At 29.3% G+C, this 115,343-nt stretch carries 107 protein-coding genes, 1 tRNA gene, 5 pseudogenes and 1 CRISPR repeat array (2 of these 114 running past the window's edge); of the genes and pseudogenes, 30 read left to right on the plus strand and 83 right to left on the minus strand.

Annotation, left to right across the window (positions count from 1 at the left end; genetic code table 11):
- From OT390_RS07180 to OT390_RS07260, 17 genes and pseudogenes are all read right to left on the minus strand, one after another.
- Positions 1-501, minus strand: partial view of a PEP-utilizing enzyme gene (locus OT390_RS07180; protein WP_002907533.1) — the beginning only. The gene continues 1,839 nt to the left of window position 1, outside the view; the window shows 501 of its 2,340 coding nt (coding positions 1-501); its start codon is at positions 499-501; its stop codon lies off the left edge, out of view.
- 14 nt (positions 502-515) lie between these two features.
- Positions 516-1,277 (minus strand): class I SAM-dependent methyltransferase, encoded by a 762-nt coding sequence (locus tag OT390_RS07185; protein WP_002860375.1) that lies wholly within the window; start codon positions 1,275-1,277, stop codon positions 516-518.
- Between the two features lie 52 nt (positions 1,278-1,329).
- Positions 1,330-2,103 carry a class I SAM-dependent methyltransferase gene (locus OT390_RS07190; RefSeq protein ID WP_032586856.1) on the minus strand — a complete coding sequence of 258 codons (774 nt, stop codon included), beginning with the start codon at positions 2,101-2,103 and terminating at the stop codon, positions 1,330-1,332.
- Between the two features lie 77 nt (positions 2,104-2,180).
- Positions 2,181-4,019, minus strand: coding sequence for a DUF2972 domain-containing protein (locus tag OT390_RS07195; protein WP_020836885.1), 1,839 nt, complete (start codon positions 4,017-4,019; stop codon positions 2,181-2,183).
- 92 nt (positions 4,020-4,111) lie between these two features.
- The gene (locus OT390_RS07200; RefSeq protein WP_020836886.1) at positions 4,112-5,587 is read right to left on the minus strand and encodes a hypothetical protein; all 1,476 of its coding nucleotides are present in this window, start codon (positions 5,585-5,587) and stop codon (positions 4,112-4,114) included.
- Positions 5,584-7,602, minus strand: a complete 2,019-nt coding sequence (locus OT390_RS07205) for a hypothetical protein (protein ID WP_002922016.1) — start codon at positions 7,600-7,602, stop codon at positions 5,584-5,586. Before OT390_RS07205 ends, OT390_RS07200 begins: the two co-directional genes overlap by 4 nt.
- An 11-nt stretch (positions 7,603-7,613) precedes the next feature.
- Positions 7,614-8,750, minus strand: coding sequence for a class I SAM-dependent methyltransferase (locus OT390_RS07210; protein ID WP_020836888.1), 1,137 nt, complete (start codon positions 8,748-8,750; stop codon positions 7,614-7,616).
- A complete protein-coding gene (locus OT390_RS07215) occupies positions 8,737-9,468 on the minus strand; it encodes a glycosyltransferase family 2 protein (protein WP_002924761.1) in 732 nt (243 codons plus the stop codon). The genes OT390_RS07210 and OT390_RS07215 overlap by 14 nt, the downstream gene beginning before the upstream one ends.
- Complete coding sequence (locus OT390_RS07220) at positions 9,465-10,988, minus strand: capsular biosynthesis protein (protein ID WP_144661238.1); 1,524 nt, start codon at positions 10,986-10,988, stop codon at positions 9,465-9,467. The genes OT390_RS07215 and OT390_RS07220 overlap by 4 nt, the downstream gene beginning before the upstream one ends.
- Positions 10,985-11,383 carry an HAD-IIIC family phosphatase gene (locus tag OT390_RS07225; protein WP_002923537.1) on the minus strand — a complete coding sequence of 133 codons (399 nt, stop codon included), beginning with the start codon at positions 11,381-11,383 and terminating at the stop codon, positions 10,985-10,987. Before OT390_RS07225 ends, OT390_RS07220 begins: the two co-directional genes overlap by 4 nt.
- Positions 11,384-11,437: 54 nt before the next feature.
- A complete protein-coding gene (locus OT390_RS07230; protein ID WP_002895021.1) occupies positions 11,438-12,163 on the minus strand; it encodes a glycosyltransferase family 2 protein in 726 nt (241 codons plus the stop codon).
- Positions 12,160-12,489: a hypothetical protein gene (locus OT390_RS07235; RefSeq protein ID WP_002895019.1), complete on the minus strand. Its 330-nt coding sequence runs from the start codon at positions 12,487-12,489 to the stop codon at positions 12,160-12,162. Before OT390_RS07235 ends, OT390_RS07230 begins: the two co-directional genes overlap by 4 nt.
- Positions 12,490-12,491: 2 nt before the next feature.
- Positions 12,492-12,826 (minus strand): annotated as a pseudogene (locus OT390_RS07240) (nuclear transport factor 2 family protein).
- Positions 12,819-13,542 (minus strand): annotated as a pseudogene (locus tag OT390_RS07245) (glycosyltransferase family 2 protein). Before OT390_RS07245 ends, OT390_RS07240 begins: the two co-directional pseudogenes overlap by 8 nt.
- Positions 13,536-14,173 (minus strand): annotated as a pseudogene (locus OT390_RS07250) (HAD family hydrolase). The pseudogenes OT390_RS07245 and OT390_RS07250 overlap by 7 nt, the downstream one beginning before the upstream one ends.
- Positions 14,166-14,690, minus strand: coding sequence for a hypothetical protein (locus tag OT390_RS07255; RefSeq protein ID WP_224380435.1), 525 nt, complete (start codon positions 14,688-14,690; stop codon positions 14,166-14,168). Before OT390_RS07255 ends, OT390_RS07250 begins: the two are co-directional and overlap by 8 nt.
- Positions 14,659-14,802: a hypothetical protein gene (locus OT390_RS07260; RefSeq protein ID WP_224380445.1), complete on the minus strand. Its 144-nt coding sequence runs from the start codon at positions 14,800-14,802 to the stop codon at positions 14,659-14,661. The genes OT390_RS07255 and OT390_RS07260 overlap by 32 nt, the downstream gene beginning before the upstream one ends.
- 98 nt (positions 14,803-14,900) lie before the next feature.
- Here OT390_RS07260 and OT390_RS07265 point away from each other — a divergent pair, with 98 nt between their 5' ends.
- Together OT390_RS07265 and OT390_RS07270 are read left to right on the plus strand one after the other, a co-directional pair.
- Entirely contained in the window at positions 14,901-15,050 is a 150-nt protein-coding gene (locus tag OT390_RS07265) for a sugar transferase (RefSeq protein ID WP_074470984.1), read from the plus strand.
- On the plus strand, positions 15,028-16,101 hold the full coding sequence (locus OT390_RS07270; RefSeq protein WP_406611471.1) for a class I SAM-dependent methyltransferase: 1,074 nt from the start codon (positions 15,028-15,030) through the stop codon (positions 16,099-16,101). Before OT390_RS07265 ends, OT390_RS07270 begins: the two co-directional genes overlap by 23 nt.
- Before the next feature lie 7 nt (positions 16,102-16,108).
- Here the strand turns inward: OT390_RS07270 and OT390_RS07275 are convergent, their stop codons facing one another.
- The 8 genes and pseudogenes from OT390_RS07275 to OT390_RS07310 all read right to left on the minus strand — a co-directional run bounded on the left by OT390_RS07275 (position 16,109) and on the right by OT390_RS07310 (position 25,770).
- Positions 16,109-16,777 (minus strand): nucleotidyltransferase family protein, encoded by a 669-nt coding sequence (locus tag OT390_RS07275; RefSeq protein ID WP_002895301.1) that lies wholly within the window; start codon positions 16,775-16,777, stop codon positions 16,109-16,111.
- The gene (gene gmhA2, locus OT390_RS07280) at positions 16,765-17,370 is read right to left on the minus strand and encodes a D-sedoheptulose 7-phosphate isomerase (RefSeq protein ID WP_002895299.1); all 606 of its coding nucleotides are present in this window, start codon (positions 17,368-17,370) and stop codon (positions 16,765-16,767) included. Before gmhA2 ends, OT390_RS07275 begins: the two co-directional genes overlap by 13 nt.
- Positions 17,358-18,377, minus strand: a complete 1,020-nt coding sequence (hddA, locus tag OT390_RS07285; protein WP_002895298.1) for a D-glycero-D-manno-heptose 7-phosphate kinase — start codon at positions 18,375-18,377, stop codon at positions 17,358-17,360. The genes gmhA2 and hddA overlap by 13 nt, the downstream gene beginning before the upstream one ends.
- A 75-nt stretch (positions 18,378-18,452) precedes the next feature.
- A complete protein-coding gene (locus tag OT390_RS07290; protein WP_002858841.1) occupies positions 18,453-19,391 on the minus strand; it encodes an NAD-dependent epimerase/dehydratase in 939 nt (312 codons plus the stop codon).
- 23 nt (positions 19,392-19,414) lie between these two features.
- Positions 19,415-20,451 (minus strand): annotated as a pseudogene (locus tag OT390_RS07295) (GDP-mannose 4,6-dehydratase).
- Entirely contained in the window at positions 20,448-21,500 is a 1,053-nt protein-coding gene (locus OT390_RS07300) for an NAD-dependent epimerase/dehydratase family protein (RefSeq protein WP_394535999.1), read from the minus strand. The pseudogene OT390_RS07295 and the gene OT390_RS07300 overlap by 4 nt, the downstream one beginning before the upstream one ends.
- Positions 21,500-22,045: a dTDP-4-dehydrorhamnose 3,5-epimerase family protein gene (locus OT390_RS07305; protein ID WP_002895072.1), complete on the minus strand. Its 546-nt coding sequence runs from the start codon at positions 22,043-22,045 to the stop codon at positions 21,500-21,502. Before OT390_RS07305 ends, OT390_RS07300 begins: the two co-directional genes overlap by 1 nt.
- Positions 22,045-25,770: a glycosyltransferase gene (locus tag OT390_RS07310; protein WP_020836896.1), complete on the minus strand. Its 3,726-nt coding sequence runs from the start codon at positions 25,768-25,770 to the stop codon at positions 22,045-22,047. Before OT390_RS07310 ends, OT390_RS07305 begins: the two co-directional genes overlap by 1 nt.
- A 131-nt stretch (positions 25,771-25,901) precedes the next feature.
- Between OT390_RS07310 and OT390_RS07315 the strand changes: the two are divergent.
- Positions 25,902-27,699 (plus strand): annotated as a pseudogene (locus OT390_RS07315) (DUF2972 domain-containing protein).
- On the opposite strand, the gene OT390_RS07320 reads toward OT390_RS07315, so the two are convergent.
- From OT390_RS07320 to OT390_RS07355, 8 genes are all read right to left on the minus strand, one after another.
- On the minus strand, positions 27,688-30,204 hold the full coding sequence (locus OT390_RS07320; protein ID WP_032586951.1) for a CDP-glycerol glycerophosphotransferase family protein: 2,517 nt from the start codon (positions 30,202-30,204) through the stop codon (positions 27,688-27,690). The pseudogene OT390_RS07315 and the gene OT390_RS07320 sit on opposite strands and share 12 nt — an antisense overlap.
- Before the next feature lies 1 nt (position 30,205).
- Positions 30,206-31,834, minus strand: coding sequence for a galactosyltransferase-related protein (locus OT390_RS07325; RefSeq protein WP_002923694.1), 1,629 nt, complete (start codon positions 31,832-31,834; stop codon positions 30,206-30,208).
- Complete coding sequence (locus OT390_RS07330; protein WP_002876060.1) at positions 31,834-32,781, minus strand: SIS domain-containing protein; 948 nt, start codon at positions 32,779-32,781, stop codon at positions 31,834-31,836. The genes OT390_RS07325 and OT390_RS07330 overlap by 1 nt, the downstream gene beginning before the upstream one ends.
- Positions 32,782-32,790: 9 nt before the next feature.
- Positions 32,791-34,449: a polysaccharide biosynthesis/export family protein gene (locus OT390_RS07335; RefSeq protein WP_002894124.1), complete on the minus strand. Its 1,659-nt coding sequence runs from the start codon at positions 34,447-34,449 to the stop codon at positions 32,791-32,793.
- A gap of 1 nt (position 34,450) precedes the next feature.
- Positions 34,451-35,569: a capsule polysaccharide transporter gene (locus tag OT390_RS07340; protein WP_002918996.1), complete on the minus strand. Its 1,119-nt coding sequence runs from the start codon at positions 35,567-35,569 to the stop codon at positions 34,451-34,453.
- Positions 35,569-36,231: an ABC transporter ATP-binding protein gene (locus OT390_RS07345; RefSeq protein WP_002918995.1), complete on the minus strand. Its 663-nt coding sequence runs from the start codon at positions 36,229-36,231 to the stop codon at positions 35,569-35,571. Before OT390_RS07345 ends, OT390_RS07340 begins: the two co-directional genes overlap by 1 nt.
- The gene (gene kpsM / locus OT390_RS07350; RefSeq protein WP_002871866.1) at positions 36,228-37,010 is read right to left on the minus strand and encodes a capsule polysaccharide transporter KpsM; all 783 of its coding nucleotides are present in this window, start codon (positions 37,008-37,010) and stop codon (positions 36,228-36,230) included. Before kpsM ends, OT390_RS07345 begins: the two co-directional genes overlap by 4 nt.
- A gap of 71 nt (positions 37,011-37,081) precedes the next feature.
- Complete coding sequence (locus tag OT390_RS07355) at positions 37,082-37,489, minus strand: hypothetical protein (RefSeq protein ID WP_032586950.1); 408 nt, start codon at positions 37,487-37,489, stop codon at positions 37,082-37,084.
- A gap of 76 nt (positions 37,490-37,565) precedes the next feature.
- Between OT390_RS07355 and ciaI the strand changes: the two genes are divergently transcribed.
- Genes ciaI through OT390_RS07370 form a run of 3 tightly spaced genes read left to right on the plus strand, consistent with a single transcriptional unit; the run spans position 37,566 to position 39,570 of the window.
- On the plus strand, positions 37,566-38,129 hold the full coding sequence (gene ciaI, locus OT390_RS07360; RefSeq protein ID WP_002923685.1) for an intracellular survival protein CiaI: 564 nt from the start codon (positions 37,566-37,568) through the stop codon (positions 38,127-38,129).
- A 36-nt stretch (positions 38,130-38,165) separates the two neighbouring features.
- A complete protein-coding gene (gene dut / locus OT390_RS07365) occupies positions 38,166-38,855 on the plus strand; it encodes a dUTPase (RefSeq protein WP_394535997.1) in 690 nt (229 codons plus the stop codon).
- Position 38,856: 1 nt separating this feature from the next.
- Positions 38,857-39,570 carry an EI24 domain-containing protein gene (locus OT390_RS07370; RefSeq protein WP_002923678.1) on the plus strand — a complete coding sequence of 238 codons (714 nt, stop codon included), beginning with the start codon at positions 38,857-38,859 and terminating at the stop codon, positions 39,568-39,570.
- On the opposite strand, the gene tilS is transcribed toward OT390_RS07370, so the two are convergent.
- Together tilS and rimO are read right to left on the minus strand one after the other, a co-directional pair.
- The gene (gene tilS, locus OT390_RS07375; protein ID WP_002923675.1) at positions 39,553-40,518 is read right to left on the minus strand and encodes a tRNA lysidine(34) synthetase TilS; all 966 of its coding nucleotides are present in this window, start codon (positions 40,516-40,518) and stop codon (positions 39,553-39,555) included. The genes OT390_RS07370 and tilS overlap by 18 nt on opposite strands.
- The gene (gene rimO, locus OT390_RS07380; protein WP_002923672.1) at positions 40,508-41,827 is read right to left on the minus strand and encodes a 30S ribosomal protein S12 methylthiotransferase RimO; all 1,320 of its coding nucleotides are present in this window, start codon (positions 41,825-41,827) and stop codon (positions 40,508-40,510) included. Before rimO ends, tilS begins: the two co-directional genes overlap by 11 nt.
- A 73-nt stretch (positions 41,828-41,900) precedes the next feature.
- Here rimO and prfB point away from each other — a divergent pair, with 73 nt between their 5' ends.
- The 8 genes from prfB (at position 41,901) to OT390_RS07420 (ending at position 52,395) form a co-directional block, all read left to right on the plus strand.
- Positions 41,901-43,004 carry a peptide chain release factor 2 gene (prfB, locus tag OT390_RS07385; protein ID WP_002923668.1) on the plus strand — a complete coding sequence of 368 codons (1,104 nt, stop codon included), beginning with the start codon at positions 41,901-41,903 and terminating at the stop codon, positions 43,002-43,004.
- Positions 43,005-43,104: 100 nt separating this feature from the next.
- Positions 43,105-44,592, plus strand: coding sequence for a hypothetical protein (locus OT390_RS07390; protein ID WP_240693982.1), 1,488 nt, complete (start codon positions 43,105-43,107; stop codon positions 44,590-44,592).
- Positions 44,593-44,623: 31 nt separating this feature from the next.
- The gene (cysD, locus tag OT390_RS07395; RefSeq protein ID WP_002925335.1) at positions 44,624-45,529 is read left to right on the plus strand and encodes a sulfate adenylyltransferase subunit CysD; all 906 of its coding nucleotides are present in this window, start codon (positions 44,624-44,626) and stop codon (positions 45,527-45,529) included.
- Positions 45,529-46,944 (plus strand): sulfate adenylyltransferase subunit CysN, encoded by a 1,416-nt coding sequence (cysN, locus tag OT390_RS07400; RefSeq protein ID WP_002925333.1) that lies wholly within the window; start codon positions 45,529-45,531, stop codon positions 46,942-46,944. The genes cysD and cysN overlap by 1 nt, the downstream gene beginning before the upstream one ends.
- Entirely contained in the window at positions 46,941-48,653 is a 1,713-nt protein-coding gene (locus tag OT390_RS07405; protein ID WP_002925330.1) for an SLC13 family permease, read from the plus strand. Before cysN ends, OT390_RS07405 begins: the two co-directional genes overlap by 4 nt.
- A gap of 7 nt (positions 48,654-48,660) precedes the next feature.
- Complete coding sequence (cysC, locus tag OT390_RS07410; protein ID WP_002925327.1) at positions 48,661-49,260, plus strand: adenylyl-sulfate kinase; 600 nt, start codon at positions 48,661-48,663, stop codon at positions 49,258-49,260.
- A gap of 88 nt (positions 49,261-49,348) precedes the next feature.
- Positions 49,349-50,824 (plus strand): hypothetical protein, encoded by a 1,476-nt coding sequence (locus tag OT390_RS07415; protein WP_406611472.1) that lies wholly within the window; start codon positions 49,349-49,351, stop codon positions 50,822-50,824.
- Positions 50,821-52,395 (plus strand): glycosyltransferase family 2 protein, encoded by a 1,575-nt coding sequence (locus tag OT390_RS07420; RefSeq protein WP_052800532.1) that lies wholly within the window; start codon positions 50,821-50,823, stop codon positions 52,393-52,395. The genes OT390_RS07415 and OT390_RS07420 overlap by 4 nt, the downstream gene beginning before the upstream one ends.
- 55 nt (positions 52,396-52,450) lie before the next feature.
- Here OT390_RS07420 and truD read toward each other — a convergent pair whose 3' ends face one another.
- Together truD and OT390_RS07430 are read right to left on the minus strand one after the other, a co-directional pair.
- Positions 52,451-53,569, minus strand: a complete 1,119-nt coding sequence (gene truD, locus OT390_RS07425) for a tRNA pseudouridine(13) synthase TruD (RefSeq protein ID WP_004314278.1) — start codon at positions 53,567-53,569, stop codon at positions 52,451-52,453.
- Positions 53,538-54,359, minus strand: a complete 822-nt coding sequence (locus OT390_RS07430; RefSeq protein WP_004314275.1) for a thiamine-phosphate kinase — start codon at positions 54,357-54,359, stop codon at positions 53,538-53,540. Before OT390_RS07430 ends, truD begins: the two co-directional genes overlap by 32 nt.
- Positions 54,360-54,445: 86 nt before the next feature.
- Here OT390_RS07430 and OT390_RS07435 point away from each other — a divergent pair, with 86 nt between their 5' ends.
- From OT390_RS07435 to OT390_RS07480, 10 genes are read left to right on the plus strand one after another with little or no spacing between them, the layout of a single operon-like run.
- Positions 54,446-55,519 carry a DUF5644 domain-containing protein gene (locus OT390_RS07435; protein WP_394535972.1) on the plus strand — a complete coding sequence of 358 codons (1,074 nt, stop codon included), beginning with the start codon at positions 54,446-54,448 and terminating at the stop codon, positions 55,517-55,519.
- Complete coding sequence (locus tag OT390_RS07440) at positions 55,516-55,899, plus strand: hypothetical protein (protein ID WP_002883406.1); 384 nt, start codon at positions 55,516-55,518, stop codon at positions 55,897-55,899. Before OT390_RS07435 ends, OT390_RS07440 begins: the two co-directional genes overlap by 4 nt.
- Positions 55,892-56,575 carry a 16S rRNA (guanine(966)-N(2))-methyltransferase RsmD gene (gene rsmD / locus OT390_RS07445; protein WP_070296901.1) on the plus strand — a complete coding sequence of 228 codons (684 nt, stop codon included), beginning with the start codon at positions 55,892-55,894 and terminating at the stop codon, positions 56,573-56,575. The genes OT390_RS07440 and rsmD overlap by 8 nt, the downstream gene beginning before the upstream one ends.
- 58 nt (positions 56,576-56,633) lie before the next feature.
- The gene (locus OT390_RS07450; RefSeq protein WP_002826014.1) at positions 56,634-57,680 is read left to right on the plus strand and encodes a flagellar basal body P-ring protein FlgI; all 1,047 of its coding nucleotides are present in this window, start codon (positions 56,634-56,636) and stop codon (positions 57,678-57,680) included.
- Positions 57,680-58,021, plus strand: a complete 342-nt coding sequence (locus tag OT390_RS07455; RefSeq protein WP_002784057.1) for a hypothetical protein — start codon at positions 57,680-57,682, stop codon at positions 58,019-58,021. Before OT390_RS07450 ends, OT390_RS07455 begins: the two co-directional genes overlap by 1 nt.
- A 56-nt stretch (positions 58,022-58,077) precedes the next feature.
- Complete coding sequence (gene flgM / locus OT390_RS07460; RefSeq protein WP_002779262.1) at positions 58,078-58,275, plus strand: flagellar biosynthesis anti-sigma factor FlgM; 198 nt, start codon at positions 58,078-58,080, stop codon at positions 58,273-58,275.
- Positions 58,276-58,317: 42 nt separating this feature from the next.
- Complete coding sequence (locus OT390_RS07465; protein WP_002779263.1) at positions 58,318-58,752, plus strand: flagellar protein FlgN; 435 nt, start codon at positions 58,318-58,320, stop codon at positions 58,750-58,752.
- A 9-nt stretch (positions 58,753-58,761) separates the two neighbouring features.
- Positions 58,762-60,588: a flagellar hook-associated protein FlgK gene (gene flgK / locus OT390_RS07470; RefSeq protein WP_394535973.1), complete on the plus strand. Its 1,827-nt coding sequence runs from the start codon at positions 58,762-58,764 to the stop codon at positions 60,586-60,588.
- Positions 60,589-60,604: 16 nt separating this feature from the next.
- Positions 60,605-61,369, plus strand: a complete 765-nt coding sequence (locus tag OT390_RS07475; protein ID WP_052800369.1) for a TIGR02757 family protein — start codon at positions 60,605-60,607, stop codon at positions 61,367-61,369.
- Between the two features lie 3 nt (positions 61,370-61,372).
- Positions 61,373-62,137, plus strand: a complete 765-nt coding sequence (locus OT390_RS07480; RefSeq protein ID WP_061099855.1) for a TSUP family transporter — start codon at positions 61,373-61,375, stop codon at positions 62,135-62,137.
- Here the strand turns inward: OT390_RS07480 and OT390_RS07485 are convergent.
- From OT390_RS07485 to OT390_RS07630, 30 genes are all read right to left on the minus strand, one after another.
- On the minus strand, positions 62,130-63,311 hold the full coding sequence (locus OT390_RS07485) for a type II secretion system F family protein (protein ID WP_032586873.1): 1,182 nt from the start codon (positions 63,309-63,311) through the stop codon (positions 62,130-62,132). The genes OT390_RS07480 and OT390_RS07485 overlap by 8 nt on opposite strands.
- The gene (locus tag OT390_RS07490; RefSeq protein ID WP_032586875.1) at positions 63,308-64,867 is read right to left on the minus strand and encodes a GspE/PulE family protein; all 1,560 of its coding nucleotides are present in this window, start codon (positions 64,865-64,867) and stop codon (positions 63,308-63,310) included. Before OT390_RS07490 ends, OT390_RS07485 begins: the two co-directional genes overlap by 4 nt.
- Positions 64,857-65,444: a transformation system protein gene (locus OT390_RS07495; RefSeq protein ID WP_032584555.1), complete on the minus strand. Its 588-nt coding sequence runs from the start codon at positions 65,442-65,444 to the stop codon at positions 64,857-64,859. Before OT390_RS07495 ends, OT390_RS07490 begins: the two co-directional genes overlap by 11 nt.
- A 3-nt stretch (positions 65,445-65,447) precedes the next feature.
- A complete protein-coding gene (locus OT390_RS07500) occupies positions 65,448-66,056 on the minus strand; it encodes an ATP-binding protein (RefSeq protein WP_002851464.1) in 609 nt (202 codons plus the stop codon).
- Positions 66,049-67,461 carry a pilus (MSHA type) biogenesis protein MshL gene (mshL, locus tag OT390_RS07505; protein WP_002862130.1) on the minus strand — a complete coding sequence of 471 codons (1,413 nt, stop codon included), beginning with the start codon at positions 67,459-67,461 and terminating at the stop codon, positions 66,049-66,051. The genes OT390_RS07500 and mshL overlap by 8 nt, the downstream gene beginning before the upstream one ends.
- Positions 67,439-67,750, minus strand: a complete 312-nt coding sequence (locus OT390_RS07510; protein ID WP_002862131.1) for a hypothetical protein — start codon at positions 67,748-67,750, stop codon at positions 67,439-67,441. The genes mshL and OT390_RS07510 overlap by 23 nt, the downstream gene beginning before the upstream one ends.
- Before the next feature lie 23 nt (positions 67,751-67,773).
- Entirely contained in the window at positions 67,774-71,334 is a 3,561-nt protein-coding gene (nifJ, locus tag OT390_RS07515) for a pyruvate:ferredoxin (flavodoxin) oxidoreductase (protein ID WP_032586879.1), read from the minus strand.
- Positions 71,335-71,426: 92 nt separating this feature from the next.
- Entirely contained in the window at positions 71,427-72,068 is a 642-nt protein-coding gene (locus tag OT390_RS07520; RefSeq protein ID WP_002872339.1) for an HAD family hydrolase, read from the minus strand.
- The gene (gene cadF, locus OT390_RS07525; RefSeq protein WP_052800368.1) at positions 72,068-73,027 is read right to left on the minus strand and encodes a fibronectin-binding outer membrane protein CadF; all 960 of its coding nucleotides are present in this window, start codon (positions 73,025-73,027) and stop codon (positions 72,068-72,070) included. The genes OT390_RS07520 and cadF overlap by 1 nt, the downstream gene beginning before the upstream one ends.
- Before the next feature lie 126 nt (positions 73,028-73,153).
- Positions 73,154-73,543: a 30S ribosomal protein S9 gene (gene rpsI / locus OT390_RS07530; RefSeq protein ID WP_002851459.1), complete on the minus strand. Its 390-nt coding sequence runs from the start codon at positions 73,541-73,543 to the stop codon at positions 73,154-73,156.
- Positions 73,544-73,545: 2 nt separating this feature from the next.
- Positions 73,546-73,971, minus strand: a complete 426-nt coding sequence (rplM, locus tag OT390_RS07535; RefSeq protein ID WP_406611473.1) for a 50S ribosomal protein L13 — start codon at positions 73,969-73,971, stop codon at positions 73,546-73,548.
- Positions 73,972-74,054: 83 nt separating this feature from the next.
- On the minus strand, positions 74,055-76,820 hold the full coding sequence (locus OT390_RS07540) for a RecB-like helicase (protein WP_032586883.1): 2,766 nt from the start codon (positions 76,818-76,820) through the stop codon (positions 74,055-74,057).
- On the minus strand, positions 76,817-79,183 hold the full coding sequence (locus OT390_RS07545) for a PD-(D/E)XK nuclease family protein (protein WP_032587598.1): 2,367 nt from the start codon (positions 79,181-79,183) through the stop codon (positions 76,817-76,819). Before OT390_RS07545 ends, OT390_RS07540 begins: the two co-directional genes overlap by 4 nt.
- Positions 79,180-79,701, minus strand: coding sequence for a FixH family protein (locus tag OT390_RS07550; protein WP_002869790.1), 522 nt, complete (start codon positions 79,699-79,701; stop codon positions 79,180-79,182). The genes OT390_RS07545 and OT390_RS07550 overlap by 4 nt, the downstream gene beginning before the upstream one ends.
- A complete protein-coding gene (locus tag OT390_RS07555; protein ID WP_032582249.1) occupies positions 79,688-80,290 on the minus strand; it encodes a hypothetical protein in 603 nt (200 codons plus the stop codon). Before OT390_RS07555 ends, OT390_RS07550 begins: the two co-directional genes overlap by 14 nt.
- Positions 80,287-80,388, minus strand: coding sequence for a hypothetical protein (locus OT390_RS07560; RefSeq protein WP_002858872.1), 102 nt, complete (start codon positions 80,386-80,388; stop codon positions 80,287-80,289). Before OT390_RS07560 ends, OT390_RS07555 begins: the two co-directional genes overlap by 4 nt.
- Positions 80,385-80,606 (minus strand): DUF4006 family protein, encoded by a 222-nt coding sequence (locus tag OT390_RS07565; RefSeq protein WP_002858873.1) that lies wholly within the window; start codon positions 80,604-80,606, stop codon positions 80,385-80,387. The genes OT390_RS07560 and OT390_RS07565 overlap by 4 nt, the downstream gene beginning before the upstream one ends.
- On the minus strand, positions 80,603-81,466 hold the full coding sequence (locus OT390_RS07570) for a cbb3-type cytochrome c oxidase N-terminal domain-containing protein (RefSeq protein ID WP_002851306.1): 864 nt from the start codon (positions 81,464-81,466) through the stop codon (positions 80,603-80,605). Before OT390_RS07570 ends, OT390_RS07565 begins: the two co-directional genes overlap by 4 nt.
- Positions 81,466-81,729, minus strand: a complete 264-nt coding sequence (locus OT390_RS07575) for a cytochrome c oxidase, cbb3-type, CcoQ subunit (RefSeq protein WP_032582247.1) — start codon at positions 81,727-81,729, stop codon at positions 81,466-81,468. The genes OT390_RS07570 and OT390_RS07575 overlap by 1 nt, the downstream gene beginning before the upstream one ends.
- 4 nt (positions 81,730-81,733) lie before the next feature.
- On the minus strand, positions 81,734-82,399 hold the full coding sequence (gene ccoO, locus OT390_RS07580; protein WP_032582246.1) for a cytochrome-c oxidase, cbb3-type subunit II: 666 nt from the start codon (positions 82,397-82,399) through the stop codon (positions 81,734-81,736).
- 12 nt (positions 82,400-82,411) lie between these two features.
- Complete coding sequence (ccoN, locus tag OT390_RS07585) at positions 82,412-83,878, minus strand: cytochrome-c oxidase, cbb3-type subunit I (RefSeq protein WP_002851405.1); 1,467 nt, start codon at positions 83,876-83,878, stop codon at positions 82,412-82,414.
- Between the two features lie 125 nt (positions 83,879-84,003).
- Positions 84,004-84,684 (minus strand): butyrate response regulator transcription factor BumR, encoded by a 681-nt coding sequence (gene bumR / locus OT390_RS07590; protein WP_032582244.1) that lies wholly within the window; start codon positions 84,682-84,684, stop codon positions 84,004-84,006.
- 2 nt (positions 84,685-84,686) lie between these two features.
- Positions 84,687-85,898, minus strand: coding sequence for a butyrate sensor histidiine kinase-like phosphatase BumS (bumS, locus tag OT390_RS07595; protein WP_032582243.1), 1,212 nt, complete (start codon positions 85,896-85,898; stop codon positions 84,687-84,689).
- Positions 85,895-86,554, minus strand: a complete 660-nt coding sequence (locus OT390_RS07600) for a sulfite exporter TauE/SafE family protein (protein ID WP_032582241.1) — start codon at positions 86,552-86,554, stop codon at positions 85,895-85,897. The genes bumS and OT390_RS07600 overlap by 4 nt, the downstream gene beginning before the upstream one ends.
- The gene (gene carA, locus OT390_RS07605) at positions 86,551-87,669 is read right to left on the minus strand and encodes a glutamine-hydrolyzing carbamoyl-phosphate synthase small subunit (protein ID WP_002851156.1); all 1,119 of its coding nucleotides are present in this window, start codon (positions 87,667-87,669) and stop codon (positions 86,551-86,553) included. Before carA ends, OT390_RS07600 begins: the two co-directional genes overlap by 4 nt.
- Positions 87,669-88,220 carry a DUF507 family protein gene (locus OT390_RS07610; protein ID WP_002851269.1) on the minus strand — a complete coding sequence of 184 codons (552 nt, stop codon included), beginning with the start codon at positions 88,218-88,220 and terminating at the stop codon, positions 87,669-87,671. The genes carA and OT390_RS07610 overlap by 1 nt, the downstream gene beginning before the upstream one ends.
- Before the next feature lie 92 nt (positions 88,221-88,312).
- Positions 88,313-88,831 carry a MotE family protein gene (locus tag OT390_RS07615; RefSeq protein WP_002851265.1) on the minus strand — a complete coding sequence of 173 codons (519 nt, stop codon included), beginning with the start codon at positions 88,829-88,831 and terminating at the stop codon, positions 88,313-88,315.
- Positions 88,824-89,252 carry a flagellar export protein FliJ gene (locus tag OT390_RS07620; RefSeq protein WP_002860701.1) on the minus strand — a complete coding sequence of 143 codons (429 nt, stop codon included), beginning with the start codon at positions 89,250-89,252 and terminating at the stop codon, positions 88,824-88,826. The genes OT390_RS07615 and OT390_RS07620 overlap by 8 nt, the downstream gene beginning before the upstream one ends.
- Positions 89,249-90,499, minus strand: a complete 1,251-nt coding sequence (locus tag OT390_RS07625; RefSeq protein WP_002855302.1) for an adenylosuccinate synthase — start codon at positions 90,497-90,499, stop codon at positions 89,249-89,251. The genes OT390_RS07620 and OT390_RS07625 overlap by 4 nt, the downstream gene beginning before the upstream one ends.
- A gap of 27 nt (positions 90,500-90,526) precedes the next feature.
- Positions 90,527-90,624: transfer RNA gene (locus OT390_RS07630), tRNA-Sec, on the minus strand.
- 139 nt (positions 90,625-90,763) lie between these two features.
- On the opposite strand from OT390_RS07630, the gene yedE reads away from it, so the two are divergent.
- Together yedE and yedF (OT390_RS07640) are read left to right on the plus strand one after the other, a co-directional pair.
- Positions 90,764-91,972 (plus strand): selenium metabolism membrane protein YedE/FdhT, encoded by a 1,209-nt coding sequence (yedE, locus tag OT390_RS07635; RefSeq protein ID WP_032582239.1) that lies wholly within the window; start codon positions 90,764-90,766, stop codon positions 91,970-91,972.
- A 3-nt stretch (positions 91,973-91,975) separates the two neighbouring features.
- Positions 91,976-92,203, plus strand: a complete 228-nt coding sequence (gene yedF / locus OT390_RS07640) for a sulfurtransferase-like selenium metabolism protein YedF (RefSeq protein ID WP_002851188.1) — start codon at positions 91,976-91,978, stop codon at positions 92,201-92,203.
- Positions 92,204-92,218: 15 nt separating this feature from the next.
- On the opposite strand, the gene putP is transcribed toward yedF (OT390_RS07640), so the two are convergent.
- The 13 genes from putP to nspC all read right to left on the minus strand — a co-directional run bounded on the left by putP (position 92,219) and on the right by nspC (position 109,636).
- Positions 92,219-93,688 (minus strand): sodium/proline symporter PutP, encoded by a 1,470-nt coding sequence (putP, locus tag OT390_RS07645; protein ID WP_002867235.1) that lies wholly within the window; start codon positions 93,686-93,688, stop codon positions 92,219-92,221.
- A gap of 17 nt (positions 93,689-93,705) precedes the next feature.
- Positions 93,706-97,194 (minus strand): proline dehydrogenase family protein, encoded by a 3,489-nt coding sequence (locus tag OT390_RS07650; RefSeq protein WP_002867234.1) that lies wholly within the window; start codon positions 97,192-97,194, stop codon positions 93,706-93,708.
- Between the two features lie 130 nt (positions 97,195-97,324).
- On the minus strand, positions 97,325-98,347 hold the full coding sequence (gene selD / locus OT390_RS07655) for a selenide, water dikinase SelD (RefSeq protein WP_011049992.1): 1,023 nt from the start codon (positions 98,345-98,347) through the stop codon (positions 97,325-97,327).
- Between the two features lie 9 nt (positions 98,348-98,356).
- Positions 98,357-98,929: a sulfurtransferase-like selenium metabolism protein YedF gene (gene yedF, locus OT390_RS07660; RefSeq protein WP_002867232.1), complete on the minus strand. Its 573-nt coding sequence runs from the start codon at positions 98,927-98,929 to the stop codon at positions 98,357-98,359.
- A 110-nt stretch (positions 98,930-99,039) separates the two neighbouring features.
- Positions 99,040-101,142, minus strand: a complete 2,103-nt coding sequence (gene ccaA / locus OT390_RS07665; RefSeq protein WP_002833220.1) for an aspartate chemotaxis receptor CcaA — start codon at positions 101,140-101,142, stop codon at positions 99,040-99,042.
- 112 nt (positions 101,143-101,254) lie between these two features.
- Positions 101,255-101,992 (minus strand): winged helix-turn-helix domain-containing protein, encoded by a 738-nt coding sequence (locus tag OT390_RS07670; protein WP_002822570.1) that lies wholly within the window; start codon positions 101,990-101,992, stop codon positions 101,255-101,257.
- Positions 101,985-102,767, minus strand: coding sequence for a formate dehydrogenase accessory sulfurtransferase FdhD (gene fdhD, locus OT390_RS07675; RefSeq protein WP_002867230.1), 783 nt, complete (start codon positions 102,765-102,767; stop codon positions 101,985-101,987). The genes OT390_RS07670 and fdhD overlap by 8 nt, the downstream gene beginning before the upstream one ends.
- A gap of 166 nt (positions 102,768-102,933) precedes the next feature.
- Positions 102,934-103,866, minus strand: coding sequence for a formate dehydrogenase subunit gamma (locus OT390_RS07680; RefSeq protein WP_002867229.1), 933 nt, complete (start codon positions 103,864-103,866; stop codon positions 102,934-102,936).
- A complete protein-coding gene (fdh3B, locus tag OT390_RS07685) occupies positions 103,863-104,504 on the minus strand; it encodes a formate dehydrogenase FDH3 subunit beta (protein ID WP_002851264.1) in 642 nt (213 codons plus the stop codon). Before fdh3B ends, OT390_RS07680 begins: the two co-directional genes overlap by 4 nt.
- Positions 104,501-107,305, minus strand: coding sequence for a formate dehydrogenase subunit alpha (locus OT390_RS07690; protein WP_079254195.1), 2,805 nt, complete (start codon positions 107,303-107,305; stop codon positions 104,501-104,503). The genes fdh3B and OT390_RS07690 overlap by 4 nt, the downstream gene beginning before the upstream one ends.
- Positions 107,305-107,496 (minus strand): twin-arginine translocation signal domain-containing protein, encoded by a 192-nt coding sequence (locus OT390_RS07695; protein WP_002803269.1) that lies wholly within the window; start codon positions 107,494-107,496, stop codon positions 107,305-107,307. Before OT390_RS07695 ends, OT390_RS07690 begins: the two co-directional genes overlap by 1 nt.
- Positions 107,471-108,184: a molecular chaperone gene (locus OT390_RS07700; RefSeq protein WP_406611474.1), complete on the minus strand. Its 714-nt coding sequence runs from the start codon at positions 108,182-108,184 to the stop codon at positions 107,471-107,473. Before OT390_RS07700 ends, OT390_RS07695 begins: the two co-directional genes overlap by 26 nt.
- Before the next feature lie 303 nt (positions 108,185-108,487).
- The gene (nspC, locus tag OT390_RS07705) at positions 108,488-109,636 is read right to left on the minus strand and encodes a carboxynorspermidine decarboxylase (protein WP_406611475.1); all 1,149 of its coding nucleotides are present in this window, start codon (positions 109,634-109,636) and stop codon (positions 108,488-108,490) included.
- 123 nt (positions 109,637-109,759) lie between these two features.
- Between nspC and cueO the strand changes: the two genes are divergently transcribed.
- The 4 genes from cueO to OT390_RS07725 are packed head-to-tail and all read left to right on the plus strand — an operon-like array spanning position 109,760 to position 113,165.
- Complete coding sequence (cueO, locus tag OT390_RS07710) at positions 109,760-111,301, plus strand: multicopper oxidase CueO (RefSeq protein WP_406611476.1); 1,542 nt, start codon at positions 109,760-109,762, stop codon at positions 111,299-111,301.
- A 1-nt stretch (position 111,302) separates the two neighbouring features.
- Positions 111,303-111,524 carry a MoaD/ThiS family protein gene (locus tag OT390_RS07715; RefSeq protein WP_002779488.1) on the plus strand — a complete coding sequence of 74 codons (222 nt, stop codon included), beginning with the start codon at positions 111,303-111,305 and terminating at the stop codon, positions 111,522-111,524.
- Complete coding sequence (locus tag OT390_RS07720; RefSeq protein ID WP_406611477.1) at positions 111,525-111,971, plus strand: molybdopterin synthase catalytic subunit; 447 nt, start codon at positions 111,525-111,527, stop codon at positions 111,969-111,971.
- 3 nt (positions 111,972-111,974) lie between these two features.
- Positions 111,975-113,165 (plus strand): molybdopterin molybdotransferase MoeA, encoded by a 1,191-nt coding sequence (locus OT390_RS07725; RefSeq protein WP_406611478.1) that lies wholly within the window; start codon positions 111,975-111,977, stop codon positions 113,163-113,165.
- Between the two features lie 119 nt (positions 113,166-113,284).
- A CRISPR array of direct repeats spans positions 113,285-113,782; the repeat unit is 36 nt; unit sequence GTTTTAGTCCCTTTTTAAATTTCTTTATGGTAAAAT.
- A gap of 144 nt (positions 113,783-113,926) precedes the next feature.
- Here OT390_RS07725 and cas2 read toward each other — a convergent pair.
- The 3 genes in view from cas2 to cas9 are tightly spaced (each overlapping or abutting the next) and all read right to left on the minus strand, a layout consistent with a single transcriptional unit that may run on beyond the window.
- Positions 113,927-114,358, minus strand: coding sequence for a CRISPR-associated endonuclease Cas2 (gene cas2, locus OT390_RS07730; protein ID WP_002797817.1), 432 nt, complete (start codon positions 114,356-114,358; stop codon positions 113,927-113,929).
- Positions 114,351-115,241: a type II CRISPR-associated endonuclease Cas1 gene (gene cas1 / locus OT390_RS07735; protein WP_002799307.1), complete on the minus strand. Its 891-nt coding sequence runs from the start codon at positions 115,239-115,241 to the stop codon at positions 114,351-114,353. Before cas1 ends, cas2 begins: the two co-directional genes overlap by 8 nt.
- Positions 115,238-115,343, minus strand: partial view of a type II CRISPR RNA-guided endonuclease Cas9 gene (gene cas9 / locus OT390_RS07740; RefSeq protein WP_044258918.1) — the 3' end only. It continues 2,849 nt past the right edge of the window; 106 of the gene's 2,955 nt are visible here — the last part of the coding sequence; its start codon lies off the right edge, out of view — the gene reads right to left on this strand; the stop codon is at positions 115,238-115,240. Before cas9 ends, cas1 begins: the two co-directional genes overlap by 4 nt.

Consider the following 115,343-nt stretch of genomic DNA (forward strand, 5'->3'; position numbering starts at 1 on the left):
AAATTCTAAATAATTTCTGTAATGATAGTAAGTTTTTGCACTCTTACTGCTTCCATCTGTAATAGAGCTATTTGAACCATTTTCATCATATTGAAGACAAAAATAAGGGGAAAAATTATCCTTATCAACACTAAAACCAACTCCACAAAGAGTAATGTTTTCAAGCATAGGTTGAACTAAAATTTCATCACTTTTTGATGGCATAGAATTAGCAACTTCATATAAAGCTTTTAATAACTCATCTTTAGAATCAGCTTTAATATTTGCCAAAGAAAGAAAAGCACCTGCATTGGAGTTTTTCATGCTATCTTCACTTAAAGAAGAACTTCTTATAATGAGTCTATTAGCCTTTAAGGTTTGAATATCCTGTAAAACTTTATCTTCATTTGATATTAATTCTTCGAGCGAAGTTAAAACCAAAGGTAGAACTTTTGCTTTTTTTAATTTTGTTTGTAAATTTTTTAAATTTTGTGCTTTGGTTTTAAATTTTAACTCCGCCATGTTTTTCCTTAGTTTTATATTTTTTTAGCACTCCAACAACGAGTGGTATATTTTATACTAAATTCCTTAGGAAGTCTTTGTGAAATTTTATGACTAATTTTATTAAAAAGTTCATTTCCTTCATCAGTCTCCAAATCCCAGTAAGGATTTTTAACACTCTTCCATGCATTAATATAATTTTCAATGCTTTGATGAAAATAAAAATCCTCTTCAATATAAACAATATTATCAAAAAGATCCTTTCGACTCTCTATAATTGGTCTTTGATCTTCTCTTCTTGTTCCCCTTGTATAATTTGGTACAAATTCTACAATAGTATCTTCAGCTATTTTTTGTACAGGATCGTTTAAATCCCTGTGATTCCACATACAAGAAAAATATCCCTCTGATTTTAATAAGCGATGTGCCTCTTCTAAGGCTTCATTTCTATCCATTACATTAAAACTGCTACCAAAAGTCACCCAATCAAATTCACTATTTTGAAGTGTTGAGTTTAAGCCTGTTGCCCTAACCCAATCAATCTTCTCACCTTTAGTTCTTTCTATCCCGATCTCACGCATCGCATCATTTGGTTCTACAGATACTACCTTACATCCTCTTTCTAAAAGCATAATGCTTAGATTTCCAGTTCCTGCACCGATATCAGCGACTTTAATATCTTTTTTTCCAACTAAACTAATAAGCATATCTATAGTTTTTGGAGCATAATTTGGTCTATAGCTATAAAATTTAGCATGCTTGGTATAATCCCACACTTGTTCTACTAGTTTTTGCATTTTATTTCCTTTTTTTCATCTTTGACAAGCTTGATGAAAAAAAGGAGGTATTTTACGCTTTTCTAGCTGTCCATGCTCTTATTTTATAAGGAATCTCTATACTTTGCATATGAGAAATTTTAGCTTCTATCATCTCTAAAATTTCCTTCCATCTTTTTTCACCTGCTTGTGCTTGTATATCATTTACAGAATGCCAAGCTCCAAGATAACGCTCTTTATCCCAAAACTCTTTATAGTCACACTCCATAAAAAAGCAGTCTGTGAAATCTCCTGTTGAAACAAGAATTTCTTCCCATTTTTTAACATTTTGAGTGCCACTGCTTACACGAGCAAGATCTGGAACAATATGTTTAATCTCCTTTTCAATTTCATCAAAAACCGAACCCTCTACAATGTGGCGAGGATTCCAAATCGCAGTAAAATACCCCCCCCCTGTCAATATACGATTAAATTCTGGGAGAGATTTTTTAGGATCTGTCCAATGAAAAGAACTAGCCATGATGACCCAATCAGCTTGATTATTGCTCATGCAGGTTTCTTCACCACTTCCTTTGTGCCAAGAAATATTTGATAAATTTTGTGTAAATTTTTGCCCTTCTTCACGCATATTATCGTTTGGTTCCACAGCACTAATTTGGCATCCAAACATTTCTCCCAACATCTTAGTAAGTTTTCCAGTTCCAGCTCCTACTTCAACAATATTTAAATCTTTTAAATTTTTATTTTTATCATTGATACAAGCTACAAGTTTTTCAAGTAAAAACGGACTATAAGCAGGTCTATTGTGATAATGCTTCGCAACCTCTGTAAAATCCCCTTGTTTCATATTGATTCCTTTCTCTAAATTAAAACATAATTATATCTTTTTTTTATTAATCTACAAAATCTTTCTCCTGAATATTACTAATCCAACTCCTTGCACATTTTTTCAAATTCTTGATAGTATTTCCAAGAAGCTACTATATTTGGATGATGTTGTTTAATACAAATCAACTCTTGATCAAAAATTTTTTTCCATTGCCTCATAAGAGTTTGATTATTTTTCAAATAAGCTAATATTTGATTTTCACATATTAAACATTTTGCTTTTAAATCAAATTTAACCTTCATCTTGGATATAAATTCTTCTAAATAAGACTGAATACATTTTATCAAAGTCAAATTATTCTCTAGATAAACAAATTGTTCCTTAGGAATACAAAAAATTAAATTTTCGAAAGGTAGATTATCTTTAAATAATACAGGATTAATTTTCTTATAATTATTTATTTTGTGAAGCTTAAAAAACTGTCTTGTAGTAATTAAAATTTCAATAATTTTACCATCGGCATAATTTACCCCAAAATTCTCCAAATCTACGCATAAAATAAGTGGAATTGATAAAAAAGCTCCTAACATATCATACACTACGGTATTATGGAATAAATTTTTTGATATTTGTCTAAAATGGTATAAAGCATTTAATTGACTGAAAGTATGATAAGCATATTCAGGTTTAATACTAGCCATGTCTAAGTAAGTAATTTTTTCTATTTTAAAAAATTGTGTTAAAAAATTTAATCTAAAAAAGCTTTCCGCATAAATCCAATAAGTTTTTATATGATCACAGGTTGGCAAAGGAGATTCGAAATAATATGTCTCTCTATCTAAAACTCTTTCTATAGGTGTATCCAAATCAAAACGATCAAGTCTATTCGCCTTTAAATTAATATGATTTAAACCCGTTTTTAATCTCGAAATTGGATCCCTAACCAAATATAATACAGGTTTATTTTTATTTAAAAGATTTAAAAATCTTTTAAGATCTCCCCTGGAAACATAAACATGAGTGTAATCAGTATATGCTATGACATTATATTTTAAAGGGTTATTTAGCAACTGCATGAAAATGTTAGAATATATAATAAATGGATTATGATGAATATATTTGCAAATATTTACTTCGCAAAGTTCCAAATACATTGTCATTGCTGCATGACCCGATAAAGCAGAAGAAAGCCACACAAACTCATAGTTATCTGGTAAAGGCAAATTCATCTCCCAAGCAAGTTCAGCTGGTATATTATGATAATTGATTTTTTCATTCTTATCATTTAATTTCTTAGGATCAAGTAATGAAGGATAAGGATGGTTTTCTTTTTTGTATCTTTCTTTGAAATCATCTGATAATAACCATTCTTCTATAAGATCGAAATTTTGTATAAAATAATTAAAATTGTGAAAGATATTATCTAATATTGCTTTATAATCTTGATGAATTTTTAATATATTTTTTATTCTTGAAAATTCTTTTAAAAATAATTGTTTATTATCTATCAAACCTTCAAGGATACTAGAGTTAATCTGATCAAATTCTTTAAAAATTTCTCTAAAAATTTGAAATTCTTTATTTGCTTTTTTAATATTATTTTTTAATTTAAATCCACCTCCTGTATACCAAGTTTGATAAGCTTTGATTAAAACTTCACCTAGCATATAAGACAAATGAAATTTATATCTTAAAGCTTGCTCATAATCACTACATGCTTCTAAACTTGGATATTTGAGTTGAGGAAAAACTTGTATGGTTTGTTGATAAATTTTTTGTTGTTTTTTGTGTTGTTTTTTAATTTTATAAAGTTTTTTAAATAATGCTATATACCCCCCCCCGCTACTACTGTTTGTAAAATCAATCACAGTTTGACCTAGTTTGTAAGCAAGATGATTTTTTACTCTTTCTATGGCTGAATTTGGGTTAAGCATAAAAGATTCCTTATAAAAATTTTATTTTTAATACAAAAATAAGTTATTATTATACATTATAATTATATAATAAAAACTAAAAGAAATGAAATTTAGTTTTTGTTATACTCTCTCTTCAACCTAGGCACATCTTTGAAGTAAAACTTGATATACCCCCCCCCATACCAATTCTTACTAGCCTTAATAAATTCTTCTCCTAGTTTATAAGTAAAACATTCTTTTTCTTTTAAAGCTTCATTATAATCAGGATAAGTTTCTAAAGGTGGTAAAGCTAAATTTGGATTTTTCTTTACTTTAAATTTATAAGCCTTTTGTTCTTGTTTATGTGAAATAACAATGCTTAATATTATAAAAGGTAAAGATAGAAAACCCAATACACTTTTAGAATTTATAATCAAAGCCTGTCCTAGTTTATAAGAAAGTTGGTTTTGAATTCTTATTTTAGCTTTTCCATAATTATTTTGGAAATTTAACAGATTTTCCGATAAGACAAATTGCCTATTATAAAAACAATATTCATCAATAATTTCTTTATAAAAATGTATAGGTGGAATAAGACGGTCGCAACAATATTTTTTTTCCAAAGTTATATTTTTATTTTTTAACTTTATAATCTCAGAATCTGGTAACTTTCTATAATAATTACCTTTATAAGAAGCCAACAACATAGATATAAAATTAACTTTACCATTTTTTTTGAGATTTGAAACAGTAATAAAAGTATTGTTTTGAATTTGAAAGTTCGTATTGTATAAATCTTTAACAAACATATATGGGGAAACATTAGTATTGCTCGATATAAAATTCTTATTATTTGAAATAATTATATCTCCATAATCAAATGTATTGTAATTCCAAGTATGAATAGCAATTGGAAAATAACCTGTATAGTCAGCTTTTAATTTTATTTTGGTATTACAGTTCATTTCATATATCTGTTCATTGTAAAAACTATTTTTAATATAGTATTTATTACCCTCTGGTGTAAAAATTATAAATTTTGGATTATCATTTAATATATTTAAAGATTTAGGTTTTTTAAGAAAAGTATAATTTTTTGCTATGTTTTTTCCAAGTTCTTGCATAATAAAATCAAAATCATGGGCACCATCTCTCAGTATTTGAAAACTATACAAATTAGACTTTACATAATATTCATGCATATCAATACAATTAAAACCATAATAGTTAGATAAAAATCTATGAATATTTACTACAATATTTAAACAATCAGGATTAAGAAAATTTTGCGGCATTGGGGAAATAAAAGATATAATTTTTTTATTTAAAAAATATAATTCTTTATAAAGCCAATTTAAATTCCTATAACAAAGTTTTATTAAATTTAAATTGTTGTATTGAGCAACATCATGAGTATTAGATCCTGTAATTATTAAATCTGCTTTTTGAATAATTTGTCTATTCCTTATTATTTCATAAAGATTTTGAATTCCAGGAGTTGCTCCAAGAGATAAATTCAAAACATGACAACCAGAATCTTTTAAACCTTTTTGTATCCCATTTTTCATAGCAAAATGACTTTCTCCTAGTAATACAACATTAGTCATTTAATTTTATCCCGAGATTTTTTATTTTTTAACTTTTGTTTTAATTGCAGCAGTTTCCAATAAAATTCTAAATATCCACCTAGATACCATTTTCTATGGGCATGAATCAACAATTCTCCTATTTTATAAGTAAAACTATTTTTTAATTTCAAAGCCTCATCATAATCAGAGTAAAAATGTAAAGGTAAGCTAGGAAAATGTTTTTTTTCTTTTTTCCATATTTGAATAGTACGAATTAGCTTAAATGGCATTAATATATAACCGCTAAATGTTTTTGAATTACTTATCATTACCTTTCCTAATTGAAATGATAAAGAATTTTCGATCTTTATAATACCGTTATCAAGAATATGATAATGACCATTATCGCCATTACTATTTCTAGAATATTTATACGCATTATCTGAAAGTGGCTTAAAATAGTTTTTAAGAAAAACAAAAAAATCTTCGAATTCCTGAATCTTTATCTTGCTATGATTTTTATCATTTTTTAAATATTCCAAATCTTGCTTTAATTCTAATGAGATATTAGGCAATCTCATCCCTTTGAGACATAAAGTTTCCGCATAAATCATAGGTAATAAGCCTTTACAAATTCTAAGATTGTGCACCAAGGAATGTTTCATTGCTGATTCATGAGCAGCAAAAGGAGAATAATAAAACAATGGTGATGTCTCTAAATAAGGTCTATAATGATACCAATTTGCAAATGTTTCAATGGCAAATCTTCTACCAATGATATTTCCGATGCTAAACATTCCAGCAGGAATATGATCGTCACAAACATCATTAAAATTAAGTTTTAAAAGATCATCAATACTAGGGGCGCTTCCGCATGGCTCGCTATCATTTCGAATGATAGCAACAAAATCATACTTTATGTTATTTTTATATTCATACTCTTGAGCCAATTGAAATGATTTCCAAACTCCATATTGCAAATATGAAGTTCCATTTACACTAAACGGGTTATCTGGGGTACGACTTTGTTCAAATTCTTTTTGATTTTCTGTATAAATAGTTTTTATACAAGGGTATTCTAATTTAATATTCTCTAAATCATCTAATTTCAAAGGAGCCATATACTCTGCACATAATTTTGAAGTTACTCTTGGAAACAATTTCCACATATCATTATTATTCTTCAATTCATCTGGCATAATTTTTCTAATATCCTCATTTAATACCCTCCAAGCCCATGTAGGACCTCCCGCAAAACCGGACCATTGAGCATAGTGCTCCCAAGTAAAAATAAAAACATCTGCATTTAATGGTTTGGCAAATTGCTCAAGAGTTCTTTCTAAAGTTTTTTTCCAATCACCTCTAAATAAACCATATAAGCATATGGCAATTTTAGGAATAGGGGTTATTGTTATAGATTTATTAATAATATCTTTGGTTTTTTTAGTAAAAAGGTCATAATACATTATCGAACCATAATGAGAGGGAAAGTCTCTTTGCAAAGATGATAAAATACTATAAGGTAGTTTATTATACTCTAATGGAACAAAGAATTTTTCATCTTCTTTCTTATTTGAAACTAAAAAATAATCAATTATTTTTGCAATATAATAAGCTTTGCTTATTTCATATGCAGATTGATATAAAATAAAATTAAAATTTTCCTCAATATTTTTTGCTGTAATGTTACCATATTTCAATTTACAATTAAATTCATATAATTTCACAAAAAAATAGTCCGTAAATAAATTACTAAAATCAATATTCCCAATAATTAAATTATCGATATTTTTTAAGTAAAAAATCAATTGCTTTAAATTTATATCTTGTTTTAAAAAATAACACTTTTCAATCAAAAAATTATCTTGCTCATCTTGAAATAAAAATATTATCTTGTTCAATTGTCCCGTTTGTATTAAAAAATAAACATATTCAACCTTAAGTTCCTTATAGTTTAAATAGTTAGTTTCATATATATACTCAGCTAAATCAAACTTCCAATATTGTATCGCTTTTTTAATTTGTTGTTTAATACTAAAAAGATTGTCTATCATTTGCCACTCCATTAAAATCTTATAATTTGAACTTTATTATTAATATTCTCCAAAATATCTTTTTCTATTTCATCATTATAAACACCAGCATTTAAAATCACCAAGGAGTTATCTTGATCTTTTAAGATTTTTGGTGATTTGACTATGAATTTTGTTCCATAAAGTCTTTTTTCTTGTTTACTTGGATTATTATCTAAAATATTTATAATTTTTTTAATATTTAAACCTTGAAAGATCAAATATTGTCCAAATAAATGTGCTCCAAAAAGATAAACTTTTTTAGTAGTATTTTCTAAAATTTCATTTAAATATAAAATTTTCTCTTGATAATATTTTTTCATATCTAAAAATAACTTTTTATTTTTCTCATATTCATTTTTCAAAACTATATTTTGAGTATTGATGCTTTCATCTTTACAAACATGATAAAAAATACTGTGTTCTTTAAAATACTGTTTTTGAATTATCTTAAACTTATGTTTTTGTAATAAAAACTCTAAAATATTTTCACTTAAAAATATGGTATGTTCAAAATTAAGACAATTTGTAAATTTATTTTCAAGCCATTTTTCCATATTTGGTAGTGAAAATATCATCTTACCCCCCCCCATCAAAGCAGAGGAAATTTCTTCTAAAAATTCATGAGGGTTATAAATATGCTCAAAAGTATGACTATGAGTAATAGTATCAAAGCTTTTATTGTTGAAAATTTCTTTATGAAAAAATCCATCTATATAGTCAACATTTTTATGTTTATTTTCTGAATTAGGCTCAACTATAGTCCATTTTATATCGGCTAAACTTAAGCAATTTTGCGAAAGTTTTCCGTGTCCTCCACCTATCTCTAAAATACTCTTAGGATTACTTTTTATGATAAAATCTGCAAATTCTCTATGATGCTCTTCCCAAAGAGCTCCAACAACCCCAGCATCATGTCCATTTGCATATAAAATTTCTAAAGGAATAAGATTTTTAAGCTGAATCACACCTTCTTTAGAAATAACCCATACTTGCTCACAAATCAAATCATCTTTTAAATCACTTTCAACACAACCACAAAACAAAGGAAATTCATCTCTAGATAAAAGCTCTAATTCTGTATTATCTATGACGCATTTTTGACGTTTGATTAAATTAACCTTTCTCATTAATTTTTACCCTTTCATACTCATCAGGCGTTCCGCAAAATACAATTTCATCTAATGAAATTTTATGATATTTTATAAGCAAACCTTTTTTTATAAGATAATTATACATAGGAGCTATATACAATTCTCCCTTGCTAAAATCATTTTCAGTTTTCATTCTATCAAAAATTTCTTTAAAATCTTTTGTTTTTTTAAAATAATAAAGTCCACTACTACAAAGACTTGAAATTCTTTCTTTCTCAGCGGTTTTAATCACATTGTCATTTTCATCAGCTAAAACAAAACTCCATTGCTCTCCATCTGCCTCAAATACCTCTAAATAGCCATCAATTTTACAAAAATCCAAGGTAGTAGGTAAAGAAAAATTTGGCCTAAAGGTATCAATGTTAAAAATTAAAATACTCTCATCATCTTTAATATTTGCCCTATCTAATCCAAGTCTTACTGTGTGAGCTTGACCTAAAGTTTCTTGTTTTAATCTTACACTTTCGTAAGATTTTATTCCTAATTTTTCACATTCTTCTTTTATAAAATTGCTAGTATTCTCAATATCTCTATATATAAAAATAAATTTAAAATCTTTAAAATATTTTTTAAAACTATTTACAGCATGAAAAAATACGCTATTTCCTTTTAAATCAAGCATATATTTAGGTTTATCATAGCCCGCCTTTGCAAAACGACTACTTAGTCCCGCCATAGGAAAGATTATAATCATTTACTCTCCTTAAAAAATTTATCATAAAGTATAAAAGCATTTGCCAAAAAAGCCATTTGTTTTTCTTTAAAATCATTATGCAAAGGTAACATAGATAAAAACAAATGCAAAGTCAAAGCTTTAATATTATCATCTATATTAAATATATTTAAAAATTCTTTTTGAATATCCAAAATATTTTTATCTTCTTCTATAAAAAACTCTATATTATCGTTATTAACTTTACACTCAAAAAATCCTGCAATAATAAAATCATAAAGCCCAAAAACAGAATGAACCAATTTTGCAAAATCATATTTTTTATCTCCATAAGGAGTAATTTTTCCATTAAAATCAAACCCTCTTGGATCAAAGGTTTTTATAGCGCCAGCTCTAAAATCATACATAATATTTGAAAAACAAAAATCTCCATGTATTAATGAAAATTCATTCATATCGTTCATATAAAAATCTAGCTTATCTACTAAAGTCAAAATACTTAGATAAGATTTTGAATTGATAACAATATTTTTATGCAAATCAATTCCGCTTTGCTTATTAAATTCTTGCAATCTTTTTAAAGTTTTTTCTTTGTAATTAAAATTTATATCTTTATCATTGCTTTTAAAAGAATGCAACTTATCTAAAAATTCTTTTAAAGATTTAAATATTCTTTTCCAAACATAACTAGGTAATTTTCCAAAAACATATAATTCTGCTAAAGTATTATTGCAAAGATATTCTATTTCATAACTATCTTCATAAGCTATAACTTTAGGGGTATAGATAAATAGTTTTTTAGGTAAATTATCAAACCAATTAATCTCTGCTTTTATCTTTTCTTGCCAAGAAGAAGACTTTTTTATATAGCCATTTGAAATATCTATATTGTTAAAATTTCTTTGCGTGCTTACAGCTTTTTTGGAGTGAAAATAACTTGTTATAAGACCAAAATCAAGCCAAGTATCATTTTTTATAATATCAAAAGGATAAGCTTTAGAATAAGATTTCATACCGTCCACGAAAGAATAACTACTTTCAACTATACATTTTATCAAAAATTGGGGATGAGAAAAACTATAAGCTCCTGCTAAAATCAAATCATCTTCTAATGTTTTTGACAGTATATTAAATTCATTATCTAAATAAGCCCAATCGTAATTTTCCTTAACTTTTGCAACCTGTAAAGAGTTTTCTTTGAATACAAGTTCTTTAAAAAAAGTATCCCCGTGTAAAATATAAAGTTTTTCATCAAAAGCACAACAAACATTTAAACAGTAAACCACAGATTCGCCTAAAGATAAATTATTTGGCACAAATAAAATTTCAATATTAAGTTCTTTTAATTTTTTCTCATCGAATTTGCTTAACTTAAAATCACTGGGTAAAGATAAAAAAAAATTTTGATTAAAATTTTTAAAAAGCTCTATTTGATATTCATACAACCTTTTATTACCAAGCGGTAGAAAAGATGGAGGAATTTTGCCAAATTCTAAAGTAAAATCAGAAAATGAATATTTTGCAGAAGTTATGAGTATCATTTATTGCCACCATCTTTATGAGGATTTTCTTTTTTTAAAAGTTCTTTAATTTGCTCATAATTTAAACTTGTAAATTCAGACGGACGAATAGCTTTATCATCAACATAAAATCCATCATACCCACACCAAGGTTTACCTATGATTATCTCATCATACGGTACATCATATTTTTGAAGCCAAGTGATAATTGTAGGCAAGGTATGAAATTTAATTTTTTCAAGATCGCCATCAAATGTACGCATGTTACGACTTGTGAAAATATTGATTTTAAAGCCTTGTTTTTTATACTCTTTTAAAGTTTGAATTAAATCAAGATTTGGTTTTTTATCAATATAATCTACATTCTCTTCATCAATTGTCAAAGTTCCATCTAAATCAATAAGTAGAGTTTTCATATTCCCATAATCATAAAAATTTTAAAATATTTTTATGATTATATGCAATAAACCTTACAATTTATTTATTGCTTTAAAAATTTCCAAATCCTCAGGTGTTCCAATGCCATGCATTTTGGAAAAATCAATATTATAAATACCTATTTTAGCACCGCTTTTTATGGCATAATTATAAACAGGACAAGTATAAAATTCATTATTAACTCTATCATTTTCTATAATCATATCTATAGCACTTTCAACAAATATTTTTCCTTTATTAAAAAAATAAATCCCAACTGTAGCAAATTCAGTAATAGCTTCTTTTTCTTTTACTTCTACTACCAAATCATTATTTAATTTTGCAAATGACCACTTAGGATTTTTTTCCTTGTCTATAAAAGTCAATATTGAACCATCTAAACCTCGTTTGAAACTATCATTAATAAAATCAGCTATATTAATATCAACAATCTGATCAGAATTTGCTATCATCAATGGCATATCATTATTAATATATTTTCTTGCATAAAGCACAGTACAAGCTGTTCCTTCTGTAAGTTTATCGATAGGAATAAATTCGACATTAAAATTATTTTTAATTTCATCAACTAGCTTTTTTTCTTTAGTCAAATGTTCTTTTCTTGCTATTAAAATATATCTTGCATCTTTATATTTTAAATTTTCAAGCACTCTAACTATCATTGGCTTATCCAAAACATCGATAAAAGGCTTTGGTTTATCAAAACCAGCCTTTGCAAAACGACTTCCAAGCCCAGTCATAGGAATCACTATATTCATTGACATTCTCCTAAATATTTATCATTATTAACTCCTGGAAGTTTTACGACAACATTCGTTGTGTCTTCCAAAGCTTCAAAATCTGTAGCTTCCCCTGGATAAATCATCACTATGTCCCCTTTAGAATATATCTTATCATTCATTCTTACTTTACCGCTAATAATAACAGTAATTTCGGTTGCGATTTTATGATGATGCTTTTCTTCAGTATCACCTTTTTTATATTCTTTCACGCCAACTTCCACATCATTAGTTTTAAAAACACTTGGATCGAAATTTCCTACAAACCAACCACGAATCATTTCATCTAATTTATAATTTTTCACAATCAACCTTTCGGAATATCCAAATAAGCACGTAACTCAACTATTTTTTCATCATGCCATTCTATAATATCCACACCTTCAAGTCTGATATCATCAAGTATTAAAATAAATTCTATAAAAGTTGTATTTTATCTTGAAAAATATTTTTAGCACTAAAGCTTAGTTTATTACAATTTTTAAAAATATTTTCAATAGCTTTTAAGCATTCTTCTTTGCCTTCTATTCTTTTTACAACTGGATCTTCTAAAACAAAATTCTCATTTAACAAATTTGTTACTTCATTGATATCTTTTTTATTAAAAGCACTGATATATTTTTCAGTTAATTTTTTAAGCATTTTTAATCCTTTCATATTCATTAATTTTCGCATGAGAATAAAAAGTAAAATAACGATTTTTATCAATTGAAATATTTATAATTTTCTTATCTTGTAAAATTAATTCATTTAATGTTGAAGCAATAAAATATTTTCCTTCGAATTAACATCTTTTTTAATCATATCAAAAGCTGATTTTACAAAAAAATCAGCTTTATTAAAATAATAAAATCCCGCTATTGCATTTTTACTTACAGGTTTTTTTCAAAAGCTTCTAAAACAAAATGATTTTCATCGCATTTTACATAAGCCCATCTTGGATGAACACTCTCAAAACTCAAAACACCCGCATCATTTAAAGATAATTCTGAAATAACTTCATTTAAATCATACTCAAAAATTTGATCCATATTAACAATAAGCAAAGAATCATTTAAATTAATCTCATCAATAGCCATCAAAACAGAACAAACCATACCTTGTGTTTCATTTTTAAGAATGATAATTTTGCTTTGATTATTAGTTAAAACATTAATTGCATCATCTAAATGATAACGCTTTACATCTTCTTCTTTAAGTATAAAAATAAAACGTTTATTCTTGACATTTTCATAATTTTTAACAAAATGTTCTAACATAGTTTTTCCACAAATTTCGATAAATGGCTTTGGAAAACCGTCTTTTTCATTATCAAAAAAATAACTTTTACCCGCAATAGGAGCCACTATATTTAACATTTCAATTCCTCTTCAAATTTACAAATATGATTTTTAATATTTTCATAATTTGCTTCACTAACTTCATCTACAATCATCACATTAGCCCCACTTGCCCTAGCTGCTTTTATACCATTTTCATTATCTTCTACTATCATGCATTCTTTAGGATTTAGCTTTAATTTTTCTATAGCTTTGATATACATTTCAGGGTCAGGTTTTCCTTTTTTTACATCTTCATTGGAAATATAAAAATCTAAATAATTTTCAAGAGCTGATTTTTTCATCATTACTTTAATGCTATTGCGTATAGAATTAGAACAAACTGCCATTTTATAACCTTCAAATTTTAGCTTTGATAAAGCATATTCATGATGGAACCTAGGTTTGCATAAACTATAAACTATTTCCATGGTGTATTGCTGTTTTAATTCATTTATAAAAGAATGTAGCGATTTAGGCAACCCTCTTTCCAATGAAAGCATTTTTAATTTATCCTTAGTTGGCAAGCCATCAAAAGTTGTTAAGTGCTCATATCTAGTAATTTCCATGCCAAAAAGTTTTAAAGCTCTATTTAAAGCTTCATAATGCCAATCTTTAGCCTCAATTAAACCCCATCCATATCAAAAATAATAGCTTTTATCTTAGTCATTAAAGAATCTCCTTGCCTCATCAGGATAATCGGTGCAAATCATTAATTGTTCTTGTATTTGCAAATCTTTTTCTATTTGCTTATATTCTTTCCATTCTTTTTTAAATTCTCTTTTATGAAGCTCTGGAGAAACTATACAAATTAATTTACCATTATTAATGTGTTTTTTTATAATATTTTTATCTATCCAATGTGAATAAAATTCATCCATCCAAACACCACAAGCCTTATCATAAAAACTAGGCTCTTTTTCATATTCACTTTGTCTAGTAAAGACATTAAAATTTAAATCAATATAAAGCAAAGCATCAGGAACTGACATATCAAATATAAAATAATTTGTAATTTCATATTTTTCAATAAGTTTCTTAAGTAGATTTTGAAGACCATCAGCCTTTATATTTAAGGCTAAAGGTAAATTTGTATTATACTTTTTATAAAGCTTAAAAAAATCTTCTAATTTTAAACAATTTTCACTTGCCATATCATGTGATACGACTATGCCCCCCCCCCACATCTCTTAAATCTGTTTCAAGACCGTATAAATTAAGAAAACTTCGATCAAAAGCAGCAATAGAATTTTTTTCCTGCTTGTTTTTCCAATAACCACGATGTGAAAGTATTTTCATTAGCTTAATCTCACTTTAAAAATAAATTTTCCAAAACAATATATTAACATAATTTAGTATAATAAAATATTTAAAAAATTTATTAAGAAAGGAAAATTATGCATTGTCCATTATGTCAAAGTGAAAATAACCAAAAAGAACTTTTTAAAACCGTAAATGCTTTTACTTCTTCAGGAAAACTTGATAAAAACCCAACTCAAATAAAAACAACTATAACAACTAATGATGGCGGGGGGGGGGTATTGTAAAGGAAACAATACTATAACTTTTACACAGTGCCAAGATTGTGGATATATCTATAACTCGACATTTGATTTAAATAAAATCTCTAAAGAATACCAAAGTGAAGGCTATTTTTCCCGCAAAATAGTCTCAAAAGCCATGAGCAATAATGTAAAAACAATTAAAGATAAATGTCTAAAATATATCAACAAAAATAGTACTTGCTTAGAAGTTGCTCCAGGAAGTGGAGATATGGTAAATGCTCTTATACGTAATGTAAAATTTATGTATACCGTTGATCCATCTTTAGTTTCTTTAGAAATGGAAAATATAAATAATCTTAAACATATACACGGATTTTTTAATTTTAATATTTTAAAAGATAGGCTAGAACATAAAATTGATTTCATTATATTTAGACATCTACTAGAACATATTAATACACCTCTAGACTTTTTAAAAGATGTAGCTAAACTACTTGAAAACAATGGTATTGTATATATAGAAGTTCCGAATATTGAAGAATTTATTGAATATAGAAGATTTTATGAAATTTTTAATGATCACTGCGGATATTATCAAAAAAATGTTTTAATTAACACTTTGCAATCTTTAGGTTGTGAATTTATAGATGAAATTTTTCTTTATAGAGAACAACATATGGGATTATTTTTTAGAAAAAATACAAATATATGCGACATAAATAAGTTGAATTTTAAACTTTTTGATAAAAACATTTATACCTTATTTCAAGAAAATATAAGAAAATTAAATAATCTTTTGCATGATTATAAAAATATCGCAATTTATGGATCTGGAGCCCATGGAAATACTATTATAACTTTTATTGATAACCCAGAAAAAATCAAAAAATGCTTCGATCTTGACGTAAGAAAACAAGGAATGTATTTACAAAATTCTTCAATTATCATTCAAGAACCAAATATAAAAAATTTTAAAGACCTTGAAGCTATTATCATAGCAGCGCCTTTATATGAAAAAGAAATTATAAGTTCTTTAAGAGAAAAAGGATATAAAGAGGATATTATCACTACAGAAAAAGAGTTAAAAAAATAATGTAGAATCATATCTGAGAATTATAAAAAAACCTATAATCCTCAGGCACGCCTATATCTATAAAATAATCATCAAAAATATGAGCTTTAGCTTTTAGTTTTTCATAATTTTCTTGCAAAAATTCTTCAAAAGAAAATTTTTCCTGCAAAGCAAAATCTTTAAAAATATCTTTATCTAAAAGATAAATTCCACCATTGATTAAACCCTGATTTTTAAATATTTTTTCCTCAAAAGAAATCACAAAACCTTGCTCATTAACATTTACTGTGCCATATCTATCAAAATCATTCATTTGTTTTAAAGCAAGGCAAATTTTACTTCTATTTAGCTTTAATTTACTTAAATCTATGTCAAAAAAAGTATCGCCATTTAAAACATAAGCCTCGTTTTTTATAAATTTCAAAGCCTCTTTTATAGCTCCACCCGTTCCTAGAGGCTCTTTTTCTATACTGTATTTTATTTTTATGCCTAAAAACTCATCTTTAAAATATTCTTGCATCACTTCATATTTGTATGATACTGCTAAGATAACTTCTTTTATGCCTTGCTTTTTAAGATATTCAAAAATAAATTCTAAAAAAGGCTTATCATTTATCGGTGCCATAGGTTTTGGAATGTCTTTTATAATACTTTTAAGTCTTGTTCCTAAGCCGCCACAAAGTATTATTGCTTGCAAGAAAAACCTTTACCGAAAAGCTCTTCTTCGACAATAGCACAAATAATATGTCCTATTAAAATATGCGCTTCTTGAATTCTTGGCGTGCAAGTTGAAGGCACTTTTATACAATAATCACAAAGTTCATTCATAGCCCCGCCACTAGCTCCACTTAAGCCTATACTTGTGATTCCTTTTTGCCTGCAAAGATCTAGAGCTTTTAAGATATTTTTACTATTTCCACTTGTTGAAATGCCTATAAAAACATCTCCCTTAACACCTTGAGCTTGCACTTGTCTAGCAAACAAATTTTCATAACCATAGTCATTACCAATAGCTGTTAATATGCTAGTATCTGTAGTAAGTGCAATACTTGCGATACCGGGTCTATCAAAATAAAACCTACTTACAAATTCCCCTGCAATATGCTGTGCATCAGCTGCACTACCACCGTTTCCTGCTAGTAAGGTTTTATTGCCATTTCGATAAGCTTTTATGACTTCTAATGAAGCATTTTTAATAAGAGTTATTAAATTCTCATCTTTTAAAATTTGCTCTTTTACCAAAATCGATTCTTGAAAATGTTCTTTTATATAAGAATTTAAATTCTCCATGATTTAACTCCCTCTTTTGTAAATGAAAAATCTTGTACATAACCTTGTTCTTTGTTTAAAGCTTTGATTAAATTATATTTTTTAGTAGGATCTACGAAGAAAAACATAAATCCACCTGCTCCTGCTCCACTGGTTTTGCCACTATAGGCTCCGTTATCTATAGCAAGTTTATAAATTCTTTCAAGCTCATCATTACTAACGATTTCTGAGATGATTTTTTTTGACTGCCAAGACTTACCTAAAATTTGCGCCAAAGTATCAAAATCCGCCTTAAATAAAGCTTCTTTCATCTTTATAGCATCTTGCTTTATAGCATGCATTGCCTCTAAAGACTTTTCATCTCCAAGCTTTCCTTTTTTATGTTCTTCTATATCTTTTGCTTCTCTTGTGATATTTGTAAAATAAAGCACAGTTCTAGCTTCAAGCTCACTAGCTATCCAGTTTTTAATACGCAAAGGATTAACAATGACTCTTTTATTCTCATAAAATTCCATAAAATTAAAGCCACCAAAAGTTGCGGCGTATTGATCTTGTGCTCCACCTACTATGCCTAAATCTTCTCTTTCTATCTCATAAGCAAGTTTAGCGATTTCATATTCCCCTAAAGGTAAATTAAGCCATTCTGAAAAAGCCTTTATAACCCCTACAACTAAGGTTGAGCTTCCACCTAGCCCACTACCACTTGGTACATCTGAGTATGTATGCAAAGAAAAACTCAAAGGTTTTTTTGTAAAATCTTTTACAATACGATTATAAATGCTCTTAAAAATATCTAATTTTCCATCATTTTCTAAATGCTCTTTACTTTCATACTCAGAGTAAGAATTTGTATCAGGAGAATCAAAGATGATTTTTCCATCTTCTCTTTCGATCAAAGTGCAATGTATATATAAAGATATAGTTGCATTTAAAACATAACCTGTATATTTATCACAATATAAATTTATATCAGTTCCACCGCCTGCTAGACCGAGACGAAGAGGAGTTTGTGTGCGTATAGTTTTCATTGAATTACTACTTATTTTGCTATAATTTATTATAAAAATTATAGCAAAATATACTTAACTTCTATATAATATTATTTAAACATTTGCAAAGCGATTAACTTTCATCATTTTAAACGCCCTTAAAAGTTCTTCAATACCATCTTCTAAAGTATTATCTGGTTTCCAACCTGTAGCCTCTAATTTAGCATTTGAAACCAAATAATCTCTTTTATCCGGATCTTCACCTATACTGGCTGAATGGATATAAAAATCAGGAATATACTTTTTAATCGTTTCAGCAAGCTGTCTTTTAGTCAAATTTGCAGAACTTAATCCCATGTTATAAGCCTGACCCTTCATCTTATCATAATTCTCAATTCCATGAATAAATCCTTTAACCACATCGCGAACATGAATATAATTGCGTCTAAAATGCTCTTCAAAAAGCACTATAAATTTATCTTTATATGCACGATAGGTAAAATCATTAACAAGTAAATCAAGTCTCATTCTAGGTGAAATTCCAAAAACAGTAGCCAAACGAAAAGTTACACAATTTCCTTTATCAAGCAAATATTGCTCCGCGTGCACTTTATCGATCCCATATTCTGAGATAGGACGCAAGGGAGATTCTTCAGTGCACATTGCATCTTTTTCTCCTATACCATAACCGCTATTTGTATTGGGATAAATAAATATTTGAGAAGGACTTGCAAAATCACTTATCATTTTTACAGCTTCATAATTGATCATTTTAGCTAATTTTGGATTTCTTTTACAAAGTGGAGCTCCAACCAAAGCAGCTAGGGGAATAATAATATCAGCTTTTGCTACCTCTTGCTTAATGAGATTTTCATCCATAGCGTCACCATTTATAAAAGTAAAATTTTTATTATGAGAACAAGATAAAAGAGAGATTTGATCAAACATCAAATTATCAATCACACAAACTTCATAACCTTTTTCAAGTAAAATCGGTGTTAAAACCGAACCTATATAACCTGCACCACCTGTAATTAAAACTTTTTTTGACATATTTTTCCTTTAAATCGATGGTTTTATCGATTTAAAGGAATTCTGCCTCTCTTAATTTCATTTCTCCAATGATTTAGCAAATCTTTAAGCATTTGTCTAACAGGAATTTCAGCTTTCCAATCGATAAAACTCTTTATTTTACTATTATCAAACATTTGATAGTCAGCATCAATAGGACGCATCCTATCTTCAACTTGTCTTACCTCAATACCCCCCCCCCCATATCACTAAAATTTAGCAATATATCTATAACTTCAGGAAGTTTAAAAGCCTCTTCTCCTGCTATATTAAAAGCTTCTCCGCAAGGAATATTACCCTTTTGACTCTCAAGAGAAAGTAGATAATAAGCCCTTATAGCATCACGACAATCTTGAAAGGTTCTTACACTCGAAAGATTTCCAACCTTGATAACAGGCTCTTGATAACCCGCTTCAATTAAAGCAATTTGTTTTGCAACTGTGCTTTCAAAAAACACATCGCTTCTTCTTGGGCCACTATGCGTTCCCATTCTTGTAACAAAAGTGCGAATGTTATAAGCTTCGCCATAAAATCTTCCCAAATAATCAGTGCCAATTTTGCTTATGCTATAAGGACTTGCACCGTGAAAAGCTGTTTCTTCATTAAGTTTAATCCCTACTTTTGCTTTACCATAAACTTCACTTGAAGAGCAGATATGCACTACAGGGTCATATCCATCTTTTGCCTTTAAAATTCTAATGTTTTCCAAAATATTTGCTGTGCCTATGATATTTGTTTGTAATGTTTCTATAGGTATGTCAAAAGAAGTTTTTGGGTAAGACTGTGCGGCCAAATGAAAGATCACATCCGGTCTTTGACTCTCAAAAAGTTTTTGAAGACTAGAGTAATCATTTAAATCTGCATAAAAAATACTGATTCTATCTTTTTTATTGATCCTATCACTTAAATGATAGATATTGTCCATAGGTTCTTGCCAACGCATCATACCTATAACATCATAATCCGTATTTTCTAGCAAAAAATCTGCCATTTGTGAGCCAACTTGCCCTGTAAATCCTGTAATTAACGCTGTTTTTTTCATGATTTTTCCCATTGTCTTATATTTTGCTCTTTTAAATACCATTCATACATCATCTTAATGCCGTCTTCAAGCTTGATTTTTGCCTTCCAGCCTAAATTTTGCAATCTTGAACTATCTAATATTCTATCCATTGTAGAATCTGGCTTTGAATCGTTAAACACAATTCCACCCTTAAATCCAACAATATTTTTAATCAAACAAGCAAGTTCTTTTATGCTTAAAAATTCCCCACTTCCTACATTAAGATGCGGTTCATTAGATGAAACAATATCTTTAAAATCTATATTTTTCATCACATAAATAGAAGCATCGGCTAAATCTTTTGCATGAATAAATTCCCTAATTACACTACCGCCACCCCAAATTTCTACGCTATCTTTACTTACACCAAATTTTTGTAAATATTCCATTGCTTGCTCTAAGGAATTCATTTGCAAATCCTTTAAAACCTCATCAATTTTATTTTCATCTAAAAGTTTTGCTAAATGAAATTTGCGAAGCAAAGCTGGTAAAACTTTTGCTTTTTGCAAATCAAACTCGGTTGTCTCTCCATACAAATTTGCAAGATACAAAGTGATAAAATTTGTTCTATATTGCAAATTATAACTTTCACACATTTTTGTTCCTATAATTTTTGGTAAACCATATGCAACGGCTTTTAAATCTAGCTTTCCATCTAATAAATTCTCTTCTTTAATGGGATTTATAGCTTTTTGAGGGTAAGCCCAAGCAGAGCCATAAAAAATAAGCTTTTTGACATCATTCTGGTAAGATGAATGAATAATATTTGCTTGAAGTACGCTATTTTCATAGATTACATCAGCTGGAGTAAAAAGCCCTAAAGTATCAAGCTTGGCAGCACATAAAAAAACATATTCTGGTTTTTCTTTTGCAAAAAAATCAGCCACAGCTTTTTGATCTACTAAATCTAATTCTTTTCTTGTTTTTACGATAATATTATTAAAACCCCCATCTATGAGTGTATTATAAAGAGTTTTTCCTAAAGTGCCACCATGCCCTGTTATATAAATTTTAGAATCTTTTTGCATCATTTATCCCTACTCATTGCTAAAATATCACGCTCTGAAAGGATAGGAGAATTTGTTGGCCAATCTATGCCTATTCTTTCATCATTCCATGCATAAGTAAATTGATCAGGAGCATCCATATACTCTCCTAAATAAGCACATTTATAATAATAAACTGCAGTTTCACTACTAACATAATGAGCATTTCCAAAACCCGCTGGAACTAAGATAATTTTTTGATTATCTTGATTTATGATGAATCTTTCATGCTTTAAATAAGTTGGGGAATCTTTTCTGCAATCAACCACAACTTGATGCACTTCTCCATAGACACAAGTGGCTAACTTATAAGTTTTTACATCACCATGGATACCGCGGATAACATTATGTTTAGAATGTATGAATTTATCGTGTATAAATTTTAATCCATTTGGCAAGAGTTTATCTACAGCCTCGCTTGTAAAAGCTGTCCAAATTTCACCTCTTAAATCTCTAAATTTGTTAGGAGTTATGATATATACTCCTTTTAAAATTTTTGATTCTTGTATATCAAATTCTATTGCCATTATTTTCCTTTTTTGTATTTAAAATTCTTATAAAGCATGTATATTTTATAAGGCAAAATAAAATAAGCTCCTTTATATCTGTTTTGATGAGCTTTAAGTATCAAATCTCCTAATTGATAAGAAAGATGTTTTTTACATTCTAGAGATTCATAATAATCTGAGCAAGATTTTAAGTCTAAATTTCCAATAGGATGTTCTCTAAGAAGTTTATTTTGTTTTTTTTCTCTATATAAAATCTGAAATGTTTTTATAATTTCCATTTTAATCAAAGCATTCCCTAATTGATATCTGATATCTGATTTAACATAGCCTACAGCACTAAAACAATCATTAGTTAAATATCTCAATAATAAGTCTTTTTCAGTATTGTTTTTATTTTTTAACAAGATCAATTTTAAATATTGAGCCCTTTTGAGGTCGCCTAAAAAACTAGAAATTTTAAATCCTACGATAAAAATATATGGATATTTTTCATCATTGAAATTAATATAATCTTGATAACAGTCATTAAAAGCTCCTAAAGAATGTGATAATAAGGTTTGAAAAAAAGACTCATAACGGTTTTCCAAAATTATTTTAATATTTTCATTAATCTGATTATAATCTTGTTGCATAAATAAACATTGCATTTTATAAATTCTATATCCATCATTATCATTGTCTAATTTTAAAGCCTCATCAAGATATTTAATTTGATTTTCTAATGGCAAATTTAATTCTCTTGAAAGTTGAAATAATCGAAATGAAGACATAGCTTTTTGCAAAAAATGTAAAGACAATTTATTCATATTTTGAATTATCAATTTCAATTGCTCATCTTTTGAAAAAATATCATGAAAAGATACTAACTTATTGCTTCCAGAAATCATCATTGCTAATTTTGAGAAAACTGATTCTTTGGCTGAATAAATTTTTTCGGCTTTGGACATAAAATTAATTTCAAAAAAGGCTCTTTGCATTTCAGTATAATTAGGATCTATAAATGAACTGATATCAAGAATTTTTAAATGATTATATTGTTTAAAAGACTTTAGATAATCAACCAATTCTTTATTAGCATTTAAATCTTGCCCAAAGACTACAATATTATTATTTTTATCCAATTCTTTTATAGCAATCTCTAAAGCAATCTCATAAGGAAAAAGCCTTTCTATAACAGGAGTAAAACTAGGAGCTTTTCTTATATTTGAAAAAATAATATCCCCGCCTCTAATATGCAAAGCAATAAATTTAGCTTGTAATTTTGCAATATCATCTTGAACCTTAATTAAAATATCTTGATATTGTTTTGAAAAATTAATTGTAGTATAAATCTGTTGTATTTCATGTAAGCACTCGCTCTCTTCACAATCTTCGATCCATAAGTTTGGCAAAATATCTGTAGAATACCACCCCCATTCCTTTTCAAAATTTTCTTGATCTACCAGATATTCAAAAGTTCTTCTATCTTTTCTTATAGCATTACCATGGCTATATTCTAATCCTTCTGATGGTAAAAAATATTGCTCAATAAAACTTTCACCAAATACAATATCAACCTCATCCATACAATTGCCTAAGTAATTCAATTTTTCATCTTTGCAAGATTGTGTAATCCCCATGAAAGCCAAATCTATAGAGTTATGCCACAAAAATCCGAATTCGAAATTCATTTTTTTAGCTAAATACATACCTACTAAAATGCTAGCTATTCTCATACCTAATCCATCTGGTTTAGAAGATATAATATAACCCTTTTTTCTTTTTTTAAATACTTCAACTTTACTCAAACTAAGAACCTTTCTTTCTAAAAGTATTTTTATATATCTTGCTTCAACTCTATTAGATATAACAACATCGCATTCAAAATTATTATATTTCCATATATAAAAATTTTGAGGAATAAGTGTCCATTGTGTATTATCGATTGAAACATAAATTTTGATATCACGCATACTAGATCTTAAAAAAGTATTCTTAACATTTAAAATTCTAATTTTCTCCAAAAAATAAGTATCAAGTAAATCAACCATCCACCAAGACCATCGATCTTTAGAAGTGCAAAAAGCATAATCACAAATTATATCAGTGTTTATAGCTCTAGAAGCATCATTAAATTTGGAATAAATACTTAAAGAACTTTGCATAGCTTTTTTATATTTAGAAATATTGAGCAAAGTATGATCAGGAAGGATAAAATAAGGTTTATGAGCAACTTGTTTTTTATAGTCGGACTTCTTTATTTTCTTTTTTTTATATATCGCATACCAAGCAAAAGGTAAAATCAAAGGTTTGCCTAAATACCATTGTTTTATAGACTTAATTAAAGCTTCACCAATAAGATAAGAAAGATGATTTTTAACCCGATTTACATCATTAAAATCAGGATATTCATCTAATTTAGGTAGCTTTTTTTTATTTTTTTCCATTTTAAATTTAATAAATTCTAAAATCAATCTAAAAGGAATTAAATAAAAATTATAAATTTTAGCACGAGTAAGAACATAACCTATTCTATAAGAAAGTTGTTTTTGGATTCTATATCTTACTAAACCATATTTACAAAAAAAGTCAAATTCGGGATAGCGTTTATGATTGCATTCGTAAATGGGCTTATGCTCTCTAAAAAGCTCTTTGATTCTTCTAGGATCATGTTTTAACTCCACAAAATCAAAATACCAAAAATATAAAAACATGAAAAAAGCTTCTTCTAGTAATTTCCCTTTTTCTTTATCATACTCCTTGGCAATAAATTCTCTAATATGCCAAGCATTTAAAAAAATACTGCTTTTTGCATGATATTCTTTAGCTGCTTTAACATCACCATCAAAAACATCACACAAATGTTCAATATAGGGGGTAATATTAGCCTTAGTAGTTATTTTATCATAAGAAGCAGTAGAAGCTGAACGTATACGATAATAATATAAAACTTTTGGAAATACATATATATGCTTAGCTTGAGCAAAAAGCAACATCCCAAAATGTACATCCTCATGAATTAAGCCATCTAAAAATTTTAATTTTATTTTCTGCAAATAAGCAAAAGAATATATACCCCCCCACACACACCAAAAAGGAAGGTCGGCTTGAATTTTTAAACATCTCTCAAGCCATTGCATGGATGTAATTTTCTCTGGTTTATAGTACTCATAAATTTGCATTTGAGATTTTGTTAAATTTGTTTTATGTTTATAATGTTTTTCTTCAATATTATCATAAAACATCTGATAATCAAACCAAACTATATCCACATTATCTGATCTTTTAACACATTCTTCAATGCAATCTAATGTCCAATAATCATCAGGATCTAAAAATACAATAAAATCAATGTTTGGATTTTTAAAATTGATTGCTTCTTTCTTATTTGCAAAATAATTAGAACTTTTGTAAATTTTGCGAATAGCACGAGAATTATTATTTTTTATAGAAAATTCTACCAACTGATGTTTGTCAACTTGCAGTTCTTCGTTAATGATATTAAAACAAAAATCACCAGAAAAATATTCTACACCTACATTTCTTGCGGTACTTTGTCCTCCATTCTCCTTATCAAAAAGTATAAATCTTTCATCTTTTAAGGTATATTCTTTTGCAATATTGAGTGAATTTTCATCTGTGCTACCATCATTTACAAGTACAACTTGTAAATTTTTATAAGTTTGATTGACAACACTATCTAAACATTCTCTTAAATATTTTTCTACATTATAGATTGGGATAACTACACCTACGGTTTTCAAAAAACATCCTTTTTATCTATATTTATCTACATTTAATCTTGATTTCAAAACCCATCTTTATCATTTTTTAACCAATAATTATATATAATTATTCCTTGTTTTTTAATTAATTTATTTTAAAGGAAAAACCCATGCTTAACCCAAATTCAGCCATAGAAAGAGTAAAAAATCATCTTGCTTACAAACTAGGTCAAACTGTGATTGATTTTACAAACAGTAGTAGCGGGGGGGGGGTATATAGCATTATTTAAAAAACTTTATAAAATTAAAAAACAACACAAAAAACAACAAAAAATTTATCAACAAACCATACAAGTTTTTCCTCAACTCAAATATCCAAGTTTAGAAGCATGTAGTGATTATGAGCAAGCTTTAAGATATAAATTTCATTTGTCTTATATGCTAGGTGAAGTTTTAATCAAAGCTTATCAAACTTGGTATACAGGAGGTGGATTTAAATTAAAAAATAATATTAAAAAAGCAAATAAAGAATTTCAAATTTTTAGAGAAATTTTTAAAGAATTTGATCAGATTAACTCTAGTATCCTTGAAGGTTTGATAGATAATAAACAATTATTTTTAAAAGAATTTTCAAGAATAAAAAATATATTAAAAATTCATCAAGATTATAAAGCAATATTAGATAATATCTTTCACAATTTTAATTATTTTATACAAAATTTCGATCTTATAGAAGAATGGTTATTATCAGATGATTTCAAAGAAAGATACAAAAAAGAAAACCATCCTTATCCTTCATTACTTGATCCTAAGAAATTAAATGATAAGAATGAAAAAATCAATTATCATAATATACCAGCTGAACTTGCTTGGGAGATGAATTTGCCTTTACCAGATAACTATGAGTTTGTGTGGCTTGGTGGACATGCCATGGGATGCGCCGCACTAAATTTATTTTTTCAAAGATGTAACGTAAATGTCAAATGGTGCGGATATTTAAATGGTTTTGATAGGTTTGTTTTTAATTATCATCTGCTAGTTTCAAATTCGAGCTCTTATAACGCTTTACAAATTTTTGAATATAGAACATTTACAAATAAATTTGAGGAAGAGAAATTTTTTTCTAGCTTCTCAAGTAAAAAGAAAATTTTAATAAGCTATAAAGATCCTTTTACTATGATTAAAACAATCTTAAATGCTAATATCGTAAAATCTGAATATTATATACAGGATAAAAAATTAAATGCTTCCAATATAACTAAAAATACAATAGATATTCTTCAAAGATATAAAAGAAAATATAATAAATATAATATCAAAGATTTTGATCCGTATTTACTTCAACATCAAATACTAATACAAGAATTTCTCTTAAAATACTTTAAAAATTCAAAAAAATACTTTTTAGATATGAATGACATCCAGCCAGAAAATGCTTTCATAACATTAGAAAAACTTGCTACATATTTTAATTTTACCAAACCATCAATTCTTGATAAACAATTTTATCAAGAAAAAAAATCACTAGCAACTACATTTTTGCTTCATTACTTTCCTTTGATTCTTGATTTTGATGAGTTTGAGATAGAAATTAATGCTAAGGAATTAAATTATAGTAAAAAAGACGACATAAGTGATTTATTTTTTAAGAAAAAAATATATATTGATAACCATCAAATTCATTTTTACATCAATAAAAATTTAGATTTCGACAAAAAACTTTATATAAAGATAAAAAAGATAATCTTACAATTAATTTATATAATTAAAAAATATATAAATCTCAATCAACCATTGTGTGAAAAAGATATTTTACATTATTTAAGCTTAGATAAAAAATATAGAGATATTTATTTAAAAATTATTAATTATAATTTAACAACATTAAAACAACATCGTCCGGATATAGTAGCTTCTTGGAAATACTATCAAGAATTTGAAAAAATGTGTAAGGAGTTAGATGAATAAAATTGCTTGTGTAACTTTTTCTAAAGAATTTGCCTTAGGGGTTAAAAAATTATTTTTAAAACTATGGTTTTGTAGCTTCATTTTTAATTCATATAAGAGATTATCTATATCTAAAACTACAATTCCAAATCCATCTTTGTTATAGTCAAAATAACCTTGAGTATAAGTATGTTTTGCAAATAACTCATCTTTATCAAATTGATAATAAATCACGGGCTTTTTTAAAACAGCCATCTCAAAAGCCACACTTGAATAATCCGTTATCATTAAAGATGATTCACAAAAAAGCTTTTGCATACTCATTTCAACAGAAGGTATTATAATATAATTTGGTAAATTAAAACCTTCCAAATAAGGTCTAATTTGTGGATGAGGACTAAAAACTATTTTATAATCATATTTTTCATGTAATTCTTGTAATTTTTTACTATGTAAAAAAGAATCCCATCTATAAAAATACTCACTTTCATAAAATTTTGGATTAAATCTTCTTTTCATTAATTTTTTACTATAAGAACCTACTATATATTCTCTCCAAGTAGGCATAATAATAATTTGTTTAGTGTTTATTTGATTATTTTTAAGCAAAGCATCCCATCTAGGAAATCCCGTTAATTTTACCTCTTTAGGAGTAAATTTATAACGATTAAAATCTCCTGCTATAGAATCATATTCATCTTGCATTCCAGTAATAAATAAATCAATTTTTCTTTGATTCAACCAAGAAGATAAATCATTCTGAGTAATTCCATGTTGCAAAAATACAAAATCTTTAGTTTTTAAAGTATTTTCCCCCAAGGCTTCAAAAAAATACCTCTCAATATGCGATGAAATGAGTTTATCAGCCTTAAAAACCAAATATTTAAATTTAAAACTTTTTGGATCAACCAGTTTAAAACCTTCTTTTTTTAGTCTTTTATAATCATGAGAATTTTTTCTAAGGACAAAGGCGATATTTTTCTCAGGATAATTTTTCATAACATAGCGATATAAATGTTCAGCATTATCATCGGCTCTAAAAGGCATATCAGCAAAAAGCCATAATGATTTATTCTTAGCCCTTCTTTTTTTTAATTTTTTAATCTCATAAGAAATATTATAAGAAGTACATCTTTTTTCTTGATAGATTATATCAACCTTTTTATCGTTAATAAAACAAATCATATTTTTAGCATCTATAAAAAATTTAAGCCAAATTCTTCTTTCATAGATAAAAACTCGGTTTAAAAAATCATACTGTCTGATTTTTGAACAAATGATTTTGGCTAATCTATCGTCAAAAAGCATTTTAATTTCATCGTTAACATCTGCCGTATAAAATTTAATTAAAATTTCATCATTTTTATCATCTATTTGCTCGATAAAAACTTTGTCTATAAGCACTTTTTCTTTTTTAAAACAATGCAAAAATCCCATTTTGTGTAAAAACAAAAAAGAATTAAAATTAAATTTTATTATATTTTCACTATCAATAAAATAACAAATTTGATCGAGTAAATCAAGATATTTATGAATTTTAGCTTGATCTATAAAAGACAATTTTTCAGGATGATTAACCAGTTCTTGCACCTGCCAAAATAGTTCATATAAAATAACATTTTGTATGAAAATAGGAATTTTATCTTGCTTTGCTACAAAATTTAAAAGCTCTAAATATCCTTTTTCTAAAATTTCCAAATAGTAAAATTTATTTTTATTTTTTTTATCTAAAGTGGAACTTTTATCAAATCTTTTTCTATAAAAATATCTTGCATTTTTTAAAAATATAGATTTTAGATTTAAATTTTTAAATAAATAAATATTAATAAATTTTCCATCTTCAAAATTTAAAGTCAAATTTTCATCAAAAAAAGTATCTTTAAGATAATCACATTTTAGAAAACATGATGCAACCGAAAGTTGAATATTTTCATTTAATTTTATATTATCATAAACACTTTTGTGTTTTTTGAATTTAAAATTTAAAGCATGAGTATCTTTATATAAAATCTTTCTTTTTTCCCTATAAAAAATAATATTTGTAGCCACCATAGCTATATTATTTTGATTTTTTAAAAAACTATCTACCTCATAAAAATAATCCCTATCTAAAAAATCATCAGGATCAGTAAAGGTTACCCAAGGAATATTTAAATCATTTTCCTTTAAATATTTTAAACCCAAATTCCTCGCACTTGCTTGACCACCATTTTCTTTGTATAGATAGATAATATTTTTTGGGTATTTTTTTTGATATTTTTTAATGATATTAGCTGAATTATCAGTAGAACCATCATCAACGCAAATTAGATGAATATTATTTTTAAAATCCAATCTTTGATTAATTATAGATTTAAAAAAATCATCTAAATATTTTTCCACATTATAAACCGCTGAAACTATGACATATTTATTATAGGCTTTGTATTTTTTAGGTTTAAATTGTTTTAAAAAATTTTGTAGGGAAATTAACAAACTTTTAAAGAAGAAAGATATATTTTTTTTATACTTTGCTTTTAACAACATATCAATTTCTAGCCTTTTTAATTCTTAAATCCTCAAAAAATCCCTTAGGATTAAAAAACAATTTTCTTGCCAAGCGATAAAATTTAGTATGTGAAATCATAGCACCAAGATACTCTAAACCTAAAATTTTCATCAAAAATGAAAAAGGCCTTATGCTCTTAAGCTCATGTAAATAAGGTTTATAAACAAAAGATCTTAAAGGATAAAAGCTTTTATCATGTTTTTGTGCCATCAGTATTTTTTCTTTATCAATGATGATTTGATAAAAAATTCCCTCATGCTCAAAACTATAAAGCTCGTTAATCAAATAATAAAGCATTTCATACAAATCACACTTATCATCATTATTTTGGCCTAAAAGATCCAAAATGACTTTTTTTTCATCCTCTTTTAAAGTTAAAAAATATTTTTTAACTTGATAAAGTTTTTGCTCACTTAAATTCAAATCTTGTTTATAATCTAAATCTAAATTTTTTGTAAAAAACCAAGAATGAGGTAAAATGCCTTTTTGAAAATAAAAAATATCACAATAATCTATATCATCAAATTGTAGTTTTATACTTGCATCTAAAAATATTTTAGTGATTTTTTCTTGTTGTAAAAAATTCAACAAAAGTTCATATTTTAACTCTTTATCTATGAAAAAATCACTTATATTTTTATAAATGATTTCTCCCACATAAACACTAATATCCTTAAAATCATAATTTTGATCTTTAAAAAGCATTAAAACTTTTTCACCTTTGGCTTTAAAAACTTGCAAAGGTTTTAAATCGTGTTTTTTGATGTTTTTTAAATGTTTATAAAAAAGCCGATGATTCTTATCTTTATTTTGCATATAAGCATTTTGATTGGGTTCTATATGATAAAAATGATACATATAAATTCCATAAAAACAAGCCTCATAACCAAGTAATGAAAACCAAGATCTAAAACCTTTAAAGTTAAAAAAATTCCAATTTCTAGCATCATAACTTAAATTAGTAGGCATTTTTTCAAAACTCACACAAGCTTTTAAAATTCTAGCAAAAAGATCAAAATCTTCATAACCATGTCCAATAAAATTTTCATCATTTCCGCCTAATCTTAAAAACTGATGTTTATTTATCACAATACTTGAAGTAGAACTTGGGGCAAAAAATTTTACCCAAGTATTTCTTGCTGTAAATAAATCCTCTTGTATCAAAATATCCCAAAATTTATCATTGTATTGTTTTAATTTTTCATTAGCTTCTTTATTAAGATACACTACAGGTAAAACTATCAAAGCATTGATATTTTGAGAAATATTTTTAATTTGAATTAGTTTTAAAATTTTTCCAAAATTATCCAAGGAAATATAACAATCCACATCCAAAAACAAAAGAACATTTGAATGCGCACAACTTGCTCCTAAATTTCTGCATTTTCCTTGAGAAAAAGCTTTTTGCTCCATATCTTTAAGATAAATATGATGGTTTGCTTGGATAAAATTTTTAAGCTCGTGATTTTTAGATGAATATCCTTCAACAAAAATAAATTCTATATTCTCATCACTTTTAAAATATTTTGCTTTCTCAATAACCCTTTCTTCTATATAAGGACGCTCCTTACTTAAGCCAAAAGGAATAATAACAGATAAAAGAGCCATTAAACATTTCCTATAGCATAAAGCTGGATAATCCCTATAACCCTTTCTTCTTTCCCTACTATAATTTCTTTGATTTTATGTTTTAGCATGATCTCCTCTGCTTCACTTGCCATAGCATCAGCATCGACTACTTTAGGATTTGTACTCATGATTTCTTTAGCTCTAAAATCAAATCTTGGTTTATCGCTTGTCTTTAAAGCACGACGCAAATCCCCATCGGTGATGATACCCACTAATTTTTCATTCTCAAGTACCACACAAAGCCCTAGCTTTCCACTAGTCATCACATCAACAAGATCGTTAAATTCAGTATCAGGATGCACTATAGGAAGGTTACTTGAAACCATAAGATCTTTTACCTTGGTTAAAAGCTTACGCCCCAAACTCCCCCCTGGATGAAAAAGGGCAAAATCATCAGGCTTGAAATTTCTTACCTTCATCAAAGCAGCAGCTAAAGCATCCCCCATAACCAAAGTTGCGGTTGTCGAAGACATAGGAGCAAGCTGCAAAGGACAAGCTTCCTTTTCCACAGCTATATTTAAAAATATATCGCTTTGCTTTACAAGGGTGGAATTTTTTTTACCGCACATTACTATAAGTGGAATTTTACGCTTTTTTATAGCTGGAATGATTTTTAAAATTTCTTCAGTTTCTCCTGAATTTGAAATAGCAATTAAAACATCTTCAGGAGTTAGCATTCCAAGATCTCCATGCAAAGCCTCTCCTGGATGGATGAAAAAGCTTGGCGTTCCTGTACTTGCTAAAGTAGCTGCTATCTTAGCACCTATATGACCTGATTTACCCATTCCACTGACTATGCAACGCCCTTTGGTATTTAGCATCAAATTCACAGCTTGATTAAAATTTTCATCTAAATTTTTAGCCAAATCCAAAATAGCTTGTGCTTCTTTTTCAAAGACTTCTTTGGCTATTTCAAGAGTATTCATTTTTAAACCTTAAAGATTAAGCACAACATTGGTTGCAATAGCAATTTGATAAAGAATTTGAGTTAACATTGAAAAAATTTGCAAATTCTCACTATCTACTTTTGGCAATACCAACACAGAATCGTCTGGTTTCATATCTATACCACTATGATATTTTTCAGCTTTTCCATTGCTTCGTATCACCAAAACTTTTGAAGTATCCGCTCTTTCTCCATAACCTCCTGCAAGATTGATATAATATCTTAAATCTTTGCCCTTATCATACACAAAAGCTCCAGGTAAAGAAACCTCACCTTGAACTATGATGAGATTATTCTTACTTGGTACATTAATAGTATCACCATCTTCTAAAATAACCGAATTATAGGACTTTGGATTATCAATGACAATTTGACCCTTAGGCTCTACTTGCTTAGCTCTTTGGATAAATTCTAAAATCGTTTTTGCTTGTTGAGCTCTTATAGCTGCACCTTGAGCTGTAACAGAACCACTAGTTAAAGCTAGAGTTTCAAGCTCTTTAAGCTGAGCATTGATAAGTTCTTTTTGAGTTCTAGCTACACTTTTTCTAAACACTTGTAAAGCTTGCATGTTTGATTGTGGATTAGCTTTAATTAATTTAGAAATATCTTCTAAAGTCGTTCCTTTACCCACAACTAAAGTTTTTAAACCATTATGCTCGCCATTTACACTTATAGTTATATTTTCAGAAACATACTCAGGGTGAAATTCTACCTCATCTCCCGTTCTAAGTAAAACTTTTGAAAATTGCATTTTATTATAAGCACTGACATCAAGTTTATGATCTTCACCATAACTTTTTACGATAGCATTAGTCACGATAGGTTTAGCACCTGATACTCTAGCTAAGTCAGCTAAAGTTTTAATATCATTTGAAAGTTCAAAACGAAAAGGTCTTTGCACATCACCGTTAACAAAAGCGTAATTTTGAACATTTCCTACTAAAATAACATCTCCACTTCTAAAAGGAAAAAGATCCATTTGCCCCTTTAGTAAAAAATCATATAAATCAATATTTTTTATCACGCTGTTATTACGCAAAATTTGAATATCTCTAAAACTTCCATATTCTAAATTTATACCCCCTGCTTTATCAAGATACTGGACCACTGAATCCGAACTAAGTCCTTGATAAAGTCCTGGAGCATTAACGCTTCCTGTTACAAAAACACTGACATTTTGATAAGCATTCATATCTGCATAAACAAAAACATTGCTTTTATAGATTTTATTAACACGTGCTTTTATAACACTTACAAGGGCGCTATTTTTCACACCTAGTAAATTTACAGCTCCTACTTTAGGGATAAAAATATTTCCTTGAGAATCCACCACTAAAACTTGCGAAAACTCAACAGCTCCCCAAATTTTAAGACTGATTTGATCACCAACTGCGATCTTATAATCTGGGTTATAAACTCTTTGATTGTAATTTTTAAAATTTCCATTAAAAAGATGAGCGCCAAATACTAAAATTTGATGAATTTTTGTAAGATTATTTTCTTTATTTGCTATATCATAATTTGAGCTTAAATTTTGATCTATGCTAGTTGTAGTAGAACCTTGATCCTCTGCTGAAATGATTTGTGAAACATCCACAGCTCCAAAACATAAAATACAACTAAAAAGTAAAATTAATATTTTTTTCATTTTAATACTTATGCTCCTCTATTATCATTTTAATAAATTTAACAATCCCAAAAATCAAAGATAATACAATAAATGCTGTTAAAATATCATAAATTCTTTCAGGATATTTTGCGCTTTCTGGAATATCTGGACTTTGAATGATGACAAGTTGTTTTATTTTTCTTAATGCTTCTATTCTAGCACTTTCATAAGCTTTTAAAGCTGCTTCATAAGCTTTTTGCGCAAAAGTAGCTTCTATAGTTAGATCTTGAAATTTAGCAGCCAAATCATTAAGCTTTTGAGAAGAATTGTTAGCTGAAATTTTAGATTTTTCCCTTAAAAGCTGTTTTTTAATCGCTTCAATTTCTGCTTTAAGTGCTACTACTTCAGGTGCTGCATCATTCATATAGCTTTGTAAAGTTAAAAGTTTAGCTTCTTTTTGAGCTAAATTAGTCTCAATTTGCGCAACCAAACTTGCTTTAGCTTCAGCTTGTTTCAAGGGATCAAAAACCCCATATTTATTTTGAAAAGCAATCAAATCATTTTGTGCTTTTTGATATCGTTCTTTGTATTTTTGTACTTCATTTTCAGCAAAAGCCATTTGTTCTCTAGCTGCTTTATGAGAGATTTCGTTGATAAACTTTTCGCTTTCTTGCATAATAGTTTGAGCAATCAAATGAGCTGATTTAGGTGTAAAACCTTCTACTTCTACCTGCAAAAGCTTAGTAGTTTCATCCGTATGCACCTTAACTCTTGCTTGGTAATATTTGAGATAAGATTCTATCGAACTTGAATCCCAAATTTTAAAAGGCAAATCTATATGTTGTTCTTGATAAAGACTTTTAAGTTTAATTTTCCCATCTAAAATTTTTAACATATCACTTGATTCTATATAACCTTTTAGATAATTTAAATCTTCGCTTGCTGTAGAAGTACTACCAAGCAAAGACAAAATTCCACTTGTTTGAGCACTTTCTCCACTTGTTGATCTAACATCTAAAATCATCGTGCTTACATATCTTGGCGCTGCAATCAATGTATAATAAATCACAACAAAAATCATTATAAACCAAATAATTTTAAAAGAATCAAATATACTTAAATCTTTGATTTTTTCTAATAAAGTTTTATTTTCTTCCATTAAGCTTTTCCTTGATATACAGCTATTCCTTCATCTACATCATCATAAACCGTAATTTGTCCATTTTTCATATAAATTATTTTATCACACCATTCTTTAATTTCAGCTACATTATGAGATACCATAATCACCTTTGATTTGCTTAATCTTTCTCTATATAATTTCACGCTTTTTTCCCTAAAAGCAGGATCTCCAACAGCTCCAGCCTCATCGATCAAATAATAATCAAAATCAAAAGCCATACTAAGTCCAAAAGCTATCCTAGCACTCATTCCTGAAGAATAAGTCTTCATAGGCTCATCAAAAAATTTTCCTATTTCAGCAAAATCTTCCACAAATTTTACTTTTTCTTGAAGTTCTTGTCCTTTATAACCATATACTCTAGCTACAAATTTAGCATTATCTCTAGCAGTTAAAGAACCTTGAAAAGCTCCATTTAAACCCAAAGGCCAAGATAATTTTTTATTAGTAATTATCTTGCCACTATCAGGAAGCTCTGCTCCGCTTAAAAGTCTCATGAGAGTGGACTTGCCTGCGCCATTATATCCCATTAAACCTATACTACAATTTTCAGGAAATTCAAAAGTAAAATTTTTAAAAACATAATGCCTTCCACCACTAAATAAAGGATAAGATTTAGTTAGATTAATTAGCTTTATCATTCTTTTTTTGCCGCCGTTAGAGCTTGTCTATTATAGTAGTAAATAAAAAGCCCTATAAATAAAACAAGTAAAATCCAAAATATAGCATAAAAATAACTATATTCATCTTGCAAAGGATAATTTTCAAAAAAATTAAATCTTAAAAGCTCCATTATGTGAAGCAAAGGATTATAATAAAATATATCAAGTAAAGGACGAGGAGTTAACCAGGTGGGAAATATAATCCCAGAACTCCAATAAAACACTATGCTAAAATAAGCTAATAAAGTTCTTAAAGGTTCTACAAAGTGCCAAACAATAGCGAAACAAATCCCTAAAGCAAAAGCTGAGCATATGAGTAAAAAAATACAAAATAAAACTCCAAGTAAATGAACAGGAAATACATCGAGTCTAAAGAACCACCCTGCAAAAAAAAGCACAGTGATAAAAATCACAAAATAAATACAAAACTCGAGTAAAGTTCTAGCAATAAATACATGTATAGGTTTTACAGGTTTATAGGCAAACAAAGATAAATTTGCCCCTATTCCATTCATAAGCTGAGTTACTATACTTCTAAACATAAAAAAAGGCATAATGCCTGAAATCAAAAACATAAAAATAGAAATTCCTTCAGGCATAACTTGATGATGATATTCCCTAATAACAGTTCCTATAATAGTCACCAAAAGTACAACACTCATAGGCTCTCCAACTACCCATATATATCCAAGATACCTATTTTTTCCAAATCTAGTTTTTAACTCTCTAAAAAATAAAGCGTGAATTACATTTAACATTTATTTTCTATACCTAACAATTTACATAAACCATAATCATAACTCATTTTTTTAAACAAAATCATAAAAATTTATTTTTTACAAAACTCAAGCTTTTTACTAAGTCCTAAAGCATTGTTAGTAAATTTAAGCCAAAAAAGCTCTAAAGCATAAATTTTTGCACTTTTATCAAGTATAGCAAAGGGAAATTTAGAAAAATAAATTTTCTTTTGCTCCTTACTTGCCATTTTAAACTCGGCCTTAGCTTGCACACCTTTTAAAAAGGCTATTTTACTTTCTTTGACTATATTAAGTGCTATACTTGAATTTTCACTGGCCAATCTTATATGCTTAGTATCTTCATGAGAAGCGATAATAAAAGCTAAATTCTTCTCATCAAAAACATAAAAAGCACTAGCTGTATAAACACCTTTTTCATCAATCATAGCCCAAGATAAAAGCTGCTCATTTTTTATAAATTCTAAAATTCTTTCATCCATATTGTAAAAATTATACTAAAATATTTTTAAAAATAACCGATTATAATTTTATAAACTATAAATATAAGGGGAAGAAATGCAAATTGATGCTAGCAAAAACCAAAGTTTTTCGATGGATTATACAACAAAAAGTGGCAAACATTTAGCCTTATCTATGTATGACAATCAAAGCGTAAGTTATGCAAATAATGAAGAAGGTAAAACTCTTAATCTTAAACGTCAGTATGGCTTTAGCTTTACTTTTGAAGGCTCTAAGCTCACACAAAATGATCTTGATGAGATTAAAAATGCTATGAAAGAAGTTGAACCTATGATCAAAGACTTTTTAGCAAATTCTAAAGTCGGAGAGTTAAAGCCAAAAGAAATTATAGAATCAGCTATGCAAATGGCAAATGTTCTACCAACACCAAATGATGAAAACCATCAAAATGCTATTATGAATAATTTTACAAATAAACTCAGTGATTTACTAAAACAAAATCAAACAAATGATAAAGATATCAATACTTCTATGCTTGAAGATAGCAAAAAACTTCTTGATGAAGTTTTAGAACAAATGAAAAAACAACTTGAAAAACAGCAAGAAAAAGCCAAGGAAAATCAAGATAAGACAGATGATAGTTTAAATCTTTACGCTTAAATCATATAATATTAAAAATTATCAAGGAGTTTTTAAATGACAAATATCGAAATTTTAGAAAATATGCTCAAACTCCAACAAAAACTCAACGATGAAACAAACGGCTTAAATTGGGAAAATGGCTACACCAAAGAAGGAAAACTGATCAGTTGGAGACGCTGTATTTATATGGAATGTGCAGAACTTATAGACTCTTTTACATGGAAACATTGGAAAAATATTTCAAGTCCAACAAATTGGGAAAATGTGCGTATAGAGATTGTCGATATTTGGCATTTTATTTTAAGTCTTTTACTTGAAGAGTATCGCGATAAAAACAATAAAGATTTCAAAGCTATAGCCACAGAAGTTAATGCTGTAAGCGTGTTTCAAGATTTTTGCAAAGAAGAAGAATACCCTAATGAGGGTGATATTTATGGCATTTTAAATGATATAGAGCTTATTATCCATAAATGCAGTGGTTTTGGATTTAATCTTGGAGAATTGCTTTCAACCTATTTTACCCTAGCTATTAAATGTGGGCTAAATCTTGAAATTCTTTATAAGACCTACATAGGTAAAAATGTTTTAAATATTTTTAGACAAAACAATGGTTACAAAGATGGTAACTATAAAAAAACTTGGAATGGCAAAGAAGACAATGAAGTTTTAGCTCAAATTTTAGAACAAAATCTTGATTTTGATACTATTTATAAAAAACTAGAAGAATACTACAAAAAGGCATAATTTGGATATTTTAAAACTTGCAATCAAAGATTTTTTAAGTCTTAAATTTTTAAAATTTGCCTTAATTCCTTTGATTTTTAGCCTTGTACTGATGCTTTTTTTAGGAGTACTTGGCTTTTCGGCCTTGCTTAATTATTTTAATTCTTTATTTAGCGTTGGAGAAGATTCGTTTTGGGCGTGGTTTTATGCTCTTCATTTTGTACAAATTTTAATCACCATCATAAGTTTTTTATTTTCAGGTTTTATTGTTGTTTTTGCTTCGGTTTTTTTAGCCCTTTTTATCACTTCTTTTCTTACTCCTTTTATCGCTAAAGAAATCAACCAAAAATATTACCATTATGATAATACAAACGAAGTTTCAACCCTAAAAACTATCTTTGAAATTTTTAAAATATTTATAAAATTTATAGGGATTTTATTGCTTTGCACCTTGGCTTTATTTTTACCTTTTATCAATATTTTTGTATATTATCTTGCTTTTTATTATCTCTTTCACAAACTTTTAATGATTGATGTTACAAGCACGATTTTAGACAAAGAAAGTTTTAAAAATTTTCATTCTGATTTTTCGCCTTTAGAGTTTAAATTTAGCACTCTTTGTTTTTATCTACTCTCATCAGTACCACTTTTAGGACTTTTTTTGCAAGTATTTTTTGTGATTTTTCTCACACATTTAAGCTATCAAAGAATTTTAAAACTAAAAGCTAAGGCTTGAAATATCGATTTTATGATTATATAAATAAGCTCTTAAAAGTCTTGGAATTTTAGCTATTCTACACTCTTCTTTGAAATTTTTAGGTAATTTTTGACAAGTTTCATACTCAAAAACAATAGCTTGTTCGTTTTTATATGCAAGTGCTATTTTACCACCTAAAACACAATCACCCTTTAAAAGCTCTTTTCTTTGTGCTGTGCTTAAAAGCAAACCTTTCATTTTCACCGCTCTAGCAATCAAGCTTTCATTTTTAGGGCAAATAAGAAGTCCTTGAATTTCTTTGATATTTTCAAAATCATAAAGTTTTTTCCTGTCTTCATCAAGATAAGAAAAACTTCTTTTTAAACCCTGATGAAATTCACTCACAAAGGCATTAGAGAAATTTTTTCTTATATAATTTCTAAAATATTTTTCATTTTCATTACTTTCATCATGGAAATAAAAAATATCTTTTTCTTTTAAAAAAGATGAAATTTCATCTTTGCTTATAAAGAGTAAAGGGCGTAAAAGTGTATAATTTGAGCGTTTTTCACACTCTTGCATACCTAAAATTTCAGCCAAACCTGCGCCTCGTGAAAGTTGCATCAAAAACCATTCAAATTGATCGTTTAAATGATGGGCTAAGATAAGATGGTCATAACCTTGCTCAAGACAAATTTTTTCAAAAAAATCATAGCGAAAATCTCTGGCTTTTTTTTCAAAGTTACTTTGAAATTTAGGAGCGTGTTTTATGAAAATTTTTTTATGAAATTTTAAAGCAAGTTCTTTGGCTTTTAACTCTTCTAAATCACTATTTTTTCTAGTTTTGTAATTTATTATCACAAGATCAAAGTCGATCTTTTCTTGCATTAAAAGATAAAAAAGCACACTAGAATCACTTCCATAAGAAAAAGCGAGTAAATTTTTACCCCTTTTTAAAAGGGCTAAAATTTCATCTTTAATTTGCATCTACTTTTCTTAAAGCCTTAGCAAGGAGTTTTTTATCAAGGTTTTGTAAAATTTCACATTCATAAATTTGCCCCATTTCCAAATTTCCACATTCGCTTTCATTAATAAGAATTTCCCCATCAATCTCTCTATCCCATCTTAAATCTTTAGCTGCGATAAAAAACTCTCCCTCGCTACTTTCTCCTGTGCAAACTACTAAACGCTTTTGCCCTACTTCTTTTTCAAAACTTTTTTCTATCACTTCATCAACAATTTTTTCTATGATTTTAAGCCTTTTATTGATCACTTTAAAAGGCACTTGCTCCATATCAAAAGCGGCTGTATCTTCTTCCTTAGAATACGCAAAAACACTCACCCTATCAAAACCAAAGTCTTTAACAAACTCACAAAGCTCCTCAAAATCTGCCTCACTTTCACCTGGATGCCCTACGATAAAGCCCGTGCGTAAAAAGCTATTTGGCGCACTTTTCATTAAATTTAGCATTTCTTTAAGTCTTGTGCTATTTGCCCCACGCTTCATGATTTTAAGCATATTATCACTTATGTGCTGCAAAGGCATATCAAAATAATTTACAAAAATTTCAGAAGCTATAATGCGTTTGATCAAAGCTTCACTCGCGCTCGTAGGATAAAGATATAAAATTCTAGCCGCTCTTATGCCTTTGATTTTTTCCACCACATCGATTAAGCGTATAAGCCCATCTTTTTCACCCTTATCAAACAAATAAGAACTCGTATCTTGTGCAATAAAAGAAAAGTCCTTATAACCTCTAGCTACCAAATCTTTAAGCTCAGCTATAATGCTACTTATCTCGCGAGATTTTAACTTGCCTTTAAAACTTGGGATAGCACAAAAAGAGCATTTTTGATTACAACCTTCGGCGATTTTTATAAAAGCATGGGAATTTGAACCTGTGATAATACGTTTAGAATTTTCACTTTGCAAATAAGTCGAATTTGAAAATAAATTTGTTTTTTTAAGTATCATTTCATCGATTCTTTCATAATCACCCACACCTGTGAAAAGATCAACCTCAGGAAGTTCTTTCATAAGTTCTTCGCGGTAACGCTGCATTAAACAACCCGTAACCACCAAAAGAGAATCTTTTTTTCTTTGTTCGTGCAAATCCAAAATCGCATTAATGCTTTCTTTTTTTGCACTATCGATAAAACCACAAGTATTTACGATTAAAACATCAGCTTTGCTTGGTTCATCGCAAAGTTCATAAGCACTAAGGCGCCCTAGCATGATCTCACTATCGACTAAATTTTTATTACAACCTAAAGACATAAGATAAAGTTTTGACATTTTTTTCCTATATTAAAGTTTTCTTTTGATATAATTTTTGACTTTAAAAATATAATTATAGCAAAGAAATTTTATGGATAATTACGAATTTAGCGAACTTTTAAAAACTTTAAAAAACAAAGTCGGCAACATAGCCTCCATCATCAAGCCTGAAAATATCCAAACAAGGCTTAAAGAAATCGAAGAGCTTGAAAATTCTCCTTCTTTTTGGAGTGATGTTAAACAAGCAGGAATCATAGGTAAAGAAAAAACTAAAATCACCAATCTACTTAAAAACTATGAAAATGCTTTTAATGCTCTAAATGACGCAAGCGAACTTTTCGATCTGGCCAATAGCGAAAACGATACAGAAACACTTGAAGCTTTATTTAATGATGCACCAAAACTTGAAGATACTATCACAAGTCTTGAAATTTCCATGCTTTTAAGTGGGGAAAATGATGGTAAAAATGCCATTGTTTCCATTCATCCAGGTGCGGGCGGAACAGAAAGTAATGACTGGGCAAGCATACTTTATAGAATGTATTTAAGATTTTGTGAAAGAGAAGGTTTTAAAGTCGAAACTCTAGACTTTCAAGAAGGCGAAGAAGCAGGGCTTAAAGATGTGAGCTTTTTAGTTAAAGGCGAAAATGCTTATGGTTATTTAAAGGCTGAAAATGGTATCCATCGTTTGGTAAGAACTTCTCCTTTTGATAGTGCAGGACGCCGCCATACAAGCTTTTCAAGTGTTATGGTAAGCCCTGAACTTGATGATGATATAGAAATTGAAATCGAAGAAAAAGACATAAGAATAGATTATTACAGAGCAAGTGGTGCAGGCGGACAACATGTTAATAAAACAGAATCAGCTGTGAGAATCACACATTTTCCAACTGGTATAGTTGTACAATGCCAAAATGACAGAAGTCAGCACAAAAACAAAGCTACCGCTTTTAAAATGCTAAAATCTCGCCTTTATGAACTTGAACTCATGAAACAACAAGATAGTGCTAATGCTGGAGAAAAAAGCGAGATAGGCTGGGGGCATCAAATCCGATCTTATGTGCTTTTCCCTTATCAGCAAGTCAAAGACAATCGCAGTGGAGAAGCTTTTTCTCAAGTGGATAATATCCTTGATGGGGATATTAAGAAAATGATAGAAGGCGTTTTAATTGCCTTAAAAGCAAAAAATATTTAATCTTAAGGAGTAAAAATGACAGCTTATATACACATAGGAACACCAAAAACTGGAACTACCACGATTCAACATTTTTTAGCCAACATATAGAAATGAATTAATGAAAAGAAATGTATGTTATTTAAATTATAAGGGAGCATTAGATCATTGGTTTATTCCTAAATTACTTAATATACTTTGGGAAAAATCAAATAAAAATATTGATTTATTTTATCAAAATAAATCAATATTTTTAAACCAAGAACAAGAAATTCAAACTATAAAGGAAGAAATAAAAAAACTAAATTCAAATCAAATTATCTTGTTATCTTGTAAGGGAATTTACCAACTATGTAGCTCCTTTGAGTTTTTAAGTATTTTTAAAGAAATATTATATTTTATTGGTATTTCAGATATTAAAATTATAGTTTATTTTAGAAGACCTGCTGATTATTTTATTTCCTATTACACTCAAGCAATTAAAAGTGGAGCTTCAAGTTATGCAAATATTTTTCAAAAAAATCCAAATGAAGATATTCATTTCATGATAGCACACCAATTACAATATTCTAAAGTTATAAAAATTTACGAAAATGTCTTCAAGCACAAAAATATAATTATAAAAAGTTTTAATAAAGATAAATTTTTGAACAATAATCTTATAGATGACTTTTTATCAATTTTCAAAATTAATCGAGATAGTTCATTTAAAACAATGGAAACCATGAATGAATCTTTAGATATATTGGGTATTAATATATGCAATATTTTATATGAAGATAAAAATTTTTCCGATTTAATCATTGAAAAAAATCTCATTCCATCTTTTGTTAAAATAATGGAAAAATTTTTTTCTACAAGAGATAAATTTTTACCAAAAAAAACAATTTACAATAATTACAATTTATTTTATAATAAAGAAATAAAAGAACTAGAAAACAGATACCTTAACGGTCAAGCATTATTCCCTCCTATTAATATTAATAAATATAAAGAAAATTGGTATATTAATGAAATAAAGCATGATGACTTTAAACAAATCATTTTATTTTTTAAAGAAATAATTACATTAATTTTAACTTTTCAAAATCAACAAATACAGAAAAATAAAGAATTTCAAAATATTGCAAATTCTTTCCCTTTGAAAAAACAAATCTTAGAATTAGCCAATCTAGAACAGGATTTAATTATTAAAAAATTAGAAAGTAAAAAACTTGCTAAATCTTTAGGTCTAAAAATGAGCATAATAAATCCTAAAATTACTTTTATTCAAGCTAATTCAGCTAAAGCTCGTATTCAAAACCATCTGTCCTATAAACTAGGACAAGCTTTAATCGCTAATTCAAAAAGTATATTAGGATATATAAGAATACCTTATGTATTATCTTATATAAAAGACAAACATAAATTTGAACAAAAAGCCTATGAAGAAAAAATAAAAGAAAATCCAAATTTAGCTTTACCTCCTTTAGAAACTTATCCTGATTATAATGAAGCTTTAAAAGAAAAAGAATGTTTTACTTATAAACTAGGCAAAGCTTTAATGCAGGCTAATAAAAATTGGTATGGGGGGGGGGTATATCAAATTTATATTCAAAGATGTGCCTAGGTTGAAGAGAGAGTTTGAGAAAGGGGAATAAATGACTTTCAATCTTACCCATCTAAGACAACTTGAAAGTGAGTCTATTTTCATCATGCGTGAAGTAATATCTGAATTTGAAAAGCCAGCTATGCTTTATAGCATAGGTAAAGATAGTTCAGTGATGCTTCATCTTTTACAAAAAGCTTTTTATCCAGCCACTCCTCCTTTGCCTTTAGTCCATGTAGATACGACTTGGAAATTTAAAGAAATGATAGAATTTCGTGATAAAAGAGCTAAAGAACTCGGTATGGAACTTATCGTTTATACTAATCCAAAAGGCAAAGAAATAAATATATCCCCTTTCATACATGGCTCAAATATGCATACAGATATCATGAAAACTCAAGCTTTAAAGCAAATGCTTGATTTATACCAATTTGATGCTGTTTTTGGAGGAGCTAGACGTGATGAGGAAAAATCTCGAGCAAAAGAGAGAATTTATTCCTTCCGTGATGAAAATCATACTTGGGATCCTAAAAATCAGCGCCCAGAACTCTGGAATTTATATAATGGACGCCATAACAAAAAAGAATCCATAAGAGTTTTTCCGCTGAGCAATTGGACTGAACTTGATATTTGGCAGTATATATACCTTGAAAATATTCCTATACCAAGTCTTTATCTTGCCAAAAAAAGACCTATAGTTGAATACATGGGAACAAAAATTTTAGTTGATGATGATAGAATGCCAAAAGATTTAGCAAAAAATGCTAAAGAAGAAATGGTAAGATTTAGAACTTTGGGTTGCTATCCTCTAACTGGAGCCATAAATTCAAATGCCACAAGTGTTTTAGATATCATAGAAGAACTACTTCTAGCTACAACCAGTGAAAGACAGGGAAGACTTATAGATAGTGATGAAGAAGCTAGCATGGAAAAGAAAAAACAACAAGGGTATTTTTAATGCAAAGTGTAGAAAATTATCTAAAAGAACATGAAAATAAAGAACTTTGTCGTTTTATCACTTGTGGTAGCGTTGATGATGGAAAATCCACTCTTATAGGAAGATTACTTTATGATACTAAAGCTCTTTTTAGTGATCAATTAAGCACCTTAGAAAAAGATAGTAAAAAAATGGGGAATGCCGGAGATAAACTTGATTTTGCACTTTTAGTAGATGGGCTTGCAAGCGAAAGAGAACAAGGCATTACCATAGATGTGGCTTATAGATTTTTTACCAGTAATAAACGCAAATTTATTATAGCTGATACCCCAGGCCATGAACAATACACTAGAAACATGGCAACAGGAGCAAGTACAGCAGATATTGCTATTATTTTAATTGATGCAAGAAAAGGGGTTTTAAAGCAGACTAAAAGGCATTCTTATATAGTGAGCTTACTTGGTATTAAAAATTTTATCATTGCCATTAACAAAATGGATCTAGTTTCTTACGAAGAAAAAATCTTTAATAATATTTGTAAAGATTATGAAAAAATCATCCCTTATTTGCAAGAAGATATCCAAACACACTTTATTCCCATTTGTGCTTTAAATGGTGAAAATATCACTCAAAAAAGTAGAAATTTATCTTGGTATAAAGGTGAAACTCTACTTGCACTTTTAGATGAAATTAAAATAAATAAAATCATTCAAAATGATTTTATCATGCCTGTGCAGTATGTTAATCGTCCGCATTTAAATTTTCGTAGTTTTTGCGGAAATATAGCAAGTGGTTATATAAAATTACAAGATGAAGTTATAGTCTTGCCTTCTATGCAAAAATCTAAAATTAAAAGTATCATTACAAGTGATATTAAAGATTTAAGAGCTTTAGATGAAAATGAAATCATTCCAAGTCAAAATGAAGCTTGTGTTAATATGGCCGTAAGTTTATGTTTAGAAGATGAAATCGATATTTCTAGAGGCGATATTTTGACATCTATCAACCATGATCTTAAAATGAGCAATGCTTTTGAAGCTATGATTATATGGATGAGTCAAAAACAATTAGATCTTAATGAAAATTATCTTATAAAAAGAGCTCATAATCTTTGCAATGTTAAATTTGAAAATATTAACTATAAAAAAGATATCAATACTTTTAAAGAAGAAAATACCTCAAATTTAATACTTAATGATATTGCAAATTGTACTTTAAAACTAGATAAAAATTTAGCACTTAAAGAGTATAAAGATAATAAAACCTTAGGATCATTTATTATCATCGATAAATATAGCAATGAAACCTTGGCCGCAGGTATGATAATAAAAATTTTAAATTCACAGCAAAGCCAAAGAATTTACACTCAAGCTGAAATAGAACTTAACACTTTTATAAGAAAAAACTATCCAGAATGGGAGTGTAGAAAAATATGAAAATCATAGTAGGTATCACGCTTTTAATTCTACTTATATTGCTCATACGCAACAAAATAAAGCCTGCTGTTTTATTTGGAAGTTTGGCAGGATTTTACTACGCTTTAGGTTATCTTGATTTTAAAACTTGGATAAGTTCTTATACAAATGATTCTTTAATTTCACTCATGTTGCTACTTTTAGTTTCTATCGCTGTTGAAAAAACTATCATTATAGAATGGGCAAGTAAATTTATCATAGGAAAAAACTATAATCTTTCTCTTTTGAGATTAGGTGTAATTACTTGTGCGGTTTCAGCCTTTTTAAACAATACCGCAGTAGTAGCAAGCTTTATGGGTATAGTAAAAAACAATAAATTTCAAGCTCCTTCAAAGCTTTTAATCCCTCTTTCTTATTTTGCCATAGTAGGCGGTGTTATCACTCTTGTGGGAACTTCTACAAATTTAATCATCAATTCCTTTGTGGTACAAAATGGACTGCCAAGTCTTAAAATGTTTGATTTTTTTTATATAGGTATAGCTTTAAGCATAGGAATGATTTTGGTTTTGATGATTTTTAGTAAATTATTACCCAATTATGAAAATAAAGATAAAAATATAAAAGAACATTTAATCGCCTTAAAAGTCTTAGAAAATAGCTCTTTAATAGGCAAAAGCATAGAAGAGAACAAACTTAGAAATTTAGAGTTTTTATTTTTGGTAGAAATTCAAAGAAACAACCAAAGCATCACTCCCGTTTCACATAATGAAATTATAAATGCAAAAGATACACTTATATTTAGCGGAAATATTTCACAACTTGAAACTTTAAATAAATTTGATGGCTTAAAACTTGCGGATGGTTATGAGTTAAAAGAAAGTAAATTCATCGATGCAATTATTTCTCCAACTTCTAATTTAATTGGAAAAAGCGTAAAAGAAGCTAATTTTAGATCTAAATTTGATGCAGCTATTATTTCTTTACAAAGAGGAGATGTATATATCAAAAAAATTGGCAAAAGTGTTTTGCAAGCTGGAGATAGAATGATTTTAGCTGTGGGTAAAGATTTTATCTTAAGAGATAATTTAGCTAAAAATTTTTATTTACTTTCAAATATCAAACAAAACGAAAAACTTGATGCTAAAAAAAGCTTAATGACCATAATGGCTTTTTTAAGTGTTATTGTTTTTTCGGCTTTAAATTTTATCTCTTTTACCAAAGCTTTGCTTATTTGTTTAGGCTTTTTACTACTTTGCAAATTTATCAAGCTTGATGAAGTAAAAAGGCGTTTTCCTTTTGATATTTTTATCATAGTAGGCTCTTCTTTAGCAATTACTAAAGTACTTGTAGATAGCGGACTTGCCAAAGATTTAGCTCAACTTATCACAGGTTTTTTTGGACATTATGGAGTTTATGGAAGTTTTATAGGAGTTTATCTTTTAACCCTACTTTTAACCGAATTTATTACCAATAACGCTGCTGCGGCCTTAGCTTTCCCTATAGGTTTTGCCACAGCTCAAGCCTTGGGAGTAAATCCTTTGCCCTTCATCTTTGCTGTAGCTTATGGTGCTAGTGCTGGGTTTATGATACCACATGGATACCAAACTCATTTAATGGTTAGCTCGCTTTGTGATTACAAAATGACAGATTTTATAAAAATAGGTGCCATTGTTTCTATCGTATATAGTGCTATAGTTCTCATAGGCATACCTTTAATCTTTAATTTTTAGGATATTTATGGATAAAAATCTTACTTGGCATAACACAAATATCACCAAAGAACAAAGATCAAAACTTAAAAATCAAAAACCTTGTGTACTTTGGCTAACAGGACTTAGTGCAAGTGGAAAATCAACCATTGCCAATGCTTTAGAACAGAAATTACACGAGCTTGGTTTTCATACGTATTTGCTTGATGGGGATAATATTCGCATAGGTTTAAATAAAGACTTAGGCTTTGATGAAAACTCAAGAGTGGAAAACATAAGACGCATAGCAGAACTTTGCAAACTTTTTGTTGATAGTGGTTTGATTATACTAAGTGCTTTTATCTCACCCTTTAAAAGCGATAGAGCTTTAGCAAGATCTTTAGTAAAAAAAGATGAATTTATAGAAATTTTTGTAGATACACCTTTAGAACTCTGTGAAAAAAGAGATCCTAAAGGACTTTACAAAAAGGCAAGAAATGGAGAAATAAAAAATTTCACAGGTATAGACAGTCCTTATGAAAAACCTCAAAATCCTGAAATTCATTTGCAAAATTCCAAAGCCAAACTTAATGAAAATGTAGATATAATCTTAAACTATCTTAAAGAAAATGGATATATTGATACTTGAAAAAATTTATGTAGAAAATAAAAATATTTGAGTAAAAAAGTTTTTTACATAATAAAATTTTAAAAAATTCTTATTTGATGGAGTTAAAATGACCTGTTACTTACATATAGGAACTATGAAAACTGGGACTAGTTCTATTCAAGATTTTTTATATAAAAATCAAAATTTACTTAAAATTCAAAAAACCTTATATCCAAATTCTATTAAAAATTCTTGGCATTTAAACGATCATAATCCTTTTGCTCATGCAATTGAATATTTTTTAGAACAAGCTAATTTTTCAAGCTTAGACTCATATTTAAAACCATTAAAACAAGAAATCAATAATTCTCATTCAAACAAAGTAATAGTTTCAACCGAAAACATTCAATTTTTACTTTACAATGAAAAATATATACAAGAATTGCAAATTATTTTAAAAAATCTAGGATTTACTAAGATATATATTATAATTTATTTAAGAAATCCTAGTGATTTATTTATTTCTATGTGTTCTCAAGCACTAAAAGATGGTACTCCAAAAAAAATTTTATCCTTACCTAGTGAAAATAATAAATTTAAAATTTTATGTCATCATGAACAAACTTTAAAAAATTGGGGAAATATTTTTAAAAAAGAAAATCTCATCGTAAAATTGTTCAGCAAAAATGAATTTTATCAAGGAGATTTGTTAAAAGATTTTATAAATACTATAGGTCTAGAATGGGATAATAATTTTATCATACCTGATAAACAAAACGAAACTTTAGATTTATTGGGAATGGAAATTTTGAATCATTTTAATAATTACAGCATTCCAATGCTTACAAATAGATATGTTGATTTTATTGTTAATTTTTTCGATAAACATTTTACCTCAAAAGATCCCAAACTTAAATTTCAACCACCAAAAGAAATATACCAATCTTATATAGATTATTTTGAAGAGTCAAACGAATGGGTTAGAAAGGAATTTTTTCCACATAAAGAAAGATTATTTCCTAAAAAAGATATGAATACCTATAAAGAAAATTATGAACTTAAAGAAATGAAACCAGAATACTGGGATAAAATAGCTGAATTTATAGCAGATATTATCAAAACAAACAATGAAAATATTCTCGGTCTTAATCAAACTTTAGAAATTAAAAATCAAGAACTCAGAAATCAAACTAATCAAATTCATAATTTAAATAAAACACTAAATTTCCAAAATAATTATGGAAAAGCTAAAATAAGAATTCAAAACCAACTTTCTTATAAACTAGGACAGGCTTTGATTATAAATTCTAAAAGTGTATTGGGTTTTCTATCTTTACCTTTTATAATATTAAGCATTGTTATTTCACATAAACAAGAACAAAAGGCTTATAAATTTAAAGTAAAGAAAAATCCAAATTTAGCTTTACCACCTTTAGAAACTTATCCTGATTATAATGAAGCTTTAAAAGAAAAAGAATGTTTTACTTATAAACTAGGAGAAGAATTTATTAAGGCTAGTAAGAATTGGTATGGGGGGGGGGGATTATTCTTATTGCCTTATAGAGTTTTTAAACTTCATAAGAAACTTAGGAAAAAACAATGAAAACCGTAGGTGTAGTTATCCCAATCTATAATGTAGAAAAATATTTAAGAGAATGTTTAGATAGTGTTGTCAATCAAACTTATAAAAATTTACAAGTTGTACTTGTAAATGATGGTAGCACAGATGAAAATTCACTCAATATTGCAAAAGAATATACCTTAAAAGATGAAAGATTTATACTTTTTGATAAGGAGAATGGAGGACTTTCTTCATCTCGTAATGTAGGCATAGAATTCTTTAGTAAAGAGTATGATTTTAAAAACATTACCCAAGAATCAAAAGAAAACTCCTTAGTAGAATTTAAACTAGACAATGAAGATAATCCTTATAATATTTATAAAATATATAAAAGTTCAAATTTCTTTAAAAATAAAGATGAACTTTTAAATTTTAAAGCTCCTGATATTGATTATATTATCTTTTTAGATTCTGATGATTATTGGGAGTTAAACTGCATAGAAGAATGTGTTCCTAGAATGGATGGGGTTGAAGTGGTCTGGTTTGATTGGAAATTTTACTATGAAACAAATAATATAAATTTTGAAAATATAACCTATCATGACAGATATAAATTTAAAGAAAATATTATAACCCCCTTAGATTGGATTAATCAATATAAAAATACTGGAATTACTTGGTTTTCTTTTGCTTGGAATGGAATGATTGATTTTAAACATCTTATAACTTATAACCTTCATTTTATTAAACAAACTATACATGAAGATGTATTTTTTGGAATAAGTTTATTTCTTTCATGCAAATTTATTTCATACCTCCCTTGTAAACTTTATAATTATAGAATTAGGGATAATAGTTTATGTGATTATAGTAATCAAAATAAGAATACTTGGATTAGTCCATATATGAAAAATATTTATAATAAATTTAACAATATAGAACAAACTAAATTTTATCATAGGATCAGTAGCGAAGCTTTAACTTGTATTGAGTTATTAAGTTTTATCGAAAATAAAATTGCCAATAAATACCAAAATACAGTTTTAGAAAATCTTTTAAATGATAGAATATCAGCTCTTTGGCAAATTTTAGATTGCAATAAAGATCCTTTAGATATTTTAAATAAAATTCCTAAAAAACTTTATATAAAAAAAGTTTTTTCATTGAAAAAAGTAATAAAAAATCTAAATAAAATATTAGAAAATAAAAAAACTATAATTATAAACCAAACTAATCAAATTCATAATTTAAATAAAACACTAAATTTCCAAAATAATTATGGAAAAGCTAAAATAAGAATTCAAAACCAACTTTCTTATAAACTAGGACAGGCTTTGATTATAAATTCTAAAAGTGTATTGGGTTTTCTATCTTTACCTTTTATAATATTAAGCATTGTTATTTCACATAAACAAGAACAAAAGGCTTATAAATTTAAAGTAAAGAAAAATCCAAATTTAGCTTTACCACCTTTAGAAACTTATCCTGATTATAATGAAGCTTTAAAAGAAAAAGAATGTTTTACTTATAAACTAGGAGAAGAATTTATTAAGGCTAGTAAGAATTGGTATGGGGGGGGGGTATATCAAGTTTTACTTCAAAGATGTGCCTAGGTTGAAGAGAGAGTATAAGAGGAAAAGATAAAATATATATTAGATATATTTACGCTCACTCAAATAAATTTTTATGCAAAATTTCTTCTAAAACCACAGTAGCATAAGAGCCTTTTTGCAAGAAAAACTCTATACAAAAATGAGCTTTTTCTTCATCATAACGCCATTTTAACTCTTCTAAATATCCCCACATAAAGCGTCTTGAACCTTGCATTTTAGTCTTAAACTCCAAAGCATCTTTAAAAATTTCATTTTCTAAATTTAAGGCCAAACCTTCTCCTGTTTCATAAGCCTTAGCACCGATTAAAAGCCCCATGGCGCTTATATCTCTTGCCTTAAAACGCCCAAGCTCAGCACTTAAATCCTCGCATAAAAAACACTTTCCAAAAGGATAATGCCCTAAAACCTCACCTTTTAAAAGCTTAAAAAATTGTTCTTGTTTTTTAAGTTCCTTAGCTTCTTCTTTAGAAATTTTATAAATTTGGATCAATTCTTTTTCGCTAAAATCATTTGCAAAATGTGATAACTCCACTCTTTTACTCAAATAGCGATTAAAAAGCTCACTTTGAAAAGCTGAAATTAAAAACTCTTTCATTTTTACATTTTTCATTTTTTTGCCACGCAAAATTTCAAGCCCTTCTTTATAATTATCCCCAAATTTTCCAAAACGCTGATAACCAAAATAATTCGTAAAACCTTGTTTATCCAAATTCATCAAAGCTTGTTCTAGTTTTAAAGCATCGCTTGGTAAAACTTTTTTTAAGCGTATGAAAAAAGTATTTCCTTTTAAATGCCCTATTCTTAGCTTGTTTTCATGGATAAAAGTTTCTAAAATTTTAAGTTTAGGATGAGAAAAATTTGACAAAAAACTCTCAAATTTTTTAGGCATAGAAAGGTATTGAAAGGTTGATCCTTGCTTATCTTTAAGCCCTGCATAACCAAAATCTCTTATTTTAACCCCGCTTGTTTCGCTTAAAATTTTTAAAGCTTCATTTGTGGTTAAATCTTTTTTATTGATATGCAAAATAAGATGTTCACCCTTACCGCTAAATTCATACAAAGGCCTTTCACGCACTACAAAATCATCGCTATTTTTACTAAAATACGCATTAATAGGACTGTGTTTTAAACTATACAAAGGCTTAAAAATGGTGTTCTCTTCCTCTAAATTCATATTTTCCTTTCACTGCTTTTCCAAAGATATTTAATTTCACGCCGTGTTTTTTGGCTATTGTTTTTATATTTTGACGCTCTTTTTCATCAAAAGCAAACAAAATTTCATATTCTTCTCCGCTATAAAGCGTATAATCATCAAGCTTTTTAAACCAAGAAATACCGCATTTATTTAAAGCTAAAAGCCTTGATAAATCCTTGCTTAAACCATCTGAAATATCCATAGCACAAGAAATTAAAGGTGCGATTTCATAAAAAAAACTAGCTCTTAATTTTGGCTTTATAAATACATGGTTTGGTTTTAAAGTGCCCCCATTTTGTAAAATTTCAAGCCCTTTTAAACTTCGTCCTAATTTTCCCGTATAAGCAAGTAAATGCCCCTTTTTTAAACCTTTTCTAAAAACAGCTTTATCGTTAATCTTTGAAATGATAGTAAGACTAATGTCTATTTTATCATTGCTTATAGTATCACCGCCTATGATTTTTATATTAAATTTCCTAGCTGTTTTTAAAAAACCTTTTTGCAAGGCTTTGATCTCATTTTCGCTTAAATTTTTTGGTAAAGCAAGTCCTAAAAGTGCGTATTTTGGTACAGCATTCATTGAAATAGCATCTGAGATATTGACAAGCATTGCTTTTGTAGCAATTTGCTCTAAGCTAAGCCACTCTCTTTTAAAATGCACATTTTCAAAAAACAAATCCTTACTAAAACACCAATCATCAATAACAGCTCCATCATCGCCATTTTTTTCATTTAAAAAAGCTTTGATAATAAAATCTTCTTTGTTCATAATGCGTGATTTTATAAAATTTCCTTTTAAATTCTAGTGAATTTTAGAAAAATTTTATATAATATAGAAATATTTAAGGAAAAACCATGAAAAAATTAGAATTAAGAATTTTTAGATTTGATAAAACCAAGGATTATGAGGCTTATTATAAACCTTATATTTATGATAATTATGAAAATTTTGCAAGCTTTTATGATCTGCTTTTGCAAGTTCAAGATGATGATATTTATTTTGATTTTGATAAAGATGAAGATACTTACATAGTTGTAAATAAGCAAATCATACCACTTTTTACACCTTTGGAAAAAATAGCAAAAGAATTTGATTTTAGTCTTTGTATCGAACCTTTAAGCACAAAAAGAGCTATTAAAGATCTTATCATGGATAAAAATGATTTTTTAGACAAATACAAATATCTTGAAAAATTTGGCGATGAAGAAGATAAAAAGCTTTATGCAAAATATGATTATTTATATTATGCAAGTGAAATTTTAGACTATCTTCCTGAATATATGGGCGATGGAGTGTTTTATTTGGCTTCAAAAATGATAGAAAAATATCCTGAAAAAAAGATAGAAATTTTAAAAACTTTAGCAGATAAAGAAAAGGGTATTTTTTATCATCTTGAAAGCAAAAATGAAATTTTAGAAACAACGATCAAAAACCTACAAAATGAAATTTTAAATTTAGGGCTTTTTGATAAAAATATTTTACACTTTGATTTACCTAAAACCAATGCTTTTGATAATGAGATCAAAGAACTTAAAGAAATTAAACATAATTTTAAAGATTTCAATATAGCTTTTTATGGTTTTAATGCTTGCGATACTTTAAAATCCAAACTTAAGGCTAAATTTATTTCCTATGAAAACAGTACAAAAAATAATGGCTTTAGCTTGCTTAATCTAAATCCTACGCTAAGCTATAAAATGGCTGCAGATATTGTTTTGGACGCTTATGATAGCGGGGCTGATTTTATGGTAGTAAGAGAAGAAAAAGATTTTTATCTTTTTGATACTTGTGCTAAAAAACTTATGCAAACAAGCGGAAGGGAATTTGAAGACTTTTATATTTTGAGCCATTTTGAGTTTTTAGCCCTTATCGAAGGCATACAAGCTCCATCATTAAAAAATCACACTTTAAAGGTTAGTTTGATATGAAAATCTCTTTAGAATGCAAAGATCTCATCATAGAAAAAACTTTAGAACTTTTTTTAAAAGATCATTTAGTAATGAAAAAAGATTGTGATTTCATCATTAGCGATGAAAAAATTCATACCGCAAAACCCTTATTTATCATCTCTAAAAACTCTCCATTTTTAAGCATACCATTTAGCAAAGAAGTCTTGTTTGAGTCTTTAAATGAATTTGATAATGCCTTAAAAGCAGCAGCTTTGCAACTTGCACTTGAACAAAAAAGACTGCTTGAAGAAAAAATTGACGCTATTGCTTTGGAATTTAAAAAAGATTATGAAAATAAAATCGATCTTGCCATAAAAGATCTTAAAAACAAACTCGTAAAAGCACTTAATGATGAATGATGAATTTATAAGCGTTAAAGACTTTTTTAATCACAATGAAAAAAGAAAAAAATTTCTTCAAAAACAAGAAATTAGTTCCCCTAAAGAAAAAATAAAAAAAGTCAAAGAAACAAAGCTTTATACAAATATAGAAAGTGGTAAATACAAAGGAAAAAAACTACTTTTACCTAGTCTTACAACAACAAGAAGTACTAAAAGCATAGTAAAAAGTTGTGTTTTTAATGTAATAAGGGAAGATTTAAGAGATAAAATTTTCATTGAAGCCTTTGGCGGAAGTGCTTTGATGGCGGCTGAAGCACTAAGTAATTATGCTTTAAAAGCTTATGCTATAGAACTTGATGCAAAAGCCTATAAAATTGCTTTAGAAAATGCTAAAAATATAGATCCAAATTTAGAAGTTATCCACGCAAATACTTTTGAAATTTTACCTAAACTCATAGAAAATTCAAAAAATGAAATCATCTTATATCTTGACCCACCTTTTGATATCAGAGAAGGTTTTAGTGATATTTATGAAAAAATTTATCATTTTTTAGAAAATTTAGATTTAAAGACTTTAAATTTAATCATTTTTGAACACCACTCAACCATAAAAACTCCCGAAAAAATCCAAAATTTTCAAAAAATTAAAGAAAAGAAATTTGGATCAACTAGCTTAAGCTTTTACACTTCTTAACTTACTTGGAACACTTCTTGCTTGATCTATCATCAACAATAGATTAAAGGAAGAATCCATGAGAGTTTTAACGATATTTTTACTCTTTATGACAAGCATTTTTGCAGTGCAAATCAAGGATGTAGCAAACACTGTAGGTGTAAGAGATAACCAACTCATAGGTTATGGACTTGTTGTAGGACTTAATGGAAGTGGCGATGGAACAAGCTCTAAATTTACACTACAATCCATCTCAAACCTTTTGCAAGGTATGAATATCAAAGTAGATCCTAATGATATCAAATCAAAAAATACCGCAGCTGTTATGGTTACAGCCAAACTTCCAGCCTTTGCAAAAAGCGGAGATAAACTTGATATTACCGTTTCATCTATGGGTGATGCAAAATCTTTACAAGGCGGAACACTTTTACTGACTGCACTTCGTGGGATTGATGGTGAAATTTATGCTATAGCACAAGGCTCTATCTCAACAGGAGGTTTAACACCTAGACCAGGAGGAGCAGGTTCTCACTCAACTGCTGCAACCGTAATGGGCGGAGCTAATGTAGAAAGAGAAATTCCACAAAATTTTAGCCAAAATAATGATCTAACCTTAAGCTTAAAAGTAGCAGATTTTAAAACCGCAAATGATATAGAAAGAGTTTTAAATACCGTTTTTGGCGAAGAAGTGGCTAAAGCCATCGACTCTCGCACAGTAAAACTCAAAAAACCTGAAGATCTTTCAAATGTTGATTTTATGGCAAGAGTTTTAGAACAAGATATAGCTTATAAACCACAAAGCAAAGTTATCATCGATGAAAGAACAGGAACAGTGATTGCTGGAGTTGATGTAGAGGTAGAACCTGTTTTAATCACTCATAAAGATATCACTATAAAAATAGATCCAAACAATAACGCAGTAGCTAATCAAAATGAAATCGATATGAAAGATGGTGGTTTTGTAGATCCAAGTTCAAATACCTTAAGAATCAACAATGCAAAAAGCACAGTTGCAAATATAGCTAGAATGCTTAACAAACTTGGAGCAACCCCAAATGACATTATCGCTATTATGGAAAATTTAAAGCGCGCAGGTGCAATTAACGCGGATTTGGAGATCATCTAATGAAAGTGGATAATTTTTTAAATACTTATAGTATGAATAGCGCTTTACTTGATCGTGCAGCCAAAGCAAGAAGTTTAGAATCAAGCATCAAAATAAATGACAATGATATAGTTACAAAGAGCAAAGAAGATGAAGCCTTAAAAGAACAAACGGATGCTTTTGAGGCATTTTTTTTAAAGCAAGTTTTAGATGTATCTTTAAAAAGTCAAAATTCACTCTTTGGAAAAGATGCCAGCGATGAAATATACTCTTCCATGTATAATGATACCATGAGTAAAGCTTTAAGTGGAGGTATGGGTTTTTCAAAATTATTATACGATTTTTTAAAAGAAAGGGGTTAAGTTTTTTAAATTTAGGTCGATATGGTTTGTAGAGGATTATAACTAAGGAGGCAGAAATGATCAATCCTATACAACAAAGTTATGTGGCAAATACCGCATTAAATACAAATAGAATAGATAAAGAAACTAAAACAAACGATACTCAAAAAACGGAAAATGATAAAGCGAGTAAAATCGCAGAGCAGATTAAAAATGGTACTTATAAAATCGATACAAAAGCTACGGCTGCTGCGATTGCTGACTCTTTAATCTAAAAACTTTCATTCTCCTTTTTTTGAGAGAGAAAAGGAGAAAATATGCTTAAACAAAGACTTGATGAAGTAAATGCTATCTTAGCAAAACTTATTGCTTTAACCGAAGAAGATATAGAAAATATCAAAGTGGCTAAACATGAGAGTGTAACGCCAAGTGTAGAAGAAAAAAACAAACTTATCGCGGAATTTATTACAGCTAAAAAACAACTTGATGTTGCCTTGGTTGAGCTAAATAATAGCTCTACAAAAGGGCTTAGTGAACTCTTAGATGATGAAGATAAACAAAAACTAGATCTACTTAAAAAAAATCTTCAAAACCTTCATAGTAAAAACAAAGAGTATGCTAAATTTGTTCTTATTGTCAAAGATTTTCTTGATGGCTTAGTAAATAAAATGTTTGATATCAATGATGGAACAAATAATGCTTATGGAGATAAAAAGACAAATCCAGAGTCAATTTTCAAGATCAATGTATAAGGATTTATAATGGGTATTTTTGGAACATTATACACAGGTGTTACAGGCTTAAAGGCAAGCGAAGTTCAAATCGCAACAACTGGAAATAATATCTCAAATGCTAATGCAACTTTTTATACACGCCAAAGAGTGGTGCAAACTACAAATGGATATATTACAACAGGTGGAGTTCAAGTAGGCACAGGAACTGCTGTAGAAAGTATAGTGCGTTTGCATGATGAGTATTCTTACTATAAATTAAAAGGTGCATCTACTCAACTAGAATATACTAAATATATAGCTTCCACTTTACAAGAAATTGCGCAGCGTTTTCCCGACTTACAAAATACTGGAATTTTGCAAGATTTAGAAAATTATAACAAAGCTTGGAATGATTTTGCATCTAACCCCAACGAAAATGCCACAAAAATAGCCCTTGTAAAAGCTTCTCAGACCTTAACAGAAAGCGTTAATAACACTTTTGCAACCTTAGATAAAATCCAAAAAAAAGTAAATGATGATATTAAAAATACAGTTGATGAGATTAATAGAATTGGCGAAGAAATTGCTACTATAAATAAACAAATTTATGGACAAGAAGCCTTACCAACAGAACACGCAAATGAACTTAGGGATAGAAGAGATGAACTTGAGCTTACTCTTTCAAAGCTAGTTAGTGCAGTTGCAAGCAAAAATGAAATCAATCAAGACAATCGCCTTGATACAACCATCACTGATCCAGGACATCAATACAATCTAAGTATAGAAGGTTTTAGTATAGTAGATGGAATAAATTTTCATCCTTTAAAGCTTGATTATGATGATAAAAATAAATCTTATAGCATTTATTATGAAACTCCTGATGAAAAAGTTCGCGATCTTACTGCAAAAATTAGCGGTGGACAGCTTGGTGCTCAACTTGACTTACGCGGTAGAAACTATAGCAAAAGCGAAGGAAAATATGAAGATGGAATTATCCAAGGTTATATGGATTCTTTAGATACTTTTGCTAAGACCATGATCAATGAAACTAACAATCTTTATGCAAGTTCTGCGAAAAGTTCTGTTACTTCTGATTATCTATCTGGGCTTAAGGGAGATATTCCTTTAGTTAATTACGACAGAACCATACAACCAGGAAGTTTTGATATAGTCATTTATGATGATAAAGGCGATAAAAAACTCACCAAAACCATCGCCATAGATGTAAATACAACCATGAATGATATCATGCGTCAAATCAATGCTAATACAGATGATAATAACAATAAAAATTCAAACGATGATGTTGATGATCATATCAATGCAAGTTTTAGCTACGATGCAAAAACTGGAGATGGTTTATTTCAAATCAATGCAAAATCAGGTTTTAAGGTAGCCATTGAAGATAAAGGCACAAATTTCGCAGGTGCGTTTAGTATAGGCGGTTTTTTCAGCGGAACTGATGCAAGTGACATGAAAGTAAAAGATTCCATCTTAAATGATCCAAGCACAGTAAGAGCAAGTTTAAGTGGGGTTGATAGTGGAAATGACATGGCAAATAAAATCATCCAACTTCAATATAAAAAAGTTAATTTTTATAATGAAGATGGCACTATCGATAATCTTACCATGGAAGAATATTACCGCAAACTTACAGGTAAAATAGCCTCAGATGGTGAAAATAACAATGTCGTCAATTCAAGCAATGAAACTCTTTATAATTCTGTTTATAGCGAGTACCAATCTAAAAGTGGGGTAAATACAAATGAAGAATTAGCCGCCCTTATACAATATCAATCAAGTTACGGTGCAGCAGCAAAAATCGTCTCAACCGTAGATCAAATGCTTGATACCTTACTAGGGCTTAAATCTTAAGCTCTAGTAATATCAAATGAAAAATTTTATCCATCTTAAAGCTAAGCTCGATTTTTTAGCCAATCAAAAAAATACCAATCATTCCCTTTTTGAAACTCCAGATCCTTTGCAAATTGCTAAAATTCACAATGATGAATTTATTGCCTTAATTTGTGCTTTATTTGCCTATGGAAATGCTAAAAATATAGTAAATTTTCTAAAGAAACTTGATTTTTCTTTATTAAACCTTCAAGAAAAACAAATAAAAAAAGAACTTAAAAATTTAAAATACCGCTTCCAAAATGAAAAAGATATACAAGAAATTTTTATCACTCTTTCAAGGCTGAAAAATGAAATTTCACTCTACGAACTTTTTTATCAAGCCTATCAAGAAAGAGAAAATACCACAGATGCCATCTTAGCTTTTATGCAAAAAATCAAAACCTTAAATTCATATTCAAGTTATGGATATGATTTTTTCTTTGGAAAAATTTGGCAAAACACTCCTACTTCACCTCTTAAACGCTATAATATGTATCTAAGATGGATGGTTAGAAAAGATGAACTTGATCTTGGACTTTTTACCAAAATTCACACCAAAGATCTTTTAATTCCACTTGATACACATACACATAAAATTTCCTTGACTTTAGGACTTCTAAAGCGTAAAATATATGATTATAAAAGTGTTTTAGAACTCACGCAAAATTTAAAAAAATTAGATGCAAATGATCCCATAAAATATGACTTTGCACTCTATCGTTTAGGGCAAAGTAAGGAAATTGACAAATTTAAGGAGTGAAAAATGGGCTTTGAGCACTTAGATACAATTTATTATTTCATACTTTTTTTTGTAGCTCTTTTTGCTGGTTTTATAGATTCTATTGTAGGTGGAGGAGGGCTTATTACTCTACCAGCACTCATAGCCTGTGGAATTCCTGCGCATTTATCCTTAGCAACAAACAAACTCCAAAGCGTCTTTGGTTCTTTTACGGCTACTTTAACTTATTTTAAATCCACCACTCTACCTCATCTTGCTTGGGGTGTTTTTTTCACAGCCTTAGGAGCAGCTATAGGAAGTTATAGCGTTCTTTTTGTAAAAGATGAGCAATTAAAACTTATTATCTTGATCTTTTTAACTCTTACTTTCTTATATACAGCCTTACGTCCTAACTTAGGCAAACACGAAAGCGAACCTAAAATAAAAAATATCAAAATTTTTCATTTAATTTGTGGCTTAACTTTAGGATTTTATGATGGATTTTTAGGACCTGGAACGGGTTCATTTTGGATTTTTGCTTGTGTGATGCTACTAGGTTTTAATATGAGAAAAGCAAGCATTAATACTAAAATTTTAAATTTCACTAGTAATATCATTGCTCTTGCTATATTTTTATGGCAATACGAACTTTTATGGGCTGTAGGTTTGCTTATGGGTGTAGGGCAAATTTTAGGAGCTTATTTGGGTTCAAAACTTGTGTTAAAAACTAATGGAAAGTTTATAAAAACTTTATTTTTAATCGTTGTAGGAGCTACTATCATTAAAGTAGCTTGGGATTATTTTAGTTAAAATTAACCCCTGAGCTAAGTTCCCACATAGGTAAAAATATACCTAAAGCCAAAAACAAAACTAAAAGCGCCACAAATAAAGTCATCATAGGCTCTAAAAAAATCAAAAATCTATCCATTAAATTTTCACTTTTTTGTTGATAATATTTGGCAATTTCTTCACTTAACACTTCAAGTCTTCCACTTTTCATCGCAACGCTAAGCATAGAAAATACCAAAGAATCAAAAATATCAATCTTTTTAAAAGCCTGACTTAACTCAAGACCAGAATCTATAAAACTAAAAAGTTTTTTATACTGAAAAATTAAAAATTTATTTTCAAGCCCTATAATAGCTAAATCAAAAGCTTTGGATATTGAAATTCCATTTTTTAAAAGCAAAGAAAAAACCATAAAAAAATAATAATTTTGATTATAAATAATCAAACGAGAAATCAAAGGTATTTTTAAAAATAAAAAATCGCAAGAAAAAGCAAAAGAATGAAAATTTTTATAAGCTAAAATAAGCATAACAATAAAAATAACAAACAAAAATATGCAAAAAATTCCATAGTCATCTAAAAAATTATAAATTTCTAACATTACATGCGTGATAAAAGGCAAACTCGCGCCTAAATTTTCAAATAAATCTTTAAAATTAGGCACTACAAAAAGCATTAAAAACAAAAATGCTCCGATAATACTTAAAAAAACCAAAGTAGGATATCTAAAAGCCTTTTTTAATTGTTTTTGACTCTCTAAGCTTTTTTCTCGAAGTTTAGAAATTTGACTAAACACTTCACTGATTTTTCCTGTCTTTTCAGCCGTTTTAATCAAAGCTAACTCCGCACGATTTAATCCAAAATTAGCATTTTCAAAAGCTTGATTTAGATTTTGGGCTAAAATTAAATTGTCTAATATTTTTTTCATAATCTTGCAAGAGTGCATAAGATATAATTCTCTAATCGCTTCTTGAACACTTAATCCAACTTCACACAACAAAGCTAGCTCTTTAAAAAAGAGTATAAAATTTTCATCCTTTAATCTCTGAAAATTAGATTTTTGAATTTCTTTTATATCAATGATTTTCCAATTCTTTGACAAGGCTTTTGCTTGTGCTGTATTTAAATTTTCAGCTTTTATAGTTTTTGTATAATTTTGATTGTTTTTAAGAAATTCTACTTCATAAAATTTCATCTTACAACCCTTAAAAGCTCATCTATACTTGTAAGACCTTCTTTGGCTTTTTTTAAACCTTGTTCAAACATAGTTTGAAAGCCATATTTTTTTGCAAGCTCCATTAAAATCGTTTTATCTTGATTTTCCCTAATTGCACAAGCTAAATCTTCATTGATCTCTAAGCACTCAGCGATTAATTCTCTGCCAAAAAATCCACTATGATGACAACGCTCACATCCTTTTGGTTCAAAAAATTCACCTTCAAATTCAATATAATGTTTTTTGCTTTTTTGCTTACACCAAGGACAAAGTTTTCTAACCAAACGCTGTGCTATAACAAGACTCAAAGCCGATGCTATCAAGTAACTTTTTGCTTGCATATCCAAAAGCCTATCAATGGTACTAAGAGCATCATTAGTATGCAAGGTGCTTAAAAGCAAATGACCTGTTAAAGAAGCTTTAAGTGCAATATCTAAACTTTCTTCATCGCGAATTTCTCCTATCATGATAATATCAGGATCTTGCCTTAAAATTGCTCTTAAAACACTATTAAACTCGACTCCAACTTTTGAATTAAGCAAAATTTGCTGCACTAAAGGAATTTTATACTCTATAGGATCTTCTGCGGAAACAATCTTTTTTTCAATACTTTTCAACTCGTTTAAACACGCGTATAAAGTTGTGCTTTTACCACTACCTGTAGGGCCGGTTAATAAAATCATTCCATTGGGACGATGTAAAATCTTTTTTAAAATTTCTAAATTTTTATTTCCAAGATTTAGTTTATACAAATCCAAAATTTCTTTATCATGTTTTAAAATTCTTATAACAACACTTTCGCCATAAATCAAAGGCAAACATGAAACACGAAAATCATATCTTTCATTTTCAAAATCTAATTCAAAACTTCCATCTTGTGTTTTTCTTGATTCAGCTAAATTCAAACAAGCTAAAAATTTGACATGAAAAACCAAAGCTTCATAAATATCCTTCTCAAAAATAGCAAATTCACGCAAAATTCCATCAACCCTAAACCTAATCAAAGCGTCATCATTCCTTGCTTCTATATGAATATCACTCGCATGAAAAGATAAAATTTCATGTAATAAAAAATCAAAAATTTGACTGATGCAACTTTGATCATCTCTTTTTTGATTTTCTTGCCATTCAAGTCTAAGCTTAATGCTTAATCTTTTAATCTCCTCTTGAATGCGAATTTGATTTAAAATTTTAGCTATCTTTAATTCATCGGCAATTGCAGTGTCGATTTTTTCACAAATCATAAAAGTCTTAACTTGCTCTAAAAGCTCTAAAGAACAAGGTTTGGATCTAATAATCATAAAGCCGTCATTGTTTTTAATAAGCAGAAATTTAAATTTTAAAAGTAAAGAAAAAGGTATACCTTCATAAATAAAATCATTATCTTCATCTAAATCAACAAAATGTAAATTACAAAAATTTGCTAATTTTTTAAAAAAATCCCAAGAAGTGATATTAAATTTAGTGCAAATTTCATCAAGACTTATTTCATTATCAATATAAGCTTGAAAAATTTTATCCATTCTACTTTCCATCTAATTCCATTAAACCATAATAATTTATATAAGCATCTAAAGCACTTTGAGCTTCTTTTTCTTCGCCTAAAGCTCTTTTAGCCTGAGCAAAAATCAGCCAAGAATCTTGTTTTTGCTTGTCAAGTTCATTGGCTTTTAAAGCCCAAAATATTGTCTTTTGATAAGCTTTAATATCAAAATACTTCTTAGCTAAATTTAATGCCTTTTCATAGCTTGGATTTTGATAAAAAGATTTTTTTAAATCAGAAATATTTAAAATTTTAGAATCAATTTCTATCTTGCTAATATGTGTATTTTCCTGCACCGCTTTAACTTCTTCTAGTTCTTTATATAACTTTTCCCTAGAAATCTTATTTTTTTCTTGTAAAATTTGCGCTTGAAGAATCTTTTGCTCTAAATGCTTTTTATGCTCAATAGCTTGCAAATAAATATTTTTTTGCTTATTATATTTTTGCATTATCACAAAAAAACAAAATGCTATTACTAAGATTAAAACAATTAAAAATAAATATTTTAAATATCTTTTAAGTAAAAAATATTTATACCTAAGCTCAAGCTCTTTAATTCTTTCTTGCATATCTTACCTTAATAAGCCATTCTCTAAAGCACTAAGCTTTAAAATATACTCTTGACTTTTGTTTTTATCAAAAAAACTATTTATCTCATAAAAACTTTTTAAAGTTTTATCAATATATCTTAAATTTCCTTGAGAAATTTTTTGTAAAAACTTAAGACATTTATTTGAAAAATTCATTCCAAATTTCAATTTAATATAATCATCAAGTTCTAAAAGACTAATATTTTTCAATTTAAAACAAGCACTTAAACGACTTTTAAAATGCTCTTTTTTAAGTATATTTAACTTTTTATGAGAACTTAAAACAAAACTTATAGAATCACTATAAATCCTGATGCTTTCTAGCATTGCATAATCATACATTCCCACTTCATCAAGAATGATTAAACTCTGACCTTGTGAAATCAAAAACTCAATTTTTTCTTTTAAGAAACTCTGATCTTTAAAATTTTCATTAATAAAATCAACATTATATTTTTTTGCCAATCTTTGCAACAATACACTTTTGCCACTACCACTTTTTCCCCATAAAAAAATAAAAGCTTTTTGGCTTTCTAAAATTTGATTGATTTGATGAAAAATTTCTTCTCTAAATGGAATAATTTTACTCATAATGCTTAAATCCTAGATCTTTAAGACTTGGAGCATTTACGCTATCTACTATACTTGGAGTGATAATAAAAACGATTTCGGTTGCTTTAGAATTTAAAACTTCTCCTTTAAACAAAGAACCTAGGATTGGAATTTTTGATAGAAAATTGATAGAATTTTTCTCATTAGATTTATCGTGAGAAATCAATCCACCTAAAATTAAAGTTTGATTATTCTCTACTTGCACAACACTAGAAAGCTTTTTTTGTATGGTATCAGGAGCAATAGTTCTTGGTTCTTTTTGTCGTTTATTATCTTCTGGATACTTAAAATCACTTAAGCTTGGATTAATCCTAAGCATTATTTTTCCATCATCAGAAATTTCAGGCAAGATATTGAGTAAAATGCCTACAAAAATAGAATAATTATTATAACTTTCACTAACAGTAGTCCCATTTTCAGTGCCTTTAGAACTTTCTTTAACTTGATAATTTATAGTATCGCCTACAGAAATAATGGCTTGTTGGTTATTTAAAGCCATAAGCTTTGGATTAGAAAGCACGCTAGTTTTTCCATTTTGAGAAAGAAAGTTAATAATAGAATCAAAATTTAAATTCGCCCTTAAACCCAAATTCTTAACAAAACCTTGCCCATTTTGAAACTGAATAAAAGAATTTTCATTATTTACTTGTGAATTTAAACCTATATTAAAATTTTGCCAATTAATCCCACTAGAATGGCTTTCATTTAAACTCACAGCAAGTATGCTAACATCGATAATAACTTGTTTTTTAAGACGATTTTCTAGTTTTTGCAAATAATTTTTCACACTTTTTAACTGAGAATTTGTTCCAGTTACTATAATAAGACCTGCATTGGGATTTATAATGGGAGTTTTAGCCTCATAATCTTCATGAGAATTTTTTAATAATACAATAATCTCTTTTTCTATATTTTGCCAAAAATCAAATTTTTCCATACTTTTAATCATATTATCTTCTGCGTCATCAAAACTACCGCTATATTCACTTTGCCTTGGTTTAGCGTCTACAGACGCTTTAGTTATGCTTTGTCCTTCTCTGATAGAAGTGATATAACTTATCTTAAAAATCTTCGTATTAATGCCTGAAATTCTTAAAATTTTACCATCAAAATCATAGCTAAGATCATGCTCTTTGATAAAAAAATTAAAAATTTCGTCTAAACTCATTTGATGAATATTGACAGAGTTTTGCAATGTTTCTAATTTTTCTTTGGCAATTTTATCTTTAACAATAATACTAAAAGAACAATATTTTGCAAGCTCATCAAGACTTTCTTGTATGCTTAATTTTTCATTAATACTGATATCAAAAAGACGCTTTTGACAATCTAAAGCATAAAGATAATGGCAAAAAAGAATGTTAATTAATATTAATCTTATCATTTTTATTTATTTGGATTGCAATTTCTAAATTATCATATTGGAATTTAATCTCTTTAGTATTTATTTCATGTATTATAGCATCATCAATCATATCACCTTTTTTATACCATCGATCATAAATTTTTACTTTATCAAGCATAATTGCAGTAATTTTAATATGTCTTAATTTTTCAAAAGTAGGATTCACAAATGGGTTTTGAAGAGTATTAAAATTTATGCGATTTTCTTTATCTATAAGTTTAAAATACTCTTCAAAATTATCTTGTGCAAACAAAGTGCTAAAACACAATGTTGCACTAAAAATATATTTTATCAGCTTTCAACCTCATTGCTATAATCAGCCATAGCGATACGCTTAAGCTGTCTATAGCGACGTTGAGCGTCTTTTTTATTGCGTTCAAAAAGCTCAGCAGCGTGTTCAGGATTTGCTTTTTTAAGTGAATTATAACGCACTTCATTCATTAAAAATTGCTCATATAAATCCCAATCAGGCTCTTTTCCTGTTAGAGTTAAAGGATTTTTTCCTTGCTCTTCTAAACGAGGATCAAATGTATAAAGTGGCCAATAACCACATTTTGTAGCAAGCTCACCTTGCTCTCCTGAGTAACCAAGCCCACCTTTAATACCATGAGCTATACAAGGAGAATAACAAATCACCAAAGATGGTCCATCATAGGCCTCAGCTGCAGTGATAGCTTTGATAAGATGAGTATAATTTGCCGTTGAATTTACTTGTGCTACAAAAATATAACCATAAGTCATAGCAATTTGACCTAGATCTTTTTTCTGTATAGGTTTGCCTGCTGCTGCAAACTGTGCCACAGCTCCTGTTCTAGAAGATTTTGAACTTTGACCGCCAGTATTAGAATAAACTTCTGTATCAAGTACTAAAATATTTACATTTTCTCCACTTGCTAAAACATGATCAAGTCCGCCATAGCCTATATCATAAGCCCAACCATCACCACCAAAAATCCAGTGAGATTTTTTACTTAAATACTGTTTAAGTTCTAATATATCTTGCACCGCTTTAATATTTTTATTTTGCTCTAAAATAGGGATCATTTTATCTTTAATTTCCACAGACATAGCACCATTGTCTTTATTTGCAATCCAATCTTTAAAAAGGGCTGATAAAGCATTTGGAACTTCTTGCATACTCTCATTCATGATATGTTCAATGCGGTGTCTTGTGTTTTCAGTTGCAATTTTCATACCCAAACCAAACTCAGCATTGTCTTCAAAAAGTGAATTTCCCCAAGCAGGACCATGTCCATTTTTCACACTTTTTCTATAAGGAGTTGATGGAGCTGAGCCCCCATAAATAGAACTACAACCTGTAGCATTAGCCACAATCATTCTTTCACCGAACAATCTTGTAATTAAAGTAATATAAGGAGTTTCCCCACATCCAGGACATGCCCCATGGAATTCAAATAAAGGTTGGGCAAATTGCGCTCCTTTTGTGGTTTCTTTATTTAAAATATCATCTTTATAAGTAATTTCTTTAAATAAATAATCCGCATTTTCTTGCTCACCAAAATCCATCTCTTCTTGAAGTGGTACCATAACCAAAGATTTTTCCTTAGTAGGACACTCATGAACACAAAGCTCACAGCCTGTACAATCAAGTGGAGAAACTTGGATTTTAAAGCTTAATTTTTCTCCTTTGGTTCCTTTAGCTTCTAAAGCATGATCTTTTACACCACGAGGTGCATTTGCCATTTCTTCATCATTGATCAAAAATGGCCTGATAACAGCATGCGGACAAACTGAAGCACATTGATTACATTGAATACAATTTGCCTCTATCCATCTTGGTACCATAACCCCAACACCGCGTTTTTCGTATTCGGTTGTGCCGTGTTCAAAACTTCCATCTTCATAACCTAAAAAGGCTGAAACAGGTAAATCATCACCCTTAGCTGCGTTCATAGGTTTTACGATTTTTTCAACAAATTCAGTGCCTTTATAGGCATTAGTTTGTTCTTTTTCTTTAAGCTCTAAATTTTTCCAATTTGGATCCACTTCAACTTTTACAAGCCCATCAGCACCCACATCAATAGCTTTGTAATTCATTTCTACAATAGCATCGCCTTTTTTACTATAAGATTTATACGCAAGCTCTTTCATGTATTTTTGTGCATCTTCATAAGGAATGATTTTTGCAAGTTTGAAAAAGGCTGATTGCATAATGGTATTTGTACGATTTCCCAAACCTATATCACGAGCTAGTTTGGTTGCATTGATGATATAAAAATTTACTTCTTTTTCAGCTAAAGTTTTCTTTACTGCATCTGGAAGTTGTCTTATGGTTTCTTCAGCATTCCAAATACTGTTTAAAAGGAAAGTTCCGCCTTTACGAATTCCTGCTAAAACATCATAAATTTCCAAATAAGCCGCTACCGAACAAGCGATAAAATGCGGAGTTGAGACAAGATAAGTTGAACGGATAGGTTTTTTAGAAAATCTTAAATGGCTTCTTGTATAACCCCCTGATTTTTTAGAATCATAAGCAAAATAAGCTTGAGCGTAAAAATCCGTTTTATCCCCGATAATTTTAATCGAGTTTTTATTTGCACCCACAGTTCCATCAGCACCAAGTCCGTAAAATAAACATTCGATCGTACTTTCATCTCCAAGTGAAATTTTTTCTCCAGTACTCAGTGAAGTGTGAGTTACATCATCAACTATACCTACAGTAAAGCCATCTTTTGGATTATCAAGTTTAAGATTTTCAAATACTGCTATCATTTGAGCAGGATCAACATCCTTTGAAGAAAGTCCGTATCTTCCACCCACTATAACAGGAGCATTTTCTCTTCCATAGAAAGCTGATTTTACATCAATATAAAGCGGCTCCCCAAGACTTCCTGGTTCTTTGGTTCTATCTAAAACCGCGATTTTTTTCACTGATTTTGGCATAACATCAAAGAAATATTTTAAACTGAATGGACGATAAAGATAAACTTTTAAAATCCCTACCTTTTCACCCTTAGCATTAAGATAGTCCACTACCTCTTCAAGTGCTTGAGTTACAGAACCCATAGCAACAATCATATGTTCTGGCTCTTTGTGTCCATAATAAGTAAATGGTTTGTATTCTCTACCTGTAATTTTTGAAATTTCTTGCATATATTCATTAACAACATCAGGCAAAGCATCATAAAAACGATTGCTTACTTCTCTAGTTTGAAAATAAATATCATCATTTTGTGCTGTTCCACGTGTTTTTGGATTTTCTGGATTTAAAGCATTATTTCTAAATTCAAGCAAAGCTTCTCTATCTAATAATCTATCAAAATGCGCATAATCCATCACTTCAACTTTTTGAATTTCATGGCTTGTTCTAAAACCATCAAAAAAATGCAAAAATGGCACTCTTCCCTTAATTGCAGCTAAATGTGCTACACCAGCTAAGTCCATGGTTTCTTGCACAGAATGCGAACAAAGCATAGCAAAACCAATTTGTCTTGCCGCATAAATATCTTGATGATCACCAAAGATAGACAAAGCTTGAGCAGCCAAAGAACGCGCTGCTACGTGGATTACACAGGGGAGTAATTGACCTGCTATTTTATACATATTTGGAATTTTAAGGAGTAATCCTTGAGAAGCCGTATAAGTTGTAGTCAAAGCCCCAGCTTGTAAAGATCCATGCACACTACCTGCAGCACCTGCTTCACTTTGCATTTCTACGATTTTTACAGGAACTCCAAAAAGATTTTTTTTGCCTGCAGCTGCCCACATATCGGTGTAATCAGCCATAGGAGAACTAGGTGTAATAGGATAAATTCCAGCAACTTCAGTAAAAGCATACGCAGCGTATGCAGCAGCCTCATTTCCGTCCATAGTTTTCATAATTTTACCCATTGAGACCTTCCTTTATATTGATAATTTTTATAATTTTTTAGCTATCAATTTACTATAAATTCTCTTAAAAGGCGTTTAACGAAAACTTGAAATTAGTTTAATCTAGCTATATAATTAACAGCCTCATATGCGTTTAAAAATACCATAGAATGGGTTTTTAATTCATTTTCATTGCCATAACCACAAGTTAAGGCCAAAGGAGTGATATTAGCAGAAATTGCAGCTTGAATATCTAATATTGTATCGCCTATCATATAGGCATTTTCTTGAGTTTTATTGAGTCTTTTTAAAGCTAAAATTATAGGTTCGGAACTTGGCTTTGGATTTGTGACATCTTCAAGAGTAATTAAAGTTTTAAAGAATTTTTTAACTCCCAAATAATCAAGTAGAATCGGAGTAAATTTACCTCCTTTTGTTGTAACTATACCAAGATCTGCAATTTCGCTTCCAAGTTCTAATGCTTCTTTTGCTTTAGGCAAAAGAGTGGTTTGTTCTAAATAAATTTGTGCATAAATTTCACGATAAGCTAATACAAATTCTTTACTTAAATTTACTTTATCTGGATAAAGCATTCTAAACATTTGCTCTAAAGGATAACCTATGAGATTTTTGATTTCTTCATTATTTTTAGAAGTTAATCCAAGGGCTTTAAAAGCTCCTTGGAAAGAATTTAAAATAGCATCAGTAGAATCAATTAAAGTGCCATCTAAATCAAATAAAATAGTTTTATTCATTATCTTAAAATAAATTTAGCATCCACTCTTCTATTATCCGCTCTACCTTCTTTAGTGTCATTGCTTGAGCGAGGATTATCTTGACCATAACCTACTGTTTTGATGCGACTTTTTTCTACACCATATTTTTCAAGTTCATTAGCAACACTTTTAGTACGTCTTTCAGAAAGCTTTTGATTATAAGCTCTTGAACCGATATTATCTGTATGTCCTTCAAGAATAGTATCATATCTTTCATTTTCATCTAAAACTTTTGCAATTTCTTTGATTTTTTCTTGAAAAGTTGGATTTATAGTAGTTTTATCAAAACCAAAATGACCTTCCAAAGAAATAGTTTTTTCGCAACCATTTTCATCTAACAAAGCACCTTCTCTTGGTTCAACAGGACATTTTGCTTGTGGAGCTGGACGAGTATCAGCAACTTCTTCTACAGCTTTTTCCTTTTTGCCACCAAAACCAAAACTAATACCTAAAGTTGAAACCCAATTACGGTTTGCATGATTAAAATTAATTTGATCTCTAGTTTCAAGTCTTAAAGCCAAAGAATCACTAAGACGGAATTTTACACCCGCGCCATAATGTCCAAATCCACCGCTTTTATTATCATAAGCAGCATTTGAAAAATCCTCATATCCTCCACCTGCTAAACCATAAAAATAAAATTTCTCACCTACATCAATACCTTTAATAGCACTCAAATAAGTTCTTGTAATATCTGTAGTTTTATTTGTATTTGTATATTTAACATCAGAATAATGCTCTAACCCAAATTCTAATTGATCAAGCCAAAAATCGTCAAAATGATAACCAAGTCTAACACCTGGTGCATAGCGATTATCCATATCTAAATTACCTTCAAAGTAATTATAGTTTAAAGTTGGAGTGATTTCAAATTTTACATTGTTATCAGCACCGAATAAAACACTTGCCAAACCTAAACATAAGAATATTTTTTTCATAGAAAAAACCTTTCATTGTGTTATAAAATAAAAATTTAAATTTTTGCAATTATATCATAAATGATAGAAAAAAGGATGAGTTTTATAAAAAATTGTAGAAAGGTGGGAAAATCCCACCAAAAAATATTAACGTTTAGAGAATTGTGGGCTTCTTCTTGCTTTGCGGCGTCCATATTTTTTACGCTCAACAGTTCTACTATCTCTAGTAAGAAGTCCTTTAGGTTTTAATAATGCTCTAAAATCAGCATCCATAGCTGCTAAAGCTCTTGAAATTCCATGTCTTAAAGCTTCAGCTTGAGCGCTATAGCCCCCGCCTAAAGTGGTTGCTTTAATATCCATTGAAGTTTCTTGTTTAGTCACAAGTAAAGGTTGAACCACTTTAAGCTTAATCGCCTCGTGTCCACCAAGCCAAGTGTTTAAATCAACACCATTAACACTAATTTTACCACTACCTGGTTTTACCCATACCTTTGCGATAGCAGTTTTTCTCTTACCTGTTGCGTATGTTGTTGCCATGATTATTTTCCTTCTTTAGCAATTTGCGCAGTGTGTGGGTGCTCACTACCCGCATAGACTTTTAATTTTTTAAGCATAGCTCTGCCCAAATTTGTTTTAGGAAGCATACCTCTAACTGCTAATTTATATAATTTTGCAGGATTTTTTTCAAGTAAATCACCAAATTTTTCGCTTTTTACACTTCCAAAATATCCTGAATGTCTATGATAAAGCTTATCTTCTGCTTTATTAGCACCTGTAAATACAGCTTTTGAAGCATTGATGATAATTACATAATCACCACAATCAACATTTGGAGTAAAGCAAGGCTTGTTTTTACCTCTCAAAATTGTTGCTACTTCAGTTAAAAGACGACCAAAGCGTTTGCCTTCTGCGTCTAAAACAATCCATTCTCGTTTTACTTCGTTTGGCTTTGTTATCTTTGTCATAATTTTTACCTTTGCCAAAAATTTAAAATGTGATTGTATAAAAAATAATATTAATTTTTACTTAATTTAAGTAAAAATAAAGTTTATATTTCCAAAATTTGAATTTCGTTTTCCAAACAATAAACTATAAAAGCACGCACTTTATCTTTTTTCAAAATTTCACTAATGGCGATCTTATAAGTTCTTACCTGCTCTTTATGTTTATCTTGCATAGCAAGACCTGTTTTATAATCAATTATGAAAGCTTCTTCATCTTTTAAGGCAAGCAAGTCTAATTGTTTAATTTCTCCATTAAAACTCAAAGCTTGTTCTTTTAAAAGCTTTCCATCACCAATCAAATTTTGAAATTGAGTATTTTTAAGTAAAATTTCAATTCTTTTAAAAAGCTTTTCAAAATCACTCTCATCCAAAAAATGTCTAAATTTGCTCTTGCATCTTTGAGTAAGTATTTGAAAATTTTCACCCTTAGGGAGTTTTAAATTTTGCATAAAAAAGTGAAAAGCATTTCCAAAATATAGCTCTTTACTATCAAGCTTTTCTTCACTTTGAACTTCTTGTGGGCTAATTTTTTCAAATTTTTGTAAAGCTTGAATGCTTTCTTTTTTAACTCTTAAAATTTGCTCTTTGCTTTCTAAAAAACCTCTCTCTTGTGAGTGTATATTTAAAAATCCTCCCTTAAAATAACTTGGATAATTTCCATTTACACTTTCTTCATTTCTTTTTATAATAATCAAACTTTCCTTAGCTCTTGTAAAAGCCACATAAAGTTTATTGATATCATCTTCATAATTTGCTCTTGTAATATTTTCTTTAAAAAAGGTATAAATAGGCTCTTTAGTAAGCTCTCGAATTTTATCTTTAATATGGAGTTGCCAACCTTGATTGATATCATATTCAAGCATGATATCTTCATTGTTTGAATTGTTTTTAGATAAACTATCAAGCAAAATCACATGATCAAATTCCAAACCCTTAGATTTATGCACACTCATAATACTAATACCCATATTTTGTTCGCTTACTATTTTCAAAGTACAAGGCTCAAATAAAAGCTTTAAAAAATTCTCCTTAGTTTTAGCATATTCGATAAATTGTATTAAAGCTATATCATTTAAATCAAGTTTTAATTCCTTTATTAAAAAAAGTACATTTTCCATAGTATTTTTTGAAAAATCAAGGGTAATTTTTCTGGGCTCAAAACCTAAAAGTTCTTTTAAAAATACCAAGTAAAATTCATCGCCAAAAATACAATATTTAGCATATTCTAAAACAAGTCTTACGCTTGCTTTATTTTCAAGTAAAACATTGCTTTGAGTAAATGCAGGAATATTTTGCTCTCTTAAAAAATCCAAAACCATATCTGCATCACTATTTTTCCAACACAAAATACAAATATCATCATAAGAAATATTTTTAGATCTTAAAAAATTAATTTGCTCAAATAAGGTTTCTAAAGTTTTTTCCTTGATTTCTTGGGCTTGGTTTTTAACCTTTTGTTCTTTAGATTCCACAATACGCACAAAACCGCCTTTTTTGCTTTCTAAGGCAAATTGCTCTTTATAATCTTTGATTTTTTCTTTAAAAGTTTCATTAACAAAATCAACCAAAAGCTCTTTAGAACGATAATTAGTATTTAAACTATCACTTTTAATTTGACTAAATTCTTGTTTTAACAAATCAAATAATTCTTTTTTTCCTTTACGAAAGCGATAAATACTTTGTTTTTTATCTCCTACATAAAAAAAAGTGCGATTTCTTTTAACTCCTTCTCCTGAAACAAGCTCAGTAATCAAAGGGCGTAAAATTTGATATTGGATCACGCTTGTATCTTGAAATTCATCAATAAGCAAATGCGAAATAAAACCATCTAAACGAAAATAAATCATATCCTTAAATTCACTAGTTATTAGCTCATAAACTTTTTTACTCACATCTTGGAAATTTAAGGTATTTTTATCTTTATGAAATATATTTTTAGCTTCACTATAATGATTTAAAAGATTCATTAAATTAGCAATTTTATAATTTTCAAGCTCTATGGCATAAGTATTTAAAGCATTTATAAGCTCCATTCTTTTTGCACTAAAATGCAAGTTAGTGCTTTCTAAATCTTGCAAATATTTTGTACTTTCAAATTTTGTCATAAAACTTGATTGCATAAATACAGATAAATCTAAAACTTCACTTTTAAAATTGTCACACAAATTTTTATAATTTTTTACATGAGTAAGACCCAAACAATAACTTCTTAACTCACTATAAGCTTTATTGATATAAGCTTTAGATGGATTTGGAATTTTAGGACGATTTTGAAAATAAGCATTCTCATAAAATTTTTCAAGTTCGTTAAAAAAATTTTCTTTCTCATCAACTAAATTAATGTAATAAGCCAAATCTTTTAATTCATCTTTTTTAAGAAGTTTTAAAAAAATCTCTCTTACATCAAGCCTTTCTTCACTCATTGTAAAATCACTACTTAAGCCCAAATTTAAAGCAAAAACACGCAAAATTTTTCCGAAAAAAGCATCAAAAGTACTAATTTTTAACTCTGTTCTTAAAAATTCTTCTTTTTTAGCATCTCTTAAAGAAATAAGCTCTTCTTTATCTTTACCTAAAAGCTTGCAAAGTTCATTGCATTCACTGGTTTTATTTTCTTTTTCTAAATTTAAAAAAGTCTCAATAATTCTTTTTTGCATTTCATTAGCAGCTTTTTTGGTAAAAGTTAAAGCTAAAATTTCATTAATCCTAGCTCCTTTTAAAATAAGTGCTACAAAACGCACACTCAAGGCAAAGGTTTTTCCGCTTCCTGCACTCGCTTCTAATGCCAAAAAAGGCTCAAATTGACTCATTTTAATTCCTTTTTATAAATGAGTTTATAAGGACAATACTCATTTTGTTCATTTTCAAACTCTATTTCTTCCTTACTCATAAGAACTAAATCTTTAAGTCTTTCTCTTAGCTCATCTAAACTTTTGGCTTTTTGATGCAATATTTGCATACTATTTAAATCATAAAAACCCACGCTTGCATTTTCATCATATAAAGCTTGGTAAAAAGCAAGTTGATAAGAATTACTTGGCACTTTTCCACTTTTATAATCAATAATCAAATTACCTTCTTTTGAACTATCGATACGATCTATAGTACCCTTAAGTTTTATACTATCTGTTCCGAGCTTTAAAATATTGTTTAACTCAAGCTCTGTATGTGCGACATAAAAGCCTTTTGAAAAATGCTCTTTTTCATTTTTAGCAAATTGTATAAATTTTAATTTAAATACTTCAAGATCAAGTTCACTGATATTGTATTTTTGATATTCTTTATCCAATAAATTTGCAAAAACTTTTATATCAAAATCATTATTTGCATAATTTTTATAATAAATTTCAAGCATTTTATGGATAAAATTTCCTTGATTTTTCGCTTTGCTTTCCTCGCTTAAAACCCTAGGTTCTGCTAAATTTAAAATATAACGATAATAATAAGTTCTTTTTTGATTTTCCAATAAATTAAAACGACTAAAAGAAAGCGGAAACTCGAAAGGATTATGCTTTAAAATAGGAGCTTTTATAGGAGTTAGATTAGGTTTTATGCCTTCATAGTCTAATTTTAAAGCATTAAGATAAGCTTTTTGGTGGATATGAGTTTCATAAAAAAAGTCAAAATCAAGTTCATCTAAAAAACGTGATTTGCTTTTTTCTTCATTTTCCACAAAGCAAATACTTACTTCTAAAGCATTCTTCATCAAGCTTTCATAATAAAATCTTTGTAAATTTTCTCTTCTATCATAGCTAATCAACCCTGCTTTTTTACGCACTTCATTGTTTAAAAAAAGCTCATTAACACTTCTTTTAGGAATAAATTCTTCATTAAAATCAACCAAAATCACTCCATCAAAACAAAGCCCACGACTTTCTAAAAGTCCCATTACCGTAACCTTACCTCCACCTACATCACTAAGGGAAAGTTGTGAAATTTGCATGAAAAAAAGATGGATCAACTCTTTAAGAGTTAAAGACTGATTTTTCAATAAATCTTTAATAAAATAAAGTTCTTTTCGTATCAAATAAATAAGCTCTTGCTTTTCATTTTCTAAAAACAAAGCAAGTAATTTTTCAAAATATTCAAAATCACATTTCTCATCAAAATACTTTTTAAACTCTATAAAATCAAGTTTTAAAGAATGTAAAAGCGTATTGTGATAATCAAAAATCATCTGCGTGTCTTCAAAATAATCCTCTTGATTTTTATAAATAAAAGAAGCACTACTAGCACTTTCATAAAGTGCTTGAAATTTTTGATAAAACAAACTCTCTTTAATACTAATTCCACTTGCAAAGTTAAGCATATTGTCTTTATCAAAAAGTCTTAAAAACTCACAAAAACTTTCATCTGGAGTTATAACTGCAATATTTTCAGGCTTTAAACCTTTGCGTACAAAATGTGAAATTTCATCCATAACAAAAGCACATTGCAAAGCCCTTAATTCAAAAGATTTGAGTTTAATTTTTGAATTTTTTGTTTTAAAAATTTCTTCTTTTAAGATCTCTTGTTTTGAAAGATTGATTTCATAATGAGTGTTTATTTTTAAATCAAATATTTTTAAAAAATCAAGTTTTAAAAGATATTCAAGATTAAATTTACTCGTTTTAAAACTTAAAACCACTTCTTTAATCTGAGAAATTTCACTTAATAAATTTTCTTCAAATTTACTTAAAAAACCTTGCAAATCATAAACTATAGCTTCATACTCATCTAAAAAATCTTTATTAAGAGTGTAATTTTTAGGTAAAGAAAGATCATCATAAAAAGAATTCTTTTCAAGCAAAGCAAGATAATTCTTATATACCTCATCTAAAATTTCCAAATGTTCATTATAGGTGGCATAATAATCATTGTTTTTAAGATCTTCTATGCTTTTTTTTTCCAAACTCAGTTCTTTAAAAAAAGAAAAAAGATATTCGTTATTTTTCAAAAAAGCAAAAAATTCTACCGAAATTCCTAGTTTTTTTTCTAAATCCTTACTTTTTAGACAAGCTTCTTGCATTAAAAGCAAACTTTCATAAGAACTTGCTTTGTGAAAATTGCTCAAACAAACTTTATCTAAAAATTCACCTATATGAATAGCACTATCTAATAAAGCATTTTGCTGTTTTTTTTGATTATAATATTCTCTAATTTGCCTTGAAGAGCTAAAAATTCTTAATTTCATTGAGCATTTAATTCGTAGCTAAAAAAACCCACTGTTTCTTGATTTGCATAAAACTTTAGCTTAAGCTCCCATCTACCTTTATCTAATTTAGGTAAAGCGATACTTAAAATTCCATTTTTAACTTGTCCTTCTAACTTTTGATCAAAATTTTTAGTGAATGGTCTTGTAAGAAGAACTTGAACTTTTAAATCATCAGAATTTATATTTTGTAATGCAGAAATTTTAAAATTTGCAACATAGGAATTTTGATCCACTTCATAACTAGGAATTTTTCTTTTACCTATAAAAGTGATTTTATCATTTTGAAAATTTACTTTAAAAAATTTATCAAAATTTACTTGTTGTTTTTGTATTTGATTGTAATTATTTTCAACATTTTGATAAGAGTCAAAATAAAAATCATCCTCATACACAGGATGGTGACTTGCTATAAAAATCGTTACAATACAAGCAATAATTATAGCCAAAAGTGAAAGCAAAATACCATAAGGCCAAAAACTTTTTTTAGTTTCTAACATTTTTTTTCCTCTTTATTCTTCTTTGTGCATAGTATAACAATGCAAAGCAAATAAATCCATAGATAAGTATTCTTAAAATATTGATAGTATCACGATTTGCATTACCTATAGAATGTTCTAATTGTAATCCCAAGGATTTTGCCACACGATCTACAATATCTGCATAACCATTAAGTATAGCAGCATTATAAATATCACCTTTATTTGTAGCTAATATCGGCAAAATAGATCCTGTTCCAGGATAAGGACTAAGCACAGCTTCTTTATCAATCAAAGCTAAAGCACCTTTTGAGCCTACTATATCAACTTTGTGAGAATTTTTTGACAAAAGAAGCAATATATAAGATTGAGGAAGTTCTTTTTGTTTATTTAATAAAGTTTCAATTTCAGTTTTATCACCAACCATAACGCCGATAAAAATATTACTTTTTTGGTAAAGCTCTTTTCCTATAAGATTAATCTCGTTGCTTACTTTTTGACTTAAAATATTTTCATTAAAAAGTACAGCATTAAGAGCAAAAACCCTAGAAGGCAATAAAACAAAGAAGAAGATAGCTAAAAAAAAGCCATCTTGTAATATTTTTTTCATCCTATATGAAGATGATTTACGGTCAAAACCGACCAAGCGGTGATTGCAGCAGCAACAACTAAACCAATAACAATTAAATATTCCAAAGCCTTACTCATTGTGCTTCCTTTATACTTCTATGATCTTGTTCTTTTGAACCAAACATCTTTACACTTTGTACATCTTTAAGACTATATGGCTTTTGCATCACTTCTTGCTGAGCTTTAAGACCCCAAATAGTTAAAACTGCTAAGATAGCAAGCAACAAAACCGTAGCAATTAACATACCTGTAACACCTGAAAGAGAAAACACGCATCTATTATTATTTTCCATCATTCACCCCTTGAAAGAGAAATTACATACTCGCCAACAGCTTCTTTTTGAATATCATTAAGTGTTGGAAAACTCGGCATTGTTCCTATAAAACCAGCCTTACCACTATGTAAAACATCTACTACAAAAGCTGCAGAACCGTATTTTGTAAGATCTGGGAACATTCCATCTTGACCTTTTCCATCTTCTCCATGGCATGCTGCACAAGTTGCATAAGCTTCTTTACCTTTTGCTACTAAATTTTCATTTGCAGTTTTCTTAATAGCTGAAAGATCTTTTGCTACATAAGCAGCAATAGCAGGGATATCTTCTTCTGCTACACCTAAATCAGCAGCACCAAGCATTTCTCCACCTGGAAAATTCATACCTTTTGAACCATGTTTAATTACATTGATTATACCTTCTTCACTACCCCAAATATTTAAATTTTGAGCTTTACCATTGATACCATCGCCTGTAATTCCATGACAAGCTGAACACTGAACTAAAAAGATATTTTGACCCATTGCTATTTTATCTTCAGGAGATAAATTTTTAAATTTTTCTTCGAATTTTGTATTATGAGTTGCTACTTCTTCATTGTATTGACCTATACTTGAAAAAGAATTTAAAGGATATCCCCATAGAAAATACCAAATAGCCCAAACAATAGTCAGGAAAAATACCACAGCCCAACCAGTAGGAACAGCATTTTTATACTCTCCTATTCCATCCCAACTATGTTCACTAAGCTCTGACTCGCCTTTCTTTTCTTTCATTTGCTTAAACATTCTACCCACAATAACCAGTGTGATTAAAATGATAAGAATAGCTCCAATTAAAGATAAGAGATTAACATTATCTTCTAAATTTAACCATTGCATTAAGCACTCCTTTTACTTTCTAATACACTATCATCAATATCATCTTCTAAGGCAAGGTTTGCATAATTTTCATAATTTCTCTCGCCTTTTTTTTCTGTTCTATATAAATGATACCAATACGCATATAATACTATTGACAAAAACATCACGAGTGCAAAAAAACCATAACCTTGGAAAATCTCCCACTCATGTTTTTGAACTGTTGCTAAATCAAATGTGATTAAATTTTTAATCACATCAAAAACTATTGATAAATGTTCCATCATCTTACTTTAAACTATTTAAATAAGCGATCAAAGCAACTATTTCTTTGATTTCACCTTTAGTAAAAGCATCTTTTACTTCTTGATTTTTCATTTGATCAACTATAGCCTGAGCTTCAGCTTTTACTTCAGCTTGTGCATCCTCCCAAGAACCAAGTTTTGTTCCATTTTCTGCATCATAAGGAACATTGAAAACTTTTTTCACAGTTAAAGCCTCAGCATAAGCAGTTTCAATATCTGCATTATTTTTAAACATATGCTTATATGAAGGCATAATAGAATCTGGAACAACAGAAGTAGGATCCCACATATGATTTTCATGCCAATCAGCCGTTCTATAATTTCCTACACGAGCAAGATCAGGTCCTGTTCTTTTTGAGCCCCAAAGAAAAGGTCTATCATAAGCAAATTCACCACTTACAGAATACATACCATAACGATCTGTTTCTGATTTAAATGGACGAATAAGCTGTGAATGACAAGCATTACAACTATCTTTAATATATACTGCACGCCCTGCAAGTTGTAAAACCGTATAAGGTTTTTTACCTTCAATTGGTCTTGCATTTTCTGCAAAATTTGGTAAAACTTCAACTATGCCTGCATAAGCAATCACTACAAAAACAGCTACAGCAAAAAAGAATGGATTTTTTTCTAACCAACTAAACATATTTTCTCCTTTTTATGCTGCCATAGGCGAAGCGCTTTTTGGTTCTTTATCAAGCACTCTTCCACAAGCAATTGTTTTGTAAATATTATAAGTAAACATAAAGAAACCGATAAGATACAACAATCCACCAATCGCTCTAATCCAATAATAAGGAACAATAGCCACAACAGTATCAATAAAGCTATAAAGCAAGTTACCATACTCATCTGTCGCTCTCCACATCATACCTTGAGTAATACCCGCAATCCACATTGAAGCAAAATAAAGAACTATACCTGTGGTTTGGATCCAAAATTGAGCTTCCATTAAAGATTTGCTATAAAGCTCTCTTTTGAAAACTCTAGGAGTCATATGATAAAGCGCAGCCATAGTCATAAATCCTACCCAACCTAATGTTCCATCATGAACATGTCCTGGAATCCAATCTGTAAAGTGTGCTAAAGCATTAACAGATTTAATTGAAAGAATTGGCCCTTCAAGTGTTGAGAACATATAGAAAGTTGATGCCAAAATCATAAATTTAATCAATGGACTCTCGCGAAGCTGACTCCACTCACCTTTCATAGTAAGCAAGATATTAATCGCTGAACCCCAAGAAGGCAAAATCAATACTACAGAGAAAACCGAACCCATAGTTTGCATCCAATCAGGTACAGTTGAATAAATCAAATGGTGACCACCTGCCCAAAGATAAACAAACATTAAGCCCCAAAATGCAAATAAAGAGAGTTTATAAGAGAAAATCGGCTGACCACTTTCTTTTGGCAAGAAGTAATAAATTTGAGCAATAATACCCACAGTAAATACAAATGCCACAGCATTATGTCCATACCACCATTGTACTAAAGCATCATTTGTTCCTGCATACATTGATACACTATGCCACCATTTACCCATTCCAGTAACAAAATAAGTTGGTACTTCCATGTTGTTAAAAAGATAAAGCATAGCTATACCTAAAAATGTAGCTATATAATACCATAGAGAAATATAAAGGGTTTTTTCACGGCGAATTCCAATAAGTCCAAAAATACTTACACCCCATAAAACCCAAACAAGAACAACAAGAATATCTAAAGGCCACTCAAGCTCTGCATATTCTTTAGATGTAGTCACACCCATAAACAAAGATATAACAGCTAAAACCATAGTAAGCATATAAAGCCAAAAATGAAGCTTACCAACAGCCATTAAAAATCTTGACTCAGCCATACTCACTTTAAGAACACGCTGACCTATATAATACCAAGTTGCCCAAATCCCTGAAAGCATAAAACCAAAAATCACACCTGAAGTATGAAGTGGTCTAAGTCTTGAAAAAGTGGCATATTCTCCTGCTAAATAATTTAAATTAGGATATGCCATTTGAAAAGCTATAAGAGTTCCTATAGCCATACCAACAATGCCGAACAATATGGTCGCAAACATAAAATATCTTGCAACCGTATAGTCGTAATTTAATACATTACCTGGATGCATCGACTTTCTCCTTAAAATTTTTGATAAAAAGAGAATATTATAGAATATTAATTATACATTTTTTCTTAAAAATGATAATTTTGTTAATCATTTGTTATGCTTTATATTTTAAGGCTAAATCAGTCTTATTTATTGATATTTATCTTATAACCTAAACTTGGCACATTTTTTATAAAATCTTCACCCACTTTATCTCTTACTCTTTTTATAAATGTTCGAACAGCAGTATCGCTCACATGCTCACCTATCCAAACATTTTTCTTAATATCTTCATGCAAAACCAAAACCCCAGGTTGTTTTAAAAGCAAAGAAATAAAAGCCAATTCTTTTTTAGTTAAAACAATCTCTTTACCATTATGAATCAAAGTTCGTTTAGTTTTGTTAAATTGATATTCTTCAGAAATTTTTACAAGCATATTTGCTTCAATTTTTTCACCTATCAGATAATCTAAAACTTTAAACAACTCTTCTATATCAACAGGTTTAATCAAATATTTATCTATACCAATATCAATAGAACGCAAAAGTCTCTCTTTCTCTGAATACGCACTAAGAACAACAATTGGGACATCATCTGAAATTTCTTTAATCTCTCTTGCCATATCCAGTCCATCCATAATAGGCATAGCAATATCTGTGATAACTAAATCTGGCTTAAATTTTTTAAATTTTTTAAGCCCCTCATCTCCATTTTGAGCTCCGATTACTTTACTAAAGCGTTCGCTTAATATATTAATCATTGATTCTCTAGCCTTAACCTCATCTTCAACTACTAATATTATCAATTCTTTACATTCTTGTGACATTTCTACTCTACCCTCTCTTTTAGTTTTAAAAATATCTCAAAACAAGCCCCGTCTTTTCCATTTTTAACTTTTATTTTTCCTTGGAAACTTTCGATAATTTGTCTACTTATATAAAGTCCTACTCCTATACCTTGACTAGGATGTTTTGTTGTAAAATAAGGTTGAAAAATTTTATCTAAATTTTCTTTATCAATCCCACCAGCATTATCTTTTATTATAATTTTCAGATAATTTTTTCCAAATTTTGAAAAATTTATTGTTATGATTTTCCTTTTTTTGTTTTTAAATGCTTCTATTGAATTTAAAATCAAATTAAGAAAAACTCTTATTAAACCATTCTCATATGCCAAAACTTCATAATCACTTTTCGAAACAATATTAATATTTACATGATTTTTTTCTATAGTTTCAAAAGCAATTTCCAAGGCTTTATTTAAAGTCTCTTTTATAAATACACACTGCTCTACTCCTTTGTTAAACAAAGTTCTAAACACATCAATTGTTTCTGACATATTTTTAATCATATCTTTTGATTGTGAGTAAATTTCAGCAAATCCTTTTTCATCTTTAAGATTTTGCTTCATTTGAAACATGGCAATACCGAGCTCATTTAACGGTTGTCTCCATTGATGTGCTATATCACTAATCATTTGTTCTAATGAAGATTTCAAAATCTCTTCATATGCTATTTTAATATCTTTTTCATTTTTTTCCAAGGCAATTTGCATTTTTTTCTCAAATTTTTTACCTAACTGTATAAATTCTTGTTGGTGATTTTTAACTGTATTTTCAAGATTAATACTTAATTCTCTTAATTTAGCGTGATTTAGAGCAAGCTCTTCATTAAGCTTAAAAGAATTACTAACATCATGAGAGAATGCTACTATTTCTATTAATTCATTATTTTTATCCAATATGGGGATTAATAAAGTTTCAAGATAGAAAGTTTTGCCTAATTTATCAATATTTTTAAAAATAACTTGATAAGGTTTTTTATATGAAAGTTTTTTTAAAAGTTCTTCAATATAACATTCCTCAACATCTGGATGTTTAAATATTGAATGTTTTTTTCCTATAAGCTCTTTTTTACTATATCCACTTATTTGACAAAGCTTATCACTGACAAAAATTAAATTTCCTTGAACATCAGCTCTTGAAAAAATTGTATTTTTTTCAAGAGCTTTAAAAAACTGATCTTTAAAAAAATCTTTCATTGAAAAGCCTTAAAACCTATATAGGCAAGATTTATACCGTAACAAACAATAACGCCATACGATAAATAATTAAATAAATTTTTCAAAAAATCACTAAAAAACTGTGAAATTTTAGAAAAAAATAACATCGCAGGTAAAGTTGATATTCCAAAAATCATCATTATCAAAATACCTTCAAAAATATTTTGCTTACTCATTGCATTGGCTATAAAAAAATACACCAATCCACAAGGAACAAAACCATTTGAAAATCCTAAAAATATGGCTGATTTTAATCCTTTAAAATTTTTAGATTTTTTAATAATTTTCTTTACAAAACTATCAAAAAAAACATTATTTTCAATAAAAGATAACATATTGCCTCTAAAAATAAGAGCAAAACCCAAAATCATCATAAATATACCAAGAATAAAAAATGACAAACTTTGAACCTTAGCATTGATTGCCAAGATATTCCCAAAAGTCCCAAAAATTATCCCTAAAACAATATAAGCAAAAATTCTAAACAAATTATAAATAAAAGTTAATAAAAATAAATTATTGCTTTTTGAATTCAAATTTATAAAAAGTAAATTAAAACCACCACACATAGAATAGCAGTGTCCAAAACTAGATAAAAAAGCAACGCTGATAATAGCTAAAAAATCTATACTCACATCAAATTCATAAATTCTTTAAAAATATACTTACTTTCATGAGGACCTGAAGAACTTTCTGGATGATGTTGCACTGAAATAATAGGATAGTCTTTATATCTTACTCCTTCAACATTATCGCCAAATAAATTTCTATGAGTGATATGAGCCACTTGAGCTAATTCTTCTGGAACATTATAATTATGATTTTGTGCGGTAATTTCTACCGTTTTTGTATCAAGATTGATCACAGGATGATTTGCTCCATGTTGTCCAAATTTCATTTTATAAGTTTCATATCCAAAAGCATTACTTAAAAGCTGGTGACCTAAGCAAATTCCAAGCATAGGAATTTTAGCTTCTGCAAGTTTTTTAATCTCTGCAATCTCTTGTTTTAAAATCCTTGGCTCACCTGGACCATTAGAAAGAAACACGCCTTGAATTTCACCTTTTTTATACAGAGTAATCAACTCATCTGCTTTAACATTATATGGATAAACTTCTACTTCAAAACCTACTTCTACAAGTTCATTTAAGATATTTGTTTTAACACCATAATCTATAACAGCAACTTTTTTCTCACTTCTTTTAGCATCATTAAATTTTTGAAAACTAGCGTTCCAAACGCCTTGTTTATGAGAATAATTTTTCTTAGTGCTAACTTCTTTTACAAAATTTACTTCATCAATTTTTGCTGATTTTTCTAAGGCGATTTTTAAATCTTCTTTATTTGAAATTTCAGTTGAAATTACAGCTCTTAAATTGCCATTATTTCTTATCATTTTTACTAGATATCTCGTATCAAGTTCATAAATTCCTATTTTTCCATGTTTTTCAAGATAATCTTGCAGACTTTCTTTAGCGCGAAAATTTGAAAAACTGGAACTTAATTCACGCATTAAAACACCACTTGCAAAAATTTCCTTGCTTTCATTATCATTTTCATTGGTTCCCACTATACCAATTTCTGGCATGGAAAATACGATAAATTGCCCTGCATAAGAAGGATCTGAAATAATTTCTTGATACCCTGTTAAAGAAGTGTTAAATACAAGCTCTCCAAAAAAAGTACCGCTCTTTCCAAAAGCCTTAGCACTTAAAAAAATATCATTTTCTAAATAAATATAAGCCTTCATTAAAACATACCTTTTTTTCTGAGCTCTTCTTGATAGAGTTTTTCAAAGATAAGATCGTATTCTTCGCTACCTGGAATAGGTTTTGTTTTATAATTGCTAATTTTCTCATAAACCTCATCTTCAAGTTTTTCATAAATTTTAAGATAAGACTCTATGCTTGAAAAGATTAAATTTTTAACTCTATTTTCACTCACTATAAAATTAATATAATCATTCTCTACAAGTTCTTCTAAAATTTGATGCGCTAGATGATTATGTCTATCTTCAGAATCTAAAATCACATTAAATTCAGGAGCTAACTTTTTCTTCACAAGCCAAAACATATTTTTACGATCTACTTGCATAAGCTCCATTTCATCTTCTTGTTGCTCTAAAAGCTCTTTTACTCTTTCATCTAATTTTCTTTCATTTAGAATATCTTTCTCTAAAACTTCTATTATACATACCTTAAGCTTTTCTAATTGATCTTTAATTTCTACAAAAGAAGAATTAGCTATATCTAACATCATTTTATTTGCGATATAAGGAATATGTGGTAATTTTATACGCATCTTAAAAACCTTTTATTTGATAATGTTTGAAATAATAGCTTATTTTTGGTAAAAGAATGTTAAAAATGAAAAATTTTCATTATTTTAATCACCTAATTACTAGCATTATTATCTAAATTTTTCAAAAGCAAAGTAAGCTCGCTAGCTTTTTTTGGATCCATTTTAGATAAAACACCTGAAATTTTACGCGATTCCAAAGAAAGCATTATTTTGCTTGCATCCTCTGCATCCATTTGACTTAAAACATCTGCAATGGCTGCATCTTTCATTTGGGAATAAATTTCTTTAACCCTACCTTGAGTTTTATCATTGATTGAATTTAAAATCTTTTGTTGTTCTTCTACAAGCCTTGCGTTTTCAAGCTTTAATTCTTCAATTTTTGCCAAAGTTGCATTAACCTCAGCCTCTTTTTTTTCTAAATTTTCAAGCCTTTCTTTTTGCAAAGCTTCAAAAGAGGCTTTATAAGCTTCTAAAGATTGTCTTGCTTCATCAAATTCTCTAGTTTGCAATTCAATTTGAGCTTTTCTAGCTTCAAAATACTGCTCACAATCTTGTTCAGCTCCAAAAACTACACTTGAAATAAAAACTAACAATATAAATTTTTTAATCATCTTTTTCTCCTTTGAAAAAACGACTGATTGCAATTTCATCTAAAAATTTTTCTTCAGCCTTGGCAAGTTCTTTTTGCTTTTGTTTAATTTCCTCGGCTTCTAAAACCTTCATTTTTTCATAATCTAAATGTGCTTTTTGATATAAAAACTGATAATGATTCATTTCTTTTTTAGAAAGTTCTACTTTCTCCTTAGCTCTTGCCAAAGCCTCGCGTCCTACTTGTGCCATACTTAAATTCGATCTTAACTCTGCTATAGATCCTGATTTTGGCAATACGCCTAAACTTCCATACTCTTGGCGTGAAAGTTCATAAGCTTTTTCATGTTCAAGCTGTCTTTGTTTGGCTTGATTAAGATTTGATTCTGCTTTATCAAGTTGTTGTTTTCTTACCTTTACAACAGAATTATATTTACTTTTCATAAGATGATAGTATCATCTCTTTCAGGGCTAGTAGAAATATACTTTACCTTAACCCCTGCAAGCTCTTCAAGTCTTGCTATATATTTTTTAGCATTTTCTGGCAATAAATCATAATCTTTTATACCAAAAACTTTATCCCAACCATCCATTTCTTCATAAATAGGTTGAACATTTTCTAAATCGCTTGGTATATAGTCGATTTCCATGCCCTTATATTCATAAGCACGACAAATTTTTATCTTTTCAAAACCATCTAAAACATCAAGCTTCATCAAAGATAAAGCATCAAGACCATTAAGTCTTGCTGTATATCTTACAGCAACTGCATCAAACCATCCACAGCGTCTTTTACGTCCCGTGCTTACGCCAATTTCTTTTCCAATTTGCGCAATTTTTTCTCCATCTTCACCTTTATCCTCAGTAGGAAAAGCTCCATTTCCCACACGCGTTGCATAAGCTTTTACAATACCTATAATATTTCCCGCTTCTTTAGGATTTAACCCAAGTCCTGTTAAAGCGCCTGCTGAAATAGTACTTGAGCTTGTAACATAAGGATAAGTTCCATGATCAATATCAAGCATAGAGCCCTGAGCTCCTTCTAAAAGTACTCTTTTATCTTCATCTAAAGCCTTCCAAAGCATTCTTGTAGTATCTGTAATATAAGGAGTTAAAATTTCATTAAAACGTTTTAAATCAGCAAGCAATTCTTCAGCACTTGGAATTTCAATTTCAAGCATTTCAAAAAAAGTTTTATTAGCTTCAAAATCTTTTATCAAAGCCTCGCAAAGTCTTTGTGGTTCTAAAAGCTCTCCAACTCTATGTCCTGTACGATTAATCTTATCTGCATAAGAAGGTCCTATACCCTTACCTGTTGTTCCTATGGCATTTTTGCCTTTGAGTTTTTCTTTTGCAATGTCTATTAAAGAATGATGTTTTAAATTTAAATGAGCTCTATCGCTGATATATAATCTACCTTTTAAATTTTCAAATTGAGCCATTTCAGCGATCAATACTTCAGGAGAAACCACAACTCCATTTCCGATAATATTAATACATCTTGGATGCAAAACTCCACTTGGCATAAGATGAAGCGCATATCTTACACCATTTACCCAAATCGTATGTCCTGCATTGTGTCCACCTGCACTTCTGCAAACAAAATCATAATTTTCACATAATTTATCAACTACCTTACCTTTTCCTTCATCGCCCCATTGAATGCCGACAATAATATCTGCTTTGCTCATAAAAATTTCCTTGATTTTACTTAATATTGGCGAGAAGATGAGAGAATCGAACTCCCCAAAGAATAGTCAACTATCCTTTCATCTGATTTGAAGTCAGTGGCGATCACCAGATACGCTAATCTTCCAAAGTGATAATTATAGCGATTTTTAATGAAAAACAAAATAAATTTATCAATATTCTTTTTGACTTCATATTAAATTTAAGCTATAATCTTACTCTTTTTTAGCATCAAGTTTTGATGATTACATTTTTAGGATCTTTCTTTGAATTCTTTTAAACAAAAATATTTAATCAATTTTTGGGACAATTCCCGTTCTATGATTGCACTTGGAATTTTAAGTGCAGTGTATTTTGGGATTTTTGGTGGCGTTTGGGCTGTTACTGGAGAAATGACACGTTGGGGTGGCGAGTTTTTAGAGCTTTTAGGTATGAATTTAGATGGATATTCTTATTACCAAAAGCAAAATTTAAATGGAACCCCTTTAACAAGAACTGATGGTATTATGCTCATAGGTATGTTTATAGGTTGTTTAGTAGCCGCACTTTTAGCTAACAAAGTCAAATTTCGTCTACCTGCTAGCAATATAAGAATTTTTCAAGCAATAGTAGGTGGAATTCTTTCAGGATATGGAGCAAGACTTGCATTTGGATGCAATTTAGCTAATTTTTTTACAGGTTTACCTTATTTTTCTTTACACACTTGGCTTTTTACTGTTTTTATGGTTTTAGGAATTTATCTAGGAGTGAAAATTTGCAACACTTCCTTTTTTAAACCTAAAGCTAAATTAGAACATGTAAATAAAGAAAACTTGCCGTTAAACAAGCAAAGTTTGCGTACAAAATTATATTTTAACTTAGGCATATTGCTTTTCATAGCCTTTTTAGTTTGGGTGTTTTATCTTGTTTTTACAAATGGCAATATCAGCACACAAAACAAACAAAGTCTTCTAGCTTTAGCACTGATTTTTGGTTTTGTTTTTGGCTTTGTTATTTCTAGAGGGCAAATTTGTTTTACTTCTTGCTTTAGAGATTTATTTTTATTTGGTAGAGATAATGCTATAAAAGGCGCATTAATCGGTATGATTATCGCCTCTTTAATCGCTTTTGCTTTTATCTTGCAAGGTCATACTAGCAAACTCATAGAACTTTCTCCTGCTGTAGCTGTGGGAGCATTTTTGTTTGGTTTTGGTATAGTTTTTGCCGGAGGTTGCGAGTGTGGTTGGACTTATCGTGCCTTTGAAGGACAAAGTCATTTTATAATAGTAGGAATTGCAAATATAATAGGAACTATGATTTTAGCTTTAAGTTATGACTTTTTACCAAAAGCTTTTAAAGAAGGTATAAAAATCAATCTTTTAACTGAATTTGGCAATTTAAATGGATTTTTTATCAACCTTATTTTATTCATCTTAATGTTTGTTTTTGTAGTATTTTACAAAAAACACTTTTTTAAAAATCAACTTAAAGGATAAACAGTGAAAATTACTTATAGTTTAAATTTACAAGGTGAAGCTTGTCCTTATCCTGCTATAGCAACACTTGATGTCTTACCTAAGCTTAAAAGTGGAGAAATTTTGGAAGTGCTTTGCGATTGCCCACAAAGTATCAATTCCATACCTCAAGATGTAAAAAACCGTGGTTTTAAAGTGCTTGAAATCGATCAAAGTGGACCCACGCTAAGATTTTTAATACAAAAGCCTTAAAAAAGGCTTTTGTTCTCAAAGCTCTTTTAACATCTTTTCATAAGCTGCTTTAGTTCCAGATCTTACATTTGTAAACAAACTTGCAATAATAATCACCGCCGAAGCTGCTAAAAACCCTGGAACTATTTCATAAAGACCTGAATTTGCAAAATTCTTCCAAAGCACCACAGTAGCAGCTCCTGTTATCATACCTAAGATCGCTCCTACTCTTGTCATCCTACTCCAAAATAAAGAAAAAAGCATTACAGAACCAAAAGAAGCTCCAAATCCAGCCCATGCATAAGAAACTATACTCAAAACACTTGAGTTTTTATCAGTAGAAATCAAAAACGCTATTACAGCTACCAATAAAACACCTAATTTACCTAAATTTAATACAATATGACTTGGTGCATCTTCTCTAAAAATCTTTTTATAAAAATCTTCCGCTATAGTAGAACTTGAAACCAGCAATTGTGAACTTGCCGTACTCATAATAGCCGCTAAAATAGCACTGAGTAAAATACCTGCTATCCAAGGATTAAATAAAAGCTGCGACATCACGATGAAAATCTTTTCAGGATCTTGCAAACTTAATTCAAATTTATGCACATAAGCTATGCCCAAAATACCTATCATACAAGCACTTAAAAGACAAACCGCCATCCAAGCAATACCTATAAAAGTGGCCATAGGAATATCTTTAGTAGAACGAATCGACATAAAACGCACTAAAATATGTGGTTGACCAAAATAACCCAAACCCCAAGCAAGTGCAGATATAATACTTATAACTCCTACTCCTTCGCCCATAGATAAAGCTTGTGGTTTTATTTCTTTTACTATATTCATCGCTTCACCAAAGCCACCTAAATGATAAAGCATAACCAAAGGTACAATAATTAAAGCTATCATCATTAAAAGTCCTTGTATCATATCCGTCCAACAAACCGCCTTATATCCACCTAAAAAAGTATAAGCAACAATAATAATCGTTCCAGTAGTTAAAGCATAATCGTATCTGATACCAAAAGTACTTTCAAAAAGTTTTGCTCCGCTTACAAGCCCTGATGAAACATAAAAGGTAAAAAATATCAAAATTACCACCGCACATACGATGCGCAGTATATGTTTATCATCATCAAAACGAGTTTCAAAATAATCAGGAATAGTCAAAGAATTTGCAATCACACTGGTATAAATTCTAAGTCTTTTTGCCACAAAAATCCAATTTAAACTAGCTCCTATAGTAAGCCCAATTGCAATATAAGAATCTATAAAACCACTTACATATAAAGCTCCCGGTAAACCCATTAAAAGCCAACCACTCATATCAGAAGCCCCTGCGCTAAGTGCAGATATCACAGGCCCCATAGTACGCCCACCTAGAAAATAATCCTCTGAATTTTTATTTTGCTTATAAAAATAAAAACCTATATAAAGCATTAATAAGGCATACACTACAAACATCACTGCTATTGGGGTATTAATTTGAACCACTTCCATCAATCTCTCCTTGATCATTAAGATATTGCTCTAATGCCTAAATTTCCATAACGATGAAAAGATATACTTAAAGCTTTTTCATTAAAATAATTTAAAAGTTCAAAACGACCATTTAATAATGGCTTTTCTCTTATAATGATTTTAGCAAGCTTTGCAGCCTCTTTATAAATCTCATCATTTACATCTGGCTTTGCTAAATAACGCACTCTTTCATATTCTTTAATACTCTTGATAAAATTTTCTTTATTTTCTTTTAAAAACAATACTTTTGCTCCTATGCTTTGAACAATTCGTTCTATCATACTAACATCTTGTTCATCATAACTGATACTTAGATCAATATTTGCAATATTTGCACCTAAAACCACACCTAAAACATCTTTTAAGCTTTCATTTCCACAAAGTCTTAAAACCATATTCTTTATTTTAGTATAAGAAAAAAGATTATCTTCTCCACGAATATTGACATAATCTTTTGAAACACTAAACTCATTTTTATAATGATAAGCATAAGATTGAGACATTTTAATTAAATCGTTCATAAAATCTTGTGCTTCTTTTAAATCTATTTGTGCTAATTTTTTTGAAAATTTATCTTCAATTAAATGATCATCAAAATCTTCTTGCTTAATCTCTAAAAATTGAGTGATATAATTATAAATTCCCACTTTTCTACCCAAACCTATGGCAGATTTTTTAATCCCACCAAAAGGTTGACGCAGCACTATAGCCCCTGTGGTTGGTTTGTTAATATAAATATTTCCTGCTTCTATGTGAGTGTGAAAATACTCCCATTCTCTTTCATCTAAGCTTTCAAAACCTGCAGTTAAACCATAACCTGTGGAATTTACTATATCAATAGCTTCTTTTAAGTCTTTAGCCTTCATTACACTTAAAATCGGTACAAAAAGTTCATTCATATGAGTAAAATCACCCTTTTTAGTGCCATATTTTATGCCTGGAGTCATCAAATAAGGATTATCCTCTAAAAACTTAGGTTTTAATGCCCATTCTTCATAAGGTTGTAATTCATCTAAGGCCTTTTGAACTTTAGAACTTGGCTTATCAGCTAAAGAACCCAATTTATTTTTAAATTCAAAAGGATTGCCTACTGCCATAGAACTTGCAGCATCTACTAAAGTCTTTTTAAATTCTTCATCATGATAAACTTCTTCTTCTAAGACTAGCAAAGAAGTAGCTGAACATTTTTGACCGCTATTGCTAAAAGCAGAATGAATGATATTTTTAATCGCACTATCACGATCAGCAAATTTAGAAACTATAGTCGCATTCTTTCCGCCCGTTTCAGCACTTAAAAGCAAGGTTGGATTAGCTTTTAACATAGCATAAGCAGTATCCTCTCCTCCTGTAAGAATTGAAAATTTAATCGCTTCATCAACAAGTAAATATTTAGAAATATCACTTCCTTTTGAAGGTAAGAAAATCAAAGCGTCTTTTGGAATACCTGCATCCCAAAAACACTTACAAAGCATATAACCTGTTAGAGTTGAAAGTGAAGAAGGTTTGTAAATCACCACATTACCTGCAGCTAGTGGTGCAGCTATGGTGCCCACTGAAATCCCTACAGGAAAATTCCAAGGAGCTATGGTAACCCCTATGCCCTTAGGTGCGAATTTAACTTTTGGATTTTGTTTTTTAAGCTCTTCTAAAGAGTGCGGATAAAACTCTATAAAATCAATAGCCTCACTTACTTCAGGATCGATCTCTAAAAAGGTTTTGCCCACTTCTAAAGCTGCCAAACCTATTAAATCTCCCCTTCTTTCTCTCATAAGTTTTGCGCTTTTGGCTAAAATTTGATAAATTTCATCATGACTTTTTTGTGTAAATTTGGAATTTTTAGCTACTTCTAAAGCTTGTTTGATTTCTTTTTCTCCTGCTAAATAAGCCTTTCCTATCACTCTATCTTCAATCTTATCTTTAACTTCTAAAACATTTAAATTTTCTGCTTTAAAATCAAGCTCACCTATAACAGGATAAACATCATAATCTTTTAAATTTTCATATTTAGCTTTAATTTCTTTAGCCCAAACTCTATTTTGCGCTAAAATAAAATCTGTATCACTTTCATTGCTAAATTTTTTACTCTCGTAAGAACTTGTGATATTTTGCTCTTTATTTCTATCTTGCTTACGATGTGTAGTATTATCAAGAGTTTTTATACCTTCTAAAGATTTTAAAAAAAGTTCTTTTTGGATATTCCAGTTTTTATCTCCTACTTTAAGATTGAAAAAATAACGCATAAAATTATCTTCACTTGTATTTTCATCAAGGCGTCTTACAAGATAAGCAATAGCATTGTTAAAATGTGCTTCATCACAAACTGGGGCATAAAGGATTAAATCATGCATTTTGGATAATTGATAAGAACATTGTAAACTCATACCTTCAAGCATTTCAAAAGTAAAAGAATCTAAAGCACCCGCTTCACTTATGCGTGTATAAGCATAAGTAATCTCAAAGATATTATGACTTGCAATTCCTATGTTGATGTATTTATAATTATCTCCTTCAAGAATAAAATCAAGCATTTTATTATAATTGCTATCAGTATCTATTTTTTTGTAAAAAGTAGGAAGCTCCCAGCCTTTTTGAGATGCAATAGTTTCTTCACTTTCCATATTAGCACCCTTAACAAAACGGATCTTAATAGGCTTCATACCTTTTAAAACCCTCTCTTTTGAAAAAGCAAAAAGTTTTTTAAGATACTTATAAGAATCAGGAATATAAGCTTGCAAAACAATCCCTGCTTTAATATCAAATTTAGCCACACTTTCCATAAAAGCTGCAACGGTGAGCTCTAAATCCCTAAATTCTTCCATATCCAGATTGATAAATTTAGATACACCTTGTTTTTTCTCTTCTTCTAAGGCTAAAGCATAAAGATAATCTAGTCTTTTTACTACCTCTTCTTTGGAATAATCAAAATCTATAATATTAATTTGTGAAAAAATAGTAGTAATTTTTATGGAAATATAAGTGATATAACTTGATTTTAAAGCTTCTTCATATTTTTGCATACGATATTTGCTCTCAGCTTCACCTAAAACCTCTTCGCCGATTAAATTCACATTTAAGATAATTTTATCTTGCTCTTTTCTTTTATTAATATGCGGCTCTAAAACACTAGGGTTTGCATCTAGAACCATAGCTTTAGTATCTTCTCTTAAATGTTTGACAAAAAAAGGCACACTTAAATTAGGAGCAAATTTGCCAAAATTTAAAAAGCTAAAAAGTAGGAATTTTTCAAAAGTGCTAAAAAAATCCGCTATGCCATATTTACTCAAAGTATATTCTATAAGCTCAAAACTTGCATTTTTATCTTTACATCTAAAAGAACGATCTAAAAGTTCTATAAGCATAACTTTATTTTTGGGATTGTTAAGAAGTTTTTGCATTTTAGCATGAAATTCTTTTTCAGAATTTGAAATATTGGCTTCTATTTGTCCTTGCAATTCTTCAGCTAAGGCTAAAGCTTTTTGTATCATTTCGCATCTCCTAAGATAAAATTAAATTTTAATAAATAATATATAAATAAGATAAAAATAATATTTTAAATCATAGAAAATGTATAAAAAATGATAAAAAAAATTTTAATGGGTATATAAGTAACAAAAATTAAGAAATGATAATATCATTTTCTTGCTTATTTACAACCTTAGCAATAATTTTAGCTTGAATATTTTCATCTTCTAGTTTTTTTAAACATTCTAAGGATTCTTTTTCACTTATAGAAATTAAAAGTCCTCCTGAAGTTTGCGGATCACAAAGTAATAATTTTTCTTCATTTAAATCAGGGATAAGTTCTTTTATAAATTCTAAATTTTTATAAGCTCCAGCAGGAATTAAACCCATATTAAAATATTCTTTTGCTCCCTCTAGAAAAAGAATTTCATTTTGGAAAATTTCAAAAGAAATATTTTTATTTAGCATTTCTTTTAAATGTCCTAAAAGTCCAAAACCTGTGACATCACTCATGGCACTTGGATGAAATTTAAGAGCAATTTGACTGGCTTTATAATTTAACTCCATCATGTTTTTAAGCATTATATCTAAATGTTTTTGATTTAACATTTGCGCCTTTAAAGCTGTACTTAAAATTCCTGTTCCTAAAGGCTTGGTTAAAATGATACAATCTCCGATTTTAGAAGTATTATTAGCAATAAATTTACTAGGATGTACTTTTCCTGTAACACTAAGTCCAAAAAAAAGCTCAGTGCTTTCTATAGTATGGCCACCCACAACTAAAGCATTGCATTCTTGAACCTTATCATTTGCACCTTCTAAAAGCTCTTTTAAGATATTTACATCATGATTACAAGTATCAAAACCTACTATATTTAAGGCATTAATTACCTCTGCACCCATAGCAAAAACATCACTTAAAGCATTTGCTGCAGCAATAGCACCAAAATGATAAGCACTATCTACTATAGGAGTGATAAAATCAAGCGTTTGCACCAAAGCTAAATCGCGGCTGATTTGATATACGCTTGCATCTTCATTATTTCCGATATCACTAAGTAAAGCAGGAGTTTTTTGCATGAAATTTAAAATTGTTTTAAGACCACCCGGGCTTAATTTCGCTGCTCAACCTGCTGCTTTAACAAAATGCGTTAAATTTTGATTTTTATATTGCAGTGTTTTTCCTTATAGAGTAATGATTTTTGCTTTACCAAAAAGCTCGTTTAAAATTTCATAAGCATTGCCTATATTTCCTATTTTAAGTTCTTTGCTTTTATTAAAAAATTCTAGACAAGCTCCACAACTTATGATCTCAATACCTAAATTTTCAAGTTCTTTCATAGCTAAATGTGCTTTATGATTTTCATCAACATTGATTAAAACACTTTCATTTACGCAAAGAATTTTACTTGGAGCATGATCTAAATTTTTTAAGGTACTTAAAAATCCTACAAGTAAATTTTGTCCCAATTCACCCTCACCCACTTTGTCGGTTTTTAAAAATAAAACATTATAATCGTGAATATTTACTTCACTAGAATCAAAATTCTTTTTTTGTACTTTGATGCAAAACTCTTGTGCATTTTCATCTACAATAGGGTTTAAATTTAAAGAGTTAAGAAATTTTACAACATTATTTTTTGAAATAATAGAATTTAAAACAATTTCTAAAATTTCATTTTCTTGAAGTTTTTCAAGAGCGTTTTTTGTTTCAACTATAGGCTGAGGACAAGATAGATTGCGACAATCAATTTTCATTATTTTTCCTTGATATTAGCTTTGAAAAATAATATTATTTTATTACTTGTTTTGTGTTTAAAAATTTTAAATAATATAGAAAAAATTTAAAAGCTCAAAAATGAGCTTTTTTAAAATCTTTTTTTATTCACATCTTCAAGAATTGCCGCAGCAATTTGATTGACTTCATTTGTTATATTATTGGTGACATTTGCAACTTCGACATTTTCCTTAGTTACAGTTTCAAGTTGTGCTATAGCATCGTTAATCTGTGTGATTCCTGCTGTTTGTTCTTTTACAGATTCTGCTACTTCATTTACGCTTTGAACAAGTATATTAATATTTGCCTCGATTTCAGATAAGGATTTTCCTGTTCTTTCCGCAAGCTGTCTTACCTCATCTGCAACAACTGCAAAACCACGCCCATGTTCTCCAGCACGTGCAGCTTCAATAGCTGCATTTAAAGCAAGAAGATTCGTTTGCTCAGCGATATCTTTAATCACATTGACAATATTTTTTATATCATCAGCTTGTGAAGCAACCTCAACTGTTTTTCCACTTACATTTTGCATAGAAGAATTAATCTCCTCTACAGCTGCAGCCGATTGTTCTAAAGAACTCGCTTGTGCATTAGAGCCATCAGCAAGTTTTTGCATAGAATTTTTTAACTCTTCTGACTGATTGGCTAAATCTTTAGCAAAATTTGAAGAAGCTACAAGCATCTTTTTAATTTCTTTGCCTAAAATATTAGTTGTAATCTCAACTTCACCTTTAGCATTAAATACTTCTGTACTAAAATCAAGAGCCTTGTAACTATCAAAAACTCTATTAATTTCATTCATATTAGAACCAATTTTACTTTGTAAAACATCAAGCATCCTATTAAGAACATTTTTAAGTTCTACTAATTGAGGATTTATAGGATTTTTAGTAATTCTTGCAGTTAAATTACCCTTTTCGATTTCTCTAGCAGTTTGCACCGATTCATCTACAGCATTTTGATCTTGTTCTAAAGATATTTGAATCTTTTCAATATTTTCATTTATGATTCTTCCCATTGCTCCTAGCTCATCATTAGCACGAATTTCAATAGCCTTAGGTTCAATTTTTTCATGATTTAAAAAACGGAAAAATGATTCTAAAGAACTAAGAATCACAGGCAATCTAGATGCGACAATTTTTCTTACGCAATAATAAACCACTCCTAAAACAACAAAAATAAAAATAAAAGATGCACCAAGAATAATTAATTGTAATTTTTTTAAGGGTTTAAATACTGAATATTTAGGAGCAGTTACCAAAACTGCCCAAGAACTATCTTGCACTTTAAAACTATTAATCGCAGCATAAGAATCATCACCATCAGAAGCTATATAGTTAAAAACTCCATTTTTTCCTTCACTTATGGCCTTATAAGTTTCTTGTGCACCTTTATTAGGATTGATATCTTTTAAATTTTTTAAAACTAGATTTTTATTTGGATGTATCGCCATAAAACCATCTGAATTTAAAAGAACTCTTAATTCACCATCATATTTTTGACCTTTAGGGTCTAAAAGATAAGTAGCAATATCTGAAAAATCTAAAGTCATGCCTATGACACCTACAACTTGATTTTTTCGATCAAAAATAGGCATAGCAACATTTACAGCATCAAAATCTTGACCTTCTAAATTCATCTTAATAGGACGGCCTATATATACTTTATTTTCCCCATATTTTGCTTTTTTTAATATATCTTGCACAACTTGCAGATTAGCTATTTCATCACTAGCTTGTATTGCTTTTATTCCGCCTTTATTATCCTTTTCTTCATCAGCGTAAAGCATAACAAATTTTCCACTTTGAGTATTAAAAAATTTACTCTCTTCTTTAAAGTATTCTGGCGGATCAATAAGATACAAATAAGTAAAATTAGAATAAGCACTATTATCAAAAGTATTGGTTATAATATTTGTTATATTGTCTATATCTAAATCTTCTTTAGAGGTTGATCTAAACATTTCTGTTAAAGTACCTGAAATACTTTTATTTAAAGCGATCATTTCCCCAAAAATTCCTTGAGTTTGAGTAGCATATTCTTTCGTGATAGAAGCAAGAATATCTTCTGTATTTTTGGTAATATTTTGACTTACTTGTTTTGTGATTAATGAAATTAAAATAACAAGTCCAATAACAACAACAGCTGCCACAGAAAAAATAAGTTTTAAACCTATATTTAAAGATTTAAACATCTTATAACTCCTAAAAAATAAAAAATTTAGATTCTAATTTTAACATATTTTTAAAAAAATAATATTAATTAATTATAAAAAAATTATGTATTAGTATTTTTTGATAGAAGATTTATTTTTTTCCTTTTAAAAACAATTCTTTAAAGCGTTTATTAGCGTATTCTTCTATGTCTTTTTGCAAAATAGAGTAATTTTCCATCAATTCCATAGCTCTAGGAGTAAGTTTTGTTCCTGATTCTTTAGAGCGTCCTTGTCTTGTGCTAACTAAAATTTCTTGAGAATTTTTTTGTAAGGTTTGTAAATGCATCCAAGCTTTTTTATAATTAATCCCCATAAGTTTAGAAGCATGTAATAAACTACCTGTTTGTCCGATAAGTTCTAAAAGTTCTGTTTTTCCTCGACCAAAAAGCAAATCTCCATCCGCATTTTCAATCCAAGTTTTTGTTCTTACTATAAATTGCTTACCTTTTTTTTCTTTAAAACAACCAAGTTGACAATACTTTACATCAACCTTATAAGTTTTTAAAGCTGAACGCATACTTTTAAGTCCACAACCTTCTTTAGCAATATCTCTTGCATCTTTACAAAAAATTCTACGCTTTTCATCTAAACTAGGTTCTATTTTTTTAAGCACTTCAATCTTTGCTTTTTCAAAATCTAAATGTCCAAATTGCCCCAACTCGCAATTATCAATTCTCATGTGATTTTCATCGGCTAATTGTCCGATTTTTTCTATATTTATATTAAATTTCTTTGCAATTTTAAAAGCCGTACCACAATCTAATTTTTCATTGCTATTTAACAATTCTCTCATATATGAGATGATTTCTTTTTCTTGATTTTTATCCATGAATTCTAAATTCTCCACTATAAATATTGATCTTATTTTCTCTAGCAAAACCACAAAGCGTTAAATCAAATTTTCTTGCTATCATAACCCCTAAACAAGTAGGAGCCGTGCGTGAAACAAGCACTGGAATTTTATGCATAACTGCTTTAGCTACCATTTCAGAACTTAGCCTTCCACTAACCATTAAAAAACATTGACTTAAATCAACCCCAGCTAAATGTGCTTTTCCTAAAGCTTTATCTATGGTATTATGTTGAGCTATATCTTCACCTATAAAAAAAGTTTTCTCATCTACAAAAAGCTTAGCCGTATGCACACAGCCTGTTTTCTCGTAAAGCTCGCATTGAGTATAAAAAGTACTCATTTGTTTTAAAATTTCACCTTTGCTAAATTTTGCATCAGAACTAATTTTACTCGCTTCAATGGCTTCTGGATCGATATTTGCAGTATGTGCTCTACCACAACCACTTATAACTACACCTTCAGCATTAAGCTTTGCTAAATTTTCTTTATCAATCTTTGCTTTAATATGCACACTCATACCATCATCTTTTGTTTCTATACTCTCAATATCACTTACTTTCGCAATGATATTTTCACTCATTAAATATCCTATTGCTAATGCCTGTTCATCTACAGGAGTTGCCATTAAAGCACCTACTTTTTCATCATTAATAAAAATTTCAAGCTTAATTTCACGCACTAAAGTATCATCACATGTAAAAGATTCATTGCCTTTATATTTTAAAATTTGAGTTGTAAATAACGGATCCATACCTTATCCTTTAAATATCTTTAAATAATATTATATCAAAAAAACATAAATAACAAATTCACATATGGAAAAATAGATTTTAGATTCAACTTATAAAATAAAATTCGTTCTATTTATTTCAAAAAAGCTTAAAACTACCGCTATGCAATAACATAGCGGTTAAAGATTAAATTTTTACATTAGGATCATAAGAAAAACTAGGTTCAATTTGCTTTTTATTGCTTAATTCTTTATACCAATAAGAATGTAAAATATAAACCTCTTCTTCTTCTTTATAACCACTAATCATAGAATGGATACTGCCTTTGATTGCAAATACTGCCATATAAATATGCACACCAAAAAACACTGCACACACTATACCCAAGAAATTATGCACTATAGCTGAAATTCTTAAAAGTTCAATTTGAGTTAAACCAAAAAGACCTTGAATTGCCGTGGAATTAAAATCAAGAAAATACATAAATCCACCTGTAATTATCATCAAAAATCCACCAAATACAGCTATATAATACCAAGATTTTTGACCAAAATTAAACTTACCTGCAGGTACAGGACGTTTTACTTTGCTTAAATAACCACCTACTATCATCATCCATCTGATATCATAACTTGCAGGAAGCATTCTTTTAATCCACCATAAAAACATAGGGATTATAGAGATGATAAATAAAACCGTTGCAAAAGCATGTAAATTTTTACAAACCCTTACAAAAAGTCCGCCTCCAAAAGTCGCCCCAAACATCATCACAAAACCAGTTGGCACTAAAATCACCCAAGAAATTGCCGCGATAAAATGAAAAAGTCTTTCAAATAATGTAAAAGCATAAATTTTCTTTCCATCGTGTGAAAATTGCTTAGGTCCTATAACCATATAATGCAAAGCAAATGCAGATAATACCGCAATAACAGCGATTAAAGCTATAGTAGCTATATATTCACCTTGCAAAGTTGTCCAAAGTTTGCCAAAAGTATCATAATTTGGGATATTTGTAATACGATGAAAATCCCAAATTTGAGTATCTTGTCCCATTCTCTCGCTACCATAAGCAAATAAACTCACTACGCTTAATAAAAGCGTTACAAATACTTTTCTCATAAGCGTTCCTTTCCTGTGTAAGCAATCTTCCATTCCAAACTTTCCGAAGGATTTGGAATGCCATAATTTCTATTCATAAGTCTATTATGATAAATCTCTTCTATTTTAGAACTTTCACCTACTAAAAGTGCTTTTGTTGAACACATCGCAGCACATACAGGGACTTTTCCTTCTGCGATACGATTTTGACCATAAAGTTCTCTTTCTTTTTCTGAATTCGTTGCTTCAGGGCCACCTGCACACATAGTACATTTATCCATAATGCCTTTATTTCCAAAAACACTATCTTTTGGAAATTGTGGTGCACCAAAAGGACAAGCATAAAGACAATATCCACAACCTATGCAAATTTCTTTATCGTGTAAAACAATACCATCAGCACGGATGTAAAAACAATCCACAGGACAAACGATAGAACAAGGAGCATCATCACAATGCATACAAGAAATAGAAGTTGAAACTTCTTTTCCTTGAATTCCTTCATTTAAAGTAATCACACGGCGGCGGCGAATATGAATAGGAAGCTCATGTGCTTCATCACAAGCTACCGCACAACCATTACAATCAATACAACGCTCATTATCACAAAAGAATTTCAAGCGTTCTTTTTCTAAATTTGCAAAATTTACCTTACTCATTTTCCATCCTTACTGATTCTACAAAGCCCGCCTTTAGTCTCTGGAATCTGACACATGATATCATAACCATAATTTGTTACCGTATTAGCACTTTCTCCGCTTGCATAAGGCTTAGTTCCTTCTGGGAAATTGTGCGTTAAATCCACGCCTTGCATAACTCCTGTAAAATGGAAAGGCAAGAAAATCATATCTTTTGCTACACCTGGATTAACCTTCACTCTTACATGAATTTTAGTGCCTTCTGGAGAATGCACCCAAATCATATCTCCTGCTTTAATGTCTTGCTCTTTTGCTAATTCAGGATTGATCTCACAAAACATTTCAGGTGTTAAACGCGTTAGATACATAGATGCTCTATTTTCCATACCTGCACCATTTAAATTCACAAGTCTTGCGGTAACAAGATTAAGCGGGAATTCTTTAGAATAATCCTTAGCTTGTTGCACAGAAACAAATTTAGTATCCACGCGATAAAGTGCTTTTTGATCTTCAAAACTTGGATATTTTTGCACCAAATCGTTTCTTGGAGAATGTAAAGGCTCACGGTGGAGTGGAATTTTATCTTTAAAAGTCCAAACTACAGCTCTAGCTTTAGCATTTCCATAAGGAACTATGCCTTTTTCTATACATTTAGTTGCTATGATATTGCTATCATCATAAGACCAAGTTGATCCCATTTTTTCTTTTTCTTGGGCACTTAAAGTAATACCTAAAACTTTTTCTATATTATCTTTAGTAATTTGTGGATAACCTGTATCAATAGGTGAATTTAAAGGCGCATTTTTAGCAAGTAAACTCTCTCCTTCATACTCAAGTCCAAAATTATTTCTAAAGCCCATACCACCTTTTGCTACTTCAATGTCGGTATTATAAAGTACAGGAGAACCTGGGTGCTTATCACTCCAACAAGGCCAAGGAAGCCCGTAATACTCGCCCGCAACTTCGTCTTTTCCTTCTAAAGTTACCTCATCAAATTTATCCCAGTATAAAGTATGCTTTTTAAGCCTTTCAGGACTCCAACCATTAAGCCCTATACTTCTAACTGCTTTTGCAATTTCTCTTGTTGCATTTTCAGGCCAAACAATCTCACCTTTTTCATCGCGTAAAGTCTTGGTAAAGTCTTCATAAAAACCTAATTTTTTAGCAAGCTCAAATAAAATTTCTTGATCTTCCATGCTTTCATAAAGTGGATCTACAACTTTAAATCTCCATTGTCCGCTACGATTTGTTGCTGTTACACTTCCGCTTGTTTCAAACTGTGTTGCTGCAGGTAAAAGATAAATTCCATCTTTTCTTTCTGCAATAATCCCTGCTTCATTTACAAAAGGATCGGCTAAAACTAAAAGCTCTAAAGCTTCCAAACCTTCTTTAACTTTTACTTGTTGTGCAGTCGAAGTAATACCATTTCCCATAACTACTAAAGCTTTTAAAGGCGTTCCTGCATTATCGATAGCATCATTTCCATCTTTTCCATTTAAAGCCGCTGCCCACCATCTAGCAAGTGAAAGCCCAGTTTTATGCATCCAATCTTTGCTTACAAAATTTCCTAAAAGCCACTCATAATCCACACCCCAAATTTTGGCATAGTATCTCCAAGTCGCTTCATTTAAAGGATAATAACCTGGTAAATTTTCGCTCAAACAAGCCATATCTGAAGCACCTTGAACATTATCGTGTCCGCGTAAGATATTAACTCCACCACCAAATTTACCTATATTTCCAAGTACCATTTGCACAATAGGTGCTAAACGTGTATTTGAAGTTCCTACAGTATGTTGAGTTAAACCCATAGCCCAAATAAGCGTAGTTGGTTTGTTTTTAGCTACTTCGTGAGTGATTTGCACCAAAAGTTCTTTAGAGATCCCTGTAACATTTTCCACTTCTTCAGCTGTCCATTTTGCTGCTTCTTCACGAATTTTATCAATTCCAAAAACTCTTTCATCAAGATATTTTGTATCTTCCAAGCCTTCATCAAAAATGATTTTTAACATTCCATACATGAAAGCAATGTCAGTTCCTGGACGAATTCTTGCATAAATATCCGCTTTTGCTGCACTTTTTGTAAATCTAGGATCTACAACGATAAGCTTTGCACCTTTTTCTTTTGCTTTTAAGAAATGTCTAAAACCCACAGGGTGATTTACCGCTGGATTTGCTCCAATGATAATGATACATTTACTTCTTTGAATGTCTCCAAGATGGTTTGTCATAGCGCCATAACCAAATGTATTCGCCACACCGGCGACTGTTGCGCTGTGTCAAATTCTAGCTTGATGATCTACATTGTTCGTTCCAAAAAATGCTGCAAATTTTCTTATATAATAAGCTTGTTCATTATTAAGTTTTGCAGAACCTAAAAACATAACACTTTCAGGATTTTCTTTACGATAAGCAGCTAGTTTTTCTCCGATCTCACTTAAAGCTTGCTCATAACTTATGCGTTTCCATTCTCCATTTTCTTTTTTCATGGGATATTTTAAACGCACATGTGAACGCACCATATCGATCATATCAGATCCCTTGCAGCAATGTCCACCTGAACTCACAGGATGATCTTGAGCAATTTCTTGACGCACCCAAACACCATTTTGCACTTCTGCAATAATCCCACAGCCTACAGAACAGGCTGTACAAACTGTTTTTACTTTTTTACTACCTTCATACGCTTCTTTAAGCTCATCAGCACTCGCTTCTCTTAAAGTTTCACTTCTAGCAAGCAACGGTGTTGCTAGGCTTGAAAGTGCTGCCATTTTAAGAAAAGAACGACGCGTAAGCTTGATATTTTCACCTACACTTGACATTACTCAGCCTTTATATAATATTTTTCCCAATTAGCACTTCTTTGAAAAAGCACTTCTTTTTTCTTACTTTTACCTTTAACCAAATCTTTTCTTTCTTCATCTTTAGCTAGAGCTAAAGTCGTGCTACCAAGCACTCCAGCAGCCCCTAAGGCAAAAGCGGATTTTTTAAGAAATTCCCTGCGATTTTTCACGAGTCCTCCTTTGTTTATTTGCTTCTCTTCTTAAAAATTCTGAACGCGATAGATCGTTTTGCACTTTTTTAGAATTTATTTTTGCAGGTTTTTCCACTTCAAAGCAAAGTCTTTCAAATTCCATAAAAGCCGATGCAATACTTGCAATTTCCTTATATAAATTCGCATTTTTATTCATGAAAACATCGCCTAAAAACTCATCAATGCTTTTATTGATCACTTTTTCAAAAAGCTCTTTGACTAAATCATCTTCATTTTGCCTTAAAAATTCACTCATCAACAATAAACAAAATCCAACACTATCTTCACTTTCTTTAAAAAATTTTTCATTGCGTCTTATTTTACTTTTGACTAAAATTTGACGCACGCAAAGTAAAGGATTTGAATTTTCAAAACCTTCTTCTATGTAAGAAAAAGTCGTTGGAATGCTATTTTTAAGACTTAAAAAAAGCAAATCATATTCTTTAAAAAATGCTTGTATAGAATTTTCATCATCTAAATGCTTAAGCAAGATATCAAAATTTGATTTTAAATTTTCATCAAATAAACATTCTTGCATTGTCTTTAAATACTCTTGTAATTTTGACAATCTTTCTTCAGAAAATGAAAAAACAAAAAGCTCTCCTAGACATTGATAATAAAGACTTCTAGCTAATCTTAATTTTTCCAAATCCATTAAAGCTCCCATGCATTCAAAATTTTCAAAAATAGCTTTAAATTTTGCTTGAATGAATATTATGCAAAATATACCTAATATTCATTTTAAAGCCGATTTTTAAATCGATTTATCTTAATACTATTTGATTTAAAAATCACTGAATTTCAATAAAATTCCACAAGGATTTAAAATATTAAAAAATCATACCAAAGTATTGAAAATTAGATATTTGAGTTGATTTTATATTTGAAAAAATAAAATACTTTGCATAAAATTTACATCTTTGATTCTCTTCCGAGTAAAATTAACATTTTATGCAAATTATAAATAATACTAATTTCTTAAAGAATAATCCTTATAAGAAAATTCTCTTATCATTTGAAGTTCATTTTTACGGTCTAAAAGCATGAGATTTGGAAGTCTTATACCATTAAAAGTTGTGTTTTTCACAATGGTGTAATGAATTTGATCTAAAAAAACAATTTTATCGCCGATTTTAAGCTTTTTATCAAAGGCGTATTCTCCCATTATATCACCTGCTAAACAAGTATTTCCAGTAAGCAAATAGGAAAATTCGCTTTCTTTTAAGTCTGAAATTTTTTCATTTTCTCTTGTGGCCAAAATTCTAGCATTTAAAACTTCACTTGTATAAGGCATGATGATAGTATCTGGCATATGTGCTTCGCTTGAAGTATCTAAAATAGCAATTTGTTTTTCATTTTCTATGATATCTACTACACTAGCCACCAAATTTCCTGTTTGCCAACCCACCGCTTCGCCTGGTTCAAGATAAACTTGCACGCCATATTTATCACTGAAATTTTTACACAAAGCAATAAGTTTTTCAACATCATAGCCTTTTTTAGTGATGTGATGTCCTCCTCCAAAATTCACCCATTTCATTTGCCCTATCCATTTGCCAAATTTCTCTTCAAAAGCCTTTAAAACTGCTTCTAAAGCATCAGCACTTTCTTCACAAAGTGCGTGAAAATGAAGTCCTTCTATAGCATTTAAATCCACATTTTCAAAATCTTTAGCACGAATTCCAAGTCTTGAGTATCTTCCACAAGGATTGTAAAGTTCTTTTGGGGCTAGAGAAAATTCAACATTACAACGAAGACCTAAGGAATTTTTTTGTGTTTTAGCTTGAAATTTATGAAATTGGGCTAAAGAGTTAAACACTATATGATGAGATAAACTGGCTATTTCACCTATTTCATCTTCTTTAAAAGCAGGTGAATAAGTATGAATTTCTTTATCCATGTATTCTTTAGCAAATTTTGCTTCCCAAAGTCCGCTACAAGTACAACCTTTTAGGTATTCTCCAACAATTTTCATCGCTCCTGAAAAAGCAAAACCTTTTAAAGCTAAAAGCACTTTAGCACCACTTTTTTCACCAACACTTGCTAAAAGCTCACAATTTTTTCTTAATTTATCTTCTTCTAAAATATAAGCTGGAGTTTGAATTTTTTCATAAAACATTATTTTTCCTTGATTAAATTGCTAAAATCATAACAAAATTAAACCAAATTTTCAAAATAAATATTTACTAAAGTTAAAAAAATAATGACTATAATACAAAAAATCAAGCAAAAGGAAAAACTAATGAATAGAAGAAATTTTTTAAAATTTAATGCACTCACTCTAGCAAGTATGGGTGTAGCCTATGCAAATCCTATGCACGATATGCACTCCATGCATAAAAATCATTCTATAAATCATGACTTAGATACTTCTTTTATCAACTTTGCTCCAAAAAATTTAAAACTTTTAGATCCAAAACAATTCCCCCAAGGAGAAATTTTAAAAGCCTTGCCTTTACTCAAAAATGAAAGTAAAGAAAAAAATATTTTTCGTGCTACCCTAGAAATCAAAGAAAATCATATAGAGCTTATCAAAGGTAAAAAAACCTTATTTTATACTTACAATGGCCTCGTGCCTGCTCCAAAAATAGAAGTTTTTGAAGGAGATAAACTTGAAATTTTAGTCAAAAACAAACTCAAAGAAGCTACAACTATACATTGGCATGGCGTTCCTGTGCCGCCTGATCAAGATGGAAGCCCACATGATCCTATTTTAGCAGGAGAAGAAAGAATATATCGTTTTAAAATTCCTCAAGATAGCGCAGGAACTTACTGGTATCATCCACACCCTCATTATACCGCTTCTAAACAAGTTTTTATGGGTTTAGCAGGGGCTTTTGTGATCAAAGCAAAAAAAGATGCTTTAAGTCATTTAAAAGAAAGAGATTTGATGATTAGCGATTTGCGTCTTGATGAAAACGCTCAAATTCCGAACAACAACCTAAATGATTGGCTAAATGGTAGAGAAGGAGAATTTATACTCATCAATGGACAATTCAAACCTAAAATCAAACTCGCCACAAACGAACGCATACGCATTTATAATGCTACTGCGGCAAGATATTTAAATTTACGCATACAAGGAGCTAAGTTTATACTTGTTGGTACTGATGGTGGACTTATAGAAAAAACTATTTATAAAGAAGAACTTTTCTTAAGTCCTGCTTCTCGTGCAGAAGTTTTAATCGACGCTCCAAAAGATGGGAATTTTAAGCTAGAAAGTGCTTATTATGATAGGGATAAAATGATGGTAAAAGAAGAACCTAATACCCTATTTTTAGCTAATATTAGTCTAAAAAAAGAAAATGTAGAACTTCCAAAAAATTTAAAAATTTTCAAACCTTCAGAAGAACCTAAGGAATTTAAAGAAATAATCATGAGTGAAGATCATATGCAAATGCATGGTATGATGGGAAAAAGTGAAAGCGAATTAAAAATCGCTCTTGCGTCTATGTTTTTAATCAATGGCAAAAGCTATGATTTAAAACGCATTGATTTAAGCTCCAAGCTTGGAGTAGTTGAAGACTGGATAGTGATAAATAAATCTCACATGGATCATCCTTTCCACATACACGGCACGCAATTTGAACTCATCTCATCAAAACTCAATGGCAAAGTTCAAAAAGCCGAATTTAGAGCCTTCAGAGATACTATAAATGTGCGTCCTAATGAAGAATTAAGACTTAGAATGAAACAAGATTTTAAAGGACTTAGAATGTATCATTGCCATATTTTAGAACATGAAGATTTAGGAATGATGGGAAATTTAGAAGTAAAGGAATAAAATGGTAAAAGTGGAATTTTTAGGCCCCATAAATAAAGAAAATTTAGAACTTGAAGTAAAAAATTTAAAAGAATTAAAAGAAATTTTGCAAAAAGATGAGAGTTTAAAAGAATGGCTAGAACTTTGTGCTGTATCTTTAAATGATGAAATCATTTTTGATGAAAACACCAAGTTAAAAGATGGTGATAAAATAGCACTTTTACCGCCAGTTTGTGGAGGCTAAATGAAACATTTTACACTTTATCAAGGCTCTTTAGATATTTCTAAAATTTATAGCCAATGGTATGAATTTTCCAAGGATAAAAACTGCGGTGCTTTACTGACTTTTTGTGGTATTGTGCGTGAAGAAGGAGGTATTGAGGCACTTAGTTTTGATATTTATGAACCGCTTTTAAAAAAATGGTTTGATGAGTGGCAAAAAAGAGTAGATTTTGATGGTATTACCTTGCTTTTTGCTCACTCTATAGGCGATGTGGCGGTTCATGAAAGCTCTTATTTTGCAGGAATTTTAAGCAAACAAAGAAAATTAGGACTTAAACTTCTTAATGAATTTGTTGAAGATTTTAAAGCAAGTGCACCCATTTGGAAGTATGATGTGATAAACAAAGAAAGAATTTATGTCAAAGAAAGATCAACCAAACTTTGCGGTGCAGGACTTTTAAAAGGATAAAAAATGTTAATGTCTTATGAAGAAAGTTTAAAAATTTTACATTCTCATATTAAAACTTATGAAAAGATTGAAAAAATAGCCCTTACAGAGTGTTTAGGACGCATTTTAGCTCAAGACATAAAAGCCCCTAAAAATCAGCCTGAATTTCCAACCTCGGCTATGGATGGTTATGCGATCAAATTTGAAGATCAAGACAAGCCTTTAAAAATTTTAGGCCTCACACCTGCGGGCACTATGCCACAATTTAGCGTACAAAATGGCACTTGTGTAAAAACCTTTACAGGCTCACTCATGAGCGAAGGAAGCGATACTTTAGTCCCTGTTGAAAATATACGCATAGAAAATGATACTCTTTTTATAGAAAAAAAAGTTCCCCAAGCTTTTGCCGTGCGTGCGGTAGGAGAAAACTATAAAAAAGATGAAATTTTACTCAAAAAAGGCACAAAGTTAAATTATAGCGAGATAGCTCTTTTAGCTGAACTTGGATTTTTTCACATTAGTGTGTTTATAAAGCCTATTGTAGGGGTTTTAAGTAGTGGAAGTGAGATCAAAGATCTAGGAGAAGCCTTGGAAAATCCTGCTCAAATCCGCTCTTCAAATCATATCGCCATAGCTAATTTAGCTAAAAATTTAAATTGCGATACAAGGGTTTTTCCTCTTTTAAGAGATGATGAGAAAGCCACTTTTTCCACCCTTGAAAGTGCTTTGCAAAGTTGTGATATTTTGGTTACAACGGGCGGGGTTTCTATGGGAGATTTTGACTTTTTAAAAAAAGCCGTCAAAGAATATGAAATCATCATCGATAAAGCCGACATAAAACCAGGCAGACATATCAAAATAGCTAAGGCTAATGAAAAATTCATCATCGCCTTACCAGGTTTTCCTTACTCGGCTATGGTAATGTTTAATCTTTACGCAAGAGAGATTTTAAGCTCTTGGTTACTTCAGCCTAAAGACTATATTTGCAAAGCCTTTTTACAAGGAAGCTACAAGAAAAAAACACCTTATTTGGAATTTGTCGCTTGTAATGTGGAATTTAAAAATGGACGCATTTTAGCCAATCTTGAAGGTAAGAAAGAAGGCTCTAGTGCGATTATAAACAATCTTAACAATAAAGCTGCCCTTATGGTGGTGCCAAAAGAATGTGAAATTTTAGAAAATGAAAGTTTAGTGGATATTATCTTTATGCCTTAAAATTATTTAAATAATTTTATTTCGATTTTAATCAACCCTAAATTTCAATAAGTTTCAAATTCGCAACCTCCTTTTAGTGGAGTAATTAGCCCTAGCGGAGTTTCAATCCACTAGGGTTTATTTTAGTCCCTTTTTAAATTTCTTTATGGTAAAATGCTTTAGGAAATGCTTTAAAACGCTTTGGAGTTTTAGTCCCTTTTTAAATTTCTTTATGGTAAAATAACTTTGGAAAAGACTAAGAATGATTTAAAGTTTTAGTCCCTTTTTAAATTTCTTTATGGTAAAATAGAAACTATATTAGCAGGTATAAATAACCTGTTTTAGTCCCTTTTTAAATTTCTTTATGGTAAAATAGATGCTTTAACAGTATGTTCTTTAGCAGGGTTTTAGTCCCTTTTTAAATTTCTTTATGGTAAAATTTCCACTTATAAAAGCTATCACCACGCCCAGTTTTAGTCCCTTTTTAAATTTCTTTATGGTAAAATCACACCTTTTAAATTAAACATGGTATCATAGTTTTAGTCCCTTTTTAAATTTCTTTATGGTAAAATATATAATATTTAAAATTTACTATTGTTTTGGTTTTAGTCCCTTTTTAAATTTCTTTATGGTAAAATAGATATTTACCAGATAATGAAAATTTCGGGGTTTTTTCATGAAAAATAGCAAAAATTATGCTATAATCTCATAAGAAATTTAAAAAGGGACTAAAATAAAGAGTTTGCGGGACTCTGCGGGGTTACAATCCCCTAAAACCGCTTTTAAAATTCAAATAAATTTTGCTGATGATATTTTTCTTGTTTTTTGTTTATTTGAATTTCTTCATTATTTGAATTTTTATATTTAAATTCTCCATGACTATCTATATCAAAAAGCGTTAAATTGGTTTCGTTATTAACTTTTTCGTTAAAAACTATGCCACCAAGCAAAAGCTCCATTTTATCAAATTGCTTTTCAGTGATGATTAAAGCCCTTACATTTCCATAAGGTGGCAAAATCTTTTTTACATTTTCAATAGAACTTTTTGCAGAACTTAAACCCTTGCAAATACGCATATAAACACTAAATTGCAGCATAAAATAACCTAATTTTATAAGATTATTTCTAAATTTACTTGCTAGTTTTTGCTCTTTTTTACTTTTAGTAGGTACATCAAACATCAAAAGCACACGCATAAATTTATCTTCAATCATCAAATTTCACTATCTTTAGTTCATCTTCATACAATAAAGCATTTTTAAAATTTGCCACATAATGATTTATCGCTCTGTTTAAAGGATAATTTTGCCCATCAAAATTGATTTTGCTTTGTAAATTGCCAATCAACGCTCTTTTGTCATCTTTGCTTAAAAACTCACTTTCACCCTTAAGCTTTAAAACACAATCATCAACACTAGCCCTAAACACTTCTATCAAATCATCACAAAGCGCAAAAGAATTATAAATATTATCGTGCTTTATGCCAAGCCAAGGCAAAAGCCCACTTATGCAAACTGCTCTAATAATACAAGCCCTAATGATTGCATAGCCATAATTTAAAGCAGAATTTTCAAAGCAAAGCTCATCTCTTGAAAAAGAAGTACCAAACAAAGTTTTAAAATAAAGCGCCGCCGCAACAGCTTCAATATTTTTACTATCATTTAAGCTTACTTTTTTAGCCAAATTTATAAGCTCATTGCTTTGCTCTATTTTATTGTATTTTTTTAAGATAAAGGCTTGATTTAGGATTTTATTTTTAATGATTTTTTGCCATAAAATAGCCTTTTTTTGAGCACTTACATTCATTTGCTCTTTTGCGATTTTTGCACTTTGAAAATGCCCTAAAAAAGGAGTAAAAACACCATTTATACTATGAGTTTCATCGCAGGTTAGCAAGATGATTTTATGCCTTGCAAAAGCGTTAAAAAGTGCGGAACTAATGCTTACTTGTAAGCTTTCTAAAACGATGATATTTATATCTTTTAAAAACAATTTGGCTATATTTTCATCTTGCTTAATCACAAGATGATTTAGCTCTAAATTTAGCTTGGCATTAGAGCTAATAAGCAGTGTTTTAAAAGCTTCATCGTAACTCATTTTTTAAAATCTTCTCTTTGTCTAAACTCAGCCTTTGTAACTTCCCCAAGTGCTGAAACTATGTATTTTTCAAATACTTTTAGATTTTGAATTCCTATGCTT

Source organism: Campylobacter sp. CFSAN122748 (assembly GCF_045277125.1).
In the GTDB taxonomy this organism is placed as follows: Bacteria; Campylobacterota; Campylobacteria; order Campylobacterales; family Campylobacteraceae; genus Campylobacter_D; species Campylobacter_D jejuni.

What these genes read in the sequence shown, in the direction of transcription:
- OT390_RS07185 (WP_002860375.1), bottom strand. Translation starts at nt 1,277, where the DNA reads ATGCAAAAACTAGTAGAACAAGTGTGGGATTATACCAAGCATGCTAAA.
- OT390_RS07190 (WP_032586856.1), bottom strand. Translation starts at nt 2,103, where the DNA reads ATGAAACAAGGGGATTTTACAGAGGTTGCGAAGCATTATCACAATAGA.
- OT390_RS07195 (WP_020836885.1), bottom strand. Translation starts at nt 4,019, where the DNA reads ATGCTTAACCCAAATTCAGCCATAGAAAGAGTAAAAAATCATCTTGCT.
- OT390_RS07200 (WP_020836886.1), bottom strand. Translation starts at nt 5,587, where the DNA reads ATGACTAATGTTGTATTACTAGGAGAAAGTCATTTTGCTATGAAAAAT.
- OT390_RS07205 (WP_002922016.1), bottom strand. Translation starts at nt 7,602, where the DNA reads ATGATAGACAATCTTTTTAGTATTAAACAACAAATTAAAAAAGCGATA.
- OT390_RS07210 (WP_020836888.1), bottom strand. Translation starts at nt 8,750, where the DNA reads ATGAGAAAGGTTAATTTAATCAAACGTCAAAAATGCGTCATAGATAAT.
- OT390_RS07215 (WP_002924761.1), bottom strand. Translation starts at nt 9,468, where the DNA reads ATGATTATAATCTTTCCTATGGCGGGACTAAGTAGTCGTTTTGCAAAG.
- OT390_RS07220 (WP_144661238.1), bottom strand. Translation starts at nt 10,988, where the DNA reads ATGATACTCATAACTTCTGCAAAATATTCATTTTCTGATTTTACTTTA.
- OT390_RS07225 (WP_002923537.1), bottom strand. Translation starts at nt 11,383, where the DNA reads ATGAAAACTCTACTTATTGATTTAGATGGAACTTTGACAATTGATGAA.
- OT390_RS07230 (WP_002895021.1), bottom strand. Translation starts at nt 12,163, where the DNA reads ATGAATATAGTGATTCCTATGACTGGGCTTGGAAGTCGTTTTGCAAAG.
- OT390_RS07255 (WP_224380435.1), bottom strand. Translation starts at nt 14,690, where the DNA reads ATGTGGGGGGGGGGCATAGTCGTATCACATGATATGGCAAGTGAAAAT.
- OT390_RS07260 (WP_224380445.1), bottom strand. Translation starts at nt 14,802, where the DNA reads ATGAAAATACTTTCACATCGTGGTTATTGGAAAAACAAGCAGGAAAAA.
- OT390_RS07265 (WP_074470984.1), top strand. Translation starts at nt 14,901, where the DNA reads ATGCATTGTCCATTATGTCAAAGTGAAAATAACCAAAAAGAACTTTTT.
- OT390_RS07270 (WP_406611471.1), top strand. Translation starts at nt 15,028, where the DNA reads ATGGCGGGGGGGGGGTATTGTAAAGGAAACAATACTATAACTTTTACA.
- gmhA2 (WP_002895299.1), bottom strand. Translation starts at nt 17,370, where the DNA reads ATGGAGAATTTAAATTCTTATATAAAAGAACATTTTCAAGAATCGATT.
- hddA (WP_002895298.1), bottom strand. Translation starts at nt 18,377, where the DNA reads ATGAAAACTATACGCACACAAACTCCTCTTCGTCTCGGTCTAGCAGGC.
- OT390_RS07290 (WP_002858841.1), bottom strand. Translation starts at nt 19,391, where the DNA reads ATGTCAAAAAAAGTTTTAATTACAGGTGGTGCAGGTTATATAGGTTCG.
- OT390_RS07300 (WP_394535999.1), bottom strand. Translation starts at nt 21,500, where the DNA reads ATGCAAAAAGATTCTAAAATTTATATAACAGGGCATGGTGGCACTTTA.
- OT390_RS07305 (WP_002895072.1), bottom strand. Translation starts at nt 22,045, where the DNA reads ATGGCAATAGAATTTGATATACAAGAATCAAAAATTTTAAAAGGAGTA.
- OT390_RS07320 (WP_032586951.1), bottom strand. Translation starts at nt 30,204, where the DNA reads ATGTTGTTAAAAGCAAAGTATAAAAAAAATATATCTTTCTTCTTTAAA.
- OT390_RS07325 (WP_002923694.1), bottom strand. Translation starts at nt 31,834, where the DNA reads ATGGCTCTTTTATCTGTTATTATTCCTTTTGGCTTAAGTAAGGAGCGT.
- OT390_RS07330 (WP_002876060.1), bottom strand. Translation starts at nt 32,781, where the DNA reads ATGAATACTCTTGAAATAGCCAAAGAAGTCTTTGAAAAAGAAGCACAA.
- OT390_RS07335 (WP_002894124.1), bottom strand. Translation starts at nt 34,449, where the DNA reads ATGAAAAAAATATTAATTTTACTTTTTAGTTGTATTTTATGTTTTGGA.
- OT390_RS07340 (WP_002918996.1), bottom strand. Translation starts at nt 35,569, where the DNA reads ATGGAAGAAAATAAAACTTTATTAGAAAAAATCAAAGATTTAAGTATA.
- OT390_RS07345 (WP_002918995.1), bottom strand. Translation starts at nt 36,231, where the DNA reads ATGATAAAGCTAATTAATCTAACTAAATCTTATCCTTTATTTAGTGGT.
- kpsM (WP_002871866.1), bottom strand. Translation starts at nt 37,010, where the DNA reads ATGTTAAATGTAATTCACGCTTTATTTTTTAGAGAGTTAAAAACTAGA.
- OT390_RS07355 (WP_032586950.1), bottom strand. Translation starts at nt 37,489, where the DNA reads ATGGATGAAAGAATTTTAGAATTTATAAAAAATGAGCAGCTTTTATCT.
- ciaI (WP_002923685.1), top strand. Translation starts at nt 37,566, where the DNA reads ATGCAAATTGATGCTAGCAAAAACCAAAGTTTTTCGATGGATTATACA.
- dut (WP_394535997.1), top strand. Translation starts at nt 38,166, where the DNA reads ATGACAAATATCGAAATTTTAGAAAATATGCTCAAACTCCAACAAAAA.
- tilS (WP_002923675.1), bottom strand. Translation starts at nt 40,518, where the DNA reads ATGCAAATTAAAGATGAAATTTTAGCCCTTTTAAAAAGGGGTAAAAAT.
- rimO (WP_002923672.1), bottom strand. Translation starts at nt 41,827, where the DNA reads ATGTCAAAACTTTATCTTATGTCTTTAGGTTGTAATAAAAATTTAGTC.
- prfB (WP_002923668.1), top strand. Translation starts at nt 41,901, where the DNA reads ATGGATAATTACGAATTTAGCGAACTTTTAAAAACTTTAAAAAACAAA.
- OT390_RS07390 (WP_240693982.1), top strand. Translation starts at nt 43,105, where the DNA reads ATGAAAAGAAATGTATGTTATTTAAATTATAAGGGAGCATTAGATCAT.
- cysD (WP_002925335.1), top strand. Translation starts at nt 44,624, where the DNA reads ATGACTTTCAATCTTACCCATCTAAGACAACTTGAAAGTGAGTCTATT.
- cysN (WP_002925333.1), top strand. Translation starts at nt 45,529, where the DNA reads ATGCAAAGTGTAGAAAATTATCTAAAAGAACATGAAAATAAAGAACTT.
- OT390_RS07405 (WP_002925330.1), top strand. Translation starts at nt 46,941, where the DNA reads ATGAAAATCATAGTAGGTATCACGCTTTTAATTCTACTTATATTGCTC.
- cysC (WP_002925327.1), top strand. Translation starts at nt 48,661, where the DNA reads ATGGATAAAAATCTTACTTGGCATAACACAAATATCACCAAAGAACAA.
- OT390_RS07415 (WP_406611472.1), top strand. Translation starts at nt 49,349, where the DNA reads ATGACCTGTTACTTACATATAGGAACTATGAAAACTGGGACTAGTTCT.
- OT390_RS07420 (WP_052800532.1), top strand. Translation starts at nt 50,821, where the DNA reads ATGAAAACCGTAGGTGTAGTTATCCCAATCTATAATGTAGAAAAATAT.
- truD (WP_004314278.1), bottom strand. Translation starts at nt 53,569, where the DNA reads ATGAATTTAGAGGAAGAGAACACCATTTTTAAGCCTTTGTATAGTTTA.
- OT390_RS07430 (WP_004314275.1), bottom strand. Translation starts at nt 54,359, where the DNA reads ATGAACAAAGAAGATTTTATTATCAAAGCTTTTTTAAATGAAAAAAAT.
- OT390_RS07435 (WP_394535972.1), top strand. Translation starts at nt 54,446, where the DNA reads ATGAAAAAATTAGAATTAAGAATTTTTAGATTTGATAAAACCAAGGAT.
- OT390_RS07440 (WP_002883406.1), top strand. Translation starts at nt 55,516, where the DNA reads ATGAAAATCTCTTTAGAATGCAAAGATCTCATCATAGAAAAAACTTTA.
- rsmD (WP_070296901.1), top strand. Translation starts at nt 55,892, where the DNA reads ATGAATGATGAATTTATAAGCGTTAAAGACTTTTTTAATCACAATGAA.
- OT390_RS07450 (WP_002826014.1), top strand. Translation starts at nt 56,634, where the DNA reads ATGAGAGTTTTAACGATATTTTTACTCTTTATGACAAGCATTTTTGCA.
- OT390_RS07455 (WP_002784057.1), top strand. Translation starts at nt 57,680, where the DNA reads ATGAAAGTGGATAATTTTTTAAATACTTATAGTATGAATAGCGCTTTA.
- flgM (WP_002779262.1), top strand. Translation starts at nt 58,078, where the DNA reads ATGATCAATCCTATACAACAAAGTTATGTGGCAAATACCGCATTAAAT.
- OT390_RS07465 (WP_002779263.1), top strand. Translation starts at nt 58,318, where the DNA reads ATGCTTAAACAAAGACTTGATGAAGTAAATGCTATCTTAGCAAAACTT.
- flgK (WP_394535973.1), top strand. Translation starts at nt 58,762, where the DNA reads ATGGGTATTTTTGGAACATTATACACAGGTGTTACAGGCTTAAAGGCA.
- OT390_RS07475 (WP_052800369.1), top strand. Translation starts at nt 60,605, where the DNA reads ATGAAAAATTTTATCCATCTTAAAGCTAAGCTCGATTTTTTAGCCAAT.
- OT390_RS07480 (WP_061099855.1), top strand. Translation starts at nt 61,373, where the DNA reads ATGGGCTTTGAGCACTTAGATACAATTTATTATTTCATACTTTTTTTT.
- OT390_RS07485 (WP_032586873.1), bottom strand. Translation starts at nt 63,311, where the DNA reads ATGAAATTTTATGAAGTAGAATTTCTTAAAAACAATCAAAATTATACA.
- OT390_RS07490 (WP_032586875.1), bottom strand. Translation starts at nt 64,867, where the DNA reads ATGGAAAGTAGAATGGATAAAATTTTTCAAGCTTATATTGATAATGAA.
- OT390_RS07495 (WP_032584555.1), bottom strand. Translation starts at nt 65,444, where the DNA reads ATGCAAGAAAGAATTAAAGAGCTTGAGCTTAGGTATAAATATTTTTTA.
- OT390_RS07500 (WP_002851464.1), bottom strand. Translation starts at nt 66,056, where the DNA reads ATGAGTAAAATTATTCCATTTAGAGAAGAAATTTTTCATCAAATCAAT.
- mshL (WP_002862130.1), bottom strand. Translation starts at nt 67,461, where the DNA reads ATGATAAGATTAATATTAATTAACATTCTTTTTTGCCATTATCTTTAT.
- nifJ (WP_032586879.1), bottom strand. Translation starts at nt 71,334, where the DNA reads ATGGGTAAAATTATGAAAACTATGGACGGAAATGAGGCTGCTGCATAC.
- OT390_RS07520 (WP_002872339.1), bottom strand. Translation starts at nt 72,068, where the DNA reads ATGAATAAAACTATTTTATTTGATTTAGATGGCACTTTAATTGATTCT.
- cadF (WP_052800368.1), bottom strand. Translation starts at nt 73,027, where the DNA reads ATGAAAAAAATATTCTTATGTTTAGGTTTGGCAAGTGTTTTATTCGGT.
- rpsI (WP_002851459.1), bottom strand. Translation starts at nt 73,543, where the DNA reads ATGGCAACAACATACGCAACAGGTAAGAGAAAAACTGCTATCGCAAAG.
- rplM (WP_406611473.1), bottom strand. Translation starts at nt 73,971, where the DNA reads ATGACAAAGATAACAAAGCCAAACGAAGTAAAACGAGAATGGATTGTT.
- OT390_RS07540 (WP_032586883.1), bottom strand. Translation starts at nt 76,820, where the DNA reads ATGAGTCAATTTGAGCCTTTTTTGGCATTAGAAGCGAGTGCAGGAAGC.
- OT390_RS07545 (WP_032587598.1), bottom strand. Translation starts at nt 79,183, where the DNA reads ATGAAATTAAGAATTTTTAGCTCTTCAAGGCAAATTAGAGAATATTAT.
- OT390_RS07550 (WP_002869790.1), bottom strand. Translation starts at nt 79,701, where the DNA reads ATGTTAGAAACTAAAAAAAGTTTTTGGCCTTATGGTATTTTGCTTTCA.
- OT390_RS07555 (WP_032582249.1), bottom strand. Translation starts at nt 80,290, where the DNA reads ATGAAAAAAATATTACAAGATGGCTTTTTTTTAGCTATCTTCTTCTTT.
- OT390_RS07560 (WP_002858872.1), bottom strand. Translation starts at nt 80,388, where the DNA reads ATGAGTAAGGCTTTGGAATATTTAATTGTTATTGGTTTAGTTGTTGCT.
- OT390_RS07565 (WP_002858873.1), bottom strand. Translation starts at nt 80,606, where the DNA reads ATGATGGAAAATAATAATAGATGCGTGTTTTCTCTTTCAGGTGTTACA.
- OT390_RS07570 (WP_002851306.1), bottom strand. Translation starts at nt 81,466, where the DNA reads ATGCAATGGTTAAATTTAGAAGATAATGTTAATCTCTTATCTTTAATT.
- OT390_RS07575 (WP_032582247.1), bottom strand. Translation starts at nt 81,729, where the DNA reads ATGGAACATTTATCAATAGTTTTTGATGTGATTAAAAATTTAATCACA.
- ccoO (WP_032582246.1), bottom strand. Translation starts at nt 82,399, where the DNA reads ATGTTTAGTTGGTTAGAAAAAAATCCATTCTTTTTTGCTGTAGCTGTT.
- ccoN (WP_002851405.1), bottom strand. Translation starts at nt 83,878, where the DNA reads ATGCATCCAGGTAATGTATTAAATTACGACTATACGGTTGCAAGATAT.
- bumR (WP_032582244.1), bottom strand. Translation starts at nt 84,684, where the DNA reads ATGTCACAAGAATGTAAAGAATTGATAATATTAGTAGTTGAAGATGAG.
- bumS (WP_032582243.1), bottom strand. Translation starts at nt 85,898, where the DNA reads ATGAAAGATTTTTTTAAAGATCAGTTTTTTAAAGCTCTTGAAAAAAAT.
- carA (WP_002851156.1), bottom strand. Translation starts at nt 87,669, where the DNA reads ATGAAGGCTTATATTTATTTAGAAAATGATATTTTTTTAAGTGCTAAG.
- OT390_RS07610 (WP_002851269.1), bottom strand. Translation starts at nt 88,220, where the DNA reads ATGCGTATAAAATTACCACATATTCCTTATATCGCAAATAAAATGATG.
- OT390_RS07615 (WP_002851265.1), bottom strand. Translation starts at nt 88,831, where the DNA reads ATGATTAAAAAATTTATATTGTTAGTTTTTATTTCAAGTGTAGTTTTT.
- OT390_RS07620 (WP_002860701.1), bottom strand. Translation starts at nt 89,252, where the DNA reads ATGAAAAGTAAATATAATTCTGTTGTAAAGGTAAGAAAACAACAACTT.
- OT390_RS07625 (WP_002855302.1), bottom strand. Translation starts at nt 90,499, where the DNA reads ATGAGCAAAGCAGATATTATTGTCGGCATTCAATGGGGCGATGAAGGA.
- putP (WP_002867235.1), bottom strand. Translation starts at nt 93,688, where the DNA reads ATGGAAGTGGTTCAAATTAATACCCCAATAGCAGTGATGTTTGTAGTG.
- OT390_RS07650 (WP_002867234.1), bottom strand. Translation starts at nt 97,194, where the DNA reads ATGATACAAAAAGCTTTAGCCTTAGCTGAAGAATTGCAAGGACAAATA.
- yedF (WP_002867232.1), bottom strand. Translation starts at nt 98,929, where the DNA reads ATGAAAATTGATTGTCGCAATCTATCTTGTCCTCAGCCTATAGTTGAA.
- ccaA (WP_002833220.1), bottom strand. Translation starts at nt 101,142, where the DNA reads ATGTTTAAATCTTTAAATATAGGTTTAAAACTTATTTTTTCTGTGGCA.
- OT390_RS07670 (WP_002822570.1), bottom strand. Translation starts at nt 101,992, where the DNA reads ATGGATAAAAATCAAGAAAAAGAAATCATCTCATATATGAGAGAATTG.
- fdhD (WP_002867230.1), bottom strand. Translation starts at nt 102,767, where the DNA reads ATGGATCCGTTATTTACAACTCAAATTTTAAAATATAAAGGCAATGAA.
- OT390_RS07680 (WP_002867229.1), bottom strand. Translation starts at nt 103,866, where the DNA reads ATGAGAAAAGTATTTGTAACGCTTTTATTAAGCGTAGTGAGTTTATTT.
- fdh3B (WP_002851264.1), bottom strand. Translation starts at nt 104,504, where the DNA reads ATGAGTAAGGTAAATTTTGCAAATTTAGAAAAAGAACGCTTGAAATTC.
- OT390_RS07700 (WP_406611474.1), bottom strand. Translation starts at nt 108,184, where the DNA reads ATGGGAGCTTTAATGGATTTGGAAAAATTAAGATTAGCTAGAAGTCTT.
- nspC (WP_406611475.1), bottom strand. Translation starts at nt 109,636, where the DNA reads ATGTTTTATGAAAAAATTCAAACTCCAGCTTATATTTTAGAAGAAGAT.
- cueO (WP_406611476.1), top strand. Translation starts at nt 109,760, where the DNA reads ATGAATAGAAGAAATTTTTTAAAATTTAATGCACTCACTCTAGCAAGT.
- OT390_RS07715 (WP_002779488.1), top strand. Translation starts at nt 111,303, where the DNA reads ATGGTAAAAGTGGAATTTTTAGGCCCCATAAATAAAGAAAATTTAGAA.
- OT390_RS07720 (WP_406611477.1), top strand. Translation starts at nt 111,525, where the DNA reads ATGAAACATTTTACACTTTATCAAGGCTCTTTAGATATTTCTAAAATT.
- OT390_RS07725 (WP_406611478.1), top strand. Translation starts at nt 111,975, where the DNA reads ATGTTAATGTCTTATGAAGAAAGTTTAAAAATTTTACATTCTCATATT.
- cas2 (WP_002797817.1), bottom strand. Translation starts at nt 114,358, where the DNA reads ATGATTGAAGATAAATTTATGCGTGTGCTTTTGATGTTTGATGTACCT.
- cas1 (WP_002799307.1), bottom strand. Translation starts at nt 115,241, where the DNA reads ATGAGTTACGATGAAGCTTTTAAAACACTGCTTATTAGCTCTAATGCC.